Here is an 81839-nt window from a genome sequence, read left to right as displayed (position 1 = left end):
AGTTAGCCGCGCGCCGATGACAGCGCCGGCCGGGCTCGTCTGGCTACACCCCGCGCATTACCGCAGCAGCTGAAGCCCGGCGATCGCCATCGTCGCCGCGGGCGCGGCCAGGCCGACGAACGTCAGCCGCACATACCTCGCGCTGGGCCGTCCCGGGAAGACGATCCGTTGCGGCGTCAGCGCGTTGGCGATGTTCGAAAACTCGTCCGCCCCCACGGCCGTCCAGCTTCGGCCATCGAGGCTCGTCTCGGCGCGATAGCCCTTGGGCGGTGCCGCATCGGTCATCACCGCGCGCGAGGGGATCAGCACGAACCCCCCCAGCCGCGCCGTCGACGCCAGCCGCAGCGTGACCGAAGCCGTCGCCGCTCCCCCCCTAACCGGAACGCGCCATACCGTCGCCGTGTCGTCGTCCGACAGTGCCGCAGTGCCCGGCGCCGTCGCGGACTCGATCGACCACGCGGTCGCCGGCCATAGGTCGTCGGCCCGCGTCGGCAACGGGACATCGGCTGGAGCAACCTGCAGAAACAGGGCGATTTCCGAAATGGCGGGGCACGCCGGCGCCTCGGTGATCCGGAGGCGCAGACGTCGCGCCGTGACCGGGGCCGGCAGGCGAAGCACTCGCTGCGCCGCGATGCACGCCCCCGTCGCCGCCTCCTGCCAGCCCGCGCCCGTATCGAGGTCGATCGCGAAGCGTGTGACCCGCGCGCCCAGCAGAAGCCGTTCCCGGATCCGGATCAGGTCGAAACGGCGACCTGGCGGAAGGTCGAGCACGAGCTGCGGCGTGTGCACGTCGTCGGGAGTCGACCAGTAGCTGGCGGGATTGCCATCGAGCACCTTGGCGGCGGCAAAGGGCGGCCCGCGCTCGTGATCCGCCGAGGCAACCGCGCCGTTCGCGAGATCCTTCGCGAAGGTCGCCCGTTGCGCCCGGCCGAACGACCGGAGCACCGCGACGTCGGGATCGGCGAGCCGGCCGCGACGGTCCGGCGGCAGGTTGAGGATCAGGTTCGTTCCGCGCGCGACCGACTCATCGTACAGTCGCACCAGCCGCTGCGGGCTCTTCACCCTGGAATCCTCATCGGCGTGATAGAACCAGCCGGGGCGGATCGAGGTGTTGGTTTCGGCCGGCCACCACAAGGGGCCGTTGCGCAGACCGCCATTGCCTTCGGCCTGGCTCGGCTTGTGGTCGGGCATGGTCGGCCAGCAAGGGTCGCCCGCGACGCCGTCTTCATTGCCGACCCACCGGATATCGGTGCCGAGCGGTTCGAACGTGCACGCCATCGGCTGATGCTGGTGGACCAAGGCGACGATCGATGGCCAGTCATAATAGGCTTCGGCATCGATCTTCCGCGTCTCGCGCGCGCCGCCATAATAGCCGTCGCCGCCGTTCGCGCCGTCGAACCAGAATTCGAACAGCGTGCCGTAGCGCGTGCAGAGTTCGACGACCTGCTTGCGATAATAATCGATATAGGCGGGCTTCCCATAGTCCGCATGGTTTCGGTCCCACGGCGACAGATAGAGCCCGAAGGCAAGGCCAGCCCGCCGGCACGCCTGTTCGAATTCCCGGACGATGTCGCCTTTCCCCTGCCGAAAGGGGCTGTTGCGGATGCAATGCTCGGTCAGGGTGGTCGGCCAGAGGCAGAAGCCGTCGTGGTGTTTCGCGGTCAGGACGATCCCGCGCAATCCGCCCGCCTTGGCCGCGCCGACGATCTGGTCCGCGGAAAAGTCGGTGGGATCGAACAGGTTCGGGCGCTCGTCGCCATAACCCCATTCCCGATCGGTGAAGGTATTGATCGAGAAATGAATGAAGGCATATTGCGTCCGCTCGTGCCAGGCAATTTGCCGCGCGGAGGGTGTCGCGCCCCACGGCGCAGGAGCATCCGTCGCCCGACCGCGCGGGGTTGCGGCCGCCGACGGTCCGATCGCGGCGAGCCCGGACACGGCAAGCCCGGAGACGAGAACGGCGCGGCGGGACAATTCGGACATGCAGGTTCCTCGTAAAGTCGAATGGAGCGCGCGCGAGGCTTAGGCCGGCACGGGTTGCGATGGTCGACGGCGCAGGGCGATGCGATAGGTCCGACCATAAGTCGCAGCGACCTGCACGAGATTTTGGTCACGACCATGGGCGATCGCACGGCCGGATTCCCGCACCGATCGCAGCGCGAACCCCGGCGGCGGGCGGATCGCAAGCCGCGTGCTGCCCGCCGTAATCGTCGCGGTAACGGTTGTGGGCGTCCAGTCGATCGCGACGCGGTGCCCGCCCCGCGCACGCAGACCGGAAACCCGTCCGGTTGGCCAGGCAGGCGGAAGCGCGGGGAGCAGGGCGAGGGCATCGCCGTGGCTTTGCAGCAGCATCTCGGCGATCGCGGCGGTGATGCCGAGGTTGCCGTCGATCTGGAACACCGGGCGCGGCTGTGCCGGGTGCGTATCGAGGAGATTACCGGCAACGCTGTGCGCGAGAAAGGCCGCCACCGATCTTCCCGCGTCCGCAGGTTGCCCCAGGCGCGCCCAGACGGCGGTTGCCCAGGCCCGGCTCCAGCCGGTGCTGGATCCGCCATGCGCTTCGCGTCGCGCAAGCGACGCACGGACGGCTTCCGCCAGGCCGGGCGCGCGGTGCGGATCGATGTCGGTCCCGGGATAACTGGGATAGAGGTGCGAGATGTGGCGATGCCCCGGGTCCTGTTCGACGCGGTCCTGCGACCATTCCTGCAGCTGTCCGAACCGGCCGACCCGATAGGGTTCGAGCTGATCGCGCAACCCCGCGAGGCGGTCGGCAAGGCCGCTGTCGTCGCCAACCAGTCGCGCCGCCGCGATGCAGTTGGCGAAGAGTTCACGGATCAAGGCCAGATCCATCGTACACCCCGTACCGATCGCCGCCGCCGTTCCGGACGCCTCGATGTACAGGTTTTCCGGCGAGATCGACGGGGCGGTGGTCATCCGTCCGTCGCGCGGGTCGCGCACCAGCCAGGCGGCACAGAATTCCGCCGCCCCCCGCAGGATCGCGAAGCCGCGCTGCCGGAGAAACTTGAGATCGCCGCTGAAGCGGTAATGCTCCCACACGTGCTGCGCCAGCCACGGGCCCGCCATCGGCCAGTTGGCCCAGTTGGGATCGCCCTGGCCTGCGCCGACCGGGTTGCTCATCGCCCAGACGTCGGAATTGTGGTGCACGCACCAGCCGGGCAGGCCGTACAGCGTCCTCGCCGTCCGCGCGCCATTCGCCGCCAGCCGTTCGATATGATCGATCAACGGCCCATGGCATTCGGCAAGGTCGCAGCTTTCCGCGGGCCAATAGGTCATCTGCAGGTTGATGTTGGTGGTATAGTTCGAACTCCAGGGCGGGCGGACCGTGGCGTTCCAGATGCCCTGCAGGTTGGCCGGCATCGTCCCGGCGCGCGAACTCGCGATGAGCAGATAGCGACCCAGATGGAACAGCCGTTCGGCACGGGCGACGTCCTGGTCTCCCGGCGTTCCTGCGAGCGCCAACGTCGTACGACGGTACAGCGCGCGATGATCGGCCACGTGACGGTCCAACACCGTGCGATACGCGCGTCGCCGGCCGGCCGACAGGTCCCGCTGCGCATCGGCAAGGATTGCGGCCACCGCGGTGTCGGGGGCGAGATCGAACCGGCGGAATCCCGTGGCGGCGGTGATACGCACGATCACCTCGGTCGCATCGGTGATCTGCACCGCATCCCCGACGGCGACGACCCTTCCGCCCGTCGCCTCGACGCTCAGCATGGTGACGAAGGCCATCCCGAGACCCGGCACGTCGGAATAGGCGACCGGATCGGGCACCTTGCGATATTCGGGTTCGCACCGCGCCGGAACCTTGCCGACGAGCGTCACGGTGGTCCCGTTCGCGACGGCGGTTCCGCGCAACTGGGTGTTCAGCCCGATCCGGCAGGTCAGGGCCGATGCGCGGTCCGCGGCGAGGCGCAGGACGAGCATCCGGTCCGGATGCGAGGCAAAGAGATCGCGGCGAAAACCGACGTCGTCGCAGCGATAGGCGACCGATGCCACCGCCCGGTCGAGATCCAGCTCCCGGTGATAGGCGGTCGGCGTGCCGCGATGGTCCATCGCCAGCACCAGATCGGCCATGGGCGCGTAGCTCTGGCTATACGCCCCCTGCAGCGCCTTCGCGCGGCGATCGGCCTCGATCCCGTCCCCGGCGAACGCCGCCGCGCGGACCGCTGCGAGGGTTGCGCGACCGTCGTGATCCGCCGCCGGGTTCGGCTGGCCGGTCCAGAGCGTGTCGTGGTTCAGCGAGATCGTGTCCTGCGCGATCCCGCCACCCATCATCGCGCCGAGCGTGCCGTTCCCGACCGGATGACCGAGCAGCCATTCGTCCGCCGGCATGCTTGCGCCGATGCGGTGGCGTGCGTCCTGGGGGCCGTCCCCCGCGCGGGCGGCCCCGGCTTGCCCCGCCAACCCCAGCAGAACGGCGCCCCCGCCCGCCGCCAGGACGTCCCGCCGCGAGTACCCGGCCGGATCGCCTTCGTCGCATGGCGATCCGTTCGGAACGTCCGCCGTCGCGCGGGGGACGTCGCTTGCCATGTCCACCGGCTCAGAAATTGATCGATGCCCCGAAATTGATCGAGCGGCCGAGCGAATCATAGACTGACGGGGACGTGTTGACGCGCTCCGCGGCCTCCAGCGGCGGGCTCGGCCGTATTGGGGCGGACGCGTCGAACATATTGTTCACGACGAGCCGCAAGGTCAGCTTCTGCCCGATCGTGATACTGCCGCTGACGTCGAACAGGTCATAGGCCGGCAGATATTTATACTGGTCGGGGACGGCCGGGTCGTCGGAGCCGAAGATCGGGTTGCCATCCAGTCGCGAGTTCTTCAGCCCCGAATTGTGCCGCCAGTTGAGCGAGATGAGCGCCGGATTCCGCGCCGACCGGGGCGAGGAGAGGGTGGTGCGGAAATTGTGCTGATACCGGCGATAGCCTTGTCCGGCATAGGGACCGAACAATCCCACGACGTTGAAATCCGTGTCCGGCAAGCCGAGGTCGCCGCCCTTGTCGGTTTGTAGCGTGGCGACATAGCTGGTCGAGAATTGTGCCCAGCTGCCGAGCCGGGTTTCGTAGTTGGCCGAGAAGTTGAACCCGCTCGCCCGTGTCTTGCCGAGATTGGAGTAGCCCTGGTTGATATAGCCGCTCGTCGCGCCGACGTTGCTGAACAGCGTCCCGTTGGCGTTGCGGACCAGCTGGCCACAGAAGAAGTCGTAGCCCGTGTTGGCGCAGGTCTGAGCGAAGTCGATCGCGCGATAATAGCCAATCCCGTTTTCGATCTGGATATTGTAATAATCGGCCGTCGCCGAGAAACCGTGGAGCATCCGCGGGGTCAGCACGAGGCCGTAAGTGTAGGTGTGGGCGATCTCCGGGGTGACCAGGCCTTGCGAGCCGTTCCGGACGGTGCACAGATAATCCGGGCATTGCGCGATCGAGCCATATTGCGCTGCGGTCACCCCCGACCGCTGGCACGCCGCCAGGCTCGCGACCGGATTGGCGCCGGCGCAGGGATCGCCGAGCGTGTTGGTGTCGAGCGTCCCGTAGCTCACCGCGGCATTGGACGAGAGTTCGTAGATGCTCGGCGCGCGGGTCGCCTTGTTGTAGCTGGCGCGCAGCAGCAGGTCCGGGATCGGCCGCCAGCTGCCATCGAACTTGTAGGTCGAGCGCATCTTGTCGACCCCGGAATAGCGCGACCCGCGGATCGCCGCGCCGACGCTCAGGTCGCGGATGAACGGTCGGTCGCTGACCAGCGGCACGTTGATTTCGCCGTAAATGTCCTTGGCGTTGTTCGACAGGCTCGACGGGGTCGAGCCGAACGCCGCCTGATAGGCCGCGTCGGGGTTGGAGCGGTAGCTGTTCTTGCGATATTCGACGCCGAACGCGACGTTGATCCCCTTGGTCGAGAACGGGCTGCGGATCCCGTATTCGCCGAGATCGCCGGTCACGTTCGCATTGCCGACCCATTGCTCGTACCGCTCGCGAAACTGGCCGCCGCCCGCGCCATAGGACAGCGCGTCGACCGCCGCCGCACTCGGACCGGCGCTCGAGAAGATGTCGAGCGGAACGCAGCCGGGGTTTGTCGCGGCCGAGGCACAGGTGGCCACGCCATTCACGTTCACGACCTGTAGTGCGGCAGCGACCTTGGTCGGGTCGACGCGGTTGTTCTGGCGCTGCTGATAGAGGGTCGTCGAGTAGACGCCCCCGACGTCATAATGCCACGCGCGACCCAGATCCCCGCGGAAGCCGGCGACGCCGCGGTAGATCTCGTTCGACGACCGCGTCGTCTGCGCGCCGCTGAACCGGTATCGGACGTCGGTGGTGACGTTGGTCGCGGTGCCCGCCGCGCTGCCGCACAGGGCTTGCGCCTGTTGTCCGGACAGCAGCGGATTGTCGCAATTGATCGCATAAGCGACCGATCCGGGCTGGATCGTCGCCGGGTCCGACTGGCTGACCGCTTCGGACTTCAGGTACAGGCCGTTTGCGTAGAGCTGCAGGCCGGGGGACACTTTGTAGTTGAGGAAGACCGCGCCGTTGTAGCGGGTGTTCTCCCGCTGGAAATAGAAGGTCTGATTGTAGTTATAGCCGTTCGCCCCGCTGTAGGGGACGAATGCGCGGCTGCCGTCCGAGGCGTTGCTGTAGACCGTACCGGTCTGGGCCGGTCCCGACAGCGCCTGGAAATAGCCCGACGGGGTCGCCGAGGATGGCGACGCGCACACGACGCTTTGTGCTGACAGGGTGATCGGGCAGACCGAGAAGGAGCGGTCCGATGCCAGCACGGGGTTGACCTTGCTATAGGCACCGAAGACCGAGATGTTGCCCCGCCCGCCGTCGAAATTATGGCCGACGCTGATGTTGGCGTCGAACCGGCCGCCATCGTTCGCCGATCCCTGCGGGACGGCGAAGCCGGCATTCCGCGCTGCCTGGGCGGCGATATTGTCGCGGTTCGTGGTGTTGTAGAAGCCGTAATTGACGTTCGCGTTGACGCCTTCGAAGTCCTTGCGCAGCACGAAATTCACGACGCCGCCGATGGCATCCGAGCCATAGACGGCGGACGCGCCGCCGGTCAGCAGGTCCACGCGTTCGATAAGCCCGACCGGAACCACCGAGGCGTCGATGCCCTCCGTAACGCCGATCCGCTGGCCGTCGATCAACGTCAGCGTCCGGTTCGTCCCGATTCCGTGGAAGTCGAACTGCTGCCGGCCGTTGCCGTTCGACAGATTGGTATCGTTGTTCTTGATCGCGGGAACCCGGTTCAACACCTCCTGGACGCTGAACGCGGATTGCAGCTTGATTTCGGCCTGGCCAACGCTGGTGACCGGCGCGGTTTCGACGAGGTTCTTGGAACGGATCCGGGAACCCGTGACGATCAGGTCACCGCCCTGCGGCTCGTTCTGTGCGGAGTCCGCCGGAAGGGGGGAAACCGCCGGAAGGGGGGAAACGATCGCCGAGACCGGCGCCGCGGCTGGCGCTCCCGAAACGACATAGACGCCCCGGGCGGTGCGCGTGATCCCCATGCCGCTGCCTTGCAGCAGGCGGTTCAGCGCCGTGTCGACGGTCATCGTGCCGGTTACTGCGGGGGACTTGCGGTCACCGAGCGCGGCCTCGTCGAACGCCAGCTCGACCCGGGCCTGTCGGCCCAAGGTGCGTAACGCCTGCCCGAGCGGCAGCGCCGTGATGGCGAACGGAAACTGCCGTTGCTGCGCATAGGCCGGTGTTGCGTTCGTCGCTGTCGCCACGGCCATCGCCATCACGCTCGCGCTCACGATCACCCGCTGTATCACTCTCATGTCCCGCCCCTTTTTTACTGTTATGCTTTTATGACGTTCGAGGAGGGCAGACACACAGCAAGGTTCGAACTTTTTTATGACCTTTGGCGCAAGATGGCACTAGATTGGGCTATGGACGCCGGTAATCGTGATGGTGTCCCGGTCCGACGCGACCCGCACCGGGAAGGTCGCGGCGACGGCTTGCGCGAACGCTTCATTGTCGCCCACGTTGAAAATGCCGCTGACTCGGATGTTGACGGCCGACGGCGCAATGTCGAGCCGTCGTCCGGCAGCATAGCGATTCATCCGCTCGGCCGCGACCGCCAGGGTTTCGCGCTCGAAACTGATTTGCCCGTCCTCCATCCCTTCACTGGCCGCCGCCGGGCGAACGGCACCGACGTTGCCGACGTTGCCGACGGTCGGCATCCGCAATTCCAGACCGGGCGTCAGGACTCGTTCGGCGGTCACGATATGACCGTCGCGGCGAACCATTTCGCTGCTGCGGCCGTGATCGGTATCGCGCAAGACCGCGATGCGGCCCTCGAACAGCGCGACGCGGACTTCCCTGGCGAGGCGTTCGACCGAAAATTCTGTCCCCGTCGCCACCACCACGCTGCCACCGCTATGCACCGCGAACGGACGCAACGGATCCTTGGCGACCTTGAAGCGTGCACGGCCGCGGTCGAGGACGATCGTGCGACGCTGGCTGGTGAACGCGACCGAAGCCTGGCTGTCGGCATCGAGCGACAGGCGCGATCCGTCCGCGAGCACGATCACCCGGCGCTCGCCGATCCCGGTGCGATACTGTTCGCCGTCCTGGCCGCGCCACAGCACGGTTCCGAGGGATACCGACAGGAGCGCCACCGCCGCCACCGCCGCCTGCAGGGGACGCCTGCCCCATCCGGCGTGGACCCAGCGCCGCTTCCCGGCCCGATGGATCGCGCCAAGCGCCTCGCGCCGCAGGGCGAGCAACTCGGGCGCATCCGCCTCCTGCTCGACCGCGTCCCACACCGCAAGCGCGGCATCCAGATGATCCCGGCGCTCTTCATTGCCCGCGAGCCATAGCTCCAGCGCCTCGGCCGCGTGGGGGGGCATGTCCCCCTCGCGCAGGCGGAGGCACCAGGCGATCGCCGCATCCCGGTCGCTCGTTGGCGGAATGCCGGTCATCGTGCCTTCTCCAGGTCGGCCAGCAGCGCGCGCATCGCATTGGAAATGTGTTTTTCGACCGCGCTGACGGAAACGCCGAACGCATCGGCGATCGCCTTTCGTTGCATGCCCTCCAGCCGGTACAGGATGAAGATCTGGCGGGTTCGGTCGGGGAGGGCTTCCAGCGTCTTCGCGACACAGCCGACGCTTTGGCGTGCAAGCAGAAGCCGTTCCGCGTCGATCGGGTCGACGTCGCGATCCCGGTCGTGCGTGCGCGCCTGGACGTAGCGCGAACGGGTCGCCTCCCGCCGATAATGATCGCGCAGAAGATTGGCCGCGGTCTGGAAGATGTACCCCTCGGGGTTTCCGGTGGGGTGGCTGGTCATGCTGGCGATGCGAACGAACAGGTCCTGAATAAGGTCTTCGGCCTGCGCCTGGTCGTGCAGCCGGCGAACGAAGAACGACAGGACCGCCGGGCGCATGTCCCGCAGGCGTGCCAGCAAATCGACCGGCTCGGAGGCCGGTACGGGATCGGGCATGTCGTTGCTCATGTCCGTAAGACGTCCCATCGATCCGGATGCACAGCTGCGGGAAAGCGCGGTCCTTCGAGCGGGCACCGCTGCAACGCCGGTATGTGCGATAGTCCGGGCGCCAAGGCGGGCATAGCCGCGATTTGCCGCCCGTCTGATTTTCCGGACATGGTGCAAGGACATCAGGCTGCGGTGCCCGGCCGCCATCCCGCGCACATCCTGCCGACGAGGCAGGAGAAAAGTCGATGACGCGTCTGACCCGGCGACGGATGGCGCTCGGTGTCGTCGAGCAGCGCCGTGGGAAGCGTGCTGCGACCCGCGGGCCAACGCGTTAAGCGATCGACGTCAGCACTTCGAGGAACGCGCGGATCTTGGAACTCGACAGGCGGCGCGAATTCTGGAGCGCCCAGATCTCGACCTTCGGCCCGTCATCGTCTCCCCACACGACGAGCCGACCCGCGGCGATGGCCGGCGCCGCGAGCAATTTCGGCATGAGCGCAACGCCCGCGCCCGCAAGCACCGCGTCCTGGACCATCAGGAAAGAGGAAAAGCGCAGCCGGATCTGCGGGCTCACCACCCGCATGCCCGCACCGGTCCGGACCGACCACAGCGCTCCCGTCGAGGTGCCGATATGCGCCACGGCGGGTGCAGCGGTGATGGCCCCTTCCTCGCTCGCGCGGAGCGAGTCGGGCAGGTCGGGCGACGCCACCAGAAGGCGTTCGTCCTCCAAAATGCGCCGTCCGACCAGGCGCTCGTCCGGATCGGGGTTGATGCGGATGACCAGATCGTAATTGTCCTCGACCGGGTCGACCTTGCGATCCTCGGCGACGATCTCGAGCGTGACCTGCGGGTAAGTCCGGACGAAATCCGCCGCGACGCGCGGGAGCAGGACATGCGCGAGCACGATCGGTGCACTGATCCGCAGCGTGCCGCTCGGCACCGACGCGCCGGCGGTGACGGCGCGTCCGGCCTCCCCGAGCTCCAGCAGCGGACCCTGGGTGCGCTCGTGCAGCGCGCGGCCCTCCGGCGTGAGCCGCAAGGTCCGCGATCCCCGGTCGATCAGCCGAACGCCGAGCTGCGCCTCCAATTCGGTCACCTTGCGCGACAGCGTCGCCTTGGGCCGCTGCGCCGCGCGACTGGCGCGGCCGAAGCCGCCGTGCGCGGCGACGAGATTGAAATCGGCAAGGGCAGCAAGATCCATGTGCTGTTCCACTAGCGAGACGACGTGTCCTGATCTTGCCAGCTTATGCAAATATCCGGAACATCTATCTTGTCTACATCGACGACGCGCTTGGCTCGCCGATCCCGGAGAGACGACATGACGATCTTGGTAACAGGCAGCACCGGCACGATCGGTACACAGGTTCTCGCTTTTCTCGACGGGCGCGGTGTCGCGGTGCGTGCGCTGACGCGATCGCCCGAAACCGCGCAGTTTCCAGCCGGGGTGGACGCCGTGAAGGGCGACCTTTCCGACATCGACAGCGTCCGCGCCGCGCTGGACGGCGTGACCACGCTGTTCCTGCTCGCCCCGAACGCCCCCGATGAACTGACGCAGGCCATGCTGACGCTCGACGCCGCCCGCGCCGCCGGCGTGAAGGGCATCGTCTATCTCTCGGTGTTCAAGGGCGAAGCCTATACCGACGTGCCGCACTTCGCGAGCAAGGTCACGGTCGAGCGCATGATCCACGCCGCGGGGCTGCCCGTCACCATCCTGCGTCCGGCCTATTTCATCCAGAACGACCTGCGACAGAAGGATGCGCTGCTGGGCGCAAGCGTGTACGCCATGCCGATCGGCGACAAGGGCATCTCAATGGTCGACATCCGCGACATCGGCGAAGCCGCCGCCAACGAGATCCTGCGGCGCGAGCGGGCGGAAGCACCGTTGCCGCACGCGACCTTTGAGCTGGTCGGGCCCGACGCGCTTACCGCCGCGACGATCTCCGCCCTGTGGAGCGACGTTCTCGGTCGGCCGATCGGCTATGCGGGGAGTGATCTGGATGGCCTGGAACAGCGACTGAAGGCGTTCGGACCGGCCTGGCTAGCCTATGACATGCGGCTGATGATGCGGCGCTATCAACAAGACGGCGCGGTCGCCACCGACGCCGAGATCGGCCGCTTCACCACGCTGCTCGGTCATGCCCCGCGGTCCTACCGCGACTTCGCCGAGGATGCCGCCGCGGCCTGGGCGGCAGCCTGACCCCGCAACGCCCCGTTCCCAAGGAGACCTTTCATGACACGCGTCCTGTTCGTCGGGCAAAAGCCCGAAACCGTGGATTTCTCGGATCCAGCGCTGCCGCCCGGCTTCGACGCCGACAAGATCAATGCCGGGATCGTGATCGGGCTCGAAAAGATCCGGGAGCGTGGTTGGCATGGCGACACCTGCATGATCACGCCCGATGCGTCCGGCGGCGCCATGCTCGCGAAGGCGCTGCGCGATGCCGCCTATGACTGTGTGGTGATCGGGGGTGGCCTGCGGCTCCCGCCCAAGAGCCTCGCGCTGTTCGAAATGGTCGTGAACCTCGTCCACAAGACCGCGCCCGATGCCGCGATCGCCTTCAATACGCGACCCGAGGATACCGCCGAAGCCGCTGCCCGCCAGCTCGGCGAGGCATGAAGAGGGGGCAGCGCCGCCGATGATCCCGAAAAGGCGATGCTGCGGCGATCGTCGTGGCTCGCTTGACGGGGAGCAAGCGGCTATGGCCATGACCATGCTGTTCACCCTGCTCAAATGCCATGGTTCGGGAAATGATTTCCCGCTGATCGACGCCCGTAACGTTCTATTGAGCGAACCGGACTGGGCGCGGGTCGCGATCGCGCTGGCGGACCGGGCCGGGTCGGTCGGCGGGGATGGAATGCTGCTGCTGACGAATCGTCAGGATGGCTATCTATTTGAAATGCGTATGTTTAATTCGGATGGTAGCGAGGCCGAGACGTGCCTCAACGGGTTGCGCTGCGTCGCCCGGGCGGGGTTCGAGGCGTTCGGGGTCGACACCGCACGCGTCGGGCTCAAGCAATCGGCGGCGGACGTCGCGCGGGATCCGGACCTGGCGCCCGGGGTCTATACCGTGCGCGAGGTGGCGGGGCCGGTCGATCTCGAGGTCGCGCACTGGCCGCTCGAGGCCGGATCGCCGCGCATCGTCGATGCGCCGGTGCCGCAACTCCGCAGCACCCGCCGGTTCAGCGCGGTGGCAATCCCCAACCCGCATCTGATCGCGTTCGTCGAGCAGATCGACGAGGCCGAGCTCGTCGCGCTCGGTCGGGCGTGCGAGGCAGCGCCGGCGTGGCTGCCGAACCGCGCGAATGTCTCGTTCGTCGAGGCGCGCGGTCCCGCGACGCTGTTCGTCCGCACGTTCGAGCGCGGCGTGGGACTGACCGACAGTTGCGGCAGCGCGATGGCCGCGTCGACCTATGCCGCCTGCCTGACCGAGCGGTGCCGCTACGACACCGAGATCACCGTGCTGAACCGTGGTGGAATGGTGCGCGCCGAGGCCAGCGCCGCGGGGATGGTCCGGCTTTCGGGCAACGCCACGTTCGAATGGGCGGGGACCGTCGAAGTCGATCTTGCCGCGGCACGGGCGGGACCGGTCACCATCACGCGCCGGTTCGACGCGGAAGTCGCGGCCTGGGACGCGCTGCGAAACGGCTTGCGATAACCCCGGATCGGGATCACGAAATCTCTTGTTCATGGTCGTGGGTGCGTAATGGGTGTTCCGTTAGTGATCTGGAGAGAAAATCGATGAATCCCTTGTCTCGTATCGTCATGCTGGCCGCCGGGTCGTGCCTTGCGGTCGCTACCCCCGTGATCGCCCAGACGCGTGCCGACGAGGCGCGCTTCCAGCAGGCGCAGCAGCGGTTCGACAACGAATGGCGCAATTTCCGGGCGGAATATGACCGGTACCAGCAGGCGCGTGCACGGCCGTACCGCGATCCGCGTGACGCCGGCTATGGCGATCCGCGCTATGCCGACCCGGCGTACGACAATCGCGACGAGGCGGGGTACGATCCGGCGCGCTATTACCGCAACGACTCGCGTTATCAGGAGCGTGTCCTCGGGCCGGACGATCGGGTCTATCGCGGGACCGACGGGCAATATTATTGCAAGCGCAACGACGGCACGACCGGCCTGATCGCCGGCGCGGTCGGCGGCGGGGTGCTCGGCAACCTGATCGACGGCGGCCATTCGCGCGGTGTCGGGACGATCCTTGGCGCGATCGCCGGTGGCGTGGTCGGCAAGTCGGTCGACCAGAACAATGCGCAGGTCCGGTGCCGCTGACCGCGGTCACCAAGTCCTAAGACAAAGGCCGCGCGGCAGAACCGCGCGGCCTTTTTTTCGGCGGATCGCCGCGGGCGGCGGGGCCGCCGGTCAGTCCTTGTCGTGCGTCTCGCCATCGACCGCGAGTGCATCTTCCTCATCCGAATCGAGCGTCTCGCCAACCGTATCCGCGATCAGGTCGAGCTGATCGTACGTCGCGGTATATTCCTCGGTCGCGCCGCCTTCGTCCTCGATCGTGATGACGTAATCCTCGCCCGAACGGCTTACCGTGAACCCTGCCAATGTCTTCGCCATGACTGCTCTCCTTGAACGACGCCAGCCAAACGCCCGGTGCCGGAGAACGCTCCGCTTCCCCGCAAGAGTTTACCGGCCGTATCGGACGAGGAACCGATCTGGTACAAAACACTTGACATCGTCACGCTGTTCCGGTACATATCAGGAACGATGCAGAATTGCGCACCGCCGATCTGGTGCTGACGGGCCGGGGCTGACACGCCGACCGGCCGTCTTCGTGCGCGTCCGGGCGAGGAGCGGGACATGGCCTATCGAACACGGAACGCAGCGGCGGCTGCGTCGCTGACGGCAACGCGCCCGACCGCCTTTACCGGGCGCAAATGGGTCCGGTGGACACAGCGGATGAAGGCGGAGTTTCTCGATCACCTGGCGGCGACGTGCAACGTCAAGGCGTCGGCCGAGGCGATCGGGGTGGGCGTGATTTCGGTCTATGCGCTGCGCCGTCGCGATGCCGAGTTCGCGCGTGAATGGCAGATCGCCCTGGAAAGCGGGTACCAGCTGCTGGAAACGCTGGTGCTCGGGCACGTCCTGTCCGGCGCGGCGCGCGAGGACGGGATCGCGACGCCGCACGATTCCGCGCGTCTCGACATGGATACGGCGCTGCGCCTGCTCACCGCGCATCGCAACGCATCGGGGAAGCCTTCGGCCGAAGGCGGGGCGCCGCGCCGTCGCGCCGATATGGCGGATACCGACGCGGCGATCCTCAAGAAGCTGAAGGCGATCGAGAAACGGCGGGCAACGGCATGAGCGGCGGCGTGCGACCCCCGCGCAGGGGGACGTCGGGCGCAATCGCTGGCCTGGCCGGTCCGAGCGCCGCCGCATGGGTCGAGCGGGTTCTGGCGCTGTCGGACGACGAGCGCGCGGAACTGCTGCGCGGGCTGAGCGCACCGCAGCGGCGGACGCTCAACGACGCGTGGGTGCTGTGGGCGCATCCGGGCCAGGTGGCGCCGCCCGGGGATTGGCAGATATGGCTGATCCGGGCGGGGCGCGGGTTCGGCAAGACGCGGGCCGGTGCCGAATGGGTGAGCGAGATCGCACGATCGACGCCGCACGCGCGAATCGCGCTGGTCGGCGCGACGATCGACGATGTGCGGCGCGTGATGATCGAAGGGGAAAGCGGGCTGGTTTCAGTTGCGCGAATCGACGAACCGGTCGATTACCGGCGCGGGGCCGGGGAAATCGTGTTTGCGTCCGGCGCGCGCGCGGCGATCTTTTCGGCGGCCAGCCCGGAAGCGTTGCGGGGCCCCGAACACCACGCCGCCTGGTGCGACGAGCTTGCCAAGTGGCGGTACGGCGACGTCGCGTGGGACAATCTGATGCTCGGGATGCGGATCGGCGACCGTCCGCGCGTGCTGGTGACGACGACGCCCAGGCCGATCCCGCTGCTGCGGCGCGTGATGGCGCTCAAGGGACTGGTCGAGACGGTCGGGCGGACCCAGGACAATCCGCATCTTCCGGCCGCGTTCCTGGCGGCGCTGGAGGATGCTTACGGGGGGACCCGGCTGGCCCGGCAGGAGCTCGCGGGCGAACTGATCGAGGAAGCCGAGGGGGCCTTGTGGACGCGCGCGCAGTTCGATGCCTGCCGGGTCGCGGCGGCCCCGGCGCTGGTGCGGACGATCGTCGCGGTCGATCCGCCGGCCGGGACTGAGTCGGGGCGGGGCGACGCGTGCGGGATCGTCGCGGTCGGGCTGGGGCGCGATGGTCGCGGCTATGTGCTGGAAGATGCGAGCGTTTCCGGCCTGATGCCGGAAGGCTGGGCGCATGCGGTCGCGGCGTGCGCGGCGCGGCACCGGGCGGACCGGGTGATCGCGGAAAGGAACCAGGGGGGCAAGATGGTGGAAAGCGTGCTGCTCGCGGCGGATGCCGGGCTCCCGCTGCGGCTCGTCCATGCCGCGAAGGGCAAGGTCGCGCGGGCGGAACCGGTGTCGATCCTGTACGAACGCGGGAAGGTGTCGCACGTCGGGGTGTTCCCCGCGCTCGAGACCGAATTGTGCGGGCTGGTCGTCGGCGGCGGGTATCAGGGGCCGACGCCCTCGCCGGACCGGGCGGATGCGCTGGTCTGGGCGTTGGGTGACCTGCTGATCACGGCGACTCCAAGGCCACGGGTCCGCGGCCTCGCGGGGGATCCGTGAAGCGCGCGGTTCGCCCGCGTGCTCAGGCCGTCAGCGCGAGCGCTTCCGGGCGAAAGCGGAGGTCTGGCCGGATGTCGTCCGGCGCCATACTGTCATCGTCATTGGCGGGCGCCGCGTGCGTACGGCTTCGGCAGGCTCGCGGGCGCGCCGTCCCGCGGCGGCGCCGCACGATCCCGGTCAGGGTCGTGCCGATCCGTGCGCCGAATCCCTTCAGCCGCAGCGTGGCGGCCGTGGCGAGCACGGCGGCGATCATGTCGACATAGGCGCTGACTTCGAACGTGGTGAGCCAGGCGGCGGCATCGGGAAGCCCGAAAGCGATCATGCGAACGCCGTCCGCGCCGCCGGCCCAGGCGAGAAGGCCACAGAACAGGACGATCAAAACCGCCGCGATGACATGCCCGCGACCGATCCGGTCGAGCATGCGCGCCGGGATTTCGACGGTCGTCCTGTGCAGGAACCGGCCGGTCGGGGTTTCGGCGGCGAATGTCATCATCGCCAGTATCGCCAGGACTGTCAGGGTCAGCACCGTCCGCATCTCCACCACCGTTGCCCCGGGACTATCATGCGGCCGCGCCCGACGCACGACTTTCTGCGCCGTGCCGTGGGGTGGCGAACCTATCGCCGATCGTCCGGCGTTCCACCGGCGCAACCCCCGTCCCGCGACCGAACGGCGCCATCCCAATTGCGTGCAAAAAACCATTTCACAAAACCGAAGCAAATGTGTCATCATTCTGTAACAGTAAGATTGGGAGATGGATGATGATCAAGATCGTGACCATGGGCTTGGTTGCCCTGTCGACTCTTTCGGGTGCGGCGATCGCCCATCCGGCCACCGAGGATCCGGTGCGCGCGACGCAAGCGGTGGCCCAGCTGAGCCCGCGCGACGGCGGCGCGCAGATCGAGCTGGCGAACGCGCTGGTCCGCGCCGGGCGTGCGGACGAGGCGGTGAAATATTACCGTCGCGCGATGGCGCTCGACAATGTGATGCTCGAAACCCGCGGCGGCGATGCGATCTGGTCACACCAGGTGGCGACGCACATGCTGGGCAACGCTCCGCAACTGGCGGCACGGTAATACCCCTCCCCCCTGCTTCCGGCGTGGCATTCCGGCCCGCCGGTGGCTAGGACCGCGGCGCGCCTTGCCTGATGGCTTCGCGTACGATGGCCGGCTTCCGTCACGAAGCCCGGCCGTCGGCGGGACGGCCGCAGCAGGGATGAGACGATGGTACCGCGGGAATTGATCGACAGCGCGCAGATCCCCGGCGGGGACACGATGACGCTGTATCGGCGCGGTGCCGACTTCATGATCGTGGTCGATCGCAACGAATTGATGAGCACGCGGATGAACGGCTCCGAAGAGGCGCTGGGCACGCTGGCGTGCGCACGAGTCGCGCAGGTTGCCGCGCCCCGCGTGCTGATCGGCGGGTACGGCATGGGGTTTACGCTCCGCGCGGTCCTTGGTGTCGTCGGCGCGCGGGCGGACGTGGTGGTGGCCGAACTCGTGCCGCAGATCCTCGACTGGGCGCGCGGGCCGATGGCGGCGGTGGCGGACGGATGCCTCGACGATCCGCGGGTCAGCGTGTTCGTGGGCGATGCCGCCGAGGCGATCCTTGCGCCCGGCGGCGGCTATGATGCGATCCTGCTCGATGTCGACAATGGCCCGGACGGACTGGTCCGGGCGGAGAACAACCGGCTGTACGCACCGCGCGGGCTGTCGGCGGCGCGGATGGCGTTGCGGCCCGGGGGCGTGCTCGCGATCTGGTCGGCGGCCCCCGATGCACGCTTCGTCACGCGGCTGAAGGCGGCCGGGTTCCTGGTCGACGAGGTCGCGGTCAAGGCGCGGCAGAACGGTAAGGGACCGCGCCACGTGATCTGGTTCGCGACACGCGGGTAGCGGGGCGCGGGTAGGGGCGCGGCGGGACGGGCAGGCGCTGCGCCGCGCCCCGCGGTGTCCGGTCCCGTTCCCGCAAGGCGCGTCGGTCAACCCGAGGACACCAACTCCTTTCGACCCAACGCATGGTATTCCCGCGAGGGTGGGGATCCATAAGGCGGGACGCTCGATCCCCTGGCGCTGGACTGATGCATTCCCGCCTTGGCGAGCCCGCTGTGACCATCGCTCGGCGCCAGACCGTCACCCCGGCGCAGGCCGGGGCCGGGTGGTTACCCGGGCGTGCCGGTGCGACCGAGTGCCGGATCGCCGGTTGCGTCTGGTCAACATGGCGGCCCCGGCCTGCGCCGGGGTGACGAGGGGGGGTAGCGCGACGTTCGCAGAGATCCCGCCTTTGCGGCAGTGACGCGTGGGGGTGTGGCCCGTCCCGGCCACGCGGGAAGCACAGACAGGGCACGGACGCCCGCGAGCTCGCAGGAGAACATCATGAAATGGTTCGGCTGGAAAGCGGCCGGTCGCGAGGAATCGCGGCCGGCGCTCGATCGTGCGCGCTCGCGGTTTGCCAGCGCTATGGGGGGCGAGGTTCCGCGCTCCTATGCCGCACAGGTGCGGTCGCTGTATCTGGGCAATGCGATCGCGCAGCGGGCGGTGCGGCTGATCGCGGAGGGGATCGGGGATGCGCCGCTGCTGGGCGCGCCCGAGATCGTCGCGCTGGTCCGGGCGCGCTCGGGCGGGCAGGCGCTGGGCGGGACGGTCGCGGCGCAACTGCTGCTGCACGGCAACGCCTATGTGCAATTGCTGACCGATGCGCGCGGCGACGTGGTCGAGCTGTTCGCATTGCCGCCGGAGCGCGTGACGGTCGAGCCCGATGCGGCGGGATGGCCGGTGGCCTATCGCTACGCCGTCGGGGACCGGATCGTCCGGCTGATCGCGGACGATCCCGCCGGGCGGCCGCAGATCGTCCACATCAAGGGGTTCCATCCGCTCGACGATCATTATGGGCTCGGATGCCTGGCGGGGGCGGCGGGGGCGATCGCGTTGCACAATGCGGCGGCGGCGTGGAACACCGCGCTGCTCGCCAATGCCGCGCGGCCGTCGGGTGCCCTGCTGTATGATCCGGCGGACGGATCGACCCTGTCGCGCGAACAGTTCGACCGGCTGCGCGCCGAAATGGAGGCGGGTTTTGCCGGCGTGGGCAACGCCGGACGGCCGATGCTGCTGGAGGGGGGGCTGAAGTGGCAACCGCTCAGCCTGACCCCCGCCGACATGGATTTCACAAGCATGAAGGCCACCGCGGCGCGCGAGATCGCGACGGCCTTCGGCGTGCCACCGATGCTGCTGGGGCTGCCCGGAGACGCTACCTACGCGAACTACAAGGAGGCGAACCGCGCCTTGTGGCGGCTGGCGATCCTGCCGCTGGCGGGCGCGATCCTCGCCGCCTTGTCGCAGGCGCTGGGCGGGTGGTTCGAGGCGCCGGCGCTTTCAGTCGATCTCGATCGCATCACCGCGCTGGCGGAAGACCGCGAGCGGTTGTGGACGCAGGTCGGGGCAGCGGACTTCCTCAGTCCCGAGGAGAAACGCGCGATGCTCGGCATCGCGCCGGTTGGTGTGGGAGATGCGTAATGAGTGGTGCATTGCTGGCGCAGTTGATCGCGCAAGGGTCGAGCGAGGGTGCCGACCTGACGACGCTGCGGGCGATCGCGGAGGAGGCGGGCGAAGTGTCCGCCACGCGCGCGCTCGCGCGGCTCGGGCTGGACGATGGCGCGGCGCCCAAGGACATGGCGGAGCTGCGCGAGCTGCTGGGCGCGTGGCGCGACGCCAAGAAGCGCGTCTGGAAGGCGGTGCTCGGCTGGATCGTGCGGATCGCGGGAGCGCTGCTGCTGACCGGGATCGCGGCGAAGGTGGGTTTCTGGGACTGGGTGAAGTGAGCCTGCGGTTCGCGGGCTATGCCGCGGTGTTCGACCGGGTCGATCGCGGCGGGGACGTGATCCGCGCGCGTGCGTTCGCGGATCTGGCCGCCGCGTCGGTGCCCTTGCTGTGGCACCACCGCGGCGATCCGGTCGGCGTGGTCGAGCGGGTCGTTCCCGATACGCGCGGGTTGCGCGTGATCGGGCGGATCGACGACGCCGCGCTGGCCGGGATGGTTCGCGCCGGGGCCGTGTCGGGTCTGTCGATCGGCTACCGCGTCCGGGCCGGCGCAGCGACGCGGACGGTGCGCGAGCTGACCGCGCTGGACCTGATCGAGGTGAGCCTGGTCGCGCAGCCGATGCAGCCGCTCGCACGGGTGCACGCGATCGCCGGCTGACGCCTTTCTATGTCCGCAGTTTTCTTGCCCGGCGGCGGTGTCGTCCGGGTGTCTTGGCGTGGGAGAATGACATGACCGATCAAACGATGGATGCCCTCGAAGCCAGTTTCGATACCCGCGAGATGGGGGGAGTCGTGACCCGGCCGGTTCTGGCCGGTGGTGCCGCGACGGCCGGTCCCGGCTTCTCGGCGTTTCTGCGCAGCGGCGCGGCGGTCGAGTTGAAGGCCTTTACCGGGCTGACCGGTGATGCCGGCGGCTATGCGATCCCGGCCGAAATCGACGGGGTGATCGACGCGACGCTGACCGCGATCTCGCCGATCCGGGCAATCGCGAACGTCGTCAAGGTCGGTTCCGCCGGGTATCGCAAGCTGGTGACGACGGGCGGAACGCCATCCGGATGGGCCGCCGAAACCGACCAGCGGCCGGGTACGGCGACGCCCGTGTTTACCGAAATCGCCCCGCCGATGGGGGAACTCTACGCCAATCCCAGCGCGAGCCAGGCCATGCTCGACGACGCGGCGTTCGATGTCGAGGCGTGGCTTGCACAGGAGATCGCGCTTGAATTCGCGCGGGCCGAGGGGAGCGCGTTCATCAACGGATCCGGCGTCAGCCGGCCCAAGGGCTTCCTGCAGGCCCCGATCGCCGCGACCGCCGACGCGGCCCGCGCCTTCGGCACGCTGCAATATCTGGCCAGCGGCGTTGCGGGCGATTTTCCGACGACCCCGCAGGATCGGCTGATCGATCTCGTCTAGGCCTTGCGCGCGCCCTATCGCCAGGGCGCGGTCTTCCTGATGAATGCGACGACGCTCGCGCGGATCCGCAAGGTCAAGACGACGGACGGACAATTCCTGTGGAGCCCCAGCCTGAGCGGCGCAACGCCGGGAACGTTGCTTGGCTATCCGGTGATCGAGAGCGAGGACATGCCCGACATCGGCGCGAACAGCCTCTCGATCGCGTTCGGCAACTTCAAGGCCGGCTATCTGATCGCGGAACGACGCGAGACCGTGATCCTGCGCGATCCCTATACCAACAAGCCGTTCGTCAATTTCTACGCGACCAAGCGGATCGGCGGCTGCGTGTCGAACAGCGAGGCGATCAAGCTGATGAAGTTCGCCGTTTCCTGACAGGCGCTGGCGGCCGGGGAGCGGCCCCCGGGGCGGGGCTCGGAGGAGGGGATCGCGTGCCGGCCGCCGCGATCGTTTTGCGAAGGAATCAAGATGATCGACGGGAATGGGCCGGGCGTGGTGACGCTCGGGGCGGGGGATCGTGCGCTTGCGCTGGTGGCGGTCAAGGCGGTGCTGCGCGTGGCGAGCGATACGGAGGACGACCTGCTCGTCGCGTTCGTCGAAACGGCGCTGGGGCTGGCCGAGCGGTTCCTCGGGCAAGTGACGATCGCACGGACGATGCGCGCGTGTTTCGCGCCGGCCCGCGGCTGGCAACGGATCAGCGCGGCACCGGTACGGGCGATATCGGTGGTGGAGACGCGCGCCGGGACGCCGCTCGACCCGGCCGGTTATGCGATCGACATCGATCCGCGGGGGGACGGTTGGGTCCGCGTGATCGATCCTGCGGCGGACGAGGTCGTGCTGGGGTTCGATTGCGGGCTGGCGGCCGACTGGCCCGGCTTGCCCGGCCCGATCCGGCAAGGCGTCGTCCTGCTCGCCGCGCACCTGTTCGTTGCGCGCGAAGGCAGTACGCCGCCGCCGCTCGCGGTGACCGCGCTGTGGCGACCGTTCCGGCGGATCGCCGTGATCGCGGGAGACCATCCATGCTGACGATGGTCGAACAGCGCGGCGATGCGATCGCGGCCGCGGCCGCGGATCGCGCGCGGCGCCGCGTTGCCGCCGCCTTGCGCGCGGCGTTGCCCGGCATTCTCGTGGAGATCAGCGGGGCGGAGATCGTGCTGGTCGGGCGGATCGCGCCCGACGATCCGCGCTTGCGCTGGATCGGGAGCCTCGTGCGATGAGCGCCGAACGCACGCTGCAGGCCGCGGCGCTTGCCGCGTTGCGCGCGGTCGCCGGGCTCAACGGCGTCTTCCTCGGGCCGCCGGTCCGCGCGACCGCGCCGTTTGCCGAACTCGGCGACCTGATCGCGATCGACTGGGGCACGAAGGACCTGGCCGGGCGCGAGATCCGCCTGCTGGTGACGCTCCGCGATGCCGCCGAGGGGCCGGAGCGGATCGAGACCCTCGCGGCCGGAGTCGGCGCCGCGATCGAGGCGATCCCGCGCGACCTGCCCGGCTGGAGACTCGCGAGCGTGGTGCTGGCGCGTCTGCGGATCACGGGCGGCAGCCCCGGCCAGTGGAGCGCGAGCGTGGACTATCGGATCCGGATGATGGAGGCTTTATGAGCGTGGAACGAGGCAGCGCCTTCTTGTTGAAGGTGGGGAACGGCGCGACACCGGTCGTTTATCAGACCGTTGCGGGGCTGCGCACGACGCAGTTGAGCATCAATGGCGCGCTGGTCGCCGTGACGTCGAAGGATTCCGGCGGCTGGCGCGAGCTGCTGTCGGGCGCGGGGGTGCGCAGCGTCACGGTGTCGGCGGCCGGGGTCTTTACCGGGTCGAGCGCGGAAACGCGGATCAAGGCGAGCGCTCTGTCGGGCGTGCTCGACGATTATCGGCTGAGCTTCGAGAGCGGCGAACTGCTGAGCGGCCGGTTCCTCGTGACGCGGCTCGACTACGCCGGGGATTATAATGGCGAGCGCAGCTATACGATCAGTCTGGAGAGTTCCGGACCGGTGGTGGCGGCATGAGCGCCAATCCCGTGCGCGGCGAGGCCGAGTTGCGCGTTGCCGGCGAACGCATCGTGCTGCGGCCGAGCTTTGCCGCGCTGGTCGCGGCCGAGCGAGAACTCGGGCCGTTGTTCGCGCTCGTCGAGCGCGCGGCGGCGGGGTCGCTTGCGCTCGGCGAGATGGTCGCGCTGTTCTGGCACTGCCGCCAGGATGCGCCGGAGGCGATGACGCGCGAGGCGCTGGGGGACAGCGTCGTACGCGCTGGGCTCGCCGCAGCCACGCCGGTGCTGCGCGTCCTGCTCGGCCAGATCCTGGCGGGGCGGTGATGGAGCGGTTTGCCGATGTCAGCGCGCGGCTCGCGGGACTGGCCGGGGCCGTGCTGGGGTGGAGCCCGGATACGTTCTGGCGCGCGACCCCTGCGGAACTGGCGACGGTGGTGACGGTGCTGACGGGCGGGGCGAGCGGCATCGCGCCGCCCGATGCCGCGACGATCGCACGCATGCAGGAGGCCTTTCCCGATGGAGGATGAGATCGAGCGCCTGGTGGTCGGCGTGCGCGCTGATACGGCGGGATTTGCGCGGGACGTCGATACGATGCGTGCGTCGCTCGATGGTCCTTTTACGGGCGGCGTGGATCGGGCCGGCCGCGCGATCGAAACCGCGCTGGGCAAGGCGCTGCAGACCGGATCGGTGGGGTTCGAGGACTTGCGCAAGGTCGCCCTGTCGGTGCTCGACGATATCGCCGGGGCGGCGCTGCGCAATGGCCTGAACGCGCTGTTCGGCGGGGGCGATGCCGGCGGGGGTGGCGCGACCGGTCTGCTCGGCGCCTTGTCCGGCCTGGTCGGGGGGGCGCCCGGGCGGGCGACCGGCGGCCCGGTATCGCCTGCGCGGCCGTATTGGGTCGGGGAGCGCGGGCCCGAACTGTTCGTGCCGACCGCGAGCGGCAGCATCGTTGCCGCCGGCGGGGGGCAGAGAGCGCGGGATGTCCGCGTGTCGATCACCGTCCAGGGCGGGACCGATGGCCCCCAGGCGCTCGCGGCGTCGAGCCGTCAGGTGGCGCGCGCGGTCAAGGCGGCGCTGAGCGGACCATAAGGCAACGGTTCCGCGCTGCCGGCTGCGGGCGGTTTGGTGCGGCGGAAAGGGGAAGCGTCATGGCATTCTGGCTTGCGACCGAGCGGACGGTGCAGAGCGAGGGCGTGCTCTCGCGGTTCGATCCGCGCTTCTGGACGGTCAATTTCCCGCGTCCGATGATGGCGGCGGTAACGACGATCGCGCCGGATGCGCTGCGCGTCGATGCGGTGTTCCATACGGCAGGCGATCTCGCCGGGCTGATCTGGGAATCCGAGGACACGCACGATCATCCGCTGCTGCGCTACGAAACCGCGCGCGATTATCGCGGGTGCCGGCTCAGCTTCCAGTGGCGATCGGCGGGGGTGGTGGCACTGGACGCGGTCAACGGGCCGGTCCTGACGATCGAGGGACGCGACGCCGGCGGGGCGGCGCGCGCCTGGTATGTACGGCTGTGGAATTATGCGGAAGGGACGCCAACGTACGCGCAGGTCGCGCTCGACTTCGCCGCGCTCGATGGCGGGTTCGACCTGCCGGGCGAGGCAGACCCGGTGTGGGCGGGCGACATCGACCGGATGTTCGTATCGCTGGTCCCGCCGGGCTATGTCGCCGGGGCGAGCACGCCCGCGCCCGCGCTTCCGCTCCCGGTCGAGGCATGGGTCGAGCTGCGCGGGATGACGTGCGACGGATCGGGCGCGGTGCTTGCGATCGGTGATGGCATCGTGCCCGAGCATGGCCTCGCGATGGCGAGCGGGTATGACGACAGCTACACCCTCACGCCCGCGCGGTTGCTGCGCAACGTGCTGCTGCTCGGCTATCGTGGCAGCATCACGCATTATGTCGGCATGAGCCACTATATGCGGCTCGAGGCGAATGGGGGCGGCTATTACGCCAGCCTGGCGGGCGGGGTCCTGAACGTCGCGGCGGCGGCCTGGCATGCCGATTTCGCGCGGACCGCCCAGGCGCTGGGCTTCGACGTGATCTGGTCGCTCAGCTACGAACTGTTCGACGCCTATTGCTGGGGCGACTGGAAGCAGCGCGCCTGGGACGGCGCGCCCGCGTTGACCGGATGGTCGCCACCCTCCACCCTGTTGTCCCCCGCGCACGCCGGCGCGATGGCGTATCTGCGGACGGTCGCGGCCGCGTTCCTCGGGCTTGCGCTGGCGGCCGGCCTCGCGCCGAAATTCCAGGTCGGCGAACCCTGGTGGTGGGTCATGCCCGATGGCCGCCCCTGCCTGTACGATGCGGCGGCCAGGGCAGCGTTCGGTGGCGATCCGGTGCCGATCGCGACGCTCGCGACCATGACCACTGCCGGCGAACAGGCGCTGCTGGACGCCGCGGGCGTGGTGCTCGCCGCCTCGACCGCAAAGCTGGTCGCGGCGGTGCGCAGCGTTGCCCCGGCCGTACAGACCCATTTGCTGGTGTATCTACCGACCGTGCTGGCAACCGCAATGCCCGACGCACGGCGCGCCAACGTCCCGCTCGGCTGGGCCAGGCCTGCGTTCGACGTGCTGCAACTCGAGGATTATGATTTCGTCGTCGCGGGCAATGTCGCGGCCACCGCGCGCGGGGTTGCGGCGATGCAGGCACGGCTTGGCTACGCGGCCGCAGATACGCATTATTTTTCCGGTTTCGTGCTCCGGCCCGATCAGGTGGCCGACTGGCGTGCGATCGAGGCCGCGGTGGCGGCGGCGCAGGCGCGCGGAACGGGGCGCACCTTCGTGTGGGCGCTGCCGCAGGTGCTGCGCGACGGGTACGTGCATTTCGATCAGGGGGAGGATGCCATGGACGCGTTCGACGACGTGCTGTTCCCGATCGCGCTCGGGCAGGAGGCCGAGGTCACCCCCGGATTTTCCACCGCGATCGTGACGAGCGGTGGCGGTTTCGAGACGCGCAACGCAAGCTGGGGCGAAGCGCGGACGCGGTATGATGTCGGCCCCGGCGTGCGCTCGGAAGCGGATATCGCGACCCTGCTGGCGTTCTTTCGGGCGCGGCTGGGGCCGGCGCGGGGCTTTCGGTTGCGCGATCCGTTCGACGCGTGTTCGGGCGGGGACGTCCCGACTCCGTTCGATCAGCAGATTGGCGTTGGCGACGGGATCACTGCCCGCTTTGCGCTGACCAAGCGCTACGACGACACCACGCGGCGGATCACGCGCCCCGTCGCGGGCAGCGTCCGCGTGGCGGTCGCGGCCACCGAGACGACCGCCTTTTCGGTGGTCGCGGGCGGGTGGGTCGACCTCGACGCGCCACCCGCGGCGGGCGCAGCGGTGTGCGTGGGGTTTCTGTTCGATGTTCCCGTCCGCTTCGCCGAGGATACGCTCAGCGTCTCGCGCGCGACGTTCCTCGCCGGGACGGCATCCCGGGTCCCGCTGATCGAAGTGCGCGAGGCGGGGGCGTGAGCGTTCTCGACGGGCCGCTGACGACGATCGCGCTGTGCTGGCGGATCGAGCGGTGCGACGGGATCGCCTTGGGGCTGACCGATCACGATCGCGATCTGCTGATCGACGGCCTCGTTCACCGGGCCGCCCCCGGCATGACGCCATCGGCGATCCGGCGTGGCGACGGGCTGGATGCCGATACGATGGACATTACCGGCGCGCTGACCAGTGCGGCGATCACCGAGGCGGACCTGCTCGCCGGACGCTGGGACGGCGCGCGAGTCGTGCTGTTCGCGGCGGACTGGACGGGGGCGGATGCGACGCGCGTCCCGCTTGGCCTGGGAACGATCGGCGCGGTCGAAACCCGGCGCGGGGCCTTCACCGCCGAATTGCGCGGTGCCAGCGCCGGACTGGATCGACCGGTGGTCGAGCTGACCTCCGCCGAATGCCGCGCCGAGCTCGGCGACAAGCGCTGCCGTGTCGCGCTGGCCGCGCGTCGGCGGCTGCAGCGCGTGGTGACGGCCAGCGGGCAGACGCTGACGCTGGATGCTTTCGAGCCGAGCGCCAACGCCTATGGCGGTGGCCTGCTGCGCTGGATCGGTGGCGCGAACGGCGGTCTGCGCGCGGCGATCGCGGCGTCGTCGGCGGCCGACGTGACGTTGCGCGGCGAGCCCGCCATGCCGGTGGCCGTCGGCGACCGCGTCGAGCTGATCGAGGGATGCGACAAGAGCCTCGCGACGTGCGCCACGCGCTTCGGCAATGCCGCAAACTTTCGCGGGGAACCGTATCTGCCGGGGATCGACCTGCTGACGCGCTATCCGGGCGCATGACACGCGTCGATGGCGCGGTGGTGGCCGCCGCCCGGGCCGTGCTGAGCGCGCGGTTCCGCCTGCACGGGCGCGATCCCGCTCTTGGGCTCGATTGTGTCGGGGTCGTAGCGGTGGCGGCCCGCGGAGCGGGCTATGACGGCGCGGTGCCCACCGGGTACGCGCTGCACGGGGGCGACGTCGCGCGGGTGCGTGCGCAGTTCGATGCCGCCGGGTTCGTGCCCGCAGCGACCGTGCGACCCGGTGCGATTGCGCTTTTCGACAGTGGTCTCGGGCAATTGCATCTGGCGGTGATCGTGCCTGGCGGGATCGTCCATGCCGATGCCATGCTGCGTCGCGTGGTTGAACGGCCGGGCATGCCACCATGGCCGCTGCTCGGGTGCTGGCACGTGCGCGATAGTCGGGAGGATTGATCGATGGCGACGCTCGTGCTCACAGTTGCCGGCACCGTGATCGGCGGACCGATCGGAGGTGCCATCGGGGCGGCGCTTGGTAGCGTGATCGACCATGACCTGCTGTTCGCGCCCAAGGGACGCGAGGGGCCGCGCCTGTCCACACTCCAGGGTCAGACGTCGAGCTATGGGACGCCGATCCAGCGGATCTACGGAACGATGCGGGTCGGTGGCTGCGTCATCTGGTCGACCGAGCTGATCGAGAGCACGACCAGGAGCAGTAGTGGCAAGGGGCAGCCGAGCCTCACCGCCTACAGCTATTCGGTGTCGTTCGCGGTGGCGTTGTCGGGGCGCCCGATCCTGGACGTCGGGCGGATCTGGGCCGATGGCAAGTTGCTGCGCGGGGCGGATGGCGCTTTCAAGAGCGCGACCGGGTTCCGGTTGCACCGTGGGGACGAGGACCAGGCGATCGACCCGTTGCTCGCCGCGGCCGAGGGGGGCGGGCTCTCGCCGGCGCATCGCGGGGTCGCCTATGCCGTGTTCGAACAGCTCCAGCTCGCGGATTACGGCAACCGTATTCCGTCGCTGACGTTCGAAGTGATCGCCGATGCGGGTCCGGTGAGCATCGGCGCGATCGTCGCCGATCCCTCCGACGACGGGATCGTCGGCGACGGGGCGGCGGGCACGGTGACCGGCTTCGCGGCTTATGGCGACAGCGTCCGCAGCGCGATCGAGCCGCTTGCCGAGGCGAGCGGGACGTGGTTTGCGCCCGCCCCCGGATTGACCGACGCGCGCCTGGTCCAGCGCGGCGGGACAGTCGCCGATCGCGTCATCGACCTGGGCGAAACGATTGCGGACGGCGCCACGCCGGGCGCGGCGGGTCGCAGCATCGCCGCACTGGAGACCGTCGCGCGGCAGGTGGTGGTGTCGTATTACGATCCGGCGCGTGATTTCCAGGTGGGTGTCCAGCGCGCACGGCGGCCCGGGGCGGGCGCGCGCGAAGATCGCGTCGCGCTTGCCGCGGCGGTCGATGCGGGATCCGCCAAGACGATCGCCGAACAGATCCTCGCGCAGGGCGAGGCGGGCCGCGAGCAGCGCACCGTTACCCTGGGCTGGGATGCGCTGGATATCCTGCCCGGCACCTGCGTCACCATCCGGGATGTGGCGGGGGTGTGGCACGTCACGCACTGGGCGTTCGAGCAGCACGTCGTGACGCTGGTGTGTGTCCGCCTCGCGGCGCGAACCGCGGCGGCGCGCGCCAGTCCCGGACGCCTGCTGCCTGCGCCCGATGTGGCAACGGGGCAGACGCTGCTCGTGGTGGCCGAGATGCTGCCGTTCGACGATGTCCTGCTGGCGGCCCCGCGCCTGACGATCATCGCTGCGGGAACCGCGCCGGGGTGGCGTCGCGCGGCGATCCTGTACAGCGTCGATGACGGGGCGCGCTGGGTCAATGCGGGCGCGACGGCCGCACCCGGCGTGATCGGCCGCATCGTCGCCATGTCGTCGGGCGGCAGTGCGGCGCTGGTCGACCACGCGCGATGGATCGAGGTCGACCTGGCGCATGCCGAGATGACGCTGGCCGGCGCGGATCCCGCCGCGCTTGCTGCAGGCGCGAACGTGGCGCTCGCTGGAAAGGAAATGCTCCAGTTCGGCGTTGCGGACCAAGTCGGCATGACCCGCTGGAAACTTTCCGGACTGCTGCGCGGACGCCGCGGCACCGAAGACGCCATCGGGACTCAGGCGCCGGGCGACCCCTTTGCCGTGCTGACCCCGGAAAGCGCGACTACCCTGGACCTGACGCTGGCAACGCTGGGCAGCCCCGTCCGTCTGCTCGCGACCGGGCCAGGGGATCTGGCCGGCCCGGCAAGCGCCGTGCTGACCCCCGACGGTGCGTCGATCGTACCGCCATCCCCCGTCCAGCTCGATCTGCGCGAGATCGGGAATGGCGATGTTGCAGTGCAATGGGTGCGACGCAGCAGAACTGGCTGGCAATGGACCGACGGCGTCGATGCCCCGCTGGGCGAAGAGCGGGAAGCCTATCGCGTCACGATCGGCGACGAAGCCGGTGTCTTCCGCAGCGTCTCGGTGACCAGCCCGACCCTGCTGCTACTCGCCGCGGAGCGCGCAAACGGAACCGTGGTTGCCGTCCGCCAGGTCGGGACCCATGGCGAATCCCGCCCTGCACGCCTGGCGGTTCCCGCCTGGATCACCTGAAGGAGACGGTCATGAACGACCAGACGACCACGCGGCTTGCCTTGCCATTCCTGCAGTCGGGGCAAGCCCAGAAGGAACTCACGCACAACGAGGCACTCGCGCTACTCGACATCGCGGTACAGCCGATCGTCGAGGCCGTCGGCCTGTCCACCCCCCCGGCGGACCCGATCGCGGGGCAATGCTGGATCGTCGGCGCCAACCCCCTGGGCGCGTGGGGCGGAAAGGCGGATGCGCTTGCCGGCTGGACCGATGGCGGATGGCGTTTCGTAGCCGCGACGGAGGGAATGTCTGCGTGGAATCGCAACGACATGACCGTTACGCGCTATGTCGGCGGACGATGGGAGATCGGTCTGGTTCGCGCGGACCAGCTGGTGATTGGCGGGGTGCCGGTGGTCGGTCCGCGCCAGCCGGCCGTCGGAGCCCCGATCGGAGGCGATAATATCGATGGTGTTGCCCGACAGGCGATCACTAATATTTTGACCGTTTTACAAAGGCATGGCCTCGTTTTTCCGTAACGCGGAAGGGGGTGTTGCTGTGGCAATTCGGCAACAGATCCGGGCATTTGTTCGCTTGCGCGGAAACCTTCTGTTGGGTAGGGAGTTTGCGCTGTCCGAGTGACAACCAGAAGAAGGGGTTTTTTTATGCGGAAGCTAGCCGTTGCCATGGCGCTTGCGACCACTGCTCTCGCCACACCTGCCCTCGCCCGCGATAATTCGTGGTACGTCGGCCTCGAGGGTGGCGGCATGATCGTGGAAGATATCAAGTTCAACATCGCTGGCGTCAACAACGCCGGTAACGTCGATCACCACTACGGCTACGATGTCGATGGTACGATCGGTTACGACCTCGGCATGTTCCGCCTTGAAGCCGAAGTCGGCTACAAGTCGGCATCGGTCGATGCATATCGCTCGTCGGTCACGACGCCGTCGGGCACCGCAGGCAGCAACTTCGCTGCAGGCACGTACAATGGCGCGGCTGGCCGCACCTCGGCACTCAGCTTCATGGTCAATGGCCTGCTCGACTTCGGTGACGATGACGGCATCCAGGGCTTCGTCGGCGGCGGTGTCGGCGTTGCACGCGTGAAGGGTCGCTACGAGATCGCTCCGAACTCGCAGTTCCTGAACGACAGCGACACGACGTTCGCCTACCAGGGTCTGGCCGGCGTCCGTGCGCCGATCACCAACCACATCGACGCGACGCTGAAGTATCGCTTCTTCACCGCCGACAAGGTTCGCCTGGTCGACGTGTCGGGCCGTCAGTTCGACGGCAAGTTCCGTACGCACAGCCTCCTCGGCGGCTTCACGTACAACTTCGGCGAGCCTGCTGCTCCCCCGCCGCCGCCGGAGCCCGCTGCTCCGCCGCCCGCTCCGGAGCCCGCAGCACCGCCGCCCCCGCCGGCACCGGTCTGCTCGCCTGGTCCGTTCATCGTGTTCTTCGAGTGGGACAAGTCGGACGTTACGCCTGAGGCAGCCGGCATTCTCGACAACGCGATCGCCCAGTACCAGAACTGCGGTAACGCACGTGTCATGCTCGCAGGTCACACCGACCGTTCGGGTTCGGCATCGTACAACGTCGGCCTGTCGCAGCGTCGCGATGACTCGGTCCAGGCTTACCTGACCGCGCATTCGATCCCCGCTGGCGTGATCACCTCGGAAGCGTTCGGCGAGAGCCGCCCGCGCGTCGAGACCGCAGACGGTGTTCGCGAAGTGCAGAACCGTCGCGTGGAAGTCACGTACGGTCCGGGTTCGGGCAACTAAGCCTGAAGCCTTCGGCAAGAAAAACGGGGAGATCGGCTATCGCCGGTCTCCCCTTTTTTTGTCGATCGAAGATGGCGCGCCGATCCCGCTGTTCGGCAACATGGGGGCGCTGTCATTTTGTCTTTGATCGGCTACAGGGAAGGCGACGAGGCGTGCCTTGCCCGGCCCCTGATGGCCGGCGATCACGGTAGCAAAGTGGTTTCAGGGGATTTGTGATGCGGATTACGATGATCGGATCGGGCTATGTCGGCCTGGTTTCCGGGGCGTGCTTCTCGGATTTCGGCCATGACGTGATTTGCGTCGACAAGGACGCGTCGAAGATCGCCGCGCTCGAGGCGGGCCGCATGCCGATCTTCGAACCGGGCCTGGACACGCTGGTCGCCACCAACGTCGCGGCGGGCCGGCTGACGTTCACTACCGACCTGCACGCCGCCGTGCGCGGGGCGGATGCCGTATTCATCGCGGTGGGGACGCCGTCGCGCCGTGGCGACGGCCATGCCGACCTGACCTACGTCTTTGCAGCGACCAGGGAAATCGCCGAGGCGATCGACGGGCCGGTCGTGGTCGTGACGAAATCGACCGTTCCGGTCGGCACCGGCGACAAGGTCGAGGAAATCCTGCTCGAGCAAGCGGGCGACTTCCCGATTGCAGTGGTCTCCAACCCCGAATTCCTGCGCGAAGGCGCGGCGATCGGCGACTTCAAGCGTCCCGACCGGATCGTGATCGGAACCGAGGACGAGCGCGCCAAGGGTGTCATGCGGGAAGTGTATCGTCCGCTTTATCTGAACGAAAGCCCGATCCTCTTCGTCGGACGTCGCACATCCGAACTGATCAAATATGCCGCGAACGCCTTCCTGGCGACCAAGATCACCTTCATCAACGAAATCGCCGACCTGTGTGAAGCAGTCGGCGCCAATGTCCAGGATGTGTCGCGGGGCATCGGGCTCGACAAGCGGATCGGGTCGAAGTTCCTTCACGCCGGTCCCGGCTATGGCGGGTCGTGCTTTCCCAAGGACACGCTAGCGCTGCTAAAGACTGCCGAGGATTATGAAACCCCGGTGCGGATCGTCGAGGCGGTCGTTCAGGTCAACGACAACCGCAAGCGCGCGATGGGCCGCAAGGTGATCAAGGCGCTGGGCGGCGAGGCCAAGGGCAAGACGGTCGCGATCCTCGGCCTGACGTTCAAGCCGAATACCGACGACATGCGCGACGCACCGAGCCTGGCAATCGTCCAGAGCCTGCTCGACGCTGGCGCCACGGTTCGCGCGCATGATCCCGAAGGCATGGAGCTCGCCAAGGCGATGATGCCGGCCGTGACCTATTGCCGCGATGCGTATGAAGCGGCGTCCGGCGCGGATGCGATCGTCATCGTGACCGAATGGGACATCTATCGCGCGCTCGACCTGCGACGCCTCGCCGCAACCATGGCGGCCAGCGTGATGGTCGACTTGCGCAACGTCTACCCAGCGGCCGACGTTGAGCGGGCGGGCTTTGCCTATAGTGCCGTTGGGCGCTGACCGTCAGTCGGGTTCCGCCGTGGCGAGCGCCGCTGCCAGCCATGGTGGAACCAGCGCGTCGCCGAGCGCCTCGACGCGGCGCAATTCGACCATCCGCTCCAGCGTGGGATACACGCTGCGAGTGCGATCCCCCGGCTCGGCGAGCGGGGCGACCACGAGCCGTCGATTGACCTTTGCACGATGATGCATGCGGGCGGTGTTCTCCTGCCCGGTATAGCAGCCCTTGGTGAAGCTGACTCCATTGAGCTCCCGCGCATTGGCTTCGAGCCACAGCGTCTGGTCGCTGCCCAGTTCGCCCTGGCCTTCGGTCACGCCCAACGACAGGCGATGCTCCAGCCAGCCGGCGGCCGGCGCGCTCGCGGCCCCCAGCCAACGGTAGCCGAGGTCGGCGAGGCGTGGATCCGTGACGCCGTCGCCGGGCTCGAGTGACCAGTGGACCGCCCCCGCCACCGGTTCGATCGTGATCGCCCGCCGCAGACGATACAGGGAAAGCCGCTTGGCGAGCGCTTCCGCCGCGCTGGCTTCGCAATCGATCAGGATGGCGTCGTCGTCCGCCCACAGGAGGAAATCGAACAGTGCCTTGCCTTGCGGCGTCAGCAGCCCGCCCCAGCGCGGCGTCGCAGCGTCCAGGGTCGCGACGTCCTGCGTGATCAGCCCCTGCAAAAATCCGCGCGGATCGTCTCCGGCGACGCGCAGCAGCGCGCGATCAGACAGCATCGTGCCGCGCGACGTGGCAGGGGATCGTGCGGGAAGGGTGGTTTCGGTCATGCCAACGAGATAGGACGCCCCATGGCTTTGCATAAGAGGCGGTGATGGCAGCGTACGATCTGATCCTGAAGAATGGCACGGTGCATTTACCGAGTGGCCCGGCGCAAATCGACGTCGGCGTGATCGGCGGCCGCATTGCGGCGCTCGGCGCGCTTGGGGCGGACGATGCCGGCGAAACGATCGATTGCACCGGTCTGGACGTCTTGCCGGGTGTCATCGACACGCAGGTCCATTTCCGTGAACCCGGTCTGGTTCACAAGGAGGATCTGGAAAGCGGCGCGCGGGCGGCGGTGCTGGGCGGGGTCACGGCGGTGTTCGAAATGCCCAACACCAAGCCCAATACCGATTCGGCGGATGCGATCGCGGACAAGCTTGCGCGCGCGCATCATCGCATGTGGTGCGACCACGCCTTCTACGTCGGTGCCACCAACCACAATGCCGCTGATCTGGCCGAGCTGGAACGTCTGCCGGGAACGGCGGGCGTCAAGATCTTCATGGGGGCGTCGACGGGCGACCTGCTCGTTTCGGAAGACGCGCGGCTCGCCGAGGTACTGGCATCCGGCCATCGCCGGGTCGCGATCCATGCCGAGGACGAGGCCCGGATGAACGCGCGCACAGGCGAGCGTATCGCGGGCGACGCCTCGTCGCATCCGGTATGGCGGGATGACGAAAGCGCGTTGTTGGCGACCCGGCGGATTCTCGGACTGGCGCGCGCCGCGCGGCGTCGGATCCATGTCCTGCACGTCACCACCCCGGCCGAACTGGCCTTGCTCGGCCAGAACAAGGACATCGCCAGTTGCGAGGTGACTCCGCAGCACCTTACCCTCGCGGGGGAGGAAGCCTACCCGAGGCTCGGGACGCTGGCGCAGATGAACCCGCCGATCCGTTCGGGCGAGCATCGCGATGGCTTGTGGCATTGGCTGCAGCAGGGTGTCGTGGATATCCTCGGGTCGGACCATGCGCCGCATACGCTCGAGGAAAAGTCCAAGCCTTATCCCGACAGTCCCAGCGGGATGCCGGGGGTGCAGACGTTGTTGCCCTTGATGCTGAACCATGTCGCCGAAGGGCGCACCACCCTGCAGCGCGTGATCGACCTGACGAGTGCCGGGCCGCAACGCGTGTTCGGTCTGTCCGGCAAGGGGCGGATCGCGGTCGGCTATGACGCCGATTTCTCGGTGGTCGATCTGAAGGCGCGCTGGACGATCGAGCAGGATTGGCTCGCATCGCGCTGTGGCTGGTCGCCGTTCACGGGAATGACGGTTACCGGCAAGCCGCTTGGCACGATCGTGCGGGGCCACCGGGTCATGTGGGACGGAACGCTCGCCGATACGGCGATCGGCGAGCCGATCCGGTTCGAAGCGATCGATTTCGGGTGATCGCGACGGGCGGGTGGACCGGCTGACCGGTCCACCCGATCGTTGTTACTTCTTGCCGCGCAGCGTGTTGATCAGCGCGAGGCCGATCGTGCCGACCAGGGCGGCAGTCGCCCACGGCTTGGCCCGCGCGAAATCGCGCGCCTGCTGAACGAGCGGCCCCGGGCCGGCTGCGATGGCATCCTGGACGCCGCCGATCGCCTTGTTGACGCCGCCGGTCACCTGGTCCGCGATGCCGTCGCCCTGAAGCTTCGAGCTGCCGGTCAAATTGCCTGCGGCTTCCTTGATCGAACCGGTGACATTCTGGGCTTCGCCCTTGAGGGTGTTCTCGTTCATCGCTGGGATCCTTTCATACACGGCCATACCGTCAGGGCATGGTTCGGAAGCGCAACGGTTGAAACGCGCGCTGGTGCCATTGAAAAAGGCATGTCTATTTGTCGGTGAACCGTTTGACCTTGACGGGAAGGTCCTTGCCCTTGGTGCGGCGGGAAGGAACCTGGACCGGATGCTTCTTCTTCCATTGCGCAAACGTCATCGGCCCGTCGGGCGTGTCGATCAGGATCTCGTCGGTGGGTTCGGTCATGCGCGCGTCTTTCCGGCGTTGAAGGGCCAGTCGATGACACGTCCGGCGAACAGCGCCCACCAGACGATCACAGGCTGAAACGCAAGACGCGGAATATGGTACCACAGACCGAGGCCACCGGTGCCATGGGCGACATAATCCGCCGCGTGCTTGATGTTGGCGGGATAGACGCAGACGGCATAGGCCGCGAGCAGCGCACCTGCCCACCACCGCAGCCGCGGTACGAACAAGCCGATCGCGCCCGCGATCTCGCAACATCCGGTCGCCAGGATGACCTCAGGCGCAAACGGGACCCATTTCGGGGTAATCCCCAGAAACGGTCCCGGCACGATGACGTGCAGGATCCCCGCAGCGAGATAGATCACGCTCAGGACCGCGCGCAGCACCGGCCGCATCACGGGAGCGACGCCGGTCTGCGCCACGGGATCAGAACGGGAACCACTTCGAGGTCTTGTTGAACTTCATATAGCCGAGATTGACCCCCTGCCGCCAGCCGACCCCCAGACGAATCGGGATCAGCACGGTGTTGCCGCGCCGCAGATAGCTCGCCGCGAATCCACCGACGAAATAGACCCGTCCCTCGGCCGCCGGAAAGCGATGGAACAGCTCGGCCGAATCATAGAGATTGTAGACGAGCACGAACACCTTGTTGGCATCGCCGCCAAGATCGAAGCCGATCGACGGTCCGGTCCAATAGACGGGCTGCTCTCCCTCGACCTTGTGGAACATCGTTCCCTTGCCATACCGCAGCCCGACGACGACGGCGCCCGACGCTTCACGCCCGGAGATATAGGCATTTGGCTCGCCTTGCTCCTTCAACGTGCGCTCGAGGATGCCGGCCAGCCCGGAGGCGCCTTTCCCGAACGTGCCCTCGGCCGCGGCGAGCAACTCGCCTTGCTGGAAGGTCTGGCTCTGCGCCGCCGAGGCATCGGCGCCTGCTCGAGCGCCATCCTGTGCCGCAACGTCGACGGGATTCTGCTGCTGCGCCGGGGCGCCGTTGGCAGGGGGGTCTGGATAGCGCGGGGAAGGCGTGGGCGTAGCCGTGTCCTGCGGATAGGCGTTTTGAGGATAGGGCGGTGGCGCATCCGCGTTTGCCGGATAGGCATTTTGCGGCGCGCCGGTTTGTTGTGACGCCCGCGGGGACGGGCTGGGTGCCCTCGGTGCGGCCTGCGATGGCGCAAGGTCCGAATCGATGCCCTGGTTCGGATCGATCGTCCTAACCTGTGCGCCGAGTGGCGCCGCCGCGAGCGCAAGCGCGAGGATGGTTCCGACCGTCGGAACCGCAAACCAACCCACCCGCATCGTCATTCTCCCCAACTGCATCTCCGATCCTAGCGCGGCATCACATGACGCGACAATGAACACCGCGCCAGCCCGAGTCGATTTCACGTCGGACGACCGCTAAACGCGCTGTTGATCACAGCGAAGAGCGCGGCTATAGAGCCACCTCGCCGTGACCTGGAGACGTGGGTGAGTGGCTGAAACCAACGCTTTGCTAAAGCGTCGTACGGGAAACCGTACCGAGAGTTCGAATCTCTCCGTCTCCGCCACCGGCCGCGCAAGGGTGTGATCGAGTTGTCCGCTTGGCAACGAAACGCCCGGTTCCGCGATGATCGCGCCAGCAGGGCATCATGCCGATCGTACGGATCGATCTTCAGCGTGATGCGGCTGCCAGAGCGCGCCACGACGCTCGTACATCGCGGGGGGTGCCGCCGCGCCGGAATTGGCGGCTGAGCCGTCGGAAGCTGGATTGCCACGGCCATTGCACCAAGATTCGGGAGTGGTGATCGGCACGGTCAGGACGAAGCCGTATCACCAGCCTCCTTGACGCGCCGTGTCCCGTCATCAAGGAATATGGCATGCCAGATTTCAACGCCTTGGTTGCAGCCTGCCTTCTGACGGCCGTGCCCGGCGCTTCCATCGCGCAACGCGGGGGCGCGGCCGATGCGCCGGCTAACAAGGCGCTGATTGCGGATGCCAGGCCACGTGGCGCCGAGCAGGCCAATGTGTGGATACCCCTGGACGTCATAACGCTCGGCACCGAGGCCGAACGGCGGCGTGCCATGTTGGCGCGGATCAGGACCGAGGTCGAAAAGCGCCATTCGACGATCGATCTGGCGGGGCTCGACCAGGTCCTGGCGACGATGAACGCGATTCCGCGCGAGCGTTTCGTCGACAAGCCGCACAGGAAGGCCGCCTATGTGCCCGCCTCGCTCGACATCGGCTTCGGACAGACCATCTCCGATGCCTATATCGTCGCGATCATGACCGTTGCCGCGAAGCTGACGCCCGATGCAAACGTGCTCGATATCGGGACGGGCTCGGGCTACCAGGCCGCGCTATTGAGCCGTCTGGCGCGCACGGTGACATCGGTGGAAATCGTGCCGCAACTGACCAGGCAAGCCCGTACGCGGCTGCAGCGGCTCGGCTACGGCAATGTCGCCGTCCGGCAAGGCGACGGGTTTGAAGGATGGGTGCCGAGCGCCCCGTTTGATGTGATCGTCGTGGCCGCCGGAACCAAGACCGTACCGAAGGCCCTGGTCGACCAGCTCAAGGTCGGTGGTCGGCTGATCATTCCGGTCGGCCCCACCGCGCTCGAAGAAGAACTGCTGGTGCTGACGAAGCTGCCGAACGCGCTCGACGAATGTTCGTTGGGGCCCGCGACCTTCGTCCCGATGACGGGTCGGGTGCGCGCGCTCGACCCGGCGAAGGCCGCCGCGCCGAGATCGAACGTGCGCCTGTGTTTCGGCGCGGCGGTCACGTGATCGGGGCGGCGTCGTCCAGGCGGGACTTCTGCGGATCGATGGCCGCCCGCATCAGCGCTTGAGCAGGCTTTCCGCGGTTTCGAACGCAACGGGTGCCGGGCCGAGCGCGGCAGGATCGGAATAGCTGGCGCGGCCATTCTCGACATGCCCGGCGAGCCGCACGACCTGGCCGTCGGCGCGTATCCTCAGATCGTACCAACCATGGCTATGCGCGAGATCCAGCGCCAGCGTCGCGGTGCCCCCCGGGGCCAGCGTACAGTGGCGCGGCGCGGCACCATAAGCGAGGTCCGTGATCGTCGGTTCGGTCGAACGCGCCGCAAGATTGCGCAGCTGCAACCGTCCCGCGCGATCGAGCATCGGACTGAAGCAGACCGCGTGCGCGGCGAAACGTCGATGGAAGCCGTTTGGCGCGAGGACGAAGAGGTCGTGGCGTCCGGTGGCATCTGGCACCACGTCGCAGATCAGCGACCGTCCGGCGCCGACGGTGTAGCGCCGCGGGACCGCCTCCAGCGCAAGCGCATCGTAGACATGGAATACGGCGGCCTGGGCGGTGCCGGGATTGTCGAGCCGCAACGCCAGTCCCGTGTCGTTCCGCTCGAGGATGGCGGCGAGTCGATACTGCGTCGCGCGACGCCGCCGCACGCCCTTTTCCTGGCGTGGCGCGATCAGTGTCGCGGGCGGATCGGGCCGGGCGAGGGGCAGCCCGCTCGCGCGTTTGGCCAACGCGGCGGTGGCGGGCAGCGTGGGGAAGAATGGCTGGGCGTTGGGCGTCTCGAAATCGAAGCAGCTGGTGAGATCGCCGCACACGGCCCGCCGCCATGCACTGATATTGGGCTCGTGGACACCGAAGCGGGTTTCCAGAAAGCGGATGACGCTGGTGTGATCGAACACGTCGGAGGCGACATAGCCGCCGCGGCTCCACGGCGAAATCGCGTAGAGCGGGACGCGCATGCCGAGACCGTAGGCACGGTGCAGATACGGTGCGTCGGCGGTGCCTTGGGCGTGGATATGATAGTCGTCGTCGACCGGGATCGTCGTCCCGCCGATCATCCGCGTCGGATCGCCCGGGTCGCGCGCCGGTGGGGCGGGTGGCGGGACGTGGTCGAACAGCCCGTCGTTTTCGTCGAAGTTGAGGATGAAGACGGTCCGTGCCCACACCTTGGGGTTGCTTGTCAGCGCATCGAGCACGCGCGCGGTATAATCGGCGCCTTGCAGCGGCGACGATGGCGTTGGGTGCTCCGAATACGCGGCGGGAGCGATGATCCATGACACCGACGGCAGCGTGCCCGCGACGACATCGGCCTTCAGCAGGTCGAGATCCCGCGTCGTCAGCGTGCGGCGGAACAGGTCTGCCTCGGGGCCGGACGTGGCCGCCCGTGCCGCCCGATAGCGCCGGAAACCCGCCAGCGGGTTGTCGGTGAAATTGTCGGCCATGTCCTGGTAGATCTGGAAGCCGACCCCGGCCGCCAGCAGCCGCTCGGGATAGGTCGTCCAGGTATAGCCGCCGTGACCGTGCGGATCCGCGAACGAATCATAACTGTTGTCGATCACCGGCCCATGGCCCTTGCCCGCCGGGTCATTGGTACCGGTCCAGAGGAACAGCCGGTTGGGGTTCGTCCCCATGTGCGTTGCGGCGTGATAAGCGTCGCACAGCGTGAAGGCTTCGGCGAGCGCATATTGGAACGGCAGGTCGGCCCGGGTGAAATAGCCCATCGCATGATTGTGCTTGGCCTTGGTCCAGGCCCCCATCCGGCCATTGTCCCACGCCGCTTGGCTGTCGGGGAAGGTGTGCGGCGTCCCGTCGTGCCGGACCAGCGCAAAATCCTCGTGGGTGTCGAAGTGGAACGGAGCGATCAGCCCGGGCACGCCATCCCGTTCGTTCGGCTGGACGAAGACGGTGCCATCGGATCGATCGCCATGATCGGGCACCGGAATCGCGAAGCGATCGCCAAACCCGCGCACGCCGTTGAGTGCGCCGAAATAGTGGTCGAACGCGCGGTTCTCCTGGGTCAGGATCACGACATGGTCGACATCCATGATCGTCCCGCTGCGCCGGTCGGCTGGAATTTCCAGCGCGCGTGCGATCGCGGGCATGAACGCCGCCGCGGCGCCGCCGGATGCGAGCATCGCGCGGAGAACGGCGCGCCGGTCATAATCGGGAGAGGACATCGCTGAGCTCCTGTCGAACCGGTCGAATCGTCGGCGACCTACCCGCGCCCCGGCGGGATCGCGTCACAAATCCTGTCGCGCCTCACGTCGTCGCCGTCGCCTCGCACCAGGACGGACGATCGCCGTCGGTGCGCAGCACGGCGCGGAAACGTCGGATCGCCCACGCCGTCGCGACGAGCCCTATTGCGCATGTGGCATAACATATGTCGCACAGGAAGCCGCTCCAGTTGAGCGACACATGCCCGAAGCTGCGCAGCAGCAACAGCGCGACGCTGCCACAATAGCCGCTTGCGTCGGCCACATAGATCAGGAAGCCGGCATTGCCGGCGAATGCCGTCGCCGCCATGAGCCGATCGAACAGCAGCGCATTGAACGGCGTGTAGGCGAGGTACAATCCCGCGCCGATCGCGACCATCCACCACACCGGTCCAATCCACCCCAGTTGGAACGCCGCCGTGGCGATGCCGAGCGTCGCCAGGCCGATCGCGATGAGCCGCAGGTTCCACAGCACCGCATTGGCGTTGTCGCGCACCAGCATCAGCAGGCCGAGGGCACCCAGCACAATCACCGCGACGGGCACTTCGGACCAGGTGAAGATGCTGGCCTCGCCACCGAAGCCCAGCTCTCCCCAAATCTCGGCGGCAAAATTGTCGCGAAAATCGCGCAACGCGGTCAGCAGCACATATATGGCGATCAAGGCGATCAGCGCCGGTGCATGCGCCGCGAACAGCGCTGCGCGCTGCGTGGCGTTCATCGGCGTGCGCGGACGGCGTTCGGCTTCGTCGGCGGCATCGGGGGGCGGCAATTGCACCAAGGCCCAAACCGCCGCCAGCAGGAGGGGCGTGAACAGCAGACCGGTCGTCGCCGGCATCCAGCGCTCGGTCGCCCAGGCGTTCTGCAGAACGGTCTCGCCGACCGACTTGACCACGCCGGAGGCCAGGATGAAAGTCGCGCACAGCATCGCACCGAGCACTTCGGTCAGTCGACGGCCCTCCAGGAAGCCGAACACCAACCCCCAGATCATCCCCAACGCAAGCCCGTTGAGGAACAGCCCGGCAACCGCCAGCACCGGCGGCAGGACGGCGAAGCCGACCAGGGCAAGTTCGGACAGGCCGATCAACAGCAGGATCGCCGCGCCGCGCCGCGCCGGTGGCATTTCGGAGACGATTTTGATGCCCAGGATCTTGGACAACGCATAGCCTGCGACCTGCGCGATGACGATCACGACCTTGAAGTCGATCGCGAACGGCCATCCGGGGACGTGCACGTAGCTGGCCGATGTGAACGGTTTGCGAAACGCGTACATCGCGAAATAAGCGGCGAACGCCGCGCCGCCGCCATAGAGCGCGAACAGCGCGGGCGGAGCGGTGCGGAGCCAGCGCGTGACGATGCTGTCGCCGCGGGTCATGCCATCGGCCGTTCGCCTGCGGTGATCCGCGCCGCGATGGTTTCGAGCACCGGCCAGAGATCGGCAACGCTATCGATCACATAATCGGCACCGGCGGCGCGAAGCTCGGCGGCGGCGGCGCTGACGCGGCGCGTGCGTTCGCCGGCCGGGAGCGCCTGCAGCGCGGCATAGTCGAGCCCGACGCCATTGCCGGACGCGGCGAGCCCGACGGTCCACGCGCCGGCGGCTTTGCCCTCTCCGATCCCGACCGTCGCGTCATCGACCTTGACGCACGACCAGGCCGGCCACACGCCGAGCTCGACCAGTGCCTTCCACAGCATCAGCGGGGACGGTCGCCCTTCGAGCGTCTCGCCCGAGCAGATCACGGCTTCGGGCGCATAGCCTTGTTCGGCGGCGAGCGGCAGGATTTCCGCCATCATCGGCCGGGTGTAACCGGTGCACGAGCCGATGCGGACGCCGCGCGCCCGCAACGTCGCGGCGAGCGCGGCGGCCCCCGGAATGAGCGCGGCGCAATCCCTGGCGGCGCTGCGCATCAGCGGCTCGACCGCATCATGCAGCCGGGCGACGTCGTCCTCGCTGGAGGCTCGGTCGTGCGCCGCTTGCCACGCCACGGCGATGCGCGGCGCGGCGAGGATCGCGCGGATGTGATCCCGCTTGGCGCGTCCCATGTCGGCGCGGGCCTCGGCTTCGGAAATCGCCACCCCGGCCCCGTCGAATACGCGCTGCAGCGCCACGACCGGCGCGCGGCAGCCGTGGTCGATCATCGTGCCGGCCCAATCGAGCACGACGGCCTTGACGGGAAAGGTCATGCGTTCGCTTTCTGCGGGAGAAGATCGGCGATGACGTCTTCCGCCAGACCGAAGCTGGTCGAGGCGCCGGTGCCGCTGGTCACGACCACCAGGCGTACGCCCGCCGCGGGCGTGGTGACGATGCTGTGCGTGGCGGCGGAGGCATACGTGCCGGTCCAGCGTTCGAGCACCGGCGGCACGGCGCCGAACACCGCGCGGAATTCGTCGAGGATGAGGCGGTCGACCGCTTCGCTTGAGAACGGGTCGGGCGTCTTGCCGTAATGATGGCTGTCGCCGACGACCAGGCTGCCGTCGGCACTTTGCGCAACGATCAGGTGGACGCCATTGGCCAGTTGCGCGGGCTGCTCGCTTTCGAGCCGCTTTCGCAACGGGCGCGCGGCGGGCAGCGCGGCATAGCCGAGATAGCGCGTAAGCCCGAGGTCGGACATGATCGTCGCGGGCAGCCGATAGCCGGGCGCGGCAAGCCGCAGCATCTGCAGCTTGGAGCGGGTCACGCCGGCCAGGGCGTCGGGGAACAGCGTTGCCAGGTCGTCGCCCGGGCACACCACGATCGCGCGCGCGCGGATCTCGCCCGCGGCGGTGGTGAGGCAGCCGGTGTCGACACCCTGTACGGCGACGCCCCGTCGAAACGAGACCCCGTGGGCGGTTTCGAGCCAGGCGGCGAGGGCAGGGATGGCGGTGCGGGATTCGACGCGCAGTTCGACGTCGCTTTCGAGCGCGCCTTCGAGCTGTACCGGCCGGATCCCGCCGAGGCGCGTGCGCGCGGCGGCATGGTCGAGCCAGCGGCACCCCGCGGCCATGTCGGTATCGAGAAACGCTTCGCACACCAGGCGCGCTTCCGGGCGCTGCGCGACGAGCAGCAGTCCGCGTTGCTCGATCGCGATCCCCGCCGGACCCGCCACTTCGGCCCAGACGTCGCGGGACCGACGCGCGCGCCGCCACACGTCGCCCTGCTCCTGGCCGGTCACCGTGACGAAGCCGAAATTGCGGATCGACGCACCGTTTGCCTGAGCGTCGCGGTCGACCACCACCACCTTCTGGCCAAGCCGCCCGGCGGCCAGCGCATGTGCCAAGCCAACGATGCCGGCGCCGACAACGGCAAGATCGAACGATTCGGGTGGCACGGCAGTCTCCTTGCTGCGTGCCGCCTTGGCCGTGCCGGTTCGGCGGGGCCAAGGCTTTGACTGAATGCTGCCTATAGGCGCGACCTATGGCTCAGCTGCGGTAACGCGTCACGGCATCACCCAGCGCCGCTTCCAGATCCTGGAGCCACGGCGCGTACCGCTTCCACTGGTCGAGCCCATCGCGGAAGATCGGCTGGCGCACCTGTTCCGAGCTCGGCGTGCGGACGCTGCGGCGGTTCTCGTGGAAGGCAAGACAGGCCGGTTCGAAGTCGAGCCCGCAAAAGTCCAGGATCGTCCGTACGCTGTGCTCGAGATCGTCGACGACATCCTCGTGCTGGACGCGCAGCACCTGGCCGGGCAGCGCCACGTCCCAATGCCCCATCAGATCGAGATAGGTGCGATAATAACGCGCGATATCGTCGCTGCTGTACGAGAATTCCTGCCCTTGCGCGAACAGCTGCTTCAGGTTGCTGAAGCAGCACGCCATCGGGTCGCGCCGCGCGTCGATGATCCGGGCGTTGGGCAGGATCAGCTTGATCAGCCCGACGTGGCGGAAGTTGTTGGGCATCTTGTCGATGAAGAACGGTCGGTCGCTGGTGCGATAGATGCGCGTTTCGTCGAGATAGCGCTCGCCCAGAGCAGTCGCCTGCGCGCGCGTGAGATCGGCGAGACAGGCGGGATACAGCGGATGGTCGAGGTCGGGATCGCGCCCCTGGAGTTCCTGAACGATGCGCTGGACGTCGGCGAGTTCCTGTGTCCCCTCGACCTGGCTGTGCGAAGCGAGGATCTGCTCGATCAACGTCGAGCCTGAGCGTGGCAGGCCGAGGATGAAGATCGGGTCGCGCCCGGGGGCGCCCCAGCCCTTGCGTGCGGCGAAGAATGCCGGGGTACAGACCGCGATCTGCTCGCGCGTATTGGTCTCGAGGATTTCGGCGCGGTAGCGACTGGTCGCGCGTTGCAGCGCATTGCCGCGTTCATAGCATTGCCAGGATGCCGCGATCTCGCCGCGATCCTCCAGCGCCTTGCCGAGCGCGAAGCACAGCTGCACGCGATCGATCGGCGCGGTCGTGGCTCGTGCCTCCTCGTCGCGCATCCGTGCCATCGTGGCAGCGTCGAACCGGAACGTCTTCAGGTTGGCCAGGCTCCAATAGGCATCGCCGAACCCGGGTCGCAGGGCTGCGGCGGCGCGATAGGCGTCGATCGCCGCCGGCAGGTCGCCGATCGTCTTGAGCGCATGGCCGAGCCAGAGGTACACATCGGCTGCCGCCGAAGGGGCAGGATCGTCCGCGAGCATGGCGCGATACAGCGCGATCGCCGCGGCATGATTCCCCAGCCCCACTGAGACGGTGGCGTCGAGCGTGCGATAATCGAAATGACCCGGATCGACCGCCCGCAACCGCGCGATCTCCGCGCGTGCCGCCACGTATTTGTGGCGCCATGCGAGGCATTGCGCATATTCGAAGCGGGCCGCGCGATGCTCGGGCAGCATGGCGACCACGGCCTCGAGCAGCAGTTCGGCATCGTCGTAGACGTTCCGTGCCATGCCGATCTTGGCGAGCAACCGCATCGCCTCCGGATGATCGCCATAGCCGAGCAGAAACGCGCGGATCAGCGATTCGGCCGGCGCTAGGTCGCCGTCGGCGTAAAGCGCCGTGGCGGTGACGATCGGCGGCGGCAGGGCGTGCAAAGCCTCGACGTGTGCGGTGGCGGTGGCGGCCTGCTCGGTATCGCCGACGAGACGAAAGACGCCGGCAAGCATCTTCCAGCTCATCGGCAAGGCCGGGTTGGCGTTCACCGCTGCCAGCAGTGCGTCGATCGCCGCGGGCGCATCCTTGCGCGCGACATGGCACAGTCCGCGCTCCTGATGCAGCAGGCTGAAGGCGGGATGGCGTTCGGCCAGTTGGTCGAGCGTCGCAAGCGACGCCTTGATCTGTCCAAGATGGCGTTGGCTGCTCGCGGCGAGCAACAGCAGATCGCGATTGTCGGGAAAGTCCGCCAACAGGCTTTGCAGCTGCGCGAGCGCCGCGGCGTGCTGTCCGGCGCTTTGCACGTCGCGCAGGCGCGCGATTTCCTGTTCGATCGGCAAGGATGCAGACGCCTGTAGGGTCATGGGAAGGGATCCGGCCGAAAGATGCAACGGGCGGCACCGTGAATGCCGCCCGTTACAAAAGCATGACTCAGGGAGACAGGCTGAAGACGGTCAGAAGTCGACGCCGACTTTCAGCCCATACGTCGTCGGGCGGGTGATCACCTCGGACTTGATGAACTGCGCCGACGAGGTGAACGTGCTCGCCTGGCTGTTGGTCAGGTTCTGGCCGAAGACCGACAGGTTCCAATTGTCGTGACGGAAACCGATCGAGGCGTCGACCAGCGCATATCCCGGTTGACGATAGCGCAGCAGCGTCGTGCCCGGGATAAGCACATTGTCCCCCGACGGATAGGTCGACGGCTGATTGTAGGTAACGCCGGTATAGCCCACGCCGGCCGAGACGAACCAGCCCAGCTGGAGCGGCCCGGTCCATTCGTAGCGGGCCCGCAGGTCGGCCTGGACGTGCGGGGCATAGGGCAGGCTGGAGCCGAGCGCGCCGAACGGGCTCTGCACGGTGATTTGCTTGCCGCCGCTGTAATAGCTGGTGATGCACTTGCCGAGCGTCGACGAACCTGGGTTGTTCGAGAGGAAGCAGGGCTGCGTGACCTGTTTGCTGTCGTTGTAGGTCGCGCTGCCCTGGAGCGTCAGGCCGTGGGTCGGGCGGGCGGTGAATTGCAGTTCCGCGCCCTTGACGTGGAAGTTGGCGCCATTGGTGACGAAGCTGGTGTTGCCAAAACCGCCGGCCGGGTTGAAGAAGCCGATCTGCACGTCTTCCCAGACCATGTAATAGGCCGAAAGGTTGACCGTGAGCTTGCGGTCGAACAGGTCGGTCTTGATGCCGCCTTCCCAATTCGTCAGGCTGTCGGGCTTGTAGCCGTTCGGCCGGATCAGCTGCGCGACGCCGTTGACGTCGGGCAGGATCAGCTTGGTCGCGCGGTTGAACCCGCCCGGGCGGAAGCCCTGGCTGAACGTCGCGTAGATCAGCGTATGGTCCGATGGCTTCCACGTCAGCGAGCCGCGGCTCTTGAAGCCGTGATAGGTGACGTGATCGTTCGCCGCGTCGATATTGACGTTGCCCGATCCGGCGACGGCGCAGACCTGGACCTGGTAGCAGTTGCCCGCATAGGTCTCATATTGCGACCCGGTTTCGAATTCCTTGTAATGGTAATAGCGCGTGCCGCCGGTCAGCGTCAGGTTGGGCAGGATGTCGAAGTCGACCGAGCCGAACGCCGCGATCTGGTCGTAGCCGCGCTGGGTATCCTCGCCGAACGCGGTGTTGCCGGGCTTGAGCCCGGGCTGGTTGATCGTCGAGCCCGGAACCGGCTGGACCACACCCGAACAGTCGCCGCCCGCGGCGATCAGCGCGGTGGTGCAGGTCGGGATCGTCTTGTAATCGAAGTTCATCACATCCTTGATGCGGAACTCTTCGTAATAGACCCCGCCGATCGCGCGGATGCGCTTGTCGTCGGAGGTGCTGACGCGGAATTCGTGGCTCATGTGCGTGTTGCGCACCGTGTCGTTCCAATAGGACACGGGGCTGTAGCAATAGGGCGCGCCCTTGCCCCAGCCGGTGCCGCCGCCGGTGCACTGATAATACATGCCGCCGCCGGTGCGCGAATAGTTGCTGTAGTCCTGCTGCGTCTCGATGTGGCGCGTCATATAGGCACCGGTGTAGACGAGCTTGAGGTCACCGATCTTGCCGTTCACCGTCCAGGCGGTGTTCCAATATTGGTCCTTGTTGTAGCTCGGCGAGAAGACCGTGGTCTGCAGCGCGGCGAGCTTCTGGAAATCGGAGCCGGTCGGATAGGTCGCGAAGGTGCCATCGGCCTTCATGTCCTGATAGCTTTCGGCGATCAGCACGTCCCAGTCGGGCGCGACCTCCCACTTCGCCGACACCCGCCCGCCGATATAGTCGACCGGGTTGAAGTCCTTCTTGGCCAACGCAAAATTATTGTACTGGCCGGCGTTGGACTGTTGCGACGCGGGTAGCGCATGGCCGCCGTTGTTGAAATAGAAGTTGCCGGTGTCCGTATCCGAGCGCGTGAAGGTGCTGGCGACGTTGTCGATATAGCCACCACGATGATCGTCGTAGATCACCGCGCGGATCGCCAGCTTGTCCTGGATCACCGGCACGTTGAGCGAAGCGTTGAACGCCGCGTTGGGTGCGCCGCCGACGGTGCCGCCGACACTGCCGTCGATATGGCCCTCGAACCGGTCGAGCCTGGGCTTGTTGGTGATGTAGCGCACGGCGCCCGCTTCGGCGCCGCCGCCGAACAGCGTGCCCTGCGGCCCCTCGAGCACTTCGACGCGCTCCATGTCGGCCATGTAGACATCGGCGTTGCGCGCCGGGAACTGCATCGACTGGTCATCGAGGTACAGGGCGACGTTGGGGAAATAGGCGATCGTTGCCGACGACTGGTTGCCCGCAAAGCCCGAGGAAAGCCCGCGCATGAAGATCGCCCCCGAACCGGGGCCGTTCGAACTGAAGGTGACGTTCGGGGTGTATTTCAGCAAGTCGTTGAAGGTGGTGACGTTCAGCTTGCCGAGCGTATCGCCCGAGAACGCCTGGATGGTCAGCGGTACCTTCTGGATGCTCTCGTTGCGGCGCTGCGCGGTCACGATGATGTCGCCATCGGCCTGTCCGGGCGCGGGCGCGGTGGCATCGTTCGGTGCGGCAGGATCGGTGGCGGGCGCATCCTTCGCGACGGGTGCGGCGCTGGCCGGCGCGGCGGCGGCTTGCGTTGCGCTGCTCAGCACCGCCGCAACGGCGCAGGAAAGGAGATAGCGGGCTTTCATCGTCGGACCCCTTAAAAAAGCCAGCGCCGCTTCGCCGGCGTTTCACCTGGCGTTGCCGTCGCTGCTTCGAGCTGAGTCGATCCCCAGCCCCCCGGCGCCGCTTTGGTCGCATTCGGAGTGTTGCTGCCAAGTCTTTGGATGGATGGAGCGTATAGGCTGGGGCTATCGGAAAGCCGCAAAAACGTCACGTAAGCGTAACGGCCTTGCCCTAGTGCACTATGTTGATGGCCGTGAATCACCAACATTTACGTGCGTTTCACGCAATTGCGCTGGAAGGCGGGGTGTCGCGCGCCGCGCGGCGCCTGAACGTTTCGCAACCAACCTTGTCACAACAGCTCAAAGCGCTCGAGGCGCGCTACGGCGTTATGCTGTTCGAAAGCCGCAAGGTGCCGCTGAGCCTGACGCCGGCCGGGCGCGATCTGCTCGCGCTGACGCACAAGCTGTTCGCCACCGCCTCCGACATCGACGAGATCCTGGGGGAGACCGCGGAGATGACCGGCGGTATGCTGCGGCTCGGGTCGGATAATCCGTATTATGTCGCGAAGATGGTCCAGCTGCTCCGTCGTGACCATCCGCAGACCAAGGTGCAGGTGCGCATGGGCAATGCCCGGGACGTGATGCGCTGGCTGGGGGAAGCGCATGTCGATGCCGCATTGGCGAGCGACCCGCCGGGCGATGCGAACTTCAGCTACGAGCCGTTGGCGAGCGAGACCTTGGCCTGCGCCTTACCGCGCGATCATGCGCTTGCCGCGTTGGAGAACGTGCCGATCACGGCGTTCGCCGATGAAACGCTGCTGCTGCGCGAGTCCTCCTCCAAGACGCGCGCCTTTACCGAACGCGCGCTGGTCGACGCCGGGATCGAGCCGCGGGCGACGATCGAACTCCAGACCCGCGAGACGATCCGCGAAGGGATCGCGCTCGGACTGGGAATCAGCGCATTCTTCGAATCCGAATGTCCCCCCGACGGCCGGATCGTCTATCGCGCGCTGGGAACGGGCGAACGGTCCTACCAACTGCGCAGTTATCTGGTCTGCCAAAGCGATCGCCGGCGCAGCGCGCTGATGCGTGCGCTTCGGTCGACCGTGGCGGAGATGCAAGGCACCGTTTAGGCACCGTCCCGGCGCAGCCTGTGCCGACGGCCACGGTCCCGCAACAGTCCCTGCGGCACGCGGGTCGGGAGGCCGCGTAGATTCCTCCATATCGCGCGTCGCCCGCAGAGCCGATGGAACGCCTGCCACCAGACGGGGATCGACTCATGCCACTACCAACGGATGCGCTTCGTCCGCCTGTCGCGTATCGCACCAGCCATCGGATCGTGATCGCGATCGGCATTCTGTCGCTGCTGAGCGGGACACAGTTGCAGGTCGCTTGCACCCGTCATTTGCTTTACTGAAGGGCGGTGCCGGACCATCCCGCGCAGGCTGCAATTCCGAAGGGCTCGGCGATCATCGGCACGCGATCCATGGCGACCTCCGCCGACGAACTCGCGTTGCTGATCGACGGGGCGACGAATTACGCGATCTACATGCTCGATCCGGATGGGCTGGTCACGATCTGGAACCGCGGCGCCGAACGGATCAAGGGATGGAGCGCGGCGGAAATCGTCGGCCGGCATTTCTCCATGTCCTATCCTGCCGAAGACATCGCCGAAGGGCTTCCGGCGGCCGATCTCCGGCGAGCGCATGCCGAAGGTCGGATCGAGGAAGAAAGCTGGCGCGTCCGCAAGGACGGATCCGAATTCCTTGCGAACGTCACGATCACCGCACTGTACGACGAGCACGGCGCGTTACGCGGGTTCGGCAAGGTGGTGCGCGACATTACCGACCAGAAATCGACCGAACGGGCGATTGCGGGGCGCGAGCGCCTGCTCGCATCGATCCTCGCGACGGTGCCGGACGCCATGGTCGTCATCGACGACCATGGCCGCATCGCGTCGTTCAGCGCCGCGGCGGAACGCCTGTTTGGCTACACCGAGGCCGCGATGATCGGGGCTGACGTGACCTGCCTGATGCAGGAGGCCGACCGTGCGCCGCATGATGCGCATCTGGCCGCGTATCGCGCGACCGGGGTTCGCCACGTCATCGGCACGACGCGGTCCGCGATCGGCCGGCGCAGCAACGGCGAGACCTTCGCGATGGAACTGGCCGTCGGGGAAACTTCGAGCGGCGGACAGCGCATCTTCACCGGTTTCATCCGCGACCTGACCCAGCGCAATCTCGCCGAACGGCAGGTGCAGGACCTCCAGTCCGATCTGATTCATCTTTCGCGGATCAGCGCGATGGGAACGATGGCGTCGACGCTGGCGCACGAACTCAACCAGCCGCTGACCGCCATTGCCAATTATGTCGAGACCACGCGGGACATGCTGCGCGACGCTGGCACGCCCGAACTGGTGATCATCCGCGACGCTTTGACGCTTGCGGCGGCGCAGTCGCTGCGCGCGGGGGATATCGTGCGTCGATTGCGCGCGTTCGTCGCCCATGGCGAGGTCGGTCGCGCACCCGAATCGCTGGTTGCGCTGGTCGAGGACGCCGCGGGCCTCGCGCTGATCGGCGCGCATGAGGCGGGGGTATGCGTCACGATGAACCTGGATACCGCGGCGTTTCGGGTCCAGGTCGACCGGATCCAGATCGAACAGGTGCTGGTCAACCTCATCCGCAATGCCGTGCAGGCGATGCAGGCGTGTGCGTCGCGCGTGCTGACGATTTCGACCCTGTGGGAATCATCGGGGATGGTTCAGGTGACGGTTGCCGATACCGGGCACGGGATTGCCGCCGACATGGTGGACCGCCTGTTCCAGGCGTTCGCCACGACCCGCCAGGAAGGCATGGGACTGGGCCTGTCGATCTGCCGCACGATCGTCGAGGCGCATGGCGGCAGGATCTGGGCGACGGTCAATCCGGGGGGCGGGGCAGCGTTCCACTTCACGCTCGAGCTGGCGGTTGGGGATGGCACGCCGCTCTAGCGAGCGGCTGGCCCATGGCACCGGTCGCGACGCGACGATCCGTATGTCGATCGACGTGCCGCTGCGTCCATTACCTAGAGACGCGCCGATCCCGGGTGTCCACAGCGAGGTTCGCAACAAGGACCGCGCCATGCCCGCTCATGCCCCACCGAGCTCGGTCGCCATCGCCCTGATCGATGGAAACGCCACCGTCCGTCGTGAACGCCAGTTGATGCTGCGATCGGAGCATTTCGACGTCCGGGCCTATGCAACATGTGCCTCTGCACTGGCCGACGCCGATCTATGCGCCGGCGCTTGCCTGATCGTCGAGGACGCGATGCCGGCCAGCGCGGGCGCGGCGGTCGTGCATGCGATGCGGTCGCGCGGATGGCATGGTACGGCGATTCTGCTGGGGGGCGCCGCGGGTGCCGACACCGGGGTGGGTGCTTCTGCGGGGAATCGGGACGTGCGTCTGCCGGCCCGACTGGCTGATCGGGCCCTGGTGGATGCCGTCCGCGCCGCTGGCCGGATACAGGACGGTGTCGCCCCCGGAACGCCGCCCGTGGCGCGCGTCGTGTAATCGAAACGATGCGGTAACGACATAAATCTGTGCTACCGCACAACAGCTTACCCGGTGCTCTCGGCCGGACGGTAACGTAATTTGCCGAAAAATCGTTGCCGGGAATGGCTTTCGCTGCGCGAGCCTCCGTCACTGCTGGAACGCTCATGGAACATGCAACGGCCGGATCGGTTGCCGAAAGTCTCACGCTCGCGGTCATAACCTCTTCCAGCACGCCGCTGTTGTTGCTCGATGGGGCGCTGGTGGTCCTGGCGGTCAGCGGCTCCTTCTGTGCCGCCTTTTCGCTCGCGCCCGATACGATCAAGGGACGGCCGATGGCGTCGATGGGGGACGGGGAATGGCGTCTGCCGCAGTTCGGCGCATTGCTCGCGGCAACGGCGTCCGGCTCGGCGCAGGTCGATTCCTATGAGATGGAGCTGCACCGGCCCGGGCAAGACGTCCGCCAGCTGGTCGTCAATGCGCGCAAACTGTCCTATGACGATCCGCAGAACATCCGATTGCTCGTCGCGGTTGCCGATGTCACCGCATCCCGCCAGGCCGAGAAACTGCGCGAAGCGATGATCCATGAAAAAGGGATCCTGCTGCAGGAAGTGCAGCACCGCGTCGCCAACAGCCTGCAGATCATCGCGAGCGTTCTGTTGCAGAGCGCGAAGCGCGTCCAGTCCGATGAAACGCGGACTCACCTCTACGATGCGCACCAGCGCGTGATGTCGGTCGCGGCCGTACAGAAGCAGCTCGCGGCGTCGCGGCTCGGCGATGTCGAGCTGAGGACCTATTTCACCGATCTGTGCCGCAGTATCAGCGCTTCGATGATCCGCGACCATGACCAGCTGTCGCTCGCGCTGACCGTGGACGACAGCGTGACGAGCGCGGATGTCTCGGTCAGTCTCGGGCTGATCGTGACCGAACTGATCATCAACGCCCTGAAACATGCCTATCCCGGTCATCGCAAGGGCGTCATCCGTGTCGACTACCGGGCAGAGGGCGGCGGCTGGACGTTGTCGGTCGGCGACGATGGTGTCGGCATGCCGCAGGACAAGGCAAGCAAGCAGGCGGGCCTCGGGACCAGCATCATCGAGGCGCTGTCGCGCCAGCTTGGTGCCATCGTCTCGGTCACGCCCGGCAACCCCGGGACGACGGTCTCGATCATTCGCAAAGCCTGACCGCACTTCGGCAATTGCGAAGTGCCGAGCGCCGCGCAACAGTGGGCCTTTCCCAGGAGAGTGCCCGATGCGTATTGTCTTTGCTGTCATGCTGTTGCCGGCCGTACCGCTGATTCAGGCGAGCGCACCCGTGCCGCACCATGCACCCGAGACGGGGCAACAGGATGCGGCGCTGCTGCAATTTCTCGACCAGGCGTATGATGCGCAGCTGGACCTCAGCCCGGAGTCGCTGACCCAGCTCGGCCTCAAGACACATTACGACCGGCTCGACGATTATACCGATGCTGCCGCGGTGCGGGCCCGCGCGCTGGCCGAGCAGCAGCTCAAGGACCTGCACGCACGGTTCCGGCCGGATCGCCTCGGTGACAGCGCCCGCGTCAGCTATCGCCTGTTCGAATATGAGGTCGCGCGGGGGCGGGAGTCGTTCAAGTTCCGCAAGCTGCGGTTTCCGGTATCGACGAACGGCAGCCCGGCGGGCGATATCCCGGTGTTGCTGATCAACACCCACAAGATCGACACGGTCGCCGACGCACAGGCTTATATCGCGCGGCTGCGGGAGACGGAGCGCGTGATGCGCGAAGTGTCGGCGACGATGCGCGCCCAGGCGGCCGCCGGCATCATCCCCAACAAGGTCAATTTCGCCCCCGCGCGGGCCGATGCGCGCGCGGTCATTACCGGCGCCCCGTTCGACGGCGGCCCGGATTCCACGCTGTTCGCCGATTTCCGCAAGAAGGTGGGTGCGCTCGACGCCCCGGCCGCGACCAAGACCGCGTTGCTGGCCGAAGCGCGCGCCGCGCTGACGGGTCCGTTCCGGCGAGGCTATGACACGCTGTTCGCCACGCTCGATGCGATCGAGCCGTTGTCGAAGGGCAATTTCGGCGCGTGGAGCCTCCCGGATGGCGCGGCTTATTATGCCGACCAGCTGAAGAGCTCGACCACCACCACGCTCACTGCCGACCAGATCCATGCGCTCGGCCTGCGCCAGGTCGCGGCGATCCGGCAAGAGATGGAAGGGATCAAGCGCGCGGTCGGGTTCAACGGGACGCTCGAGCAGTTCTTCGACCATATCCGGACCGATCCGCAGTTCAAATATCCGAACACCCAAGCGGGTCGGGACAGCTATCTGCAGGATGCGCGCGGGGTAATCGCATCGGTCATGGAAGTTGCGCCGCGCTACTTCCGCGTGCTGCCCAGGGCGCCGCTCGAAGTGCGCGCGGTCGAGAAATGGCGGGAGGGGACCGCGCCGACCGCCTTCTACAACCCGCCATCGGCCGATGGGGCGCGGCCGGGGATCTATTACGTCAACCTCGTCGACATGAACCAGACGCAGAAGGTTCAGGTCGACGGCATCGCCGCGCACGAGGCCGCCCCTGGCCACCACTTCCAGATCGCGCGCCAGCAGGAACTGACGAACATCCCCAAATTCCGCAAGTTCGGCGGTTATGGCGCGTATACGGAAGGCTGGGGGCTGTATTCGGAACGGCTCGCGGACGAGATGGGGGTCTATAAGGATCCGTATGCGCGCTTCGGCATGCTGTCGCTGCAGGTGTGGCGCGCGATCCGGCTGGTGCTCGATACGGGCATCCATTCCAAGCGCTGGACCCGCGAGCAGGCGATCGCCTATTTCAAGGCGAACAGCTCAGTGTCGGACAAGGACATCGCGCGCGAGGTCGACCGCTATTTCAACTGGCCCGGGCAGGCGACCAGCTACATGGTCGGCGAGCTCAAGATCCAGGCGCTGCGGGCGCGGGCGCAGAAGGAGCTCGGGCCGCGGTTCGACATCCGGGATTTCCACGAGGCGGTGCTGAGCCAGGGCGCGCTGCCGCTCGACGTGCTGGACGAGCAAGTGACGCGCTATATTGCGGCGAAGCGAGGGTAGCGTCGCCCCGTCTCGGGCGAAACCTGCTCCGGCCTATCTGGCAGCCGAGGGTCGGCCGTGCGGGTCAAGGCCGCAGTCGGCCGCGAGATGAACGATTTCAGCAATGCTGCGGACGTTCAGCTTCTGGAGGGCGTGGGCGCGGTGACCTTCGACCGTACGGGGGCTGATTGCCAACGCAGTGGCGATCGCCTTGTTGGTCATGCCGTCGATCAGGGAAGCGACGACGCTGCGTTCCCGCGCGGTCAGCAACGCCATGTGCGCACGCGCCAACTGGCGCTTGCGCGTCTTGCCCGCGGCGGACCCGAGTTGTGCGATCGCGTGGTCGAGCGCAGCCGACAGCAAGTCGCTGCGCAGCGGCAGTTCCAGCACTGTCAGCGCCCCGCGATGCATCGCCTCGACCGTTCTTGGCGTGTCGGCCGAGGCGATCATCACAATCACCGGCCAATGAATGTTATCGGCCGCGAGCGCCGCAAGCAGCGCGAGTCCGCCTGTCTGCGGCATTTCCAGATCGATCAGGATCGGAGCGGGCCGAAGGTTTTCGAGCTGCGCTAGAAAATCCGCCGAAAAGGCAAACGGCCATACCGTAAGACCTGCGGGGGCGAGGCGCTTGTGGAGGTCTTGCCGCGCCTTCGTATCCTGCGCAATGACATAGACAAACATGCGCCCTCCGGACTGGTCGAATTCAGAAAATATAAATATTATACTAAATAGTAATGGGTAAGTTCCTTGGCAGTGACCTGAAATATGTTTATGATTCGGTATCTTGTGTAACAAAAGGTATTTTAATGTCTGGGTTACATGTGATCCGTCTCATGTGATGGCGGTGCTTGATGACTTGAATGTTCCGAGCTCAGTACGTGACGGTGACGGTTATCGTGTCCGAATACATTCCAGGCTTAAGCTGACTTTGGCCACCCGGCGCGCGCCCGTAAATCGGAAGCACTTCGCCGGTCGACGAGCGGCTGACGCTGCCGCTGCCGCCGCTTCCATCGCCCCAGACCGTCAGATGGTTCGGGTCCAGGAACAGATTGTAGAGTAGGGTCTGGCCGCCGCCGTTCATCTTGCGCGCGGCATAGCTGCCGTTGCCGGGGCCGAGCGCAACGACGAACGCGACTGCCGCATCGCACCTAACAGTGACGCTGCCCACGGCATCCTGTGGCAGGTCGCTGAGCGGGTCGTAACGGCCAAGCGAAAGGTCCTGCGGGTTCACGACGCAACTCGCGGCCTGCGCCCGCGCGGTCGGCAGGGACACGAGCCCGACGAGGAGCAGTGCGCGAGTGAGGCGGGTCAGGTGCATGTAAAGGTCCCGAGACGGGGCTGGGGGCCTAGGCCCCCCGCAAAGGCCAGCAGGAAATGGCATCCTGTCCCGTCGATTGTCGCCGCGATGCGGTTGTGCGCCATCAGCCCGGACAGATAGGCGGTCCCGTCGGGGGCGACGACGTACGGATCGGTGCCGCCGTTGACGTACAGCGCGGTGCCAGCGGGCATCGTCGTGCCGTCGGGCAGCAGCACCGTCACCAGGCCGGCGCGCGCATCCCGCGCCCTGAAACGGACCGCGACGCCGCTACGATCATAGGGACGGATCGTCCGGGCGGTTTCGTCGATCGCGGCGTCAAGCGGGAGGTCCTCGGCTTCGATCCGCAGGTGATTGTCCTGGTAGGGCAGCAGCCGCGGCACGATCAGCACGCCCGCGCTATTGGTGCGGCCGACGAGCTGGTTGTCGACATAGACCCGGACATTGTCATAATTGCCGACCGTGACCGCGGCGAAGCTCTGGTCGAGCTTGCGCGCGGCGAAGACCCGCCCCCCGACCGTTGCGATCGAACCACTCATTCCAAGCCGCGCACCGGCGCTGCCGTCGAGCCGGGTCGCCTCCGCGTCGAGCCGTCCGATATTGGTCTGGACGTTGAGTTCGGCATCGAAGCGTTCGCTTTCGCCCGTTTCCGCGGCGAGGCGATAGCCCAGCCCGTCGCCATAGGGCAGGTTCCGTTGAAACGTCGCATTGGCACCGACCTGGCCGTTGCGCATTTCGGTGCCAACCACAGCGCTGCTGCGATGTCCGACCGGGACGCTGAGAAACACCTGGACCGCGCTGTCCCGACTGCCCGTAAAGCTGCGCCGCGCACTGACACCGACCGATCCTATCCCGCGTAGCCGCAGCGAACTGCTGGCGCTCGCGTACAGCACATCCGCTTCACCGCGCCCGCGCCGCCATAGCAGCGAGGTGCCGACCGACCCGAACGGCGTCGGCATCCCGAGGAAACCGCTCACCGTGCTGCGGGGATGTCGATACAGCGCGGTTTCGCCGATTGTGGTGTAGCCGCCAGTCGCGATCTCCCCACTAACGCCGATCGAGATGCCGCGCGCCTGCCGTTCGAAGCCGGCTCCGATCAATCCGCCGCGCTCATGCCCGGACCGGCTGGCCGCCGCCGATAGCGAAAAGATCCCGATGGCGGGCCACGCTACATTGACCGCCAGCCCCACAGTTTGGGCCGACCGGGACCCTTCGCCATGTCCTTCCAGCGTGATGCGGTCGGTTGCGCCGTACCGGTGCGTCGCCGACAGGATCGCGGCACCATACGCATTGCTCTCCTGCGTGTAGTCGCGCCTCAGGAAACCGACTTCATACGAATAATCGTGCAAACCGCGGCGGATGATTTGAGGCGCGGCATAATAAGATTGTGTGACCAGGGTCTGGCGACCCAGGGCGTCCCGGACGACGAGCTGCACTTCGCCACTGCCGTTGACCACCGGGACGTCGCGAAGCGTGAACGGCCCCGACGCGACCTTTTGCTGGTTTTGCAGCACGTTGTTCACCAATATGTCGACGGTCGAAGCGACGGCGGCGCTGCCGTTCAGCGTCGGCAGCGCCATCGTCAGATACCCCGGCTGCGTCGCGAAATTGCTCGCGAGCTGAATGCCCGCGAAGCGCAGCGCGGACGTCCCGGTGCTGGCGCGCGTGACGCCGTCGCCGATCCGCAGCGAGCGCATGCGGGCCGGATCGTCGATCGTATACGTACTGTCCAGCCGCACCACCGCGCGATTGCCCGGGCCGCCGCTGCCGGCGATGAAACTGGTACCGGCCGTCCCGGCCCCGCGAAACGCGCCCAGCGCGAACAAGCCGTTCAGCGCCCTTGTCCCGTCCGCGACCTGCGCCGACACGTCATAGTCGAGGAAACCGCCGAGCGCGCTGCGGGTCATTGCGCCATATGGCTGGCGGGACAGCCGGACGGCGGACCCGACGAACAGTGCGGCTGGGATCGTCAGCGCGAGCGTCTGGGTGGCATCGTCGAGCTGCAGGACCACGCCGGGCAGCGCCGAGACCGCAATGTACGGGTCGCCGTCGAAGTGGCGGGTCGCGATCGCGCGCGTATCGATCCGCCAGGCGCGCGCGGTCAACACCGTGACCGCCAGAACGTTGCCGTCGCGCAGCACCCATGCCGGATCCGCCTGCTCCACCCCGTTGATCCGGACCGCGAGCATCACCAGGCGCGCGCCAGCTGGCGCGGGATTGGCCGTAGCCGCCCCGATCCCGGCCGTACCCAGGGCCAAGGCGGCGACGACCAGACTAGCCAGCCGGTAGATCGACCGTAACTTCGTCTACGCCCAGCGCGGTCTGGACAATCAGGTGCAACGGTACCCCCGTCGTCCAGTCGGGATGTCGACCGAGGTTCCAGTGTCGCATGCTCGCGGGCAGCACCACGCCCATGGCGGACGTGAGCAGCTTGGGTATTCCAGGTCCGGCACTGCTGATCGCGGTAACCTGGAGCGGCATTCCCCCGGCGTTGCGGCCCTCGAGCAGAAGGGCGCCATCCGATCCGCGTCGCATGGTCCAGCGCACGGCGGGTTTCGCGGCGGGGTCGGCGACGATGTACAGCGGCAGGTTCAGGTTGACCGCGATACGAATCCCCTTGGTGGCGGGAGCCGGGATTTCCTCCAGAACGACGCGATAGGCGGCGTCGGCGCTTGCCCGGCGCAGCCCGACGCGGATCAACTGGACCGCCTTGGCGGGGGTCGTGAAGATCGGCGGCGAGGCGATCAGATCGTCGTTCGGCGTATAGACGTCCGCGCCGGCGACCTGGGTCCAGCGGTAGGTCGTGACGCGAATCGCGACTGGCGCGGTATCGCCGTTGGTGATGGTCAGCGATCCGACCGGGCGGTTGGCGGGCAGCGTCAACGTGACCGGGCTGACGCGGAAGCTGGAGGCGTCCGCCGTGCCGGGGACCAGCGCGACGGTGCCGACCACCGAAAGACCGGCCGCCCGCAGGCGACCGGTCCAACGAGCGTCGATCCAGGGGATCGAGCGCATCGGGATCAATACGTGACAGTGACGGTGACGATGTCACCATAGACGCCGGCGTGCATCCCGGTCTGGCCAGCCGAGATCGTCCCGGCTACCGGAAAGGTCACTTCGGCGCCCGTCCCGGTATTGGCGATCGTGCTGCCTTCGGTGCCGTCGCCCCAGATCGCTGCCTTGGCGGCGGTGGTGTACAGGATGTAGTTCAGTTTGTCGGTGCCGAACGTCATCTGGCGCAGGGCGATAGTCGCGGCAGTGCCTTGACCCTTGTCGGCCGCTGCGGTCCATGCCGTGCCATTGGTGCAGAGTACTTTCAGGCTGCCCGCGCCGTCATGCGGCTGGCCATCAGTCACGTCGGCGCCGCCGAAGGCGAGCGCGGTCGTGTTGACGGTGCAGTTGGCGGTGACGGTGGCGCTGGCTGCCATCGTCGAGGTCGTGGTGGCCGTCTGTGCGGTCACCGGCTGGGCGAACAGCACGACCAGGCCAAAAGTTGCAGCGATCGTGGACGAAGCGCGAAAGGTCTTGATGGTCATATGCAAAATCCCAGGATGGAGACTCGCGGGTTGCCCCCGATGTCTGATGATGAAGCGCCGCGGCCTCTAAAGAGCCAATGCTGACGCTTCCGCCCCTCCGGGGTTATGATACTGTCCAGCTATTACGCGAAGATTAAGGTTAAGTAAGTCTTTACCAGGTAGTTATACGCGGTTTCAAGGCGTTCGCCCCGTGCTCGGCCCGAGAGCTCCGGTGCGGCGCCCCAGGGGGACAGATCGATGGGCATCTGGCCGATTGCCACGCGTCCGGCAGCGACCTAGGCGACGATAGTGAAACAAATGATCCACCGTTGAGGACAGGGCCAGCGTGACGACTCGATCGACAGTGTTTGCCACGCTGCTCCGCTGCAAGCCCGTCGCCGACTTTGTCGTGGCGGATGAGGGGCATGGCCACGGCCTCGGGCGCAAGTTTGGCTTGTTCCAGCTGACCATGCTCGGCGTCGGCGCGACGATCGGGACGGGGATCTTCGTTGCGCTCACCACGGCAGTGCCCGAGGCTGGGCCGGCGGTGAGCGTTTCGTTCGTCATCGCCGGGATCACCGCTGCGCTGACCGCGCTGTGCTATGCCGAGCTGGCGTCGGCGGTGCCGGTGGCGGGGTCGTCTTACTCCTATGCCTATGCAACCATGGGGGAACTTGCCGCCTTCCTGATCGGCGCGTGCCTGTTGCTCGAGTACGGCGTGTCGGCCTCGGCGATCGCGGTGGGGTGGGGGCAGTATCTCAACGAGGCGCTGAGCCTCACCACCGGCTGGCGCATTCCCGATGCGATCGCGCGGCCGCCGGGGGCGGGCGGGGTGGTCAATCTGCCCGCGGTGGTGCTGGTCGGGCTGTGCCTGACGCTGCTGCTGCGCGGCGCAAAGGAGTCAACGACCGTCAATGCGGTGCTGGTTCTACTCAAGCTTGCCGTCCTCTTGCTGTTCGTCAGCGTCGCTTTCGCGCATTTCAACACCGATAATCTCCACCCGTTCGCGCCCAAGGGGCTGATCGGGATCGGCTCGGCGGCGTCGTCGATCTTCTTCTCCTACATCGGGATCGACGCGGTCTCGACCGCGGGGGAGGAGGTCGACAATCCGCGCCGCAACCTGCCGCTCGCGATCATCCTGTCGCTGCTGATCGTCACCGCCGCCTATATCCTCGTCGCGGTCGCCGCGGTCGGCGCGCAGCCATGGACCGCGTTCAAGGGGCAGGAGGCGGGGCTCGCGGTGATCCTCCACACTCTGACCGGGGCGGCGTGGCCCGCGCTTGCGCTGTCGCTGGGCGCGATCGCGTCGATCTTCAGCGTGACGCTGGTGGTGCTCTACGGCCAGACGCGAATCCTGTATGCGATGAGCCGCGACGGGCTGCTCCCCGCCTTCTTCCGCCGGGTCGACCCGGTGCGGCAGGTGCCGCGGCAGAACACCTGGGTGGTCGCGGGCGGGGTCGCGCTGCTCGCAGCGCTGGTGCCGCTCGACGTGCTGGTCAATTTGACGAGCATGGGGACGCTGATCGCCTTCGCCTCGGTATCGATCGGGGTGATCCTGCTTCGCCGCAGCCGCCCGGACCTGCCGCGCGGCTACCGCGTGCCCTTCTACCCTGTTCTACCGATCGCGAGCGCCGCCTTCTGCCTGTACCTGATCGCGGGGTTGCCGAAGGACACGTATCTGCTGTTCGCGGTGTGGCTGGGCGGGGCGGCGGCGCTGTACTTCGGCTATTCGCGGCGGCGGTCGGTGCTGGCGACGGGGGCGGGGAGTTAAGGGGCTGATCGCGCGCGGTAATTATGTGCGGTGGCGGTGGCGCGCGCGGATGGTGCGCTGCGGAAGGTTAGGGGAAAGTTAGGCGGAATCGCTTTGCGGATCGCCCGGTGGATCGGGCGGAAACGCGGGGGTGCGGTGCTGTCAAAGAACGAGGCGCGAGCTTACGCTTTTTGGGGCGTGTAGGACAGCGGCGAAGCCGGGCGCGGATCGGATAGGGAGCGCCTGAAGCGGAGAATGTGCGGTCGATTGACCCGCGCCTTTGCGCAGGACCAGAAAGGGCGGGGGGAAATCAGACTCGACCTGGCCAGGCGCGACGCCACGCTGCGAGAGCGCGGGCTGTACTTTGCCGAGGCCGCGTTGATCCTCCTTCTTCCGTCATGCTGAACTTGTTTCAGCATCCACGACGCAACACGCTTGGACCGTCCCTGTGGAGCGGTGGACCCTGAAACGCGTTCAGGGTGACGGCGGGGGTGGGAGGGCATGCTCCCGGAAGTCGGGGCGTTGCTTCCCCCGCATGGACGTCGAACCCTTCGATGAGGAAGGCCGATGACCGAGAGCGTTCGACATTCTGATCGCGGCTGGCTTGATCCCGCGGACGAAGCGCCCGAGCTGACCGACGCGTTGCTCGACGTGGCGGAAGTGTCGGTCGGCGGGGCGGTGATCGGCCCGGCGACGGGGTATCTCGGTCCCGAACAGCGTCGTGCGCGGCCGACCGCCGCAGCGCCGCTCGTCCTAGGAAGCGGCAAGCTTCCTTACGGCGCCATTCGGGCTGACCTGTCCGACGCACGGGACACTGGCACGGGGTGTTGGCGAGTTGGGGGGCGACCGTGATGTCGCGTCAGGTCGCGAGGGGTATCGTCCTGCTGAATGAACGGAAGCGTCGGCGCCAGTTTGCCGCGGGTTGCTCGACCAGCGCATACATTCCTGCGGCGTACAGCATCGAGAGCGCGCCGCTGATGACGATGAGGCCCAGCAGCCCCAACGCTGGAAACAGGGCATGTACCCCGGCGATAATAGGCACATGAATCAAGTACAGCGTATAGGAATAGAGCGCGATTATACGCAGCGGTCGGGTGGAGAGTGCGATCGACATCCAGCCGCGATCATGAATAGCGTAGCTGAAGATCACGAACAACGCACCGCCTTGCAAGGTGTAACGGACCGTCTGGCGAAAAAGCTCGTCCCGGATGGCTAAACACCCCAAGAGAATGGCCAAGGCGAACAGCACGTGGAGAAGACGTGGCCGCCATGCGCCTTTGTCGAGAACCGGATTCTGCCACAAAGCGAGGCAGCATCCGAAGAGAATGCTGTCGATCCGCGTGTGCGTCCAATAATAGATTTTGCCGATGTCGGATATGGTCGCAACGGTTGCAAGACGGATCCCGAGAACCGCGATGCACGCACCCAGGCACAGGCCAGCAGCTTTTCGCGGCGGAAGGGCCGCTAACGTCGCCGAAAAAATAACAGGAAATACCAGGTAAAAATGCTCTTCGACCGCGAGGCTCCACAGCGGCGGTCCGGTGACCCCCTGTGCATTGCCGGTAATCCAGGGGTAGTTGGTCAGAAAGGCCAGTTGCAAAAATACACCCCAGAACTCGGCAGGATGCTCGGCGGGAAGCCATTGGGTTAAACCCAGAAGGAGCAGGACTGTAATGTAGAGTGAGGGCAAGATGCGTACGCTTCGCCTGACATAAAAGGCTCTTATGTCAATACGTCCGGTCTGCGCAAACTCTGCACGCAGTAGCGTGGTGATCAAATAACCGCTCAGAAAGAAGAATATAGTGACCCCGAATCCGCCCGGGACAAGCTTTTCGAGTCCGCAATGTGCGACAAAGACGATCAGAATCGCAAGAGCGCGGAAACCATCAAGTGGCGATATATGGTTGATCGGCACGTGTATGTCCCCCCCGAGACAATATTTGCAATGGGTCGATAGATCTCTTCTCCAATAAAAGCTAGATGTCGGTCACCATTCGGTGAGCACTTTTGCCGCAAAAACTTGCGAATTAATGCGATCCGGCAGTCCAGATACAGCGGTTCCGTTGTATCACCCATTTACTGTCAGGTTTGGTTGGATCGAGAGCCCTTGCGCATCAACGACCGCGTGGACCTTGGTCGTGAACCCGCCTCGGAAGCGACCGAGGCGCTGAATCAAGGCCCCCTCTTTTGCGGTCGTAGCCTGCTGGTGCCCCGGGATTGAAGGGCTTCAAGTCATCTGGATATCATCGTCGCGATGATGGCATCCATCAGTTGCTCCTAAACGCCAGCGTGCGCCCCTGGGAAAGGCGGTTGTAGCATGTGATCAGCGGGACCATACCGCTCGGGTAGGTCGCGCCACTGCGCGCCCGAGCGCAAAACCCGGAGAATCCCTTCGAGAAACCACGATCATCTCTGTTCGACGATCGCGCCCTAGACGCCGACCTCACACTCGAGACAGTATCAAGTCCGCGGTCTTGATTACGCCCTGCTGCGCATGTACTCGATCGAACAGTCCCCCGGACTGTTCGACCTGCGGCCACGACCACTCCGTCGTCGTCATGCCGCCGTAGCGGCGGGACGGCTCAAGAGCGGGGCAAGGTACTTGCCGGTAAACGAGCCCTTCGCCTTTGCCACAACCTCCGGCGTCCCCTGCGCGACGATCTCCCCGCCCTTCACACCGCCCTCAGGCCCTAGATCCAGCACCCAGTCGGCGGTCTTGATCACATCCAGATTGTGCTCGATCACGACCACCGTATTCCCCTGCTCGACCAGTTGGTGGAGCACTTCGAGCAGCTTGCGCACGTCCTCGAAATGCAGCCCGGTCGTCGGTTCATCGAGGATATACAGCGTCTGTCCCGTCGCACGGCGGGACAGTTCCTTGGCGAGCTTGACGCGCTGCGCCTCGCCGCCCGACAGTGTCGTCGCCTGCTGGCCGACCTTGACGTAGCCGAGGCCCACTTCCTCGAGCATCGCCATCTTGTCGCGGATCGGCGGGACCGCCTTGAAGAAGTCGACCGCATCCTCGACCGTCATGTCGAGCACGTCGGCGATGCTCTTGCCCTTGAACTTCACCTCGAGCGTCTCGCGGTTGTAGCGTTCGCCGTGGCACACGTCGCACGTCACATAGACGTCGGGGAGGAAGTGCATCTCGATCTTGAGCAACCCGTCGCCCTGGCACGCCTCGCAGCGCCCGCCCTTGACGTTGAAGCTGAATCGCCCGGGCTTGTAACCGCGCGCCTGCGATTCGGGGAGCCCGGCGAACCAGTCGCGGATCTGGGTGAAGCTGCCGGTATAGGTCGCGGGGTTGGAGCGCGGGGTGCGGCCGATCGGCGACTGGTCGATGTCGATGACCTTGTCGAGATATTGCAGGCCGGTGATCTTGTCGTGCTTGCCCTGGACGATCCGCGCGCCGTTCAGCGTGCGCGACGCGGCGGCGAACAACGTGTCGATCGTGAAGCTCGACTTGCCGCTGCCGCTGACCCCGGTGATGCAGGTGAAGGTGCCGAGCGGGAGGCTCGCGGTCACGCCTTTCAGGTTGTTGGCGGTGGCGTTGTGGACGGTGATCTTCTTGCCATTGCCCTTGCGCCGGGTCTTGGGCACCGCGACCTCGCGTCGGCCCGACAGATAATCCGCGGTGATGCTGTTCTCATTGGCGAGGACTTCCTCGAACGTGCCCTGCGCGACGATATGCCCGCCGCGCACGCCCGCGCCCGGCCCCATGTCGATCACATAATCGGCGGTGCGGATCGCATCCTCGTCATGCTCGACGACGAGCACGGTGTTGCCGAGATCGCGCAGACGCCGCAGCGTCTTGAGCAGCATGTCGTTGTCGCGCTGGTGGAGCCCGATGCTGGGTTCATCGAGCACGTAGAGCACGCCCGACAGCCCGCTGCCGATCTGCGACGCGAGCCGGATGCGCTGCGATTCGCCGCCCGACAGCGTGCCCGAGGTGCGATCGAGGTTGAGATAGTCGAGCCCGACGTTGTTGAGGAAGCCGAGGCGCTCGAGGATTTCCTTGAGGATCCGCTCGGCGATCGCGCGTTGCTGGTCGCTGAGGTCGGCGGGGACTTGCTCGAACCAGGTGAGCGCGTCGACGACCGAGAGGCGCGTGACGCTCGAGATGTCGCGCATCCCGATCTTGACCGCGAGCGCCTCGGGCTTGAGGCGGCCGCCGTGGCAGACCTCGCACGGCGCGGCGCTCTGGTATTTGTTGAGTTCCTCGCGCATCCACGCGCTCTCGGTCGAGAGCATCCGGCGGTTGAGGTTGCCGATCACGCCTTCGAACGGCTTCTTGACGTCGTACGACTTCTTGCCGTCGATGAAGGTCAGCGTGACGGGCTTGCCCTTGGTGCCGTGCAGGATCGTGCGTTGCGCTTCGTCGGGCAGGTCTTCCCAGGGGGTTTCGAGGCTGAAGTCGAATTCGCGCGCGAGGCTGCCGAGGACCTGCATGTAATAAGGGCTCGGCGGGTTGGACTTGGCCCACGGCACGACCGCGCCCTTCTTGATGCTGAGCGCATGGTTGGGGACGACGAGATCCTCGTCGAACAGCAGTTTTTCGCCGAGGCCGTCACAGGCCGGGCACGCGCCCTGGGGGGCGTTGAACGAGAACAGCCGCGGTTCGATCTCGGCGATCGTGAAGCCCGAGATCGGGCAGGCGAACTTCTCGCTGAACACGATGCGGCCGGGGGGCGCGTTGTCGCCGAGGACTTCCTGCTTGGGGGTATGGACCTCGACCGGATCGGCGGGGTCGACATAGGCGAGCCCGTCGGCGAGTTTCAGCGCGGCCTCGAAGCTTTCGGCAAGGCGCGTCGCGATGTCGGGACCGATGACGAGGCGGTCGACGACGACCTCGAGGTCATGCTTGAACTTCTTGTCGATCGCGGGGGCTTCGTCGATCTCATGGATCTCGCCGTCGATGCGGACGCGGGTGAACCCTGCCTTCTGCCATTCGAGCAGCTCCTTCTTGTATTCGCCCTTGCGCCCGCGCACGACCGGCGCGAGCAGATAGAGCCGCGTGCCCTCGGGGAGCGCCATCACGCGGTCGACCATCTGGCTGACGGTCTGCGCGGCGATCGGCTCGCCGGTCGCGGGCGAGTACGGAATGCCGACGCGCGCCCACAGCAGGCGCATGTAATCGTAGATCTCGGTGACGGTCGCGACGGTCGAGCGCGGGTTGCGGCTGGTGGTCTTCTGCTCGATGCTGATCGCCGGCGACAGGCCCTCGATATGGTCGACGTCGGGCTTCTGCATCAGTTCGAGGAACTGGCGCGCGTAGGCGCTGAGCGATTCGACGTAGCGGCGCTGGCCCTCTGCGTAGATCGTGTCGAACGCGAGGCTCGACTTGCCGCTCCCCGACAGGCCGGTGATGACCGTCAGCGTATCGCGCGGGATATCGACCGACACGTCCTTGAGATTGTGCTCGCGCGCGCCGCGCACGGAAATATGAGTCAGCATAAGAGCGAGTTCTACTTCTGTTCTGATGGAAGCGCCAGAGGATGAGATAGGAAAGCGCGCGGCCGGTTACGAGGGTTCCCTTGCGCCGAGCCGTCCACGGGTGGGTTAATCGGGGGCTTTGCCGTAGGCGGGTAGCGCCAGCCTAAAATGGATCGCCGCAGCCCGCAGCGCAAAGCCGCAAACCGCCGCCACCGGCGCGGCGAGGTTGGGTGATACCCCCACCGTCACCAGCACCACATACAGCCCTGCCGCCAGTGCCGCCGCGGTCACATAAAGCTCCGGCCGCATCAGGATCGACGGTTCGCCGGCGAGCACGTCGCGGATGATCCCGCCGACGCACGCGGTCACCACGCCCATCAAGGCGGCGGGCACCGGTGGAATGCCGAACGCGAGCGCCTTCGCCGCGCCGAACACCGCGTACGCCGCCAGGCCCACCGCATCGAGCCAGTCGAGCGCGGTGCCCTTCCACCAGCGTTGCGGAGTCGTCCACACCAGCACCGCGACCGCGAGGCACGTCCCCGCGACGAGCCGGTCGTGCACCCAGAACACTGGCGCGCCGATCAGCAGGTCGCGCACCGATCCGCCGCCGGTGCCGGTGATCAGCGCAAAGAAGGTCGCGGTGACGAGCGTCTGGCGATGCCGGATCGCGGCGAGCGCGCCGGTGATCGCGAAGACGGCGATCCCGAACAGGTCGAGCCACGGCAGCACGGAGCCGAATTGCCAGGGGAATTGCGCGGGCATTTCCGTTCCCTAGGGCAGCCTGCCCGCCAAGGGAATGCGCACCGCGCGCTACGTAGTTTCCTCCAGAGACGCGCCCGTGCCGAACGCGCAAGGACAGGGCCAGCCATCGACAGGAACCCGCATGACCGACCCCATCGCCTCGGTCCCGCCCCCGGAAGCGCCGCTCTCGCCCGATTTGCTGCGGCGGATGCACGGCTATTGGCGCGCGGCCAATTACCTGTCAGTCGGGCAAATCTACCTGCGCTCCAACCCCTTGCTCGATCAGCCGCTCGCGATCTCCGACGTCAAGACCCGGCTGCTGGGGCATTGGGGGACGACGCCGGGGCTCAACCTGCTGTACGTCCATCTCAACCGCGTGATCGTGGAGCGCGATCTCGACATGATCCTGATCGTCGGCCCCGGGCACGGCGGCCCCGGGATCGTCGCCAACACCTATCTCGAAGGATCGTACACCGAACGCTATCCCGCGATCGAGCGGAGCCGCGGCGGGATGGACCGGCTGTTCCGCCAATTCTCCTGGCCGGGTGGCATTCCGAGCCATGTTGCGCCTGAGACGCCGGGGTCGATCCACGAAGGTGGCGAGCTCGGCTATTCGCTTGCGCATGCGTACGGCGCGGCGTTCGACAATCCCGATCTGGTCGTCGCCTGTGTGATCGGCGACGGCGAGGCGGAGACGGGCGCGCTGGCGGCGAGCTGGCACGGCAACAAGTTCCTCAACCCCGCACGCGATGGCGCGGTGCTGCCGATCCTGCATCTCAACGGCTTCAAGATCGCCAACCCGACCGTGCTCGCGCGGATCGGCCGCGAGGAACTGACCGACCTGCTGCACGGCTATGGCCACGAACCGTGGTTCGTCGAGGGCGACGATCCGGAGATGGTCCACCAATTGCTCGCCGCCACGCTGGATGCGGTGCTCACGCGGATCGCGGAGATCCAGCGGATCGCGCGCACCGGCGCGGACGATGCCGCACGCCCGCGCTGGCCGATGATCGTGCTCAAGACGCCCAAGGGGTGGACCGGGCCGAAGGAGGTCGACGGCAAGCCGGTCGAGGGCACCTGGCGTGCGCACCAGGTGCCGATCGCCGACTTCAAGAACCCCGAGCATCTCGTCCAGCTCGACACGTGGCTGCAAAGCTACGACGCGCACGAATTGTTCGACTCAAACGGCAAGTTCCGCGAGGACTATGCGTCGCTCGCGCCGACCGGGCATCGCCGGATGGGGTCGAACCCGCACGCCAATGGCGGCGAGCTGCTCGTCCCGCTCGCGCTTCCCGATTTCCGCGCGTCCGCGCTGGCGGTGCCCGCGCCGGGCGCGGTGACCGCGGCGGCGACCGCGGTGCTCGGCGGCTATCTGCGCGACGTGATGGCGCTCAACGCGGACACGACCAACTTCCGCCTGTTCGGCCCGGACGAGACCGCGTCGAACCGGTTGCAGGCGGTCTATGAGGTGTCTGGCAAGGCGTGGATTGCGGAGATCGACCCCGTCGACGAGCATCTCGACCGCGACGGGCGGGTGATGGAGGTGCTGAGCGAGCATCTCTGCCAAGGCTGGCTCGAGGGCTATTTGCTGACCGGGCGGCACGGGCTGTTCAGCTGTTACGAGGCGTTCGTCCACATCGTCGATTCGATGGTCAACCAGCATGCCAAATGGCTCAAGGTTTCGAGCGGCATCGCGTGGCGGCGGCCGATCGCGTCGCTCAATTACCTGCTGACCTCGCATGTCTGGCGGCAGGACCATAATGGGCTGTCGCACCAGGACCCGGGGTTCCTCGACCATGTTGCGACCAAGACCGCGAGCGTCGCGCGGATCTATCTGCCGCCCGATGCGAACTGCCTGTTGTCGGTCGCGGATCATTGCCTGCGCAGCCGGCACTATGTGAACGTGATCGTCGCGGGGAAGCAGCCCGAATGGCAGTGGCTCGGGATCGACGAGGCGGTGCGGCACTGTACCGCCGGTGCGGGCATCTGGGACTGGGCGAGTGACCCGGACGGAACGCCCGACGTGGTGATGGCGTGCGCGGGCGACGTGCCGACGCTGGAGACGCTCGCGGCGGTACAGCTGCTCCGCGAATATATCCCCGACATTCGTATCCGCGTCGTCAACGTCGTCGACCTGATGGTGCTCCAGCCGCAATCGGAGCATCCGCACGGACTCGACGACAGCGCCTTCACCGCGCTGTTCACGTCCGACGTCCCGGTGATCTTCGCGTTCCACGGCTATCCCGCGCTGATCCATCGGCTAGCGTATCGCCAGCCCAACCACCACAATTTCCATGTGCGCGGGTTCAAGGAAGAGGGCACCACGACCACCCCGTTCGACATGGTCGTGCTCAACGATCTCGACCGGTTCCGGCTCGCCCTCGACGCGATCGTGCGCATTCCGCGGCTGCGCGACCGGGTCGGGGCGGAGACGCAGCGCTATTGGGCGACGATGGAGCGGCACAAGCTGTACATCGCCGAGCATGGCGAGGACCTGCCCGAAATCCGCGACTGGCGCTGGTCGCGGTGACGCGCACGATCCTGACGCTCAACGGCGGGTCGTCCTCGGTCAAGTTCGGCGTCTATGCCGACGCCGATCCGCTGCGCGAGATCGCCGCCGGCGAGATCGAGCATGGCACCGCCGATACCGCGCTGTTCGACCGGATCGGGGCGGTGACGCCGGATGCGATCGGCCACCGCATCGTGCATGGCGGCACCGAGCTGTTTGCGCCGGTTGTGATCGATGCGGGAGTGATCGACCGGCTGCGGCGCGCATCGGCGTTTGCCCCGCTGCACGGTCCGGCCGCGCTGGCGATGATCGCGCTGGCGCAGGCGCGCTATCCGAGCGTGCCGCAGGTCGCCTGCTTCGATACCGGGTTCCATGCCGACATGCCCGACGTCGCCCGGACGCTGCCGATCCCGGCGGCGCTGCGCGCGGACGGGATCCGGCGATATGGCTTCCACGGCCTGTCGTGTGAATCGATCGTCGCGCAGCTGGGGGACGCGCTGCCCGACCGCCTGGTCATCGCGCATCTCGGCAACGGGGCGAGCGTGACCGCGGTGCGCGGCGGACGCTCGGTCGACACCAGCATGGGGCTCACGCCCTCGGGCGGGGTGGTGATGGGAACGCGCGCGGGCGACATCGACCCGGGGCTGCTGCTGTACCTGCTGCGTGAACGCCGGATGGATGCGGCGGCGATCGAGGCGGTGATCGACCGCGAGTCGGGCCTGCTCGGCCTGTCCGCCGTCTCGGCGGATCTGCGGGTGCTGCACGGCACCGACACGGCCGCCGCGCGTCTTGCCATCCGCATCTTCTGCCGATCGGTCGCCAAGCAGGTTGCCGGGATGCTGGTGACGCTGGGCGGTGCGGACCTGATCGTCTTCACCGGCGGGATCGGCGAGAACGACGCGCAGGTCCGCGGCCTGATCCGGGCCGATCTCGCCTGGGCGGGGACCGTGCCGCAGCGCGTGCTCCCCTCGCGGGAGAACCGCCAGATCGCCTGGCACGCGGCGCGATTGCTCGCCTGACGCGGGCCCCGCCTGGCCGTCACCCGGCCGCGCTCAGTGCGACAACAGCGCGCAGTGATTGCCATTCAGCAGCAGCGTTCGCGTCACGCCCCCGAATGCCCATTCCGCGAGGCGGTTGTGGCCATAGGCCCCGGCGACGATCAGGTCGACCGCGCGGTCGTCGGCAATCGTGGCGAGGGTCCTGGCATTGCCCGCATCGCCGCGAGCGATGACGATGTCGGCGGTGATCGCGTGCCGCCGCAGCCATGCCGCCACGTCGTCGACCTGCGCGCGGATCTCCCCCAGCGCGCTGCCGACGCCGGCAAGGACGACGCGCTCGGCACCCGCCAGAAACGGCAGGGCGTCGCTGATCGCGCGGCGGCATTCGCGCGTGTCGTTCCACGCGACCAGCACCGTTTCGAAGGCTGCGGACACGGCGTGGGGCGGGATCACCAGGACCGGGCGTCCGGCGCGGATCACCAGGTCGGCGGTGTCGGCGTGGCGCGACGTGTCGATCCCGCCGGTCGAGACCCCGGTGATGACCAGATCGGCGCAGCGCGCCTCCGTCGCGACGACGTGCGCGATCGGCTCCAGCGTCGGGATCGATCGCCATCCCACGACGTGGCGCCGCAGGGCGGCACATTCGCGGAATTCCGTGCCGGCGGTCTTCAGCGTATCGTCGACGATCTCGCGCTCGGCCACCGCCAGCGCGCCGGCGAAATCGCCATCGACATAGCCGATCTGGATCGGCTCGCAGGCCGCGATGCCGATCACGCCGGCCTCGTATCGCGCCGCCAGGGCGGCCGTCACGGCCAGCACGCTGGCATTGCCGTCTCCCGCGTCGAGATGCACCATCAGGGTCCGGAACGGCATGCGGCATCTCCGTCCCGGCCTCGCAAGCTGCCGGGTCTTGGGCATCGCGGCCGCGACGGGACATCGCGCCTGCGTCTTGCCCCGTCGGGATGCAGCCGGACCACGCCGGTGTCTCTACGTAGTGCGCACAGGGGGGCTCAGCCGACGCTGTGGCGCGCGGCCTCGGGCAAGTGGACGTGCTGCTCGCGCATCGTCATCAACAGCGCGTCGATCGGCATCGGGCGACCCAGCAGATACCCTTGCGCATACCGATAGCCCGCCAGGGTCACCTCGATCAGCTGGTTCTCGGTCTCGATCCCTTCCATCGTGCAGTCCAGCGACAGCGACTGCGCGAGGTTGCGGATCGCCGCGACCATGCTGCGCCCCGATCCCGTCGCCATGCCGTTGACGAAGGTGCGGTCGACCTTGAGGATGTCGAGCGGCAGTTCGTGCAGCGAGCACAGGCTGGAATAGCCGGTTCCGAAATCGTCCAGCGCGGTGCGCACCCCGAAGTCGCGCAGCCGCTCCAGCGCCTCGCGCGCAGCGGCCATGTCGGTGACGAGCGACGTCTCGGTCACCTCGAAGATGATCCGCTTGGGCGAGATGTTGGTCGCGACGATCATCCGTACGATTTCGCGCATCGTGGACGGCGACATCAGATCCTGCGCCGACAGGTTGAACGACAGCGAGACGGGATCGGGCAGCACGGTGAGGCTGGTCAGCGCGCGTTCGAACAGGATCAAGGTGACCGCGTTGATCACGCCGAGCCGTTCGGCCGCGGCGATCAGCGTCGCGGGGGCGACTTCGCCCAGAACCGGCGATTTCCAGCGGGCCAGTGCTTCGACGCTGGTGACCGTCATCGTCCTGGTATCGAAGATCGGCTGGTAGTGGAGCTCCAGCTCGCGCTCGAGGCAGGCGACCTGCAAGGCGGCCTCGACCCGTTGCTCGACCCGGATCAGCGCCTCCTGCTCGTGCGAGAAGACCGCGCACCCTCCGCGCTGATGCGCCTTGACGTGGTAGAGCGCATAATCGGACCGGTCGAACAGCGCATGCGCGGTGGTGCCCGCCTCGGGATAGACGGCGATCCCGGCCGAACAGCCCAGCGTCACCTCGAATCCGTCGATCGCGATCGGGACATGGATATTGCTGCACAAGGCCCGAATCGCGGGCTGCGCCAGGTCGGGCGGGCCGTCGAACAGCACGCCGAACTCGTCGCCACCCAGCCGGGCGACGGTCAGCGGGCCCTGCGCGGCCGCGTTCAGGCGCTGCCCGATCTCGCCGAGCAGGCGATCGCCGCAGACATGGCCATAGGTGTCGTTAATCGCCTTGAACCGATCGAGGTCGAGCACGCCGACGCAAAACGGCGTGGCGGGGGCGGCCGGGTCCGGCTGATGGCGCGCCTCCAGCATCGCCTCCAGCGCCCCGAAGAAATAGCGCCGGTTCGGCAGCCCGGTGAGCACGTCGGTATGCGCCAGCAGCCGGTTCTCGTCGCTCAGCCGCTGTGCCTGCTGCCGTTCGGTGACGAGCGCGTTGCGCGACGCGATCAGATTGTGGAACACGCGATGCGCGTCCTTGAGGACGATCAGGAAAACCGCGGTGACCAGCGCGATGTTGACGCCCACCGACACGAACACGGGGTTGCCGCTGAGCAGGCAATAGACGACCAGCGGAACGCTGACGAGGATACCCACCGCGGTCGCGGCGCCAGGCAAATGGGTCAGGCAGAACAGGCACCCGAGCACGGTAATGCCGATGAAGACGACGACATGCCCGTGTTCATACGGGCCGCCATAGGCAGCGAGCCCCAGCGCCCACGACACGAACGCCACCGCGAAGAACGATCCGAGCACGGTCGCGCGGTTGATCATGCGGGTCGCGCCGGCTTCCGTCAGCATCTCCGGCGTCGGCGGCATTAGCCAGCGGAACATCCGCCACAGGATCAGCGGTACCAGCAGCGCCGGAAGCGCATGGGTCATCCAGCGGGGCGCGAGCCCGGCATGGGTATAGGCCAGCGCCGTCGCGTTGATCGCGAGCAGGGCGTACATCCACGGCACCTGGCGCCGGAAATGCAACAGCGTTGCAACAACCAGCGGTGTTTCACTTGTCGGCAGATGGTTTTTGGAAAGGGGCATCGCCGTATATTCCTCGAGCATTTCCTGGCTAGACGGACCATCGTTAAGGTATCGTTTCGAATGCCCTGAATTGACTGAGGAAATACTCGTCCCTTCGGATGATCGCGGCGCCCGTCGTCTTTGTGCCGCGGGCGGGTGCTGTCGTTCGGCGGCGCCAGCCGGCGACTCCCGGTCGCCGTTTGCCGCGCGGCCCGGCCCGGCGCGAGCGTCGGCAGTAGACCGCCGATCGAGATGATATGTGGTTCGTATGACGTATGCCTATCGACGCTAAATCTGCCGAAACGACGCTGAAGATCTGCTACAGGGCGAAAGCATCAACGTTGACTGCTCAAGAGGAATAGGCGCAGACACTGTGGTTCGCCATACACACATCGAGGTAGGGCGCCGTGCGACCCGCGGGTCACTGTGCGTTCGTCAGTCGCACCAGGCTAGATGCCGCATATTTCTGTCCGTTGACCAGCAGACTCACTTGGCCGCCGTCGAGCGATACTTCGCTCACCTGACCCTGGGCCCTGATCGCGGCGGGGATGGTGGCGCCGGCCGCATCGGTCGCGGACAGCGCGAGCGTATAGGCGCCGGGTGACGCGCGGTTGGCCTGCGAATCGGTGCCGTCCCAGGTGAAGCTGCTGGCGGCGGGGTCGACCGCCTGGGTGGAGACGGTGTTGCCATTCGCGTCGCTGATGGTCGCGACGAGCGCCTGCGGCGATCGGTCGGTGGTATAGGTCCAGCTCGCCCCGCCGGCACTGCCCAGCGCGGCGATGCTGCTGTCGAAGCTGGCGACGTGCCCGATCATCGACGCGGCGTTCGAGAGGTCGCTGGACGACAGCTTGGCGAGAATGTCCTTGAGCGACTGGTTCTGCTGGATCGACTGTTCGACTTGCGAGAATTGCACGAGCTGCTGCGTATATTGGGACGTGTCCATCGGCTTGAGCGGATCCTGATTCTGCATCTGGGTCGTCAGCAGCTTCAGGAACATGTTCGAATCGCTGGTCAGCTTCGCCAGGGCGGAGCTGGTGCTGGCGGCGGTCGTCGTGCCGGTCGCGGCGGTCGCGGCGGTGATCGTGGTCATGCGGGGGTCCTCAGGCTACGAGATTGATCCGCCCGCTGGCGCGCAGGCCGGTTGCGGGGGCGGGGGGCGCGATGATCGGGGTGGCGTCGTCTTCGGGCGCGGTACGGCGCGCTTGCGCGGCCGATGCCCACGCCCGTTCGCCATTGGCGCCCGAACGCGAGTCGAACCGGAAGCTGCCGGCATCCGCCTGGACCCCGGCCTGCGACACGGTCTGTGCCAGCGTGTCCGTATCCCGCCGCAGCAGGTCGAGCGCAGCGGGCTGGTCCGCCGAGATCGTCGCCAGCATCTTGCCCGTGGCGTCGATATGCATCCGCACCTCGACCCGGCCGAGTTCGACCGGATCCAGCCGGATCGTCAGCGTGCTGGTGCCGTCCCCGCCCACGTGCCGCGCGATCGCCAGGCCGACGTCCTGCCCGATCGCCGCGGCGCGCGCCGTCCCGGCATCCACGGGGCCATGCGACGGGGCGGGGAGCGGCGGCGCGCTGGCGGGCGCGGCGAGCGAGTGCTGGGTCGGCAGGACGAACGGCGGTTGCGGCGATGCCGCAGCGGGGCCGGTCGGTGCCGCTTGGGCCGGGGCGACGCCCAAGACGGCCGTCGGACGATCGGGCGGCGACCCGGCCGGGGTCGCCGGGTCATGCGCCGTGCCTTCTGGCATCGCGGTGGTCGGTGATGCCCCGGCAGCTCCCGCCTGTGCCGCGCTGCCCGCGTCCTGCGGTCCGGGCGCGACCGTGCCGATCCCCGCACCGGTCGCCGCGCCGTGCGCGGACGGCGCAGCCGGCGGCACCGGCGCGCGGGTGGTAGGCACTGCGGGCATGAGCATCGGCGTGCCCGGCGGCGCCGCCATGGCATCGTCGGCTGCGGTGGTATCGTTCGCGACGCCCTTGTCGGTTGCCGTTCTGGACGATGTCTTGCCGAGGCCACGGGGCGCGGCTTGCCCCCTGGCATCGATTGCGGGGGGCGCATCCGGGACGGACGGTGGCTGCACCGGAACCGTGCCACCGGTCGGCGGGAGCCCTGCCGGGTCGGTCGACTCCTTCGGCGTCCCGGCCGCCCGCATCGGCTCGGGTACATCCGCCCCCGGCGCGAGCGAGGGCGTATGTGCGGCTGCAGGCGCGGCGACGGGCGCTGCGGGCACGGCGTCGAGCCCACCGGCCCCGGTGCCCGGCCGGGGCGCGGCGATGCCAGCGGGAGGCGCCCCGGCTGCGGCATCGAAGCGCGCTGCGGTCGCCACGGTGGCCGCCACCGTCAGGCCAGCCTCTGTCGCAGACGGTCTCGCCGCGACCGACCCGGGCGTGCCGGGGGGCGTATCGCCGACGGCTACGGTCGCGGATGCAGACAGCACGTGCTGGAATGAATCCGTGGCGGTGGAGACGCCAACGGGACTGGACGGCGTCGGTGCGGATAGGAACGATACGGCGGCAACTGGCGGCACGCGCTTCTCCCATCGGCCATGCGTCGTCCCATCATAGAGGGCGTGCGCGGGTTCCGGTCGCGGGGGGCCGATCGCAACCCCGGCGTGCGGCGCGCGGTTCGTCCCGCGCGATCCCCGGCTGGTCGTGTCCCGTTCCGCTTCGGCGCAACTGTCCCTAGAGGAAGGGCACTATGGGTTCGGAGACGTGTTGCATGCGGTTGATCGTGGGTATCCTGGCGCTGGTGCTGCTGACCGGCGCGGCACCGGTCGAGCCCCCGCTGGTGCGGGTCCGGCTGGAGACGTCGGCGGGGCCGATCACGGTCGCGGTCGATACGCGCCACGCCCCCCGCACCGCGACCAACTTCCTCGCCTATGTCGATGACCAGCGGCTCGACGGGACCGCGTTCTTCCGGGCCTCGCGGCGGCCGGGCAAGCCCGGGCTGGGGTTCATCGAGGGCGGGATCGGCACCGATGCGCGGCGGCGGCTGGGGACCTTGCCGCTCGAGCCGACCAGCCGGACCGGCCTGCATCATGTCGACGGGGTGATCTCGATGGCGCGCTATGATGCGACCGATTCGGGGACCGCCAATTTCTCGCTCATGTCGGGGCCGTTCCCCAATATGGACGCACGACCGGGGTCGCCCGGCTATGCGGTGTTCGGCAAGGTCGTCGCGGGGATGGACGTCGTCCGGCGGATCCTCGCAATGCCGACCAGCCAGGGCGGCGAGGGCGCGATGAAGGGCGAGACGCTGCGTCGCCCGGTCTCGATCGTGCGCGCGGTGCGGCTCGACGGGACGCCGCATCCGACCGGGCGGATCAAGGTGTGGCAGCTGCTGCCGCGGAAGTAACGATCGGTTTTCAAACCGTTTTCCCGGGTGAACCAAAACTTCTACCCCGGCGAAGGCCGGGGCCCAGTCGCGCCGGTTTTGGTAGCGAAGCGCAGTCGCCCGCACTCTCCCGCCTCACGGCTGGGTCCCGGCCTTCGCCGGGGAAGCGTATTCTTGGGTTCGTCGGGAATCGCTACCGCTGACGGGGAGGCTGCAGCAGGTCCTTGTACTGGCGCGGCTGCGAGCGGAGATACTGGTTGGGCGCCACCACCGTCCCGCCGAGCGCGGCGGCGGCGTGCCACGGCCAGTGCGGATCGTAGAGGATCGTCCGCGCGACCGCGACGAGGTCGGCGTCGCCCGTCCCGACGATCGCCTCGGCATGGTCGGGTTCGGTAATCAGCCCGACCGCGACGACCGGGATCCCGACCGCCTGCTTGACCGCGCGCGCGAGCGGCACCTGGTAGCCCGGCCCGACCGGGATCGCCTGCCGCGCGTCGAGCCCGCCGCTCGACACGTGGATCGCCGAGCACCCGCGTGCTGCCAGCGCTTGCGCGAAGGCGACGGTCTGGTCGATCGTCCAGCCACCCTCGACCCAGTCGGTGCCCGAGACGCGCATCGTCACCGGCTTGCCCGCCGGGAACGCCGCGCGCACCGCGTCGAACACCTCGAGCGGGAAGCGCATCCGGTTTTCGAGACTGCCGCCGTACGCGTCGTCGCGCCGGTTGGAGAGCGGCGAGAGGAACTGGTGGAGCAGATAGCCATGCGCGCCGTGCAACTGGACGAGATCCAGCTCGAGTTCGGCCGCGCGCTTCGCCGCAGCGGCGAACGCATCGCGCAGCGCCGCCAGCCCGTCGCGGTCGAGCGCGACTGGCGGCGTGTCGTCCGCGCCGAAGCCGAGCGGCGAGGGCGCGACCGTCTGCCAGCCATTGGGCGATGACGGCGCGATGGTCGCGCCGCCGTGCCACGGCAGGTCGGTCGACGCCTTGCGCCCGGCGTGTGCGAGCTGGACCCCGACCGGCATGTCCGAATGCCGCCGGATGCCGTCGAGCGTCCGGCCCATCGCGGCCTGCGTCGCAGCGTCATACAGGCCGACGTCGGCATAGGTGATCCGCCCTTCGGGGACGACCGCCGCCGCCTCGATCGTCAGCAGGCCCGCGCCCGACAGCGCGAGCTGCCCGAGATGGATCAGGTGCCAGTCGGTCATGCACCCGTCCACTGCCGAATATTGGCACATCGGCGCGATGACGATGCGGTTGGCGAGCGTCAGCCCGTCGATCGTCAGCGGTTCGAACAGACGCGGGCCGGGCATGGCGGGTTCCTTTACTTGGCGACGACCACGGCGTCGGTGCGAGCCGCCATGAGATAGCCGCCGCAGACGAACACCAGCCCGCCGATCGCGTTCCCGAGCGACACGATCGCCAGGTTGCGCACCACGCCGATCAGCGTGACGGAGGGATGATCGACCAGCAGGCCGAGCGTCAGCCCGGTCATGTTGGCGACCGAATGCTCGAACCCGGCCGCAACGAAGGCGAGCAGGATCCACGCCATCGCGATACACTTGGCGGCATCGCCCTGCATCCGCGCTGCGGTCCAGATCGCGAGGCAGACCAGCCAGTTACACAGGATCGCGCGCGCCAGCAGCGCGAACGCGCTCGCCTCGACCTTGTGCGCGACATAGGCGTGGAACATCGAGTCGGCATTGGCGAACACCGCGCCACCGCCGCCGGCGGCGAATACCAGCGACAGGATGATCCCGCCGGCGAGGTTGCCGATCCACACGACGACGATCAGTTGCACCGCTTCCCACAGCGTGATCGTGCGATGCGCCAGCCCGAAGCCCAGATACATGACATAGCCGGTGAACAGCTCGGCACCCGCGAACACCGTCAGGATCAGGCCGATCCCGAACGTCCCGCCCATCACCAGCGGGCGGACGCCCGCGGGCAGCCCCGCGCCGGTGCTGAGCGCCAGGATCATCGCGATCCCGATATACGTCCCCGCCAGCATCGCGCCGACGAAGAAACCCGCGGGCGAGCGGCGGAGCGCCGCTGCCTTGGTCGCGGCGAGCTTGGCGTAGGTGTCGATCGTCGACGCGTAGCCAGCGCTCATGCCGGAATACGCTTCGCATGACCGACGACGCCCGCACGGGCGACGCCGATTTCGGCGCCCATGTCGGCGGCGGCGGGGCGGATCGTCACCGGCACCGACTTGTACGACGGGGTGAAGCTTTGCGGATCATGGTCTTCGAGCGCGATCAAGGGTTGGGTCTCCGGATAATAGGATGCGCAGCATCCCTCTGGCAGCGCGTAACGCACCACCGTCAGCTTTTGTACCACGCGGTCGGCGCGGGCGAATTCGAGCGCGGTCGCGACATCGACGACGTCGCCTTCGGCGAAGCCGAGACGCGCCATGTCGGCGTCGTTCATGAACAGGATGTCGCGGCGGCCGAACACCCCGCGATAGCGATCGTCGAGGCTGTAGACCGTCGTATTATACTGGTCATGCGCGCGCAGCGTGGTGAGGCGCAGCACCGACGGGTCGATCGCGGCCGAATCGTCCTTGCGCGGCGTCGGGATGAAATTGGCCTTGCCGCTGTCGGTCTTCCACACGCGCAGCGCAGCCGAATTGGGCAGATGGAACCCGCCCGGCTCGCGCACGCGGCGGTTATAGTCGGCGAAGTCGGGGAAGACCGCCTCGATCTTGTCGCGGATCAGGTCGTAATTGCCGATGAAGGCATCCCAGTCGATCCCGCCCTTGCCCTTGAGCGTCGCCTTGGCGATCTGCCCGACGATCCAGATCTCGGACTTCACATGCTCGCCCGGCGCCTTCAGGAACCCGCGCGAGGCGTGGACCATCGACATCGAATCCTCGACGCTGACCGACTGCGGCCCGGTCTCCTGCGTGTCGAGCTCGGTCCGGCCGAGGCACGGGAGGACATAGGTGGCCTTGGCCATCAGCAGGTGCGTGCGGTTGAGCTTGGTCGTGATGTGCACCGCGAGATCCATGTTGCGGAACCCCTCGACGCACGCCTGCGGATCGGACGAGGCGATCGCGAGATTGCCGCCGAGGCAGACGATCGCGCGCGCCTTGCCGTCGCGCATCGCGGCGATGCTCTCGACCACCGAATGCCCGTCGCCGCGCGGCGGCTCGAACCCGAAGACGTCGCGCATCCGGTCGAGGAAGGCGGGCTTCGGGCGCTCGGTGATGCCGACCGTGCGGTCGCCCTGCACGTTGCTATGGCCGCGAAGCGGGCAGATCCCCGCGCCCGGACGGCCCATGTTGCCGCGCAGCAGCAGCAGATTGGCGATCTGCTGGACGTTGCTCGTGCCGTTGCGATGCTGCGTGATGCCCATGCCGTAGCAGGCGATCGTCGCCTTGGACGCGGCATAGATCTGCGCGACGCCCTCGAGCTCGGCGCGCGTCAGGCCGCTGTCGCGCTCAATCGTTTCCCAGCGCGTGTCGCGCAGGTCGGCGCTGTACGCGTCGAGCCCGGCGGTATGGTCGGCGATGAACGCATGGTCGAGCACCGGCTCGGACGCCGCACCCGCCGCCTTTGCCGCCTGCGCGGCATCGTCGAGCACGAGCAGCGCCTTGGCGATGCCCTTGATCGCGGCGGCATCGCCGCCGATC

The 81839-nt window shown here is 67.4% G+C and carries 72 protein-coding genes, 1 tRNA gene and 1 pseudogene (1 of these 74 running past the window's edge); 40 read left to right on the top strand and 34 right to left on the bottom strand.

Annotation, left to right across the window (positions count from 1 at the left end; translation table 11 throughout):
• Nucleotides 1–57: 57 nt before the first annotated feature.
• The 6 genes from L8K25_RS15700 to L8K25_RS15675 form a co-directional block, all read right to left on the bottom strand.
• A complete protein-coding gene (locus L8K25_RS15700; protein WP_242139913.1) occupies nucleotides 58–1983 on the bottom strand; it encodes an alpha-L-fucosidase in 1926 nt (641 codons plus the stop codon).
• A gap of 39 nt (nucleotides 1984–2022) precedes the next feature.
• Nucleotides 2023–4551: a glycoside hydrolase family 95 protein gene (locus tag L8K25_RS15695; RefSeq protein WP_242139912.1), complete on the bottom strand. Its 2529-nt coding sequence runs from the start codon at nucleotides 4549–4551 to the stop codon at nucleotides 2023–2025.
• 10 nt (nucleotides 4552–4561) lie between these two features.
• Complete coding sequence (locus tag L8K25_RS15690) at nucleotides 4562–7798, bottom strand: TonB-dependent receptor (protein WP_242139911.1); 3237 nt, start codon at nucleotides 7796–7798, stop codon at nucleotides 4562–4564.
• A 99-nt stretch (nucleotides 7799–7897) separates the two neighbouring features.
• Nucleotides 7898–8944 carry a FecR domain-containing protein gene (locus tag L8K25_RS15685; protein WP_242139910.1) on the bottom strand — a complete coding sequence of 349 codons (1047 nt, stop codon included), beginning with the start codon at nucleotides 8942–8944 and terminating at the stop codon, nucleotides 7898–7900.
• A complete protein-coding gene (locus L8K25_RS15680) occupies nucleotides 8941–9660 on the bottom strand; it encodes a sigma-70 family RNA polymerase sigma factor (RefSeq protein ID WP_242139909.1) in 720 nt (239 codons plus the stop codon). The genes L8K25_RS15685 and L8K25_RS15680 overlap by 4 nt, the downstream gene beginning before the upstream one ends.
• A 124-nt stretch (nucleotides 9661–9784) precedes the next feature.
• Complete coding sequence (locus tag L8K25_RS15675) at nucleotides 9785–10654, bottom strand: LysR family transcriptional regulator (RefSeq protein ID WP_242139908.1); 870 nt, start codon at nucleotides 10652–10654, stop codon at nucleotides 9785–9787.
• Nucleotides 10655–10771: 117 nt separating this feature from the next.
• On the opposite strand from L8K25_RS15675, the gene L8K25_RS15670 reads away from it, so the two are divergent.
• From L8K25_RS15670 to L8K25_RS15655, 4 genes are all read left to right on the top strand, one after another.
• The gene (locus L8K25_RS15670; protein ID WP_242139907.1) at nucleotides 10772–11650 is read left to right on the top strand and encodes an NmrA/HSCARG family protein; all 879 of its coding nucleotides are present in this window, start codon (nucleotides 10772–10774) and stop codon (nucleotides 11648–11650) included.
• 33 nt (nucleotides 11651–11683) lie between these two features.
• The gene (locus tag L8K25_RS15665; protein ID WP_242139906.1) at nucleotides 11684–12067 is read left to right on the top strand and encodes a hypothetical protein; all 384 of its coding nucleotides are present in this window, start codon (nucleotides 11684–11686) and stop codon (nucleotides 12065–12067) included.
• Between the two features lie 94 nt (nucleotides 12068–12161).
• Nucleotides 12162–13106: a diaminopimelate epimerase gene (gene dapF / locus L8K25_RS15660; RefSeq protein ID WP_242139930.1), complete on the top strand. Its 945-nt coding sequence runs from the start codon at nucleotides 12162–12164 to the stop codon at nucleotides 13104–13106.
• 107 nt (nucleotides 13107–13213) lie between these two features.
• On the top strand, nucleotides 13214–13726 hold the full coding sequence (locus tag L8K25_RS15655) for a glycine zipper 2TM domain-containing protein (RefSeq protein ID WP_242139929.1): 513 nt from the start codon (nucleotides 13214–13216) through the stop codon (nucleotides 13724–13726).
• A gap of 90 nt (nucleotides 13727–13816) precedes the next feature.
• Here L8K25_RS15655 and L8K25_RS15650 read toward each other — a convergent pair whose 3' ends face one another.
• Nucleotides 13817–14020 (bottom strand): hypothetical protein, encoded by a 204-nt coding sequence (locus L8K25_RS15650; RefSeq protein ID WP_242139905.1) that lies wholly within the window; start codon nucleotides 14018–14020, stop codon nucleotides 13817–13819.
• Between the two features lie 243 nt (nucleotides 14021–14263).
• On the opposite strand from L8K25_RS15650, the gene L8K25_RS15645 reads away from it, so the two are divergent.
• Complete coding sequence (locus tag L8K25_RS15645) at nucleotides 14264–14767, top strand: hypothetical protein (RefSeq protein ID WP_242139904.1); 504 nt, start codon at nucleotides 14264–14266, stop codon at nucleotides 14765–14767.
• A complete protein-coding gene (locus tag L8K25_RS15640; RefSeq protein WP_242139903.1) occupies nucleotides 14764–16152 on the top strand; it encodes a terminase family protein in 1389 nt (462 codons plus the stop codon). The genes L8K25_RS15645 and L8K25_RS15640 overlap by 4 nt, the downstream gene beginning before the upstream one ends.
• A gap of 22 nt (nucleotides 16153–16174) precedes the next feature.
• Here L8K25_RS15640 and L8K25_RS15635 read toward each other — a convergent pair whose 3' ends face one another.
• Entirely contained in the window at nucleotides 16175–16678 is a 504-nt protein-coding gene (locus L8K25_RS15635) for a hypothetical protein (protein ID WP_242139902.1), read from the bottom strand.
• A gap of 230 nt (nucleotides 16679–16908) precedes the next feature.
• Between L8K25_RS15635 and L8K25_RS15630 the strand changes: the two genes are divergently transcribed.
• From L8K25_RS15630 to L8K25_RS15535, 20 genes and pseudogenes are all read left to right on the top strand, one after another.
• The gene (locus L8K25_RS15630; RefSeq protein ID WP_242139901.1) at nucleotides 16909–17226 is read left to right on the top strand and encodes a tetratricopeptide repeat protein; all 318 of its coding nucleotides are present in this window, start codon (nucleotides 16909–16911) and stop codon (nucleotides 17224–17226) included.
• Nucleotides 17227–17373: 147 nt separating this feature from the next.
• Entirely contained in the window at nucleotides 17374–18045 is a 672-nt protein-coding gene (locus L8K25_RS15625; protein ID WP_242139900.1) for a spermidine synthase, read from the top strand.
• Nucleotides 18046–18525: 480 nt separating this feature from the next.
• Nucleotides 18526–19662, top strand: coding sequence for a phage portal protein (locus L8K25_RS15620; RefSeq protein ID WP_242139899.1), 1137 nt, complete (start codon nucleotides 18526–18528; stop codon nucleotides 19660–19662).
• A complete protein-coding gene (locus L8K25_RS15615; RefSeq protein ID WP_242139898.1) occupies nucleotides 19662–19967 on the top strand; it encodes a DUF6127 family protein in 306 nt (101 codons plus the stop codon). Before L8K25_RS15620 ends, L8K25_RS15615 begins: the two co-directional genes overlap by 1 nt.
• Complete coding sequence (locus tag L8K25_RS15610; RefSeq protein ID WP_242139897.1) at nucleotides 19964–20344, top strand: HK97 family phage prohead protease; 381 nt, start codon at nucleotides 19964–19966, stop codon at nucleotides 20342–20344. Before L8K25_RS15615 ends, L8K25_RS15610 begins: the two co-directional genes overlap by 4 nt.
• Nucleotides 20345–20415: 71 nt before the next feature.
• A pseudogene (locus tag L8K25_RS15605) lies at nucleotides 20416–21468 on the top strand (phage major capsid protein).
• A 93-nt stretch (nucleotides 21469–21561) separates the two neighbouring features.
• Nucleotides 21562–22119 (top strand): hypothetical protein, encoded by a 558-nt coding sequence (locus tag L8K25_RS15600; protein ID WP_242139896.1) that lies wholly within the window; start codon nucleotides 21562–21564, stop codon nucleotides 22117–22119.
• Nucleotides 22113–22310 carry a hypothetical protein gene (locus L8K25_RS15595; RefSeq protein ID WP_242139895.1) on the top strand — a complete coding sequence of 66 codons (198 nt, stop codon included), beginning with the start codon at nucleotides 22113–22115 and terminating at the stop codon, nucleotides 22308–22310. The genes L8K25_RS15600 and L8K25_RS15595 overlap by 7 nt, the downstream gene beginning before the upstream one ends.
• The gene (locus L8K25_RS15590; RefSeq protein ID WP_242139894.1) at nucleotides 22307–22693 is read left to right on the top strand and encodes a DUF3168 domain-containing protein; all 387 of its coding nucleotides are present in this window, start codon (nucleotides 22307–22309) and stop codon (nucleotides 22691–22693) included. Before L8K25_RS15595 ends, L8K25_RS15590 begins: the two co-directional genes overlap by 4 nt.
• Nucleotides 22690–23097: a phage tail protein gene (locus L8K25_RS15585; protein ID WP_242139893.1), complete on the top strand. Its 408-nt coding sequence runs from the start codon at nucleotides 22690–22692 to the stop codon at nucleotides 23095–23097. Before L8K25_RS15590 ends, L8K25_RS15585 begins: the two co-directional genes overlap by 4 nt.
• Nucleotides 23094–23402: a gene transfer agent family protein gene (locus tag L8K25_RS15580; protein ID WP_242139892.1), complete on the top strand. Its 309-nt coding sequence runs from the start codon at nucleotides 23094–23096 to the stop codon at nucleotides 23400–23402. The genes L8K25_RS15585 and L8K25_RS15580 overlap by 4 nt, the downstream gene beginning before the upstream one ends.
• Nucleotides 23402–23605 carry a phage tail assembly chaperone gene (locus L8K25_RS15575; RefSeq protein ID WP_242139891.1) on the top strand — a complete coding sequence of 68 codons (204 nt, stop codon included), beginning with the start codon at nucleotides 23402–23404 and terminating at the stop codon, nucleotides 23603–23605. Before L8K25_RS15580 ends, L8K25_RS15575 begins: the two co-directional genes overlap by 1 nt.
• Nucleotides 23595–24167, top strand: coding sequence for a tail tape measure protein (locus L8K25_RS15570; RefSeq protein WP_242139890.1), 573 nt, complete (start codon nucleotides 23595–23597; stop codon nucleotides 24165–24167). The genes L8K25_RS15575 and L8K25_RS15570 overlap by 11 nt, the downstream gene beginning before the upstream one ends.
• A gap of 59 nt (nucleotides 24168–24226) precedes the next feature.
• Nucleotides 24227–26542 (top strand): DUF2460 domain-containing protein, encoded by a 2316-nt coding sequence (locus L8K25_RS15565; RefSeq protein WP_242139889.1) that lies wholly within the window; start codon nucleotides 24227–24229, stop codon nucleotides 26540–26542.
• Nucleotides 26539–27351, top strand: coding sequence for a DUF2163 domain-containing protein (locus tag L8K25_RS15560; RefSeq protein WP_242139888.1), 813 nt, complete (start codon nucleotides 26539–26541; stop codon nucleotides 27349–27351). Before L8K25_RS15565 ends, L8K25_RS15560 begins: the two co-directional genes overlap by 4 nt.
• Nucleotides 27348–27761, top strand: coding sequence for a peptidoglycan endopeptidase (locus L8K25_RS15555; protein WP_242139887.1), 414 nt, complete (start codon nucleotides 27348–27350; stop codon nucleotides 27759–27761). The genes L8K25_RS15560 and L8K25_RS15555 overlap by 4 nt, the downstream gene beginning before the upstream one ends.
• A 3-nt stretch (nucleotides 27762–27764) precedes the next feature.
• Nucleotides 27765–29954, top strand: coding sequence for a phage tail protein (locus L8K25_RS15550; protein ID WP_242139886.1), 2190 nt, complete (start codon nucleotides 27765–27767; stop codon nucleotides 29952–29954).
• An 11-nt stretch (nucleotides 29955–29965) separates the two neighbouring features.
• A complete protein-coding gene (locus tag L8K25_RS15545; RefSeq protein ID WP_242139885.1) occupies nucleotides 29966–30469 on the top strand; it encodes a DUF2793 domain-containing protein in 504 nt (167 codons plus the stop codon).
• 126 nt (nucleotides 30470–30595) lie between these two features.
• Complete coding sequence (locus L8K25_RS15540) at nucleotides 30596–31711, top strand: OmpA family protein (RefSeq protein ID WP_242139884.1); 1116 nt, start codon at nucleotides 30596–30598, stop codon at nucleotides 31709–31711.
• 215 nt (nucleotides 31712–31926) lie between these two features.
• The gene (locus L8K25_RS15535) at nucleotides 31927–33228 is read left to right on the top strand and encodes a UDP-glucose/GDP-mannose dehydrogenase family protein (RefSeq protein WP_242139883.1); all 1302 of its coding nucleotides are present in this window, start codon (nucleotides 31927–31929) and stop codon (nucleotides 33226–33228) included.
• 3 nt (nucleotides 33229–33231) lie between these two features.
• Here L8K25_RS15535 and L8K25_RS15530 read toward each other — a convergent pair whose 3' ends face one another.
• Complete coding sequence (locus tag L8K25_RS15530) at nucleotides 33232–33996, bottom strand: folate-binding protein (protein ID WP_242139882.1); 765 nt, start codon at nucleotides 33994–33996, stop codon at nucleotides 33232–33234.
• Nucleotides 33997–34040: 44 nt separating this feature from the next.
• On the opposite strand from L8K25_RS15530, the gene L8K25_RS15525 reads away from it, so the two are divergent.
• Nucleotides 34041–35372 (top strand): dihydroorotase, encoded by a 1332-nt coding sequence (locus L8K25_RS15525; RefSeq protein ID WP_242139881.1) that lies wholly within the window; start codon nucleotides 34041–34043, stop codon nucleotides 35370–35372.
• Between the two features lie 45 nt (nucleotides 35373–35417).
• Here L8K25_RS15525 and L8K25_RS15520 read toward each other — a convergent pair whose 3' ends face one another.
• The 4 genes from L8K25_RS15520 to L8K25_RS15505 all read right to left on the bottom strand — a co-directional run bounded on the left by L8K25_RS15520 (nucleotide 35418) and on the right by L8K25_RS15505 (nucleotide 37260).
• Nucleotides 35418–35705 carry a CsbD family protein gene (locus L8K25_RS15520; RefSeq protein WP_242139880.1) on the bottom strand — a complete coding sequence of 96 codons (288 nt, stop codon included), beginning with the start codon at nucleotides 35703–35705 and terminating at the stop codon, nucleotides 35418–35420.
• A 94-nt stretch (nucleotides 35706–35799) separates the two neighbouring features.
• The gene (locus L8K25_RS15515) at nucleotides 35800–35952 is read right to left on the bottom strand and encodes a hypothetical protein (RefSeq protein WP_242139879.1); all 153 of its coding nucleotides are present in this window, start codon (nucleotides 35950–35952) and stop codon (nucleotides 35800–35802) included.
• On the bottom strand, nucleotides 35949–36347 hold the full coding sequence (locus tag L8K25_RS15510) for a DoxX family protein (protein WP_242139928.1): 399 nt from the start codon (nucleotides 36345–36347) through the stop codon (nucleotides 35949–35951). Before L8K25_RS15510 ends, L8K25_RS15515 begins: the two co-directional genes overlap by 4 nt.
• 31 nt (nucleotides 36348–36378) lie before the next feature.
• Nucleotides 36379–37260 carry a DUF1134 domain-containing protein gene (locus tag L8K25_RS15505; protein ID WP_242139878.1) on the bottom strand — a complete coding sequence of 294 codons (882 nt, stop codon included), beginning with the start codon at nucleotides 37258–37260 and terminating at the stop codon, nucleotides 36379–36381.
• Nucleotides 37261–37412: 152 nt separating this feature from the next.
• Between L8K25_RS15505 and L8K25_RS15500 the strand changes: the two genes are divergently transcribed.
• A tRNA-Ser gene (locus L8K25_RS15500) sits at nucleotides 37413–37502 on the top strand.
• 309 nt (nucleotides 37503–37811) lie between these two features.
• Complete coding sequence (locus L8K25_RS15495; protein WP_242139877.1) at nucleotides 37812–38717, top strand: protein-L-isoaspartate(D-aspartate) O-methyltransferase; 906 nt, start codon at nucleotides 37812–37814, stop codon at nucleotides 38715–38717.
• A 51-nt stretch (nucleotides 38718–38768) separates the two neighbouring features.
• On the opposite strand, the gene L8K25_RS15490 is transcribed toward L8K25_RS15495, so the two are convergent.
• From L8K25_RS15490 to L8K25_RS15465, 6 genes are all read right to left on the bottom strand, one after another.
• Nucleotides 38769–40886, bottom strand: a complete 2118-nt coding sequence (locus tag L8K25_RS15490) for a phospholipase C, phosphocholine-specific (protein ID WP_242139876.1) — start codon at nucleotides 40884–40886, stop codon at nucleotides 38769–38771.
• 82 nt (nucleotides 40887–40968) lie between these two features.
• Entirely contained in the window at nucleotides 40969–42294 is a 1326-nt protein-coding gene (locus L8K25_RS15485; protein WP_242139875.1) for a DUF5690 family protein, read from the bottom strand.
• Entirely contained in the window at nucleotides 42291–43103 is an 813-nt protein-coding gene (gene phnX / locus L8K25_RS15480) for a phosphonoacetaldehyde hydrolase (RefSeq protein WP_242139874.1), read from the bottom strand. Before phnX ends, L8K25_RS15485 begins: the two co-directional genes overlap by 4 nt.
• Nucleotides 43100–44227 carry a TIGR03364 family FAD-dependent oxidoreductase gene (locus L8K25_RS15475; protein WP_242139873.1) on the bottom strand — a complete coding sequence of 376 codons (1128 nt, stop codon included), beginning with the start codon at nucleotides 44225–44227 and terminating at the stop codon, nucleotides 43100–43102. The genes phnX and L8K25_RS15475 overlap by 4 nt, the downstream gene beginning before the upstream one ends.
• A 91-nt stretch (nucleotides 44228–44318) precedes the next feature.
• A complete protein-coding gene (locus L8K25_RS15470) occupies nucleotides 44319–46337 on the bottom strand; it encodes a tetratricopeptide repeat-containing sulfotransferase family protein (protein ID WP_242139872.1) in 2019 nt (672 codons plus the stop codon).
• A 90-nt stretch (nucleotides 46338–46427) separates the two neighbouring features.
• A complete protein-coding gene (locus L8K25_RS15465; RefSeq protein ID WP_242139871.1) occupies nucleotides 46428–49112 on the bottom strand; it encodes a TonB-dependent receptor in 2685 nt (894 codons plus the stop codon).
• Between the two features lie 224 nt (nucleotides 49113–49336).
• Here L8K25_RS15465 and L8K25_RS15460 point away from each other — a divergent pair, with 224 nt between their 5' ends.
• The 6 genes from L8K25_RS15460 (at nucleotide 49337) to L8K25_RS15435 (ending at nucleotide 55678) form a co-directional block, all read left to right on the top strand.
• Complete coding sequence (locus L8K25_RS15460; protein WP_242139870.1) at nucleotides 49337–50221, top strand: LysR substrate-binding domain-containing protein; 885 nt, start codon at nucleotides 49337–49339, stop codon at nucleotides 50219–50221.
• Nucleotides 50222–50367: 146 nt separating this feature from the next.
• Nucleotides 50368–50505 carry a hypothetical protein gene (locus L8K25_RS15455; RefSeq protein ID WP_242139869.1) on the top strand — a complete coding sequence of 46 codons (138 nt, stop codon included), beginning with the start codon at nucleotides 50368–50370 and terminating at the stop codon, nucleotides 50503–50505.
• Nucleotides 50506–50511: 6 nt separating this feature from the next.
• Nucleotides 50512–52077: a PAS domain-containing sensor histidine kinase gene (locus L8K25_RS15450; protein ID WP_242139868.1), complete on the top strand. Its 1566-nt coding sequence runs from the start codon at nucleotides 50512–50514 to the stop codon at nucleotides 52075–52077.
• On the top strand, nucleotides 52061–52636 hold the full coding sequence (locus L8K25_RS15445; RefSeq protein WP_242139867.1) for a hypothetical protein: 576 nt from the start codon (nucleotides 52061–52063) through the stop codon (nucleotides 52634–52636). The genes L8K25_RS15450 and L8K25_RS15445 overlap by 17 nt, the downstream gene beginning before the upstream one ends.
• Nucleotides 52637–52782: 146 nt before the next feature.
• The gene (locus tag L8K25_RS15440; RefSeq protein WP_242139866.1) at nucleotides 52783–53799 is read left to right on the top strand and encodes a histidine kinase dimerization/phosphoacceptor domain -containing protein; all 1017 of its coding nucleotides are present in this window, start codon (nucleotides 52783–52785) and stop codon (nucleotides 53797–53799) included.
• Nucleotides 53800–53866: 67 nt separating this feature from the next.
• Nucleotides 53867–55678, top strand: a complete 1812-nt coding sequence (locus tag L8K25_RS15435; RefSeq protein WP_242139865.1) for a DUF885 domain-containing protein — start codon at nucleotides 53867–53869, stop codon at nucleotides 55676–55678.
• A gap of 33 nt (nucleotides 55679–55711) precedes the next feature.
• On the opposite strand, the gene L8K25_RS15430 is transcribed toward L8K25_RS15435, so the two are convergent.
• The 5 genes from L8K25_RS15430 to L8K25_RS15410 all read right to left on the bottom strand — a co-directional run bounded on the left by L8K25_RS15430 (nucleotide 55712) and on the right by L8K25_RS15410 (nucleotide 60508).
• The gene (locus tag L8K25_RS15430; protein WP_242139864.1) at nucleotides 55712–56338 is read right to left on the bottom strand and encodes a LuxR C-terminal-related transcriptional regulator; all 627 of its coding nucleotides are present in this window, start codon (nucleotides 56336–56338) and stop codon (nucleotides 55712–55714) included.
• Nucleotides 56339–56528: 190 nt separating this feature from the next.
• On the bottom strand, nucleotides 56529–56975 hold the full coding sequence (locus tag L8K25_RS15425) for a spore coat U domain-containing protein (protein ID WP_242139863.1): 447 nt from the start codon (nucleotides 56973–56975) through the stop codon (nucleotides 56529–56531).
• A complete protein-coding gene (locus tag L8K25_RS15420; RefSeq protein WP_242139862.1) occupies nucleotides 56966–59230 on the bottom strand; it encodes a fimbria/pilus outer membrane usher protein in 2265 nt (754 codons plus the stop codon). Before L8K25_RS15420 ends, L8K25_RS15425 begins: the two co-directional genes overlap by 10 nt.
• A gap of 16 nt (nucleotides 59231–59246) precedes the next feature.
• Nucleotides 59247–59987 (bottom strand): fimbria/pilus periplasmic chaperone, encoded by a 741-nt coding sequence (locus L8K25_RS15415; RefSeq protein WP_242139861.1) that lies wholly within the window; start codon nucleotides 59985–59987, stop codon nucleotides 59247–59249.
• A gap of 5 nt (nucleotides 59988–59992) precedes the next feature.
• Nucleotides 59993–60508: a spore coat protein U domain-containing protein gene (locus L8K25_RS15410; RefSeq protein ID WP_242139860.1), complete on the bottom strand. Its 516-nt coding sequence runs from the start codon at nucleotides 60506–60508 to the stop codon at nucleotides 59993–59995.
• 325 nt (nucleotides 60509–60833) lie between these two features.
• On the opposite strand from L8K25_RS15410, the gene L8K25_RS15405 reads away from it, so the two are divergent.
• Complete coding sequence (locus L8K25_RS15405) at nucleotides 60834–62258, top strand: amino acid permease (RefSeq protein ID WP_242139859.1); 1425 nt, start codon at nucleotides 60834–60836, stop codon at nucleotides 62256–62258.
• Nucleotides 62259–62804: 546 nt separating this feature from the next.
• Nucleotides 62805–63089, top strand: coding sequence for a hypothetical protein (locus L8K25_RS15400; RefSeq protein WP_242139858.1), 285 nt, complete (start codon nucleotides 62805–62807; stop codon nucleotides 63087–63089).
• A 7-nt stretch (nucleotides 63090–63096) separates the two neighbouring features.
• On the opposite strand, the gene L8K25_RS15395 is transcribed toward L8K25_RS15400, so the two are convergent.
• The 3 genes from L8K25_RS15395 to L8K25_RS15385 form a co-directional block, all read right to left on the bottom strand.
• Nucleotides 63097–64152: an acyltransferase gene (locus tag L8K25_RS15395; RefSeq protein ID WP_242139857.1), complete on the bottom strand. Its 1056-nt coding sequence runs from the start codon at nucleotides 64150–64152 to the stop codon at nucleotides 63097–63099.
• 641 nt (nucleotides 64153–64793) lie between these two features.
• Nucleotides 64794–67691 (bottom strand): excinuclease ABC subunit UvrA, encoded by a 2898-nt coding sequence (gene uvrA / locus L8K25_RS15390; protein WP_242139856.1) that lies wholly within the window; start codon nucleotides 67689–67691, stop codon nucleotides 64794–64796.
• 105 nt (nucleotides 67692–67796) lie between these two features.
• The gene (locus L8K25_RS15385; protein WP_242139855.1) at nucleotides 67797–68432 is read right to left on the bottom strand and encodes a trimeric intracellular cation channel family protein; all 636 of its coding nucleotides are present in this window, start codon (nucleotides 68430–68432) and stop codon (nucleotides 67797–67799) included.
• A 121-nt stretch (nucleotides 68433–68553) separates the two neighbouring features.
• Between L8K25_RS15385 and L8K25_RS15380 the strand changes: the two genes are divergently transcribed.
• On the top strand, nucleotides 68554–70941 hold the full coding sequence (locus L8K25_RS15380; RefSeq protein WP_242139854.1) for a phosphoketolase family protein: 2388 nt from the start codon (nucleotides 68554–68556) through the stop codon (nucleotides 70939–70941).
• Entirely contained in the window at nucleotides 70938–71939 is a 1002-nt protein-coding gene (locus L8K25_RS15375; RefSeq protein ID WP_242139853.1) for an acetate kinase, read from the top strand. The genes L8K25_RS15380 and L8K25_RS15375 overlap by 4 nt, the downstream gene beginning before the upstream one ends.
• 33 nt (nucleotides 71940–71972) lie before the next feature.
• On the opposite strand, the gene L8K25_RS15370 is transcribed toward L8K25_RS15375, so the two are convergent.
• The 4 genes from L8K25_RS15370 to L8K25_RS15355 all read right to left on the bottom strand — a co-directional run bounded on the left by L8K25_RS15370 (nucleotide 71973) and on the right by L8K25_RS15355 (nucleotide 77313).
• Nucleotides 71973–72791: a universal stress protein gene (locus tag L8K25_RS15370; protein ID WP_242139852.1), complete on the bottom strand. Its 819-nt coding sequence runs from the start codon at nucleotides 72789–72791 to the stop codon at nucleotides 71973–71975.
• A gap of 137 nt (nucleotides 72792–72928) precedes the next feature.
• Nucleotides 72929–74902 (bottom strand): EAL domain-containing protein, encoded by a 1974-nt coding sequence (locus L8K25_RS15365; protein WP_242139851.1) that lies wholly within the window; start codon nucleotides 74900–74902, stop codon nucleotides 72929–72931.
• Between the two features lie 400 nt (nucleotides 74903–75302).
• The gene (locus L8K25_RS15360; RefSeq protein ID WP_242139850.1) at nucleotides 75303–75971 is read right to left on the bottom strand and encodes a flagellar hook capping FlgD N-terminal domain-containing protein; all 669 of its coding nucleotides are present in this window, start codon (nucleotides 75969–75971) and stop codon (nucleotides 75303–75305) included.
• A 10-nt stretch (nucleotides 75972–75981) separates the two neighbouring features.
• Nucleotides 75982–77313, bottom strand: a complete 1332-nt coding sequence (locus tag L8K25_RS15355) for a flagellar hook-length control protein FliK (RefSeq protein ID WP_242139849.1) — start codon at nucleotides 77311–77313, stop codon at nucleotides 75982–75984.
• Nucleotides 77314–77594: 281 nt separating this feature from the next.
• Between L8K25_RS15355 and L8K25_RS15350 the strand changes: the two genes are divergently transcribed.
• Nucleotides 77595–78230 (top strand): peptidylprolyl isomerase, encoded by a 636-nt coding sequence (locus L8K25_RS15350; protein ID WP_242139848.1) that lies wholly within the window; start codon nucleotides 77595–77597, stop codon nucleotides 78228–78230.
• Nucleotides 78231–78402: 172 nt separating this feature from the next.
• Here L8K25_RS15350 and L8K25_RS15345 read toward each other — a convergent pair whose 3' ends face one another.
• The 3 genes in view from L8K25_RS15345 to L8K25_RS15335 are tightly spaced (at most 11 nt apart) and all read right to left on the bottom strand, a layout consistent with a single transcriptional unit that may run on beyond the window.
• Nucleotides 78403–79518: an NADH:flavin oxidoreductase/NADH oxidase gene (locus L8K25_RS15345; RefSeq protein WP_242139847.1), complete on the bottom strand. Its 1116-nt coding sequence runs from the start codon at nucleotides 79516–79518 to the stop codon at nucleotides 78403–78405.
• An 11-nt stretch (nucleotides 79519–79529) separates the two neighbouring features.
• Complete coding sequence (locus L8K25_RS15340) at nucleotides 79530–80318, bottom strand: formate/nitrite transporter family protein (protein WP_242139846.1); 789 nt, start codon at nucleotides 80316–80318, stop codon at nucleotides 79530–79532.
• A protein-coding gene (locus L8K25_RS15335; RefSeq protein ID WP_242139845.1) for an FdhF/YdeP family oxidoreductase crosses the window boundary here: on the bottom strand, nucleotides 80315–81839 show its 3' portion. Its footprint extends 848 nt past the window's final position; only the last 1525 of its 2373 coding nucleotides appear in the window; its start codon lies beyond the right edge, outside the window; its stop codon occupies nucleotides 80315–80317. The genes L8K25_RS15340 and L8K25_RS15335 overlap by 4 nt, the downstream gene beginning before the upstream one ends.

Source organism: Sphingomonas sp. TREG-RG-20F-R18-01 (genome assembly GCF_022662475.1).
Taxonomy (GTDB): Bacteria; Pseudomonadota; Alphaproteobacteria; order Sphingomonadales; family Sphingomonadaceae; genus Sphingomonas.
This window is presented reverse-complemented; position numbering and strand designations above follow the sequence as displayed.

Excerpts from the sequence above, each read along its gene's own strand:
- L8K25_RS15385 (WP_242139855.1), bottom strand. The coding sequence starts at position 68,432 with ATGCCCGCGCAATTCCCCTGGCAATTCGGCTCCGTGCTGCCGTGGCTC.
- L8K25_RS15700 (WP_242139913.1), bottom strand. The coding sequence starts at position 1,983 with ATGTCCGAATTGTCCCGCCGCGCCGTTCTCGTCTCCGGGCTTGCCGTG.
- L8K25_RS15370 (WP_242139852.1), bottom strand. The coding sequence starts at position 72,791 with ATGCCGTTCCGGACCCTGATGGTGCATCTCGACGCGGGAGACGGCAAT.
- L8K25_RS15465 (WP_242139871.1), bottom strand. The coding sequence starts at position 49,112 with ATGAAAGCCCGCTATCTCCTTTCCTGCGCCGTTGCGGCGGTGCTGAGC.
- L8K25_RS15495 (WP_242139877.1), top strand. The coding sequence starts at position 37,812 with ATGCCAGATTTCAACGCCTTGGTTGCAGCCTGCCTTCTGACGGCCGTG.
- L8K25_RS15665 (WP_242139906.1), top strand. The coding sequence starts at position 11,684 with ATGACACGCGTCCTGTTCGTCGGGCAAAAGCCCGAAACCGTGGATTTC.
- L8K25_RS15425 (WP_242139863.1), bottom strand. The coding sequence starts at position 56,975 with ATGCACCTGACCCGCCTCACTCGCGCACTGCTCCTCGTCGGGCTCGTG.
- L8K25_RS15460 (WP_242139870.1), top strand. The coding sequence starts at position 49,337 with ATGGCCGTGAATCACCAACATTTACGTGCGTTTCACGCAATTGCGCTG.
- L8K25_RS15680 (WP_242139909.1), bottom strand. The coding sequence starts at position 9,660 with ATGGCGGCCGGGCACCGCAGCCTGATGTCCTTGCACCATGTCCGGAAA.
- L8K25_RS15520 (WP_242139880.1), bottom strand. The coding sequence starts at position 35,705 with ATGAACGAGAACACCCTCAAGGGCGAAGCCCAGAATGTCACCGGTTCG.
- L8K25_RS15345 (WP_242139847.1), bottom strand. The coding sequence starts at position 79,518 with ATGCCCGGCCCGCGTCTGTTCGAACCGCTGACGATCGACGGGCTGACG.
- L8K25_RS15340 (WP_242139846.1), bottom strand. The coding sequence starts at position 80,318 with ATGAGCGCTGGCTACGCGTCGACGATCGACACCTACGCCAAGCTCGCC.
- L8K25_RS15440 (WP_242139866.1), top strand. The coding sequence starts at position 52,783 with ATGGAACATGCAACGGCCGGATCGGTTGCCGAAAGTCTCACGCTCGCG.
- L8K25_RS15695 (WP_242139912.1), bottom strand. The coding sequence starts at position 4,551 with ATGGCAAGCGACGTCCCCCGCGCGACGGCGGACGTTCCGAACGGATCG.
- L8K25_RS15525 (WP_242139881.1), top strand. The coding sequence starts at position 34,041 with ATGGCAGCGTACGATCTGATCCTGAAGAATGGCACGGTGCATTTACCG.
- L8K25_RS15410 (WP_242139860.1), bottom strand. The coding sequence starts at position 60,508 with ATGACCATCAAGACCTTTCGCGCTTCGTCCACGATCGCTGCAACTTTT.
- phnX (WP_242139874.1), bottom strand. The coding sequence starts at position 43,103 with ATGACCTTTCCCGTCAAGGCCGTCGTGCTCGATTGGGCCGGCACGATG.
- L8K25_RS15650 (WP_242139905.1), bottom strand. The coding sequence starts at position 14,020 with ATGGCGAAGACATTGGCAGGGTTCACGGTAAGCCGTTCGGGCGAGGAT.
- L8K25_RS15380 (WP_242139854.1), top strand. The coding sequence starts at position 68,554 with ATGACCGACCCCATCGCCTCGGTCCCGCCCCCGGAAGCGCCGCTCTCG.
- L8K25_RS15630 (WP_242139901.1), top strand. The coding sequence starts at position 16,909 with ATGATGATCAAGATCGTGACCATGGGCTTGGTTGCCCTGTCGACTCTT.
- L8K25_RS15445 (WP_242139867.1), top strand. The coding sequence starts at position 52,061 with ATGGCACGCCGCTCTAGCGAGCGGCTGGCCCATGGCACCGGTCGCGAC.
- L8K25_RS15580 (WP_242139892.1), top strand. The coding sequence starts at position 23,094 with ATGAGCGCCAATCCCGTGCGCGGCGAGGCCGAGTTGCGCGTTGCCGGC.
- dapF (WP_242139930.1), top strand. The coding sequence starts at position 12,162 with ATGCTGTTCACCCTGCTCAAATGCCATGGTTCGGGAAATGATTTCCCG.
- L8K25_RS15455 (WP_242139869.1), top strand. The coding sequence starts at position 50,368 with ATGCCACTACCAACGGATGCGCTTCGTCCGCCTGTCGCGTATCGCACC.
- L8K25_RS15615 (WP_242139898.1), top strand. The coding sequence starts at position 19,662 with ATGAGTGGTGCATTGCTGGCGCAGTTGATCGCGCAAGGGTCGAGCGAG.
- L8K25_RS15655 (WP_242139929.1), top strand. The coding sequence starts at position 13,214 with ATGCTGGCCGCCGGGTCGTGCCTTGCGGTCGCTACCCCCGTGATCGCC.
- L8K25_RS15685 (WP_242139910.1), bottom strand. The coding sequence starts at position 8,944 with ATGACCGGCATTCCGCCAACGAGCGACCGGGATGCGGCGATCGCCTGG.
- L8K25_RS15505 (WP_242139878.1), bottom strand. The coding sequence starts at position 37,260 with ATGACGATGCGGGTGGGTTGGTTTGCGGTTCCGACGGTCGGAACCATC.
- L8K25_RS15530 (WP_242139882.1), bottom strand. The coding sequence starts at position 33,996 with ATGACCGAAACCACCCTTCCCGCACGATCCCCTGCCACGTCGCGCGGC.
- L8K25_RS15595 (WP_242139895.1), top strand. The coding sequence starts at position 22,113 with ATGCTGACGATGGTCGAACAGCGCGGCGATGCGATCGCGGCCGCGGCC.
- L8K25_RS15415 (WP_242139861.1), bottom strand. The coding sequence starts at position 59,987 with ATGCGCTCGATCCCCTGGATCGACGCTCGTTGGACCGGTCGCCTGCGG.
- L8K25_RS15400 (WP_242139858.1), top strand. The coding sequence starts at position 62,805 with ATGACCGAGAGCGTTCGACATTCTGATCGCGGCTGGCTTGATCCCGCG.
- L8K25_RS15470 (WP_242139872.1), bottom strand. The coding sequence starts at position 46,337 with ATGACCCTACAGGCGTCTGCATCCTTGCCGATCGAACAGGAAATCGCG.
- L8K25_RS15690 (WP_242139911.1), bottom strand. The coding sequence starts at position 7,798 with ATGAGAGTGATACAGCGGGTGATCGTGAGCGCGAGCGTGATGGCGATG.
- L8K25_RS15535 (WP_242139883.1), top strand. The coding sequence starts at position 31,927 with ATGCGGATTACGATGATCGGATCGGGCTATGTCGGCCTGGTTTCCGGG.
- L8K25_RS15620 (WP_242139899.1), top strand. The coding sequence starts at position 18,526 with ATGAAATGGTTCGGCTGGAAAGCGGCCGGTCGCGAGGAATCGCGGCCG.
- L8K25_RS15360 (WP_242139850.1), bottom strand. The coding sequence starts at position 75,971 with ATGACCACGATCACCGCCGCGACCGCCGCGACCGGCACGACGACCGCC.
- L8K25_RS15550 (WP_242139886.1), top strand. The coding sequence starts at position 27,765 with ATGGCGACGCTCGTGCTCACAGTTGCCGGCACCGTGATCGGCGGACCG.
- L8K25_RS15490 (WP_242139876.1), bottom strand. The coding sequence starts at position 40,886 with ATGTCCTCTCCCGATTATGACCGGCGCGCCGTTCTCCGCGCGATGCTC.
- L8K25_RS15570 (WP_242139890.1), top strand. The coding sequence starts at position 23,595 with ATGGAGGATGAGATCGAGCGCCTGGTGGTCGGCGTGCGCGCTGATACG.
- L8K25_RS15585 (WP_242139893.1), top strand. The coding sequence starts at position 22,690 with ATGAGCGTGGAACGAGGCAGCGCCTTCTTGTTGAAGGTGGGGAACGGC.
- L8K25_RS15675 (WP_242139908.1), bottom strand. The coding sequence starts at position 10,654 with ATGGATCTTGCTGCCCTTGCCGATTTCAATCTCGTCGCCGCGCACGGC.
- L8K25_RS15430 (WP_242139864.1), bottom strand. The coding sequence starts at position 56,338 with ATGTTTGTCTATGTCATTGCGCAGGATACGAAGGCGCGGCAAGACCTC.
- L8K25_RS15555 (WP_242139887.1), top strand. The coding sequence starts at position 27,348 with ATGACACGCGTCGATGGCGCGGTGGTGGCCGCCGCCCGGGCCGTGCTG.
- L8K25_RS15645 (WP_242139904.1), top strand. The coding sequence starts at position 14,264 with ATGGCCTATCGAACACGGAACGCAGCGGCGGCTGCGTCGCTGACGGCA.
- L8K25_RS15545 (WP_242139885.1), top strand. The coding sequence starts at position 29,966 with ATGAACGACCAGACGACCACGCGGCTTGCCTTGCCATTCCTGCAGTCG.
- L8K25_RS15565 (WP_242139889.1), top strand. The coding sequence starts at position 24,227 with ATGGCATTCTGGCTTGCGACCGAGCGGACGGTGCAGAGCGAGGGCGTG.
- uvrA (WP_242139856.1), bottom strand. The coding sequence starts at position 67,691 with ATGCTGACTCATATTTCCGTGCGCGGCGCGCGCGAGCACAATCTCAAG.
- L8K25_RS15485 (WP_242139875.1), bottom strand. The coding sequence starts at position 42,294 with ATGACCCGCGGCGACAGCATCGTCACGCGCTGGCTCCGCACCGCTCCG.
- L8K25_RS15590 (WP_242139894.1), top strand. The coding sequence starts at position 22,307 with ATGAGCGCCGAACGCACGCTGCAGGCCGCGGCGCTTGCCGCGTTGCGC.
- L8K25_RS15640 (WP_242139903.1), top strand. The coding sequence starts at position 14,764 with ATGAGCGGCGGCGTGCGACCCCCGCGCAGGGGGACGTCGGGCGCAATC.
- L8K25_RS15515 (WP_242139879.1), bottom strand. The coding sequence starts at position 35,952 with ATGACCGAACCCACCGACGAGATCCTGATCGACACGCCCGACGGGCCG.
- L8K25_RS15365 (WP_242139851.1), bottom strand. The coding sequence starts at position 74,902 with ATGCCCCTTTCCAAAAACCATCTGCCGACAAGTGAAACACCGCTGGTT.
- L8K25_RS15435 (WP_242139865.1), top strand. The coding sequence starts at position 53,867 with ATGCGTATTGTCTTTGCTGTCATGCTGTTGCCGGCCGTACCGCTGATT.
- L8K25_RS15540 (WP_242139884.1), top strand. The coding sequence starts at position 30,596 with ATGCGGAAGCTAGCCGTTGCCATGGCGCTTGCGACCACTGCTCTCGCC.
- L8K25_RS15625 (WP_242139900.1), top strand. The coding sequence starts at position 17,374 with ATGGTACCGCGGGAATTGATCGACAGCGCGCAGATCCCCGGCGGGGAC.
- L8K25_RS15510 (WP_242139928.1), bottom strand. The coding sequence starts at position 36,347 with ATGCGGCCGGTGCTGCGCGCGGTCCTGAGCGTGATCTATCTCGCTGCG.
- L8K25_RS15350 (WP_242139848.1), top strand. The coding sequence starts at position 77,595 with ATGCGGTTGATCGTGGGTATCCTGGCGCTGGTGCTGCTGACCGGCGCG.
- L8K25_RS15575 (WP_242139891.1), top strand. The coding sequence starts at position 23,402 with ATGGAGCGGTTTGCCGATGTCAGCGCGCGGCTCGCGGGACTGGCCGGG.
- L8K25_RS15670 (WP_242139907.1), top strand. The coding sequence starts at position 10,772 with ATGACGATCTTGGTAACAGGCAGCACCGGCACGATCGGTACACAGGTT.
- L8K25_RS15600 (WP_242139896.1), top strand. The coding sequence starts at position 21,562 with ATGATCGACGGGAATGGGCCGGGCGTGGTGACGCTCGGGGCGGGGGAT.